The following is a 115,343-nucleotide window of genomic DNA, read 5'->3' as shown; positions in this document are numbered from 1 at the left end:
CGTCAGTGTGAATCGCCAGCTCGTCATCATCACCGAATGGCGGTAGCGCACAGTCTCTTCGACCACATCACCCCAGCGGTCTTCCGCCTTCGCGAGGGCGAGCTGCTCGGGGTGTCGCGACAGCGCCAGAATGGCGTGCCCGAGCAGATGCACCGTGGTCTCGTGCCCGGCCACCAGCATGATCCACAGAACGGCGACCAGTTCGTCGGCCGTGAGTTTGTCGTCCCGATCGCGAGCTTGGACCAGACCGGTGGTGAGGTCGTCGCCGGGCTTTTCCTGTTTCCGGTCCGCCAGTTCGTACAGGTACGTCATCAGCGAGTTCTGCGTCGCGAATGCTTCCTCCGGCGGTGTGGTGTGGGCCAGCAGGGTTGCGGTCCAGCGTCGCAGCCGGTCCCGCTCCGGCTCAGGCACCCCGAACAGTTCGCAGATCACCGCCATCGGCAGCGCTTCGGTGAAGGTGGGCACCAGATCGACGCCGTCACCGGCGGCGATCACGTCGTCCAGCAATCGGTCGATGATCGCCTGGATGCGCGGCTCGAGCGCCTGCACCCGGCCCGGCGTGAACGCCTTGCTGATCAGACCCCGCAGCCGCCGGTGGTCGTCACCGTCCTTGGTGGACAGGTGATCGCCCTGCACGACGGCGCGCAGCGGCCAGTCCTCCGCGATCGAACCGTCGTGCAGGGCCGGCCAATGCTTCGGATCCCGCGCGAAGGTCTTGTTGTCCCCGGCGAGGATCTCACGCACCGCGTCGTGCGTCAGGGCCAGGTAGGCGGGCACGCCGCCGGGGAACTCCACCTCGACCACCGGCGCGATCTCCCGGAGCCGGATGCAGGTGTCCAGCAGATCCTCGTTCGCCGCGGGGAATGCGGGCAGGCTGGTTGTCATCGGTTTCCCTTCTGCGCATGAACCCTCCGGCCGCCGTGATGACGGTCGTCGCACGAGTATCGAAGCGGGTCCGTTCGAGGTGCCGGTCAATTGGCGAATCCTGCCCACAACCGGAAGTCGAGCGTCGCAAAACGACATTTCGGTGACCGTCCGGCCCACTGCGGCGGGCTCGTCACCGCGAAAACGGTTAGGGTTCGGGAGATGTCCGTGGGTGGCTGGAGGAATTCGTGGAACTGAAGACGGTGCTGGGACGCGTCGTGCGAGCGATGAACGCCGGGGTGGCAGGCATGCTCGACGCGCCGGTACTCGGGCGCCTGCTGGGCAGAGGATTCGTGGTGATCACCTATGTGGGGCGACGGTCCGGGCGGACGTTCAGCACACCGGTCAACTACTGGCGAAAAGCGGACGAGTTCGTCATCGGAGTCGCGTTGCCGGACCGGAAGACGTGGTGGCGGAACTTCCTGGGCGAGGGCGGCCCCATCACGCTCCATCTGAACGGCGCCGACCGGCCCGGGCACGCGGTAGCGCGACGCGACGAACGCGGCCGCGTCTTCGTGACGGTACGGCTCGACGACGCGAGCTGATCCGACTCGCCTCATCCGCATCGGCGCCACACCACAAGTGCCGCAACCGATTACGGCGCAAACCCCTGGACGCTGGCGGAGGGCTTCGTCTGGGCGATGATCGCTGCGCCCATCCAGCGCCGTAGATACCGTCGCAGGTCATCTTCGCCGCGCGGTGGATTGCCCGGGGAAATGAAGAACGACTGCATCGTGCGCAGGACGTATTCGACCAGCTCGTGCAGCGACTCGTCGTCGTATCCGTAACGCGCCCAGTCGACGTCGAAGCGCTTGATCATCGTCATGCCGAAGGCTTGCGCCTCTTCGGAGGTCAGGCTCTCCGGATGGACGTTCGAGTACGTGCTCGACAGCAAGATGCCGAGATGGGGTGTTCGACGGACCTCGGCGAGGGTGTAGACCACCCCCTCGGTCATCGCTTCCACGGCGTCCTCCAACCCACTGACGTGCTGTGTCAGCCGATCGAGGAACCCGTCGACGGAGGCGATCGCCGCCGCGGTCATCAGCGCGTCCGCGCTGGGAAAGTACCGGTAGACCGTCTGCCGGATGACGCCGAGCGACTCGGCGACGTCGGCGATGCCGATCTCCGAACCCGTTCGTCCGATCAGTTCGACCGCGGCGGCGACGATGCGACGCGAGGCTTCCTCGTCGTCCTTCGGCGGACTCCCGCCCCACCCGCGCCTTCCTGCCACTGCCCGCTTCCTCGACTCGAAGCCCGTCGCTTGCGAACCCCCTGATGGAAAGCCTGCCGACCCTCCGGATCAAGGGTTCGACCGTATCACAAGGGTGCCGTAGACCCGGTTCTGACGCGATTCTGATCATACACTTGGACAGTCGTATGTATGATCACTGCAACGCGGCTCGGCGCATCGGGTGGTGCCGCCGGACCGGTTCGTTTTCGGAAAGTCGAGGTATAGCCCAGTGACCGATCTTCAAGTACGGAAGATGCGCTTCGCATTCGCGGACTACGACGTGCCCTTCTTGTGGAACGAGGAGAATCCGGCCTTCTCGTCCATGGCCAATGCGGTGTCCTTCCTGGCGATCGGCTTCGAGAAGATGATCGTCAACATGATCCGCGAGGCCATGCCCCTGATCACCGATCCCGAGGTCGCCGAGGAAGCCGACGCGTTCGTGCGCCAGGAGGGGCAGCACTCCACCGCCCATCGCCAGCACGCCAATGCCTTGATCCGGCGCCACCCGGGACTCCAGGAGACGCTCAACGAAGTGATCGCGGAATTCGACCGCCTCACCGTGAACACTTCGGTCGAATACCGCCTCGCCTACACCGCCGATCTCGAAGCGACGTTCACTCCGGTGTTCAAACTGATGCTCGACAACGACTCGACCTTGTTCCGGCCGGGCGACGACCGAGTGGCGTCGCTGTTCATCTGGCACTTCGTCGAAGAGGTCGAACATCGCAGTTCCGCGCTGATCATCTTCGATTCCGTCGTCGGGAGCGATGTGTATCGGATGCGCATGGCGCCGTCGATCTTCCGTCACGTGATGAAGGTGATCCGGTTGGCCTGCGCGGGCTTCAACAAGCATGTCCCGCTGGAGGAGCGAAAGGTCGACGCGCTGTCCATGTTCGCGAATTACCGGCGGAGGCTGAAGCTGCGCAAATGGTTGCCGTTTCTGCAGGCCGAGGACAACGGCCCGATGCCGCGCGCGTTCGACCACCTGCCGCTCGGTGAACAACTCGTCGCACTGGTGGGCGTCATCCGCAGTCAATTGCCGAAGCACAATCCGGACCACGAGAAACTACCCGAACTGGCCGCCGTGTGGTTCGAACGCTATGACGCCGGCTACGACGTCTCGCACTGGTACACCGCCGACACGGTCGCACGCTAGGAGCCGGACCGATGGCTGATTGCGCACCCACCTTCGACCGTCTCGCGACCGCGCTCGGCTTCTCCTGCGAGGAGGCGGGCGGGCCGGTCGAGGTGCGGAACCCTTTCGCATTGGAGAACTGGACCCTGCCCGTCCTCGAATTCACGATCGTCCTCGGCGCGGTCCTGGCCCTGATCTACGCGATCGTGCGGTTGCGCCGCCACGGCGATCCCACCAACTTGGTGCTCTGGTTCGGGGCGACCGCGTATCTGTTCATCATCGAGCCGCCGCTGTACTTCCCCGCGGCGTTCGGCATCGACGCGCACGTCGACACGATGTTCGCGCACAACCTGTTCACCGTGGAATTCCTCTGGGGCCGATTACCGCTCTACATCATCGCGATCTACCCGTTCATGGCCACCCTCGCGTTCGAATTGGTCAGGATTCTCGGGGTCTTCCGGCACTACGGGGTGCTCGCCGGATCGGTGTGCGTGGGCTTCGTCCACCACGCCTTCTACGAGATCTTCGATCATCTCGGCCCGCAGCTGCGCTGGTGGGAATGGTCGGTCGACAACCCGATCAATCAACCGATGTTCGATTCGGTACCGCTTCCGAGCGTGGTCGTCTTCGCCGCCCTGTGGCCGATGTCGCTCGCCTTCTGCGTCCAATCGTTCGTCGGCCGCCACATCGACCAGGGCCGAAATTTCTCCGGAGGGCAGCTGGTCGGGCGCACGATCGTCATCGGCATTCTCGCCTCGTTGGGCACAGCGGTGCTGCCCATCCCCGCGACCGTCTTCGGCATGGGTAGCACCACGGTGCGTGGCGTGCTCTACGCCGCCGAATTGGCCGTCCTCTCCATTGCCGCCGTGGTGATCTTGACCCGCCAGTGGCTCCGGCTGCGGCGCGGCGACTCGGACGCGGCGCCCTATACGAACGACTTCGTCCGCATTTACGGCGTGGTGTACCTGGGCGTGATGGCATTGCTCTGGGCCACCGCGTTGCCCGATTTCTTCGCCGCCGTCGACGGTGTGACCAGCGAAGGAGACCCGATCGGGAATCTGTGGTATACCCTCGCGTGCTTCGTTGTCGCGGTTCTCTGCCTGGTCGCCGTATTCACGGTGCCCCGGAGAAAGGCGCCCCCGAGCGTCGCCCCTCCCGCCCCGGAAGCCACCGCGAGTTCCACGGTATAGCGGGACGACCGACGCCGTCGGTGACGACGGGCGGCCGCCGTGGGCCCGGCTGCCCGGACCGGAGTGTGACGCCCGGCTCGCACGGGATTTTCCATGCCGGTGCCCTGGTTGTACCAGGGGCCGATATGAGGAGGTCATGTGGCACGGGAGTACAACCGGAATCCCGCGGCGGTCGCCGCCTTGACGCCTGAGCAGTACCACGTCACTCAGGAGAACGGCACGGAGCGGGCGTTCACGGGCGAGTACTGGGACAACCACGAGCCGGGCATCTATGTGGATGTGGTGTCGGGTGAGCCGTTGTTCGCCTCGGTCGACAAGTTCGACAGCGGAAGTGGATGGCCGAGTTTCACCAAGCCGATCGAAGCCGGGAACGTGGTGCGGAAGCGGGACTTCAGCCATCTGATGGTCCGCACCGAGGTGCGCTCGGCACACGGCGACAGCCATCTCGGGCACGTGTTCACCGACGGTCCCCGCGCGGCGGGCGGCTTGCGGTACTGCATCAATTCGACTGCGCTGCGGTTCATCCACCTCGACGACCTCGAGGCGGAAGGCTATGGGCAGTACAGGACTCTCTTCGCGAAGGAGGAGGCGTGACCGACACGCGCAAGGCGATTCTGGCCGGTGGATGCTTCTGGGGCATGCAGGACTTGATCCGCAAGCAGCCGGGAGTGATATCGACACGCGTCGGCTACACCGGTGGACGCAACGACCATCCCACGTACCGGAACCACCCTGGCCATGCCGAGGCGATCGAGATCGTCTACGACCCGGCCCGGACGGACTTCCGGCAACTGCTGGAGTTCTTCTTCCAGATCCACGATCCGACGACGAAGGACCGCCAGGGCAACGACATCGGAAGCAGCTATCGCTCGGCGATCTTCTATCTCGACGACGACCAGAAGCGCGTCGCCCTGGACACCATCGCCGACGTGGACGCCTCCGGTCTGTGGCCCGGCAAGGTGGTCACCGAGGTGACCCCGGCGAGTGAGTTCTGGGAGGCCGAGCCGGAGCATCAGGACTACCTGCTGCGTTACCCGGACGGTTACACCTGCCACTTCCCCCGGCCGGGGTGGAAGCTGCCGAAGCGGCAGACCACCGCCCAGTAGAAGCCGGTGGGTTCGGCACTTCCGCCGAGCCTTCGGAGCGCACAGTTGACGACTGCGCCACCACACCCGGGTGGCGCAGTCGCCGCGTTTCACGACGTCCCCCGCCCGCCGCCGCCGGTCGTACAGCCGGAAGCCTCGCGCACAGACTCCGGACGATACAAAACGGAACCTCATGCGGTAGACAACATTTCGACTCGTCCCCGGCCGTGCCGGGCTCCCCACTGTGGGGAGAATGCGTGATCGGGCACCGATATGATCGTCGACGCTTGGAGCTCCTGGCCGGTCGACCCGAGGTAGGCAGATGACGCGCAGCGGCACAAAGATTCTCGATGTGGTCGGCAGTCGCCGGATGGCGGTGGCGACGCTGGCCACCATCACCGGCTTCTACTATCTGTTCGTCGCGTTCACCAATTGCGTCGACACCGACACCAATCGCAACGGCGTGGCCGCTGTGCTGTCGATGAAAGCGACGATCCACAATCCGGGCACGGACTGGCGCGCGATCACCAATGGCAATGTCGCGCTCGTCGCCTACATCCTCGTGGTGATCTGGGAATTCCTGATCGCCTTCGTGCTCCTCACGGCGGGAGCCGTATGGGGCCGGGTGCTGACCGGACGGCCACGCAGGCTGCGAGCCGGTCTGGACGCGGCCGTGAAACTGTCGAGTCTGGGCTGGACCATGGCGGTGCTGCTGTTCTTGGGCGGGTTCCTGACCATCGGCGGCGAATGGTTCCGCATGTGGGCCAATGACGACGTGAACGCCTCGTCGGCCGCGTTGCAGAACTTCCTCATCGCGGGCGTCGGCCTGATTCTGGTTCACCTGCCGGACTCGCAACGCAGCGCGGTCCTCGAAAGTGACTCGGCAGCAGCGGAATCCGACTAGTAGCGGGCGGCCGACGACGCGAGCGTCAGCGACCGTTGCGTTCGAGTTCGCCCAGCTGTTTCTGCAGACGTTCCAGTGCGGCCCGGATCTGGTCGATCTGCGCGTTGAGTTCGGCGATCTTCGCCTGATCCACCGGCGGGGGCTGTGCCTGCGGTGACGCGACCGGTGGTGGCGCGGCGGGCTGTTGACCCGGCGGCAGTGGGGCGCCGGGTCCGCCGCCGGGCGGCGTGGCGAGTCTGCCGGTGGCCGGACCGAACACCTGCTCCAGCGCCTCCGCGAGGGTCGGCGCGTAGCCGACGAGGACACCGCCGGTGCCGGGATCGCGGTAACTGACCAGCACTCGCGCCAATTGCGGGAATGTCGACGCGTTCTGTGCCGTCGAGATCCGTTCGGTGAACAGCGGCTCGGCGTATAGCACGCCGCCGTCGGCGATCGGCAGGGTGAGCAGATTGCCGTACTGGATCCGGTTCGAGCGCTCGAGCAGGGTGCGCTCGGAAGCGACTCTGGTGTCGGAGATCATCGAGTTCTGGATCTGTTGCGGACCCTGAGTGAGGGTGTCGGTGGGCAACTGCGAGACGGTGATCTTGCCGTAGCCCTCCGGGTCGGAGCGGGCGGAGACGTAGGCGGAGAGGAATTCCCGGTTGTAGCCGACCATCGCGCTGGCCAGCCGGAACGACGGTTCCGCGCTGGCCTGGTCGCCGACCAGGACGTAGAACGGAGGCTGATGCGGATTGGACTCCACGGTGGGGTCGCTGGGCACCGACCAGAACGCGTTGGTGGTGAAGAATTCGCGCGGTTCGTCGACGTGGTATTTGGCGAGCATCTCGCGCTGGATCGTGAACAGGTCTTCGGGATACCGGAAGTGCGCCCGTAGCTCCGGGCTGATCGACTCCTCCGGTCGGACCGTGCCGGGGAAGACCTTCATCCAGGCCGCCAGCACCGGATCCTGCCGGTCGACCTGGTAGAGGGTGACCGTGCCGTCGTATGCGTCGACGGTCGCCTTGATGGAGTTGCGCACGTAGGAGATCTCTCGCGGCGACTCCCGCTGGGTCTCGTCGCCCGGCTCGAGGGCTTCGAGCGAACTGCGCTTGGCGTAGGGGTAGCCGTCGATCGAGGTGTACGCGTCGACGATCCAGACTATCCGGCCGTTCACGACCGCCGGGTAGGGGTCGTTGTCGGTGGTCAACCACGGTGCGACGAGTTCGACACGATGGCGGGGATCGCGGTTGAAGATGATCTTCGAACCGGGACCGATCGCCTTCGAGAAGACGATATTGCGCTCGGTGTAGGTCACCGCGAAGGCGAGGCGGTTGACCCAGTTGGCGATCGGGACGCCGCCCGCGCCGGCGTAGGTGTAGGTGGTGGTGTCGGTGTCGTACTCGCGGGGCTCGGTGCCGCCGCCCACGATGGCGTAGTCCGGGCTCGCATGGGCGATCACTTCGCCGAAGTAGACGCGCGGCTGATCCACTCGGATCACCTGGTGCCCGGAGGCTTGGGACGCGATGTCACCGACCGCGTAGATCGGATATCCGCTGTTGCTGCTCGCGGCATCGCCCGCGGCCTCGCGGACCGCCGCGTTCACCCGGTTGGCCGGTGCGGCGACGAACCCGTTGCCGTGCGTGTAGACGGTGTGCCGATTGACCCAATGGCGCTGGTTGCCGCTCAGCGCGGTCGGGGTCAGCTCGCGCGCCGCGACCACGTAGTCGCGCAGTTGCCCACCGACCCGGTAGCGATCCAGGTCCAGATGCGGTGGAAAGCTGTAGAAATTCTTCAGCTGTTGTTGCTGGGTGAACGTCCGCGATAGCACGCTCGGGTCCAGCAGGCGGACGTCACCGATCGTGGTGACGTCCGCGGGGACCTCGGGCGGCGACCTGGTGCCGACGCCGGGATAGGGCTGGTACTCGACCCGGTCGCTGCCGATCCCGTACGCCTGGCGGGTGGCCGCGATGTCGCGTTGGATGTAGACACGCTCCATGTCGGCGGCGTTCGGGCGGACGGAGAACTGCTCGACGGCCAATGGCCAGACGGCTCCGACGAGGATCGACGACAGCAGCAGAAGCGCGGCGGCCATCGCCGGGATTCGCAGGTCCCGCACGACGATGGCGGCGAAGACCGCCACGGCGCAGATCACGGCGATCGCGAAGAGAATGAGGCGGGCGGGAAGCACCGCGTTGATGTCGGTGTAGCCAGGGCCCGCGAAAGTGGGTTCCTTGCTGCGGCTGGATAGCAGCGAGTACCGGTCGAGCCAATAGGCGGCAGCCTTCAAGAGGATGAACGAGCCGGCCAGTATCGCGAGCTGGACGCGGGCCGCGTGCGTCAGGCCGCCCGTCTTTCTGGACAGCCGCAGGCCACCGAACAGGTAGTGCGCGGCGAGGCTCGCGACAAAGGCGAGGACCACGGCGATGAACAGCCAGTTGAGTACGAATCGATAGAAGGGAAGGTCGAAGACGAAGAACCCGACATCGTGCCCGAATTGCGGGTCGGACACGCCGAAGGACCCGCCGTGGACGAACAGCTGGACGGTCATCCAGTTCGACTCCGCGGCAAGGCCGCAGACGAGCCCCAGCGAGGTCGCGATGCCGAGACCGAACCGCACCGGATGCCGGAGCACCGCCGCCCGATACGGCCGAAGACTGTTCTCCTCTTCGGACTCGGGAACGAAGAGCGGGCGGAACCTGAACGCGAGCCACAGCACCGCGAAAAGGACGCCACCGATGATCAGCGCGACCGCGATGAACAGCGAGAGCCGGGTGAACAGCACGGTCAGCCAGACACCACGGAAGCCGACTTCGCCGAACCACAGCCAGCTGACGTAGCCTCGGATCAGCCGAGGCACCACCAACAGCGACACGACGAACACCGTGGCGGCGACCACCAGCACCCGGGTGCTGCGATGCAACCGTCGCGGGCGGAGGCCCTCGCGTGCGCTCATCTTGCACTCCCCGTGGCTGCCGCCCGGCTGGACGATGGACGGCCGGGGCGGACTACCAAGCTCGATACTACGACGTCCCGGAGCGCTCGATCAGCTCCCACAGGTACGCCACGTGATCGGCCGGGTCGTACGGCCACTGCGTCTGCAGGCCGTCGAGGACGGCCATGGCGAGGACGGCGAAGCGGTCGGGATCCAGATCGGCCGGTACGCGGCAGGATTCGCAAAGGTCGGCGATGGCGCGGGTGAGAGCGTCCCGGGCAGTGCGGTAGCGGTCGCGGAAGTATTCGTGGGCCGGGTGCTCCATCCCGCTGAACCGCCTCGCCGGTTTCGGCGTCGACCCGGAGAAGCTGGACGCGCTGCTGGCGGCCGGTGACCACTGACGGTGGTGGCCGCCCAGCCCCGGTATCCGCACGACGCTCGATCTTCTACTGATCAAGGAGCCGGGGAGGTTCACACCTGCGGTAGCCCACGCTGACCACCGCGCGGCGCGCTTTATCGAGCTAGGGCGGGTACCGCGATGACCGGCGCGTTCTCGGTCGGAGCCGAAGCCCGGTGCAGGCCGCGGCGGTCATAGGCGTAGGTCGCGGTCACACCGAGCAGCAGGCCGATCCCGAGGCCGAGCACCGTCATCCACAAGCCCTGGCCGAAACCGGCTTCGGCGTGGGCGTCGAAGAACAGGATGGCGCGAACGGCGAGGTAGATCTGGTGCATCGGTTCGAAGGCGGCGAGGTTCGCGATGTAGGCGGGCGTCGCCTCCAGCGGGACCGTGGCGGCCGACGAGGGCAGGCCCAGGACGACGAACAGGATCAGATTGACCAGCAGCCCCGCGGTGCCGAAGGTGGCGAGCACGGCGAGCGCGGTCACTCCGACCGCGACGATGGCCAGTGTTCCGTAGAGCCACAACAGCAGCGGACTGCCCAGTGGGACATTCAATGCCGAGGCGACCCCGAGGAATATCCCCGACAGAACCGGAGCCGCGGTGACGATGACCGCCCATTTCATCAGCAGCGTGCGGAACCGGGAGATGCCGGTGGACGGCGGGTGCACGAACCACGGGCCGTATTCGGTGGGCGTGAAACCGAGCACCGAGTCGACGAGCGTGTGGATGATCATGGCGCCGGTGAAGCCCGCCAGCAGCAGGATCAAGGTGTAGAAGAACGCGACGAGGCCCTGCCCGGCGCCGTCGTCCATCGGCCGGTAGGGCGCGGTGACGATCTGCACGGGATCGGTGAGCATCAGCCGGGCGGCCCCGCTGGGCTCGACCGGCGCGCCCGGCCCGGCGGCGAGGGCGGCGTTCACCTGATCGGTCAGGCTCTTGCCGACGGTCTCGTCCACCTGACGCAACGCGCGGTCGGCGATGCGCTGCATGATGCCGGTGGTGTAGGGGCCGATTCGCGGGTTGGTGTGGATGGTGATCACCGGGCGCTCGACCGCACCGGGCACCACGGCGGCGGCGCCGAGGATGGCGAGCCGCTTGGTGAAGTCGGACGGGATCACGATCGCGCCGTAGACCTCACCGTTCTGCAATTGTTTGCGCGCTTCGGCGATGCCGACGACGCGCAGGTCGATTTTCTCCGCCGGGATGCCCGCGACCAGCGCGTCGCTGACCTGGGCGCCGAAATTGGCGGGTTTGCCGTCGAGCGTGTCGCCGACGTCCTGATTCACCAGGGCCACCGGGAAGTCGTGCAGGTTCTTCTCGGTATTGCTGGCGTAGCCGAGATACATGGTGGCGAGCAGCGCCGCGAAGACCGTCAGCACTGCGATCGGGGCGGTGAAGGTCCGAACCGTCATGCGAGTCAATGTAGTCACCGCCTACAAAGTAGGCAATGACTACATTTTGTTATCCTGCCTACACCATGCCGATCACTCGAAGCCGGTCCTATCACCACGGCGACCTGCGCGCCGAGTTGTTGCAGCGGGCCGAGGCCACGCTGCGCGAGTCCGGCGTCGACGGCTTGTCGCTACGCCGACTGGCGCGTGACGTCGGAGTCAGTCACGCCGCTCCGACCCGGCATTTCAAGGACAAGCAGGCGCTACTGGATGCCATCGCGGTATCCGGCTTCCAACGCCTCGCCGCCGCCTTGGCACAGACCGCGGCCGCCGACTCGGCCGATGGGCACATCCGCGCCCTGGCCCGCACCTATCTCCATTTCGCGACCGAGAACTCGGCGCTCGTCGCGTTGATGTTCGCGCGCAGGCACAGCCCCGCCGCGGGCGATGCGATGTCCCGGGCCGTGGACGCGGCGTTCGCGACGCCGGTCGCGCTCATCACCGAAGCACAGAAGCGGGGGGAGGTGATCGACGGCGACCCGCGCCGGATCGCGCTGTCCGCGGTCGCCGCGCTACAAGGCCTGGCCACCTTCGTCGGCTCGGGCGTGATCGCCGCCGAGACCGCCGACGAATTGGTGGACGAGACAACCACACACATGATCGAAGGCTTGCGCCCCCGCCCGTGATGCGCCGCGATTGTCGCGGCACGAGTGCCGGCGGTGGATGCCGGTCGGTGTGGCAGCGGCCGGTCGGCAGCGCACGTTCCTCGAACCTCACCCGGCCCGAGGATCAGGGTGCCGGAGCGCTCGGCGGCGTCCACGCAGGCTGTTCGTCAGTACGCGATGAACAGGATCTCGTCGCGCGAGTAGTCGTGGCCGGGATGGTTCTCGGCCAGATGGGCTTGCGTCTTGGCCACGAGATCATCCTCGTCGGTTCCGACGATCAGTTCTCCGCAGGGGCAGTTCAGCTTTCGCTTCATCAGCGTCCTTCCTCCTCGATCCGACAGTCTATGCACACCGAGGTGATCGAGCGCGAGTCAGCCGGTCACCCCGACCCTCTGTGCAGCAGCGCGCTCGACACCCCCTGCGGGTCGGGGGCACCGGCATGCGCTCGCATGCTGCGACCGGCTCGGTGCGCCGCTCGACGAGGCGCGGACGACGAGCTGAGCTACCGCGTCAGCCACGTGACCATTCGTGGCCCCAGTAGCTGTCGGCGGTGATCTCCTCCGCGCTGTAAGTGGACTCGTCGACCAGCAGACCTTCGGTGCCGTATTCGAGATCCCAGCCGCCGGGCGTGCGGACGTAGAAGGAGATCATCTTGTCGTTGGTGTGCCTGCCGAGGGTCGACGACAACGGGAGACCCGCCCGCATGACGCGGTCGAGCGCCCGGCCGACGGCGTCGAGTTCGTCGACCTCGACCATGATGTGCACCAGGCCAGGGCCGTCGGGGCGGGTGCCGGGGATCAAGGCGAGGCTGTGGTGACGCTGGTTGACGCCGAGGAACCGCACGCGTACCGGTCCCACCCCGGGTGGGGTGGGCACTCGGAAGGAGCCGCGTGGCAGGAATCCGAGTATCTCGCAGTAGAAACGGTTCGCCTCCTCGAGATCGGGCACCGGTAGCACGACGTGGCCGAGTCCCGATCCCGCTGTGACGAAACGGTTTCCGTGGGGAGTGACGACCGGGCTGTGGTCGAGCACCGGGCCGTGGAAGACCTCGACGGTGAACCCGGCGGGGTCGGTGAAGGTGCAGGCTTCCTCGACGCGTAGTGCGTCGACCTGCTCCTGAGCGAGCGGCGTGACCGTCACACCGGCCTGCTCCAGCGCCTGCCGCACGCGGGCGAGCGCGCGGTAGTCGCGCACCTCCCAGCCGACGGCGAGCACCCGGTCCTGTTCCGCCGGAACCAGTTCCAAACGGTAGGCGTGCTCGTCCATCCGCAGGTACAGACTGTCCGGATTCGGCCCGGTGGCCTGCGCGAAACCCATCACGTCGAAGGCGAAGGCGCGCCAGGCCGCCACATCGGCGATGGCGACTCGGACGTAGCCGAGCGAGGCGATGTCAGCCATTGATTCGTCGTACTCCTCAGGAATAGGTGACTTGCACCGTGTCGGTGACCGGGACCGCCTGGCAGGCCAGCACGTATCCCTCGGCCAGATCGGCCTCGTCGAGAATTTCGTTGTGCCGCATCGCCACCTGACCGGAGACGACCCGGCAGGTGCAGGCGCTGCACGCGCCCTCGCGGCAGGAATAGGGCGCCTCCAGCCCGTTGGCCAACAGGACGTCGAGCAGGACCTGGTGGCGGGGCCACGGAAGTGCGCGCGTCTCGCCGTCGAGTTCCACCTCGACCGCCGCGTGGTCGCCGGAGTCGCCGGAGTCGACGACATCGGGCGTGGCGGTATCGAACGGATCGCCGTTCAGCGACACGAACTTCTCGACGTGCACGCGCTTGCGGTCGGCGCCCGACCCGATCAGTGCGGCGGAGACGGCGTCCATGAACGGGCCGGGTCCGCACACGAACGCCTCGCGCTCGCGCCACGGTCCGGCCAGCGCCGCGAGCTGCGGCCGCGACGGCAGCCCTTGCACGCTCTCCAGCCAGTGCACCACGACCAGGCGGCCGGGATGCCGGGCGGACAGGTCGGCGAGTTCGTCGGCGAAGATCACCGAGCGCTCGTCGCGGTTGGCGTAGATCAGCACGCAGTGCCCGGCTCCGTCTGCCAGCACCGATTTCAGGATCGACAGCACCGGGGTGATCCCGCTGCCCGCCGCGAACAACAGCACGTCCTCGTCCAGCGACGCCGGGGTGAAGACACCCGCGGGCGGCAGCGCGTGGAAATCCATGCCGGCAACCGCGTTGTCGCACAACCAATTCGACGCGTAGCCGTCGGACGTTCGCTTGACCGTGACCTTCAGCGGCCCCGCTTCGTGCGGCGCGCTCGACAACGAGTAGCAGCGGCTCACCGAGCCGGTCAGCTCGCTCGGAATCCGCAGGGTCAGGAACTGGCCCGGCCGATAGTCGATCGCATTCGACTGCTCCGCGGTCGGACTCAGCTCCAGCGATACCGCGTCGTGGGTCTCCCGGATCACCCGCGCCACACGCAGGGTGAGGAATGCGCCGGGGCGACTCTCGGTGTCGTCGGGAACCTCGGCCCGGCTCCCCGGCGCCACGGCCGCTCGGGCTCGATCCACTGCTGCGTCTCCTCTTCGGTCCTCCACGGCTGTCACGGCACGTCCCCGTCCCGGCTGCTGACGTCGATGAGACCGCCCGCGACGGCGGCATCGATGCTGTCGCGCAGCGCGACGCAGGTCCGTACCCGCGCACTGTCCGCGCCGGCGAACTCGGCGCACGCCGCCACCGCGCCCGCGCTCCACTGCACGCTGGTGTGCTGCGGACTGAACTTCTCGACGAGCACACACGTCGCGCAGATACGGCAGGTAACCCGTTCCATCGCGCCCCGCTCAGGCTCCGGCGGCGGCGCGCTGCTCGGCGAGATTCTCGGCGACCTCCGCCTCCCACGCCGTGACCGCCCTGGTGGTGTCCACTTCGAACTCGAAGCGGTCGGTCATCTTCGGATCGATGTCGGCCACGTCGGTGTAGAACTGCTCGTACCAGCGGCGCAGCTGGTAGACGGGTCCGTCCTCCTCGCACAGCAGCGGGTTGTCGATGCGGGTCTTGCGCTGCCAGATCGCGGCATCCTGTTCGAAGCCGCGGCCCAGGCCACCGGCGAACTTCGCCGCGATCTCCTCGGCCTGCTCCGCGGGCACGCCGTGTGGCTTCTTCACGATCGCGCCGTACTGCAGCACGAATTTCGTGGGTGACACCGGGTAGTGGCAGTTGATGAGGATGCCCTCCACCGTCAGGCCCGCGCTCTCGCTGCGCAGGTGATCGATCATGTAGGACGGGCCGTAGTAAGAGGCATCAGAGTGCAGGACGTTCTTGCCGCCCAACGCCTTCGCGGTCTCCCCCATCATGTCCTCGCGCGACACCGAGGTCATGTACTGGCTGGCGATGTGACCCTCGAAGACGTTCTTGAAGTAGGTCGGGAACCCGAAGTGCACGTAGAAGAAGTGCGCCATGTCCACCACGTTGTCGATGACCTCGCGGCAATTCGCGCCGTCGATCGTCATGGTGTTCCAGGTCCAGTCGGTCCACTCGTCGCTGAACGCCCCGTCGATGCGCGGGATGGTGACCTCCGCCGGGGGCGGATCGCCCTCCGGGTCGTTCCACACGAACAGCTGCTTGTTCTGCTCCAACGTCGGCCACGAGCGAGTCCGAGCCCGGGGTGGAACTCGGCGGCCGTAGGGGATGCCGGTGCAGCGTCCATTGCCGCCCCACCGCCAGTCGTGGAAAGGACAGGCGATGGAGTCACCTTTGATCCGGCCGTCCCCGAGGTTCCCGCCCATGTGCCTGCAATAGGCGTCCAGCACGTACAACTCTCCGCCCGCACCGGCGAAGACCACCAGTTCGGTGCCGAAGATCTCGACGGTATGCGGTTTCCCGTCCCGGAAGTCCCGCGCGAGCCCCAGGCAGTGCCAGCCGCGCGCGTAGCGGGCGGGCGGAGCGCCCGCGTCGATCACTCGGACCTCGGTGTCGGTAGTCATCGGTTCCTCCACGATTCGCGCACGGTTGTCACTTCGATATTTCGGTTCGCCGTCCCGCCCCGGAAATGTGCAGTCCCACTGGCCGGGAGGTGCTCAGGCCTCATCGAGCCGCCCGAAGGCGGAGCGGTAGAACAGCAGCGGAGGCGCCTCGCGATGCTCCGACAGCGCGGTGACGCGTGCGATGACGATGGTGTGGTCGCCGCCGTCGACCTCCTGCTCGATCTCGCAGTCGAGCCAGGCCATGGCTCCGGCCAGCCGCGGCGAGCCGTTGGGCGAGGGCTCCCAGTCGACCCCAGCGAACTTGTCGGTGCCGCTGCGCGCGAGACGGCGGCAGATCTCCTGCTGGTCGTGGGCCAGGATGTTGACGCAGAGCCGGCCAACGGCCCGGATGCGCGGCCACGATGTGGACGTGCGCGCGGGGCAGAAGCAGACCGCGGGCGGCTCCAGCGACAGCGCCGAGAACGACTGGCAGGTGAATCCGACCGGCCCGTCCTCCGAGTGCGCGGTGATCACCGTGACGCCTGTGCAGAAGCGACCCAGCACCGCTTTGAAGTCGCGCACGTCCAGCGGCGATCCGTCCATCTCGAGCACCGGTTCCATCGGGCCTCCTATTTCGATCAGGCATATACCTGTCAGCTATGACAGCAGCGCTCGCCCGAGGGTCGTCAAGATCGGAGTCCGGTCACCGAGATGCGGATCCGTAGAAGCTACGTAGTTCTCCCGATTCATCTCGGCTGCGAAGTCGTCAGTGTGATGGGAGACACAAACGATCGAGCACGTAATGCCTGGTCGACGTTGACCGACTGTGACCGACGGAGGTTCGAATGACCGTCACCCTGCTGCCCGACAGCGAGCCGCGCACCGACCGGGTCCCGCGGCGGACCCGCGCCAAGGGGGTGGAAACCGAGGTGCCGGTGTCGATGATCGAGCGGATGACCCTCATCCTGGACGCGTTCGACGCGGCCACCCCGACGCTGACGCTGCTCGGCTTGGTGGAACGCACCGGCCTGCCGCGCTCGACCGTCCATCGGATCCTCGACCAGATGATCCGGCTCCGGTGGCTGGCCCACACGTCCGGCGGGTACCGGCTCGGCATGCGGACCTTGGAACTGGGTGGGCTCACCGCCGACCACAACGAGATCCGCGACGCGGTCAGCCCGCTGCTGCACGAGTTGTGCCAGCGCACCGGCATGGTCGGACACCTGGCGGTGCTCGACGGGCGCGAGGTGGTGTACCTGGACAAGGCGGGCGGCCGCTTGGCCGCGATGCTGCCGACCCGCCTCGGCGGCCGCATGCCCGCGCACTGCACCGCGCTCGGCAAGGCCATGCTGGCCACGCTCGAGCCGACTATCGCCGAAGCCGCGTTCCATTCCCGGCTGCCGCGACGGACCGCGCACACCATCACCGAGCCCGACGCGCTGCATCGCGCCTTGGCCCAGGTCCGGCTGCGCCAGGGCGTGGCGCTGGACCGCGAGGAAGCGATGGACGGAATCGCCTGTGTCGCAGCGCCACTCCGGGGCCGCGGCACCGCCCCCGCAGCCCTGTCGCTGTCCGGTCGAGCCGAGGCGATGAGCTTCGACAAGCTGGCGCGGGTGCTGCTCGAGATCTCCCACGAGGCCGGACGGACGCTGTTCGGGCGCCGGGCGCGCTGGCGATAGTTCGAATCCGAATATGCCTGAGCGGTACAGTCCGACCATGACCGATGGCGTCACACCCGCGGTGCCCGACCTGCCGACCACCGCGTGGGCCGTACTCGGCATGCTCTCGCACGCCGACGAACTCTCCGGCTACGACCTCAAGAAATGGGCCGACTGGAGTCTGCAGTTCTTCTATTGGAGCCCGTCGTTCAGCCAGATCTACGCCGAACTCAAACGCCTCGAGAAGCACGGCTACGCCAGCTCCCGCACGGTGGTGCACGAGGACGGCGTGCGCGGCAAGCGGATGTACGCCATCACGTCGGAAGGCCGTGCGGCCGCGGCGAACTGGGTCAATCACGCACCGGTGGAGGCGCCGGTGCTCAAGCACAGCGTGATGCTGCGCGCATGGCTCGGCAACCTCGCCGAACCCGACCGGATGCGCGACATACTCACCGAGCACATCGAGTACGCAGAGAAGATGCGCAGGCGTGCCGAGGCCGACGCGCAGGGCGCCGAGGCGAATCCGGACTGGGCCTATCCCGAACTGGTGCTGCGCTGGTGCGTGCGGCACTACGAGGCGGAGCGCGATTTCGCCCGCGAGCTGCTGGCGGATATCGACCGCCTCACTCAGTGAGACGCCACCTGGCTGTTCCGGCCCCGCCATATTTCTATTAGGCATATGGAGGTGGCGGACGATGACCGGTGAACTGGACTCGGTGCCTGCCGCGGTGGCGGCCATCGCGAACGGCGGCATGGTCCTCGTCGTGGACGACGAGGACCGCGAGAACGAAGGCGATCTGGTGCTCGCCGCGGAGCAGGCGACCGCGGCGAACATCGGGTTCCTGGTGCGGCACACCAGCGGCGTGCTGTGCGTGCCCATGACGGGCAGCGACCTGGACCGGCTGGAGCTGCCGCCGATGACGGCGATCAACCAGGACCCGAAGGGCACTGCGTACACGGTCTCGGTCGACGCGGCGGCGGGCATCACCACCGGCATATCGGCCGCCGACCGCGCGCACACCATGCGCTTGCTCGCCGATCCCGACGCCACACCCCGGGATTTCACTCGCCCCGGGCACGTGTTCCCCCTGCGAGCGCACCCGCGTGGCGTGCTCGGTCGGCAAGGGCACACCGAGGCGGCGGTCGACCTGGTGCGGATGGCGGGCTTGCGCCCCGCCGCGGTCATCGCCGAGGTGGTGCGCGACGACGGCTCGATGGCCCGGCTCCCCGACCTGCTGACCATGGCCAGGGTGCACGGAATCCCGATCATTTCCATCGCCGACCTGATCGACCATCGCCGCAGGCTGGAGCCGGGCGTCGTGCGCGTCGTCGAGACCAGGCTGCCCACCCGCTTCGGCGAGTTCCGGCTCATCGGCTACCGGGACACGACCGACGACGCCGAACACCTCGCGTTGGTGTTCGGCGCGCCGGGCGAGCGCGACGTACTGACCCGGGTGCATTCGGAATGCCTCACCGGCGACGCGTTCGGCTCGCTGCGCTGCGACTGCGGCGAGCAGCTCGACGCCGCCTTGCGGGCAGTGGCCGCCGCGGGCCGTGGGGTCGTGGTGTACCTGCGCGGACAAGAGGGGCGCGGCGTCGGACTGCTGAACAAGCTGCGCGCCTACGCGCTCCAGGACGAGGGCGCCGACACGGTCGACGCGAATCTGCGACTCGGGCTGCCCGTCGACGCCCGTCACTACGGCGCCGCGGCGCGGATCCTGGCCGACCTGGGAGTGCGGTCGGTCCACTTGCTCAGCAACAATCCGGCCAAGCAGGCGGGATTGACCGAATACGGCATCGCCGTCGAACGACGGATTCCGCTGCAGACCAGTCCGACCGAGCACAACGTGCGGTACCTGCGCGCCAAGCGCGACCGTATGCGCCATCAGCTCAGCGACGTCGACGCCGCTGCCGCCGCTCGGTGAGCGGCGCCGGTTCGATCCCTCCGCGGTCACCGGAACGCCGCCGATCCTGCGCGTGCCGGGCCCGCGGGCACGTTCATCGGAGTTGAATTTGTCCAGAACGCTCTTCCGCGCCCCGCGCGGTACCTAGGGTTGACACCCATGGCGCGGCGTCCCATCGGCAACCTCCCTGCCGAGGTCACCAGCTTCGTCGGGCGCCGGGAGGAACTCGCCGCCGCGAAGCGGCTGCTGCCCACGACACGCGTGCTGACCCTGCTCGGTCCGGGCGGCGTCGGCAAGACCCGGCTGTCCCGCCAAGTCGGCGTCGCGGTCGCACGCGCGTTCCCGGACGGGGTGTGGCTGGTCGAGCTGGCCGACGTCCAGGACCCGGATCTGGTCACGGTGACCGTCGCGGAGGCCCTCGCGTTGCGCGATGACACGGCGGCGCCGCTGCGGCGGCTCACCGACTTCCTCGCGGCCAAGCGGCTGCTGCTGATCTTGGACAACTGCGAGCACCTGATCGACGCCTGCGCGCGGCTGGTGGGCAGGATCGTGGCCACCACCTCGGAGGTCCGCGTGCTGGCGACCAGCCGGGAGGTGCTGGGAGTGCAGGGCGAACAGGTCATGCCCGTCGCGCCCTTGCCGCTACCGGACGCGGGGACCACCGACAGCGATGCGATGCGACTGCTCGCCGAGCGGGCCGGCGCCGCCAACCCCGGCTTCGCGGCCACCCCCGCGAATCGCGATGCGCTGGCCGCGATCTGCCGCCGGCTGGACGGCATTCCGCTCGCGTTGGAGCTGGCCGCGTTGCGGTTCCGCGTGTTCACTCCGGAACAGATCCTCACCCGGCTCGACGACACCATGGGCCTGCTCAGCGCGGGACCGCGACTCGCGCCGGAACGACAGCAGACCATCGAGGGCGCGATCCGCTGGAGCTACGACCTGTGCATCCCGGCCGAACAGCGCTTGTGGGAGCAGCTGTCGGTGTTCTCCGGCGGCTTCGACATCGACGCCGCCGAAGCCGTGTGCCTGCCCGCACCGAACGGGCGCACGGTGATCGACGCGCTGACCGGCCTGGTCGACAAGTCGGTGCTGAGTCTGCGCTACGACGGCGATGTCGGGCGGTACTCGATGCTGGAGCCGATCCGGCAGTTCGCCCGCGACCGGCTGGCCGAGCGGGGCGAGGAGCCCGAGGTGCGCGGCCGCCACCGCGATCATTACCGGCGGCTGGCACTGCGCGGCCGCACCGCGTATTGGAGTTCCGATGACGTCGCCTGGTTCCGCGAACTGAACCGCGAGCACGCGAATCTGCGCGCGGCGCTACAGTTCAGCCTGACCGACGCACCCGAGTCGGCGCTCGAGATGGCGGCGGTGCTGCGGCCGTTCTGGGAGCACAATCGCTTCCTCACCGAGGGCTACCGCTGGCTGACCGACGCGCTGGCGAGGTCGAGCGAACCGACCGAGCTGCGCGCACGCGGGCTGTCCGCGGCGGCCTCGCTCGCGGCGTTGCTGTCCGATCGCGGGTCGGCGCGCCAGTTGGTGGACGAATGCGTTGCCCTGGCGCGCCGGGTCAATGCCCCCGACATCCTCGCGGAGGCGATGCTCGATTCGGCGCTGCTCGCCTTCAACGACGGCGACACCGCCCGCGCGCTCGAATTGGCCGAGACCGCCACGCATCTGGCAGCCGAATGCGGCCATCACGCGATGGAGATGGACAGCCTCGCGTTCGCGTTCGTGTGCGCGCTGGTGCTCGCCGACGAACGCTCGACCGCCTTCGCCGAGCGGCTGCTGAAGGTCACCACAGAGCGCGGACCGTATCTGCTCGGCGGGCTGGCGCAGTGGTCGATGGGGCTGGATCATTGGCGGCGCGGCGATCAGCGTGCCGCGACCGGATATCTCGCCCGCTCCGTCGAGATGTTCAGCCTGTTCGACCGATGCGTCTGGCTTGCCTCCGGATTCGAAGGGCTGGCGTGGTCGGCGGTCGCGCGCGCCGACTTCGAGCGAGCCGCCCGTCTGCTCGGCGCCGCGGAGATCCTGGCGCGCAGCACGGTACGCCTCGCCCACGCCATCACCGGCGTACTCGGTGACAGGATGCGTGGTCGCGTGCGAGAAGAACTGGGCGAGCGGAAGTTCGAGGAGATCTTCGACAGCGGCGCGACGCTGTCGCTGAGCGAGGCGATCGATTACGCGCTGGGACGCGCGCCCGCCACGGCGCGACCGCCGCAGGCCGCTCCGGTCGAGGCACAGGCGGCGGACGTCCTCACACGCCGGGAGAAGGACGTCGCCCGGCTGGTGGCGGCGGGGCACAGCAACAAACGCATCGCCGCCGAGCTGGTGATCTCGGTGCGCACCGCCGAGACCCACGTCGAGCACATTCTCACCAAGCTCGGTTTCACCTCCCGAACCCAGATCGCGGGGTGGGTCCGCGATCACGAGGTGTGATCGACGTGGGCGGCGGGCGGTCAGAGACCGGCGGTGAGAAAATCGACGACCGCGCGCTCGAACGCCGACTTGCGTTCGATCTGCACCCAATGACCACACCGGGCGAAGACGCGCAGATCCGCGTTCGGGATCTGCCGTGCCGGGAACAACGCCGCCTCCACCGGTGTCACCCGGTCGTCACGCCCCCACAGGATCTGCGTCTCGGCGCGCAGGCCGCGCAGCCGGGCCCACAGCGGAACCGGTTCGGCGAGAGCGGGATCGGCGAAGGTCGCGTACGCGTCGCGCAGCGCGGCGATAGCGGCGGGATCGGAGGCAGCGGCCGACCGGGTCTCGATCAACTCCTCGGTGAGGGTCGCCGGATCCGACACCATGGCACGCAGCCAGGGCAGCAGCCGTTCCCGGGTGGGAGCGGCGCTGAACTCCATCAAGCGCGTGATGCCTTCGGACGGCTCGGGCCCCAGCACGTTCACCCCGACGCCGCCGGGCGCCATCAGCACCAGCCGATCGACCCGGTCGGGATGTTCCAGCGCCAGTAGCGTCGCGACCGCGCCACCCATCGAATTGCCGAGCAGGTGCACCCGTTCCAGATGGAGGTCATCGAGCAGGCCCAGCACCGCGTCGGCGGAGATGCGCAGATAGTTGCGTTCGTACACCGGCGGGCGGCCACTGGCGCCGAAGCCAGGCTGATCCACGATCAGACAACGGAAACGCTCGGCCAGCACCGGCAGGTTGGCGCCGAAGTTGGCCCATCCCGAGACGCCCGGTCCGGAGCCGTGCAACAGCACCAGCGGCGCGCCCGACCCCGCTTCGTGGTAGCGCAGTTCCAGCCCGCCCGTCGTGCTCCGGCGCGTGGTGTTCTCCGCGGTGAGCGTCATCAAATCATCCGATCCGTGACCGGCAGGCCGAACGCGTCCCGGCCGTACAGGACCAGCGCGCGCTCCACGTCGTTGATCACGTGCACGCTCCCGGCGTGCGCGTCACGCCAGTGCCGTTCGATCGGATTGGGTTTGCGGATCGCATGACCGCCGGAGTTGTCGAACAGCAGGTCGATGGCCTCGATGGCGCGTTCGGTGCCGCGCACCTGGTCGCGGCGGCTGCGGACCCGCAGTTCGAGAGGGATCTCCTCCCCCGCCTCGGCGTAGCGCAGTTGTTCGCCGATGTTGCGCTCCATCTGCAGGACGGCGGCGTCGATCTCGGAGGCGGCGCGAGCGACGCGGACGTGCGCGAACGGATCCTCGGCGGCCTTCTGCCCGCCGTAGGAGATCCGCACCCGCTCGCGCATGCGCTCGATGTGCGCTTCGTACGCGCCTTGGGCGGCGCCGATGATCGGTGCGGTGATGGTGTTGGAGAACACCGCGCCAAACGAAATCCGGTACAGTGCAGCGGTATTGACCTCCTGTCCGGGTCCGCGCAGCTCGGCCTGCTCACTCGCGCTGTAGGTCCGGTGGGCGGGTACGAACGCCTTCTCGATGACGATGTCGTTGCTGCCGGTGCCGGACAGCCCCGACACGTGCCAGACGTCCTCGATGCGGTAATCGGCACGCGGCACCAGAACGGTCAGATACTCCGCTCCGCCTTCGTCGTTCGGCACGACCGCGCCCAGGAAGGCCCAGCGGGCGTGATCGCACCCGGAGGAGAAGCTCCACCGACCGCTGATCTCGAAGCCGCCCTCGACCGGTGTCAGCTTGCCGGTCGGCGCGTACGACGACGAGACCAGTGTGTCCGGATCCGCACTCCAGACGTCCTCCTGTGCCCGCAGCGGAAACAACGCCAGTTGCCACGGGTGCGCGCCCAGCACCGAGGACACCCAGGCCGTGGACGGGCAGGCGGTCGCGATGGCGCGGATCACCTCATAGAACGCGACCGGTGAGGATTCGTCGCCGCCGAAACGGGACGGCTGCAGCATGCGGAACACCCCGGCCTCGGTCAGCTCCCGGATGCTCTGGTCGGGCACTCTGCGCTGCAGTTCGGCGTCGGCGGCTCGCTCCCGGATAGCGGGCAGCAGATCCCGTACCCGATCGAGCACCTTGTTGGTCATATGCGGTAGTCCTCCTGGTAGTGCCGTCTTTCGACGCTAGGCCGGTGCGGCGCCGTCCGGTCCGATCCATCCCGATGACCGGAACCCGCCGTCCGGATCAGCTGGTGCGGGCCGCGGCGGTACCTGCGCGGCGGCCGAAGAAGGTGCCGTCGCCGAGCGAAGTGCCGCTGATGTAGCCCTCGCCGTGCAGGTTGCTCGCGGCACGGCCCGCGGCGAACAGACCGGGGATCGGGGCGCCGTCGACATCGAGTACGGCGCCGTCGAGCGAGGTGTGCAGACCACCGAGGGTGAACACGGACGCACCGGTCCCACGGCGATCACCGGATTCCGACGGTGGCCGCACCCCCGCCCGCACGTCGATCGCGGCGAGCGGCGGCGTGAGGGGCCGCACCCAGCGCGGCGCTTTCCCGAACTCGGGATCCACCCCGCCCGAGGCGAAGTCGTTGTACCGGCGGACGGTGTCGGCCAGCGCGGCCGCCGGTACGCCCATCAGGTCGGCGAGTTCCTCGGCGGTCTCCGCCACATGGGTCGGCTGCACACCCCACCGCTGTGGTTCCGGCACTTCCTCGAAGGCTCGTTCGTCCAGCACGACCCAGGTCCGCATGCCGTGCCGGAACAGCGCCGCCTGGCCGATCCGGCCGGGATAGGTGTCCTCGTTGACGAACCGCTGCCCGTGCCCGTTGACCACCATGCCGCGCGCGGCGAGGCCGGGAACGAGCGAGATGCCGACCTGGCCCGTGGACATGTGCCGCACGGCCGCGCCGAGCGCCTGCGCCATCCGGATCCCGCTTCCGTCGTCGGTGCCCGCGCTGACCTTGGTGTGCCCCAGCAGTTTCGGTGCGTGAGCGGCGAGCATGGCGTCATTGTCCACGAATCCGCCGGTGGTCAGCACGACGCCGCGACGTGCCCGGATGGTCAGCTCGGTGCCGTACCGCCGGGCCACCACACCGACGACGGTGCCGTCGGCCGCCAGGACCAGGCAGGTCGCCCTGGTATCGAAAAGCGCTGTCGCGCCGGCGGATCGCGCGGCCTCGGCCAGACAGTCCATGAGCAGCTTGCCGCCGAAGTCGGCGGCGGCCGGGCGATGCCCGCGGGGCGCGGGATCGGCGAGGTCGGAGAACGGCTTGCTGTTCTCTCCCAGCCACATCAGCCCGTCATCCGTCGGCGGTACCCACGTCGGCGCGTCCCACAGTGTGGGCTTGAACGGCACGCCGCGGTCGGCGAGCCAGTGGAAGTGCGCGACGCTGTCCTCGCTGTAGCGAGAGATCTTGGCCGAATCCGCCCCCGGACCGAGCGCGGCGGACAGGAACGCGGCCATCGCTCCCGGGTCGTCGTCGAATCCGCAGGCCCGCTGGATCGGTGTGCCGCCGCCGAGATAGATCTCACCGCCCGAGAGGGCGGATGCGCCGCCGGGACCGCTCATCCGATCCAGCACCAGCACCTGCGCGCCGCTCGCCGCCGCCTCGAATGCCGCCGCCGCTCCGGCGCATCCGTAACCGACCACCAGCACATCGGTCTCGAGGTCGTAGGCGCGCACGTCGGCGGCCTCCCGAGGCGCGACCGAATACCGATCACTCATGGGGTCGACCTTCCCGCGCCGGTCGCGATGGCGGGCCGCCCGTCTTGGTGAGCGACCCGCCGGTCCCGTTCATCGGGACTGTGGTCGGCCGCAGGCTCGCCGTATGGCGATGGTGTGTGAACGGCGTCACGTCTGTATGGGCGCCAGCGAGGAGGAAGATTTCATGCGGGTCCTGGTCACCGGAGTTTCCGATCCGACCGGTCGCGCGGTGGCGCGCATGCTGCTGGCCGCGGGCCACGACGTGGTCGGGCTGGACCGCGCGCAGCACCGGTACGTCGACCCTCGGGTCGAGGTGATCACCGGTGACCTCGCCGAGCCCGCGTTGTGCGCACGGGCTGTCGCCGACTGCGCGTCGGTAGTGCATCTGGGCGGTTCGCTCGCCGCCATCGCGACGGCGACCCGAGCGGCCGGGGCGCGAATCGTCGTTCCGGTGGTCGCGGGGCCGGAATCGATCGCCGAGGACGTCGTGCGGTCCAGCGGGGCGGCGGCGTTGATCGTGCGCACCGCGCCGGTCGCGGGCAGGCGCGTCGATGGCGCGAGTTGGCGAATCCTGCGCGGGCTGCTCGGTTCCCGCCGAGCGGGCGGATTCCAGGTGCTGCACACCGACGACTTCGAACGTTTCCTGGTGCTGGCCGCGCAATCCGAGCGCACCGGCCTGGTCGAACTGGCCGCGCCCGGGGTGGTCTCGAGTGCGGACGCGCATCGCATCCGCCAGGCGGCCCGAACACGGAAGTCGCGGCGGACGTCCGGCACGCCACCGCAGGTGGATTCGAGGGTGGCACGCGACGAATGGGGATTCCGGTGCGGCTGGACCGCGTCCGAAGTGGCGGCCGACCTCGTCCGCGGACTGACCGGTCGCAGACTCGACGGCGACGAGTTCGTCGCCGGGCCCGGCGCCATCCCGCTGCCCGGCTACCTGATACCCACCCGCGCGGCCACCTCGGACGGACACGCGCTGGTGTCGGTCGCGCCGGAAGGTCTCGAGGGCGAGTTCGACGATCGTGTCGACCCGGCCTATCCGGTGCACACCGCGACCAATACATCCGAGGCGCTGCCCGGACCGCTCACCCCGCTGACGGTGGATCTCCAAGCGGGCGCTATCCGGCTGGCCAATGCCGCGATGGGCACCATGATCGCGCTGGACGGCATCGCGCTGGAGCACTGGACCAGCCGGGTCACCACGGTGCTCGGGCACCACATCTACATCAACGCCTCCATCGGCGTGCTGGCCGCGGAGAACATGCCGGGCTGGGACGAGCAGAGCATCCGCCGCGACGTCTACGGCAACATCCCGCCCGAGATCTCGCTGACCCCGCACGGCAAGCCACCCACACCGACGGGATTCGCCAGTACCCGCGCCACCTGGCGCGCGGCGGGCCGGGTGCTGCGCACCGCGCTGCGCTACCGCGAGACCACCGACGGCATCAATGCCGCCGCGCATCAGGAATCCCTTGGCGCCGCGGCGATTCGCGAGCTCACCGATGAACAACTGCACGCCCGCGCCCTGCTGTGGCGGGATCGGCTGAATCAGTCCTGGGCGGCGGCGTCCATCGGGGTGATGATGACCGGCGCGGCCACCGCCATCCACTCCCGCGGCAAGGAAGCGGCGACCGTGCCCATCGATCTGGAGCGGTTGGAGTCGGCCAGGACCATGCTCGCGGTGGAACGGCTCGCCGCCTTGTGCCGGGCCGACACCGCGTTGCACGACGCGGCGCACGCGGGCGACGTCACCGCGGCGCGGACGATCTCCCCGGCGTTCGCCACCGCGCTGGAGGAGGAGCTGCGGCGGATCGGACATCGCGGACCGGGCGAGTGCGAGCTGCTCAACCCGACCTTCGGCGACCGGCCGGAGCTGCTGGTGACCGCCGCCGCACGCGCCGCTCGGATGCCCGCGCCCAAGCGGGAACCGGTCGACCCGGCGCCGAGCCGCACCGCACGGATGGCGGCAGGAGCGACGATGGCGCGCGAACGCGTCCGCGACGCCGTGGTCCGGTACACCCACTGCCTGCGCCTCGCCGTGCGAGAGCGCGCGGAACGGCTGATCCGGCAGGGGCTGCTACAGCAGGCCGAGGACGCCTGCTTTCTCACGCTCGACGAAATCCTCTGGGCGCCAGCCGATCTGACCGAACGGGTAGCACGCCGCCGAGCCGAGCTGAGCCGGTTGCGCGGCGTCCGCATGCCGGACGTGATCGCAGGTGACTGGGAGCCGCTGCCGAACGCGGACGCGTTGACGCCCGGAGACGGCCTGACCGGCATCGGGGTATGCCCCGGCGTCGTGGAAGGCACGGTGAAACGCGTCCTGTCCCTCGACGACGACATCGAGCCGGGCGACATCCTGGTGGCATCGGTCACCGACACCGGCCACACGGCGATGTTCGCCTACGCCGCCGCGGTGGTCACCGACATCGGCGGCTCCGCCTCGCACGCGGCCATCGTGGCCAGGGAATTCGGCATCCCCTGCGTCGTGGACACCAAGACCGCCAGCACCCGGCTGGCCGATGGGCAACGGGTGCGGGTCGACGGGGCGGCCGGCACGGTCACCCTGCTCGCCGACGCCTGAGCCGTGGCCGGGTTCGCACACTCCGGCCCACTTGCCGGCTCGGCGTCGCCGGGCCGCGACTCTATGGAAGGAATGAGCCAGTGACGATTTCGCGTGCTGTTCGCGGGGCGGTGACCGGTGTCGCCGCCGCATTGATCGCCGTGTTCCCGTCCACCACCACCGCATTGGCGGGGCCCGGACTGGTGCACACTGTGCACGACCGCTCCATGCAGTTGTCGTCGGCGCCGAATGCGCGGGACATCGGTGACTATCCCACCCAGGGCAACGGCAAACTCCGTACCGGCGTGGTGTTCCGCACCGACGCCCTGGACAAACTCACCGCCGCCGACCAGCAGAAGCTGGTCACGTCGGGCATCACCGCGGTGATCGATTTCCGCAGCCCGAACGAGTCCGGGGCCAACCCCGACAAGCTTCCGGCGTCGATTCCCGCGCTCGCGCGTCCGGTGTACGACCCTGGCAACGACTTCTACCTGATGGTGGGCAAGGCGGTGCAGGGCGGTCCCGCCGTGCAGCAGCAGATGTTCGGCGACGGCAAGGCCGCGGGCATCATGCGCGACTACTACCGCTGGCTGGTCACCGACGCCGCGGCTCGCGCGCAGTTCGGGGCCGCCATCCGGGACATCGTGAACGCGAACGGACCCGTGTTGTTCCATTGCACCGCGGGCAAGGACCGCACCGGTTGGATGACCGCGATCTTGATGACGGCGCTCGGTGTGCCGAAAGGCCAGGTGTACAAGGACTATCTGGAATCGAACGACAACCTGGCCGCGAGCAACAAGACGACGATGGACGGGCTGGTGGCCAAGGGGCTGGTCACCGATCCGGCGCTGTTCGATCCGATCCTCGGCGTGCGCGCCGAATACCTCGACGCTGCTTTCGACCAGGCCGCCGCGTCCTTCGGATCGTTCGACCGGTTCGTCACCGACGGACTCGGCGTCGACGGTGCCACGCTGGAAGCGCTGAAAGCCGAACTGTTGCCGCGGTAGTCGACGACCGGAGCGGGTCGGGTGGATCGTGATCCACCCGACCCGCTCAGTCGTTTCGGGACCCACCGGACGACCGCGCCGCTGAGCGGATGCGGGTCACGAATTCGCGCTCGAGGATCGGGCCGCCGTCAGCACGCAGAGGTGTCCGCCGGACCCATAATCACCCTCCGGTGGCATGCGGCATCAACCGACCGCCCGACGGGGTGTGCGACTTTCGGCACAGCGGACTTACTTCTGAATGGCGATGTTTACAGCGCGGTGGGTGGCGACACTGAAACCACGCCGGTCGGGGAATCGCTACGGCGCCGGCGTCCAGTCGAGTGAGGAGTCGATCAGTGACACAGCAGGAGTGGCGCGGGACGGTCGTGAAGAAGTCGCGTGGGTTGCTGGACGGCGCGAATCTGTATCGGCGCTTGCACGTCCGGTTGCAGGATGGCAGCACGATGAAGATCCGCGTGGACCGGACGTTGTGGAAGGTGCTGGAGGTCGGCGACTCGGTGATCAAGCGGGCCGGAGCCGCCCCGGTCAAGGACTGACCTGCCGGAGCGGCTCGGTGAACGCGCCGGACCGGGCCGCGATGTCCTATTCCGGCGCGATCAGCACGGCACGCAGTCGTGCCAGCTCCCCTGTGGTGAGCCCGCAGGCCAGCAACCACTCGGCCGCGCCGCCGTTGTCCGCGGACAGTTTCGCGAGAAAACGCCGCATCACTTCGGCCTCGACGCCGAGAATGCCGGTGCTGACCGGGGGCAGCCCCGCGTAGGACGGAAGCGCGTCGAGCCGGTCACGGACCAGGTGCATGCGTTCGCCGGTCAGGGCGTAATCGGCCGCGATCGCCTCCGGCGGCACGCCCACCGCGTCCAGGAGCACCGCTGCGAGCACTCCGGTGCGATCCTTGCCCGCCGCGCAGTGGAACAGCACCGAGTGGTGGCCTGCGTCGATGACGAGCCGGACCGCCGCGACGATGGACTCGGCGCTGCCCGCCAGCAGCTTGTCGTACAAGTCGACCAGATCCACCCGGCTCGAGTCGGGGACCAGATCTCGTGCGGCGAGCGAGGATTGCGGCGATTTCCGCACCGGGAGGCAGACCCGCCGCACGTCGGCGGTGGCCAGCAGGCCGTAGCCCTCGCGCTCCACCTCGTCGGGCAGCCGGAGATCGATCAGTGTGCGCAGACCGATCGGTCCGAGCAGCTTCGCCATGTCGGACTCGGTGAGATTCTGCGGCGTGCTGGAACGGTAGACGACGCCGAAACGGGTTGTGCCGCCGTTCTGCACGGGCAACCCGCCCAGGTCGCGGACGTTGTCGATCTGGGCGAACTCGACCCACCGGTCACCGGGCACGGTGGCTTCGCCCGTGCTGTCAGTGGGCACGGCCGGCCGCCGCCTCGTCGGCGCGGCTCAGGCCGCACAGTCCGATCAGGTCTTCGTGCAACTCGAACCACACGGTGTGGTAGCTGTCGAGCACCGGCCGTGCGACCCAAGCGTGGTCACCATCGGCGATCCGCTCGACGGCGTGTGCGAAGCGGACGCGGTACCGTGCCAGCCGGGGCGCGACGTCGCCGATCCGCCGCAGCAGCGGCTGCACGGCGCCGTGCAGGTCGGTCAGCCGGGTCAGCACCGCACCGTCGTAGTCGGCGTCGGCATGATCGTTGACGGTGGCCGGGTCCTTCATCTGCCAGGCGGTGACGACTTCTTTCAAAACACCGTTGAAATCGCAGAATTCGGCGTAGACAGAGGCGATCGCGGCACGGTCGACGGTCCGTCGCTCCGCCGCCAGCAGGCCGTCCAGGTGATGTCTGCCCTCGGGTGTGAGCCGCACTCCGATCGGTGTCGCGGCGCACCATCCCGCGGTTACCAGCTGTTCGCATCGAGCGGCGACCGTCTCGGCAGACGCAGCTACGCCCGCGGCCAGCGCGTCATGGGCGGCCCGGCCTTTGATCCCGATCAGCCGCAGCAAATCGAGGTCGGGAATATCCGTCACGGTCGCCGGGGATGCCACATCTACTTTCACCGAGACATCGGTCGCGCGCGCGTCGAGCCACGCCGCCAACCGGTCGGCGTCGGTGCCCGCCCACCCGGCCAATCGGCCGACGTCCGCGAGGGTGCTCGCATCGACGGGTTTGCCTTCGACCCGGCCCGGCCAGACGCTGCCCGCACCGCCGTCCACGGTCACCACCTGACCGGCGAGGGCCGCGACGACGCCGGGGCCGCAGCCGACCACGCAGGGCCTGCCGATCTCGCGGCCGACCAGTGCGGCATGCGAAGTGGCGCCGCCCAATTCGGTGACGATCGCGCGGGCGGCGATCATGCCGTGCAGGTCGTCGGGGCTGGTGGTCGGGCGGACGAGGATCACGTCCTCGCCCGTCTCCGCCCTACGCTCGGCCTCGTGCGGATCAGTGACGACGACACCCGAGGCCAGGCCCGGACACGCTGCTTCGCCGCGTGCGAGCGGTGTCCCGGTGTACTCCCCGGTCGCCGGGCGCAGCACGGTGCGCACCTGGTCGGCGGTGACCCGGTTCAGCGCCTCGTCGGTGCCGATGAGCCCTTCCTCGGCCATCGCGACCGCGGCACGCACCGCCGCCCGCGCCGAGCGCTTGGCCGACCGCGACTGCAACAGCCACAGGGTGCCGGACTCGACGGTGAATTCGATGTCCTGGATATCGCGACCGTCGCGTTCCAGCAGGTCGGCCGCCGCGATGAGTTCGGCGTGCACCTGCGGTGACAGCGTCGCCAGTTCGTCGAGCGGCCGGGGAGTGGTCCGGCCGGACACCACGTCCTCACCCTGTCCGCCGACCAGCCACTCGCCGAACGTCGCGCGCTCTCCGGTGTTCGGGTTGCGGCTGAACAGCACACCGGTACCGGACTTCTCGTCGAGATTGCCGAACACCATGGCTTGCACCGTCACCGCCGTGCCGAGGCTTGCGGACACGCCGCGATTGCGCCGATACGTCTGCGCCCGGGGCGAATCCCAGGACCGGAACACCGCACTGATGGCCGCCCGCAACTGCTCCCAGGGGTCCTCCGGCACCGCACCGGCGGGATCACCCAGCACCGTTTCGCGATACTGGGTACGGAACCGCTCCCGCGTATCGGCCGCGTAGCCCGGGTTCCCGGTCTCCGCCGCCAGCGCTCGCTCGACCGCCTCGTTCATGCCGAGGTTGAGTACCGTGTCCATCATCCCCGGCATGCTCACCGCCGCGCCCGAGCGGACCGACACCAGCAGCGGGCGGGTGCCGGATCCGAAGATGCGGCCGGTGCCGCGCTCCACAGCGGCGATGCCCGCCCGGACACCGTGCCAGATGTCCTCGCCGATCTCCCCGCGCGCGGAGAAGTCGGCCCAGCCCTCGACGGTGATCACGAACGCGGGCGGCACCGAGAGGCCGAGCGCGCGCATGCGGTTGACGCTCCACGCCTTGCCGCCGATGCGTTCCCGGGACAGCGAACAGGCGCCGTCGAGTTCGACGACCGGCCCCGCGCCCGCTGCCTCGTCGTTTCGCTCCACTAGCTCTGCTCCGGCCGTCATGTCACTCCTTAGCAATCACTGAACGTGCTGCGCTCCAGCGCGATTCGGATCTCCTGCGAGGGACCGCGCCCGGCGCGAACCGCGGCGCATACCTGTCGCTCGTTTCGAGCCTGCCGTGCCGCCGGTCACCTGCCGTACCCGTGGTCCCGCTGAGCAGGACCAGCGATCCCGCGTGAGCCGACCGGATGGCGGCATGCCGGTCGTCGCCGCCCTCGACCGCTCGATGTGCCATATCGCGACCGCGCCGGTACCGATGGGCGATCCGCAGTACCTGCGAACTCCTGACCGGGAGAGAATTCCCGGTCAGCGGGATGTTCGGCGGCGATCGAACCGCAGCGAACGGCTGGTACGGCACGATCGCGGCATGGATCGACGGCGCGCGGCGACCGGTGGGCTCGGATCAGGATCGCCTGCCGCGCCCGACCGTCCACAGCACGACTCCGCGACGATTCCGGCGGTGCTGACCGAGCGGGCACGCCGCGACGGCGCGCGGCTCGCGGTGATAGCGCCGCAGGGGCAGCTGACCTACGCCGAACTCGCCGCGGCGACGCAGCGCGTCACCCGCGCGGTGCTGGCGCGATCGGTGCGGCCCGGTGACCGGGTGGCGCTCTGGGCGCCCAACAGCCCGCGATGGATAGTCGCCGCGCTCGGCGTGCTCGGCGCGGGCGCGACGCTCGTGCCCATCGGCACCCGCCTGCGCGGTCCAGAGGCCGCCGATATCCTCGCGCGCAGCCGCTGCCGCATGCTTCTGACCGTGGGTGCGTTCCTCGGCGTCGATTACCCGGAAATGCTGCGCCACGCCGGGCGCCCGCTGCCGGAGCTGCGGACCACCGTCCTGCTCGACGAGACGTCCGAGGATTTCTCGTGGTCGCGTTTTCTCGCGCTCGGCGACGAAGTATCCGTCGCAGAGGCTTGTGCCCGCAGCCTGTCCGTACACCCGGATTCGGTCTCCGACATCCTTTTCACCTCCGGCACCACGGGAGTGCCGAAAGGCGTGCCGTCCACCCACCGGCAGACCATCGAGGCGTTCAGCCGTTGGGCCGATGCGGTCACTCTCTCCGGCGACGACAGGTATCTGCTGGTGAACCCGTTCTCCCACACCTTCGGCTACAAGGCCGGGATCATCGCGTGCCTGTTACGCGGCGCCACCATGGTGCCGGTGGACCGATTCGATCCGCAGCGTGTGTTCAGCGCCATCGAGCGCGAGCGGATCACCGTGCTGACCGGCCCACCGACCCTCTTCCACGACCTGCTCACGCACCGACGCGCCGCCCACGATCTGAGTTCCCTGCGGCTGGCGGGCACGGGTGGTTCGAGCGTGCCGACCGAATTGGTGGAGCGGATCCGCTGTGAACTGGGTGCCGAGAACATCTTCACCGGGTACGGACTGACCGAGTCGACCGGCGTCGCCACGATGTGCGCACCCGATGCACCGGCGCACCTCCTGGCGCACACCGTAGGAAAAGCGCTGCCCGGCACGCTGATTCGGGTTGTGGACGATTCCGGGCGACGGGTGCGGGCGGGTGAGCCCGGCGAGATCGTGATTTCCGGTCCCAACGTGATGCACGGTTACCTCGACGACCCCGCAGCGACAACAGCGGCCATCGATTCCGGCGGCTGGTTGCACACCGGCGATATCGGCACCCTCGACACCAACGGCTACCTGCGCGTCGCCGACCGCCGCGCGGACATGTTCATCGTGGGCGGGTTCAACGTCCACCCCGCCGAGATCGAGCGAATCCTCCTCGACCATCCCGAGATCGCCGAAGCCGCAGTAGTCGGTGTCCCCGACGCTCGTCTCGGCGAAGTCGGCCACGCCTTCGTCGTCCCCGACGGCCCCGTCGAAATCGACCCGACAGAGATTCTCGCCTGGGCCCGGACCCGTATCGCCGGTTACAAGGCCCCGCGTCGCATCGAGGTCGTAGCGGCACTACCTCGAAACGCTGCCGGCAAGGTCCTCAAACGGATCCTGCGTTCGCAGGGTGCCCAGCCCTGAGCACTTCCCCGCCTCTACCCCGGTAATCGCCTCCCGGGCCGCCGGCGAACCTGTAGGCGACCCCAATCCACCGTTGCACCACCTCCCACGCGGCAGGATAGCCATATGGGTCAGGAGACCAATGCATCGCCCCTTGGAGCGCCACCGCCTCGAGCCCGCTCCATTGCCATCCCCCCGGCATGGGCCTTCCTTCTTGTCGAAGCGCCGGAAACGAGCAAGGCGGTCCTACCCGCCCAGGTCGCGAAGGACCCGGTTCGGTAGGACCACCTTGTGCAGTGGGTGATCAGCGAGAACGTGTCCGGCTGCTGACACGCACCTGCCGCCCACAGGATCTGCGCGCCGCGTGTCAGGCGACCTCGTTCTTCATCTGCGCGGTGAGGATCTTCTGGTATCCGGATCCGAAAACCCTTGGCAGCCAATCGATGACGTGGGCATCCGCGCCGATCAAGATCTTCGCCTTGTTCTTGCGGATACCGTTCACGATGACCCGCGCGGCGTGCTCCGGGGTGGTCTTGGCCAGGCGGTCGAAGTTGGCGGCCAGCGCGTCGCGGTCGCGATCGCCGCCCGCCCGCGCCTTCCAGGCGATCTCGGTCTTGATCATGCCCGGATGCACGCTGCTGACGCCCACCGCGTGCCCGGCGATGTTCATCTCCTGCCGCAGCGCGTCGGTGAAGGCGCGAATGGCGAATTTCGTCGCACTGTAGGCGCCCTGGCTTGGGCAGGCGGCCAGGCCGAACATGCTCGACACGTTCGCGATATGGCCGTCACCGGAGGCGATGACATGAGGCAGGAACGCCTTCGTGCCGTAGGCGACGCCCCAGAAGTTGATGCCGACGATCCATTCGAAGTCGGCCCAGCCGAGTTCTTCCACATTCGCGGTCAGCGAGACTCCGGCGTTGTTGACCACCAGATTGATCCCGCCGAAGTCCTCGGCCACCTCGTCGGCGTGGCGGTACACCGCCGCCCGGTCGGTCACGTCCAGCTTGTACGCGCGCGCTTGCGCACCTTCCTTGGCACACAGCGCCGCGGTCTCGGCGACGTTCTCCACGTTGCGGCCCGACAGCGCCAGCCGTGCACCGCGGCGGGCGAGTTCGACCGCCAACGCCCGGCCGATGCCCGCGCCCGCGCCGGTGATCACCGCGGTCCTGCCCTCGAAATTCTTCACGGTCGATTTCCTTGTCTCGCTCGGCGGTCGGCCCGCCGGTTTGCTCTGCCGGTGGTCCTCACAGGCACGTGTAGCCGCCGTCCGCCACGAATTCCGAGCCGGTGCTGAAGCTCGACTCGTCACTGATCAGGAACAGCACCAGGTTCGCCAGTTCCTCGGGACGGCCGGCCCTGCGGATCGGCTGATTGCCCGACATGCCCTGCGAGCGTGCCGATTCCGCGGTCATCTCGGTGACCACGACACCGGGGTGCACCGAGTTGACGCGAATGTCGTCGGCGGCGAACTCCTGGGCGGCGGTCTTGGTCATGCCGCGCACGGCCCATTTGGACGCGGTGTAGCCGAGGATGTTGGAGAAGGCGATGATGCCGCCGATCGAGGAGATATTGACGATGGAGCCGCCTCCGGCCCGGCGCATCGACCCCAGCACCGTCTTCATGCCGAGGAACACCCCGACCTGGTTGACGTCGATCACCTTGCGGAAATCGGCTTCCGACAGCTTCTCGATCGGATCGACGTGGACGATGCCCGCGTTGTTGACCAGGCCCGAGACCGGCCCGAAGACCTTCTCGGTGTAGGTGACCACGTCGTTCCAGGCCGACTCGTCGGTGACGTCGAGCGGGAGGAAGGTCGCCGCGTCGCCCAGCTCGGCGGCCAGAGCCACGCCATCGTCCACCAGGACGTCGCTGATCAACACTCTGGCGCCCTCGGCGACCAGCCGCCGTGCGAAAGCCGCACCCATTCCCCGGGCGCCGCCGGTCACGATGACGTTCTTGCCGTCGACGCGTCCCATCAACGCGCTCCTTCCGATGTCTGCGCCCGACGTTCGGTCGTTCCCGGCTGGTTCCCTGCGATATGACCGGCCGCGATGTAGCCGAACACCATGGCGGGACCGATGGTCGCTCCCGCGCCCGCGTAGTCGTTGCCCATCACCGAGGCCGAGTTGTTCCCCGCCGCGTACAGGCCGGGGATGGGCTGATCGTCGCTGTCGAGGACGCGCGCGTGCTCGTCGGTGACCAGACCTCCCTTGGTGCCCAGATCTCCCGGCACCATCTCGACGGCGTAGAAGTGCCCCTGCTCGAGCGGCGCCAGACACGGGTTCGGGCGCACGGTCGGATCGCCGTAGTAGCGGTCGTACGCGGAATCGCCACGGCGGAAGTCCTCGTCGCGACCGGCACGGGCGAAACCGTTGAAGCGCTCCACCGTCGCGGTGAGCGCCGCGGGCGGCACGCCGATCTTCGCCGCGAGCTCGGCCAAAGTGTCTGCCTGCTGGATGATCCCGGCATCCAGGTACTTCTGCGGAAGCGGACGCTTCGGGAAGTTGCCCAGGAACAGGTACCGGTCCCGGAACCGCTGGTCCATGATGAAGTACGCCGGGATGTGCCCGACGCCCGCCGCTTCCTGCTCGTACATCTTGTGCACGACGTTGACGTAGGGGGCCGATTCGTTGACGAACCGCTCGCCGGCGTGGTTCACCATGATGCCGCCGGGCTGGGAGCGCTCGGCGAGGCAGAAGAACGGCGGCCCGTCGGGATTGCGCACGGACGGTCCCCACCAGGCGTCGTCCATGAGATCGACCGCGCCGCCGGCCTTCTGGCCCGCGACGATGCCCTCACCGACGTTCTCGGTGGCGCCCACCGTCCATTCGGTGGACTGGGGGCCGCTCATGTACTGCCGACGCATCTCCAGGTTGTGCTCGAAGCCGCCCGCCGCCAGCACCACGCCGCGGCGCGCCTTGATCACCACCGGCGTCCCGTCGCGTTCGGCGCGTACGCCGACCACCGCGTTGCCCTCGGTGATCAGTTCGGTCAGCGGCGTGTTCAGCCACACCGGCACCCCGGCGTCGCGCAGCGACAGCCACAGCCGGGCCGCGAGGGCCTTGCCCAGGCTCAACGGCAGCCGTCCGCGCAGCTTGTTCCCCACCGCTTGGATACCGACCTTGATCGCGGTGCGCTTCCCGGCCCAGGTGCGGGCGATCATGTTCAGATCGTGGAAGTCGCTGACGGTGAAGGCGATGCCCTTGGGACCGGACATGGTCGGCTGGTTGATCTTGTGCAGGTCGCCGCCGAGCAGCCGTCCGTCCAGCGGGGCCGGCTCGATGCTGCGTCCCTGGGCGAGACCACCGGGGAACTCGGGGTGGTAGTCGGAATAGCCACGGTCGTAGACGAATTCCCAATATTTGCTGCGAGCGCCGAGGTAGCGCATCATCTCCGGTCCGCGCTCGAGAAACGCCCGCTGCCTGGCCTCCGGTACCCGATCGCCCACCACGGCCGCGAGATAGGTGCGGGCAAGTTCCGGGCTGTCGGGCACGCCTTCGCGCTGCAGTACCGGGTTGTTCGGGATCCAGATGCCGCCGCCGGACCGTGCCGTGGAGCCGCCGAACGCTCGGCCTTTCTCGATCAGCGTCACCGAAAGTCCACGGTAGGCGGCCGTGAGGGCGGCGGTCATGCCCGCGGCGCCGGAACCGACGACCACCACGTCGAATTCGAATTCCTGAGTCATCGCGTCGCTTCCCGTCAGTAGCCGCAGCCGGTGAGCATGCCGCCGTCGACCACGAATTCGCCTCCGGTGCAATAACTCGCCGCGTCCGAGGCCAGGAACACCGCCACATGGGAGACCTCGACGGGCTGCCCCCAGCGCGGGATCGGCAGGCTCGCGAAGAAACCGTCGCCGTCGACGCCGGACGCACCGGACACCGCCGCGGTCATGGGCGTAGCGATGCCGCCCGGGTGCAGCGAGTTGACCCGGATACCCAGATGGCCGAGCTCGCGGGCGGCCGACTTGGTGATGCCGCGGATCGCGAACTTGCTCGCGCTGTAGGCGGACAGGCCCGCGGCGCCGACGAACCCCTCCACCGAGGAGACGTTCACGACCGCACCGCCGCCGGTCTCGGCCAGCGCCGGTGCGGCGGTCTTGATGCCCAGCCAGGTGCCGGTCACGTTGACCGACATGATCGCGGTGAAATCCGCCAGAGCCATTTCGGCGATCGGGACGAACCGCAGGATGCCCGCGTTGTTCACCACCGCGTCCAGCCGCCCGTAGTGGCCGACCGCCTCCGACACCGCAGCGGACCAATCGGCCTCGCTGGTCACATCGTGGTGCACGTACCGCGCGGCGTCACCCAGTTCCGCGGCCAGCGCCGTTCCCTCGTGATCGAGCACGTCACCGAACACCACCCGCGCGCCCTCGGCCACGAACTGCCGTACGTGCTCGGCGCCCATCCCGCGCGCCCCGCCGGTGACCAGCGCCACCTTGCCGTCGAGTTGTCCCACCGATTTCCGTCCTCTCTGACCGTCCCTTGCGCACCGACGCTAGGTCGCCCACCGGGGGCACGGCACCGGACGGTCCCGGCCACCGGGACTAGCTCCTGACCTGAGAAATTCCAGCGGTCATATTTCGATTAGGCATACAGCTTCCGACTGTCCCGCAGCGGGACGAATCACCCCGACGAAACCGGAAACGCCCGATCGGGCGTCGAGAAGGAGACCGGATGAAGTTCTCGATGATCTTCGAGGCCCAGATGGCCAACCCCTCGCGTGAGCACGAGCACCAGGTGCTGCGCGACTGTGTCGAGCAGGCGGTACTCGCCGACGAGATGGGATTCGACACCGTCTGGGCGGTCGAGCACCACGGCTTGAAGTGGTACGCGCACATGAGCGCCCCTGAGGTCTTCCTGACCTGGGTGGCCGCCAAGACCGAACGGATCCGGATCGGGCACGGCGTGGTGTGCATGCCGTTCAACTTCAACCACCCCGTGCGGGCGGCCGAACGCGCCGCGATGCTCGACGTGCTGTCCGGCGGCCGGCTCAACCTCGGCGCGGGCCGCGGCGCGACGCCGGTGGAGACCTCCATGTGCGGTGTCGACCCCGAGCGCACCTACCAGGAGGTCGAGGAGTCGCTGCGCATGATCGGCAAGGCATGGCAGGATCCCGAGGCCGAATTCGAGTACAACGGCGAACTCTTGCAGGTCTCGCCGCATTCGCTGCTGCCGCGGCCGGAGCAGCTGCCGCATCCGCCGCTGTTCATGGCGTGCACCAAGAAGGACACGCTGAAAATGGCCGCCGACTACGGAATCGGCGCGCTCGTGCTGGGTTTCGCGGGCGTGGAGGAGATCGCCGAACTGCGGCGCACCTATGACGAGGCGATCGCCGCGCGCACCGGTGAGCGTTTCGTCTCGACCGTCGTGAACGATCATTTCGCGGCGCTGTGCCCCACCATCGTCCTCGACGACCGGGAGAAGGCCCAGCAGATCGGCGCCCGCGGACAGCGCTTCTTCGCCCAGTCCATCAAGCACTACTACGGCGCGGGTCCGGCTCCCGACGAGGCCGTGGACCCGAACGCGGACGAAGTCGCCGCCATCAAGCAGGCCGCCGACGACCACGTGGCCTACCTGCACGAGGCCAAGATCCCCGTGAAGACCGGCGCCACCTCGGTCTTCAACGTCGAGCACGCCTACGGCAGCCCCGAGGACGCCATCGCCTACGTCGAGCGTCTGCAGGCGGCGGGCGCCGACGAGATCCTCTGCCTCATCCAGATGGGCACCGTGCCGCAGGAGGCCTGCCTGGAGACCATCCGGCATTGGGGCGAGAAGGTCATCCCCCACTTCCGCAACAGCTGACCCCGCAAGACAACGAGGAGTTCGACATGGTTGAACTGAGTGGGAAGGTCGCCCTGATCACCGGCGCCGCCCGAGGACAGGGCGCCGCCGAGGCGCGGCTGTTCGTGGAGCGCGGCGCCCGGGTGGTGATCACCGACGTGCTGGAAGCCGAAGGCGCGCAACTGGCCGAATCGTTGGGCGCCGCCGCACGTTTCGTCCGGCATGACGTCGGCAGCGGTGACGACTGGGAGGCCGCCGTCGGCACGGCGGTTTCGGCGTTCGGCACGCTGGACGTCCTGGTGAACAACGCCGCCATCTACACCGCGAAGCCGCTGAGCGACACCGCGCCGGAGGAGTTGGAGCGAATCCTGCGGGTGAATCTGGTCGGTCCGTTCCGCGGCATCCAGGCGGCGATCGGGCCGATGACGCGGGCGGGCGGCGGCTCGATCGTCAACATCTCCTCGCAGGCGGGCCTCGAAGGGCTGATGGGTCACTCCGCCTACGGCTCCTCGAAATGGGGCCTGCGCGGGCTGACCAAGACCGCCGCGCTCGAACTGGGCCCGGCCGGAATCCGGGTCAACTCGGTGCATCCTGGCCCGATCGCGACCCCGATGGTCCCGTACCTGACCACCGGCCCCGGCAGCTTCCCCTCCCTGCCGCTGCAACGCACCGGCGCGCCGGAGGAGGTCGCCGAGCTGGTCGCGTTCCTTGCTTCCGACGCCTCGGCCTACATCACCGGCGCCGAGGTGACGATCGACGGCGGCCTGGCGGCGGGCAAGTTCCTGCCACCGGACCTCGAGCAGTAGCGAAAGGAGCGAGCCGCGATGCCGCTGACACCACAGGCGCGGGCGATCGTCGAGGCCGCGGGCGCCGCGTTCCCGAAATTGGGCACCGAAGTGCTCGATGCCGCCGAGGCCCGGCGGCTGCTCGCCGCCCGTCCCGCGCCGGTCATCGATCCGATTCCCGTCGCCGAGGTGTGGGATCGACTGATTCCCGGCCCGCCGGGCGCACCCGAGATCCGCGTCCGCGTCTATCGTCCCGCCGCGGCGGTGCAGCCGCCTCCGATCGTGATCTTCTGCCACGGCGGCGGATTCGTGATCTGCAGCCTCGACAGCCATGACCGGTTCTGCCGGGCCATGGCCGTCGGGGCGGAGGCGATCGTGGTGTCGGTGGACTACCGGCAGGCGCCCGAGCACCGGTTCCCCGCGGCGGCCGAGGACGCGTACGCGGCGCTGCGCTGGGTCGCCGACCACGCCGAATCGCTGGGCGGCGATCCCGCCTGCCTCGTCGTGGCCGGGGACAGCGCGGGCGGCAACCTCGCCGCGGTGACCACGTTGATGGCACGCGATCGAGGCGGCCCCGAGATCGCCCGGCAACTGCTGCTGTATCCCATGCTCGATCCGGCCTGCGCCACGGCGTCCTACCGCGACAACGCCGACGGCTATTTCACCACCGCCGCCCACCTGCGCTGGTATTGGCGTCAGTACCTGGGCTCGCACGACGGCGCCGATCCGTACGCCAACCCACTCACCGCCGACCTGGCCGGGCTCCCGCCCGCACACATCGTCACCGCGGAGTTCGATCCGCTGCGCGACGAGGGCGAGGACTACGGGCAGCGGCTGCGGCGAGCCGGTGTCCCGGCGGCGATCCACCGCTGCGACGGCATGTTCCACGGCTTCCTGAGCATGGCCGACGACCTGCCCGAGGCGGTCCGGGCCAACACCGCCACCTACGAGGTTGTACGCGCCGCCCACGCCGAGCGGCGTTCCTGAACGAGCCCGCACCACGCACTGTTAGGACCCACCCATGACGATCCAACGGATCGGCCCCGCCTACCCCACCGACGACCTGCCCGCCACGGTGGCACTGCTGGCCGCCGTCCTCGCTACCGAACCCACCGTCGTCGACGGCGACCGCTGGGCCCAGTTCGACAGCGATGGCGTCCGCGTGATGCTCGCGGGCACCGACCGCGAGGACGACAGCCCGTTCCTCGCGATCAAGGTGGACGACCTGGATGCCGCGTTGAACCGGCTGCGCGCCGGAGGTTTCGAAGCCGCGCAGCCGGTCATCGGACCGCACGAACGCCGCGCCGTGATACGGCCGACGCCCGGCTCCGCCTGGCACATCGCCCTCTATGAACCGATCTCGGGTGCGAATCCGGCCCAGCGAGCGGAAACATCCGAGTAGCAACGAAATACGGCGCGGCCGGCATTGTCACTCGGAGTGGATTCCGGCGGCCGGTTCCGATGCGGCCGGATCTGTCGGGTTCGCCGGATCGAGGGGAACCGCACGGAACGATTCGGACGGCGGTCGCCGTAAGGCGCGATCGAAGGCACGCGCCGAGGCGGGCCACGGGTTGGTGACGCGCCCGCTGTCGTGTTTGTACCAGCAGTTCGATCCCATCGCGGGCCACACCGTCTTGGTGACCGCTTGCTCGAGCCACTGCTGATGTTCCCGCATCGCGGTTTCCCTGACCTCGATGGCGGACGCGCCGATCCGATCACGCCAGTGCAGGCAACGAACGATGTAGTCCACCTGACACTCCTTCATTCCCGGATTGCTGCCCGCGGGGTTGAAACTGTTCGGCCCGGCGATCAGGAAGGCATTCGGATAGCCGGGAACCGCCATGCCCAATAGCGCGGTCGCTCCGGAACGCCACTGGTCGTGCAGCAGCACGCCCCCGCGTCCACGCACGGTGATCGGGACCAGGAACTCCGGAGCACGGAAACCGGTGGCGTAGATGATCACATCCGCGGGATGGTGTGCACCATCGGCGGTGCGCACTCCATCGCGGGTGATCCGGGCGATCGGGTCGGTGATCAGCTCGACGTTCTCGCGGGCCAAGGCCGAATAATAGTGGCTGTCGAAGATGATGCGCTTGCCCCCGATCGGATAGTCGGGGGTGAGTTTCGCCCGCAGCCGCGGGTCCGCGATCCGGCTGCGCAGGTACCGCCGGGCAGCCCATTCGGCGGGCCGCGCCGACCAACCTCGGCGCATGATCGGCGCGAGCACGGCATCGGAGCCGTAGTACAGGACTCGGCGATAGAGATGGTGAGCGCCGGGCAGCCGCAGCGCCGTTCGAGCGAGCGGCCCGAAGTCGGCGGGTGGTTTGGGCAGTACCCAGTGCGGCGTGCGCTGGAAGACGCGGACCCGCCGGGCTCTCGTGGCCAGGGTCGGCAACATCTGTGCCGCGCTGGAGCCGGTGCCGATCACCGCCACGTCCCTGCCGTGCAGGTCCTGGTCGTGGTCCCAGCGCGCGGAATGGAACGACGGTCCGGCGAAATCCGCCCGGCCCGCGAGATCGGGAATGCTCGGCCGGTGCAGCTGGCCTACGGCGAAGATCACCACCTCGGCGACCACACGCCGCCCGTCGGAGGTGGTCAGTTCCCACCCGCCCTCGGTTTCCAGATAGCTGGCTTCCCTGATCGCGGTGCCCAATCGCAGATGCGGAACCAAACCGTGGTCGGCGGCGACCCCGCGCAGATACTCCAGGATCTCCGCCTGGCGCGGATATCGGATGCGCCGACTTCGGTAGGGCGCGAACGAGAACGAATACAAGTGGGACGGCACATCACAGGAGCAGCCCGGATAGGTGTTGTCTCGCCAAACCCCGCCGACGTCGCCGTCCCGCTCGAAGATCACGAAATCCGTGATCCCGGCTCGCCGCAACCCGACTCCCATCCCGATGCCGCCGAAACCCGCTCCGACGACAGCCACCTTGTAGGTCATCGAGATCGCCACCCCTCCTCCTTCATCATCACACAGTCAACATGCAGCTACCTCATCTCTTCGTTGGCTGAAGGCTTCTGGATGGAAACACTTCCGAGTGGCTGACCGCTGGACGGTGTAGGCCAGAAGTACGGAGCCACAGTGAAACACCGCGCATCACATGATCAACGGGACGATGTTCGACGATCCGCTGACGGTCGCGGTCCCCCATTCACCACGCGGTCAGTCGCGATCGATCGCCTGCCAAATAGCACACTCTCCGCTATTTTGCCGGGCCTTGTCGCAGGTACGGCCGATCGTCTCGTCGCAACGAGAGCGCGGGGAGATGCCGAGGACCGTTTCGCCGAACGCGACGGATTCGACGTGGCGCTGGTCAACGGCACATCCGGGATCGCCAAGTGGACGAAGGCGTCTTCTGAACGAATTCCGGCGCAGCGTTTTTCGCGGAACACCGGACGAAATCGACAGCGGTTGCCGCGGTACAACCGAGCGTTCGCCCGTTGGACATCCGCGCGCGGCATTCCACGGAGCGACCGGTCCGGTGCGTCCGGTGTCAGCGGGGCGCGACGTTCGGTCCGGCCACCACCGGTACCAGGTATGTGCGCGCGAAATCGTCGAGTTGCCCGTCGGTCCGGAGTTCGGTGAGCCCGTGCGGCGCGAGGATCAGCGAGTGGACGATCCGGCACACGATTTCCGCACGAGTGGTCAGATCCGTTGCGGGCGGCAGGATTCCCCGTTCGACAGCGCGCTCCAGCGCGGTGACCGTCGCGTGGACGGACATCGCGAACGGGCCCGCGCCATCGACGGTGAGTTTCAGGACAACGCGCGCCGGTTCCAGCGCCAGCATGCGGTCGACGAGCGGATTCGTGCGCCAGCGGGTGATCACGGTGACGAACATGTCGGCGACGAGATCGCCGAGTTCGTCGTGCCGGTCGGCGATCTGGGTGATCTCGGCCAGCACCGCGGCCACCTCTCGACTGATCACGGCTTGCACCAGGTCGTCGCGGCCACCGACATGGCGATAGACCGTCACCCGGTCCACGCCCGCCTTCCGCGCCACTTCCTCGATCGTCGTCTTCTTGACGCCGACCTGCTCGAAGAGGACCAGAGCCGCGTCCAGGATCCGGGTGACGAGGGTACCGGCGACATTCTCGCTGCTCGCAGTGGCCTTCGACGCGGTGGGCATGGGCCAACGCTAGCAAAACGGATCCATCCTGCAACATTCAGCCCGAGTTGTTGCTGCAACATTGCAATGCGATTTGTTGTTCTGTACGGTCGGGTCATGGCTGAGCAGGCAGGCGCGACGCAGCGCCGGTATCGCGACGAAGCGCATGCCATCCATGCGCGCGACGTCCATTTCGATTTCGACTCCGTGCCCATGCACTACGTGCCGGGCGAAGCCTTGGCCACCCACATCGTCAATGTGATGCACCTGGTGCTGCCCGAAGGGGAACGAGCCATGGCGCAGGCACTGGCCGAAGCCCTGCCGCACATCGACGACGAACGATTGCGGGAGGAGGTGACGGGGTTCATCGGGCAGGAGACCATGCACGCGAACAGTCATGAAGCCGCGCGCGCCCACCTGCGATCGATCGGGTTGGACGTCGACTCCTACGTCGGCAAAGTCGCCTGGCTGGTCGATCGCATCCTCGGTGACCACGGCTTGACCGGCCGGGCGCGAGAGGAGTGGCTCAAGGAACGGCTGGGTCTGTTCGCGGGCATGGAGCACTACACAGCGGTGCTCGGGGAATGGCTGCTCAACGCGGACATCCTCGAGGAGAAGGGCATGCATCCGGCGATGCTGGACCTGGTCCGGTGGCACGGCGCCGAAGAGGTGGAGCACCGCAGCGTCGTCTACGACGCTTTCATGCATATCGACGGCAGCTACGCACGGAGAGCCCGCACGGCGATCCTGGCCAGCGCGACGTTGCTTCCGCTGTTCATCGTCTCCACCGCCTATCTCTACCGGAAGGATCCGTCGCCGCAGAAGGGCCGGTTCTGGGGCCTGCAGTTCTGGAGCGCGACCCGGCGTGGCGTCATCCCGAAGTGGACGGTCTTCGTCACCGAGATGCCGCGGTACCTGCGGCCGGGTTTCCATCCGTCCCAGCTGGGTCCGATGGACAAGGCCCTGCGCTACCTGGCGCACTCGCCTGCCGCGCGGGCGGCGCACCGATGAACGGATCACCCACCCTGGCCGAGCGCTCGGCGCCCGGGGGACTGCGCCTGATCGGCGATGTCATGGACATCTATCGGAAGGTGTTCGTCACCGGACGCACCGCCGCGCTCCTGTCCCGCCCGAACACGGTGCGCCGCAAGGGCTTCGATACGGACGTCACGATCGCCGGGATCGAACGCGAAGCCGCCGACGTGGTGAGCCTGACACTGCGCGCGGCCGATGGCAGTCCGCTGCCCACCTGGCGGCCGGGCGCGCACGTGGATGTCTTCTTGCCCTCGGGACGGCAGCGCCAGTACTCGCTGTGCGGCGACCCGAGCGACCGGTTCCGGTATCGCATCGCGGTGCGGCTCATTCCCGACGGGGGCGGCGGATCGCGCGAGATCCATCATTCGCTGCGAGTCGGCGACCGTCTGCGCATTCGCGGGCCGCGCAACGCGTTCACCTTCGTCGAGGCGCCGTCGTATCTGTTCCTGGCCGGTGGCATCGGCATCACCCCGATCATCCCGATGATCGAGGCCGCGGGCGCGCGTGGACGCCTGGTGTACGTCGGCCGCTCACGCGAGACCATGCCGTTCCTGGCCGACCTGCCCGACGCCGACGTCAGGCCGGACGACGAATTCGGCCCTCCGCATGTCGCCGCACTGCTGGCGCGCGCAGAACCCGGTGCGGCGGTGTACGTATGCGGGCCGCCGCCGATGCTCGATGCGGCGCGGCGGTGCCTGTTCGCACTCAACCCGACGGCCTCGCTGCACACCGAACGGTTCTCCGCGCTGCCGGTCGTCGACGGCGCGGAATTCGACCTCACTCTGGCGCGCACTGCGACCACCGTCCGGGTCGCGGCCGACGAAACGGCGCTCACCGCGATTCATCGCGCACTGCCGGACACCCCTTACTCCTGCCGGCAGGGATTCTGCGGCACCTGCAAAGTCACGGTCGTCTCCGGCGCCGTCGACCACCGTGATCGCGTGCTCACCGCGGCCGAACGCGAGAGCCAGATGCTGGTCTGCGTCTCCCGCGCCGCGGGCGAACACCTCGTGGTCGACCTCTGAGACCGTCATAGGAAAGGGACAGCGTTGTCTATGCGTTGCCGATCGAGGGAGACGACCCGATGAGCGTCTCCACCGACAATCACGCACCGTCGGTCGTGTCGACCTTCGACGTGCACGATCCGTCCACCGGCGAGGTGGTCGGAACCTACCCGGTCCACGACCGCCATGCCGTGGACACCGCCGTCGCCGCCGCCCACGAGGCCGCGACCTGGTGGCACGATCTCGGCTTCGCCGGACGCGCTCGGCATCTGGACGCCTGGCGCGCCCAGATCGCCACCGGCCGTAACGAACTGGCCCAGATCATCCACCGGGAAATGGGCAAGCCGGTCTCCGACGCCAAACTCGAGATCGCGATGGCCCTCGAACACTTGCGATGGGCGGCCCGCAACGCCGAGAAGGTGCTCGGCCGTCGCTCCGTGCCGTCGAGCATGCTGACGCTCAACCACGCGGCCACGGTCGAATACCTTCCCCTCGGCGTGGTCGGCGTGATCGGACCGTGGAACTACCCGGTCTTCACTCCGCTCGGCTCCATCTCCTTCGCGCTGGCCGCCGGGAACGCGGTGGTGTTCAAACCCAGCGAGTACACCCCCGGCGTCGGGCTGTGGCTCGCGGAGGCGTTCGCACGCACCATGCCCGCCGAGCCGGTGCTGCAAGTGATCACCGGGCTCGGCGACACCGGAAACGCTCTGTGCCGCAGCGGCGTCGGCAAAATCGGGTTCACCGGATCCACGGCCACCGGCAAACTCGTCCTCGCGGCGTGCGCGGAGAACCTCACGCCGGTGCTGATGGAGTGCGGCGGCAAGGACGCGTTGATCGTCGACGCCGATGCCGACCTCTCCGCCGCCGCCGACGCGGCGGTGTGGGGCGGGTTGTCCAACGCGGGGCAGACCTGTCTGGCCGTGGAGCGCGTCTACGTCCACGCCGACGTCTACGACGACTTCCTCGCCGAACTGGTGGCGGCGGCGGGACAGATCGACGCCGGTAGGGCGGATTCGAAGATCGGCCCCATCACGATGCCGAAGCAACTCGCGATCATTCGCCGCCACATCGAGGACGCCGTCGCACGCGGTGCCCGGGCGGTGCTCGGCGGCCCGGATGCCCTCGATCGTCAGTTCCTCCAACCGACCATCCTCGTCGACGTCCCCGAGGACGCGTCCGCGGTGACGGAGGAGACCTTCGGTCCCACCCTGACGGTCACCAAGGTCAGGGACATGGACCAGGCCGTCGAGTTGGTCAACCGCTGCGCCTACGGGCTGGGCGGCACCGTGTTCGCCCGCCGCAACGGGCGCGACATCGCCGACCGCATCCGGGCGGGCGGCATTTCCATCAACGCGTTCGTCGCGCACGCCACCATTCCCGCGCTGCCGCTCGGCGGCGTCGGCGCCTCCGGATTCGGCCGCGTGCACGGGCCGGACGGGCTCAGGGAATTCACCTACGCCAAAGCCACCACGCGCCAGCGTTTCCCGTCCCCGTTGCCGCTCACCTCGTTCCGGCGCGACCACCGCGTGGACATGGTCGTCGACCTGCTCATCGCGGTCCTACACGGAAGGAAGCGCCAGTGACCTCCGATCCGATCGAACACACCCCCATCGCGATCGTCGGCGCGGGTCTGGGCGGCATCGGCCTGGCGATCAAACTCCGCGAGGCCGGATTCGACGATCTGGTGGTCCTCGAACGCGCCGACGACCTCGGCGGCACCTGGCGGGCCAACACCTATCCCGGTTGTGCCTGCGATGTGCCGTCCCACCTCTACAGCTACTCCTTCGCACCCAATCCGGAGTGGTCGCGCACCTATGGACGGCAGCCGGAAATCCTGAACTACATCCGCTCGGTGGCCATCGAACACGATGTCGTCCGCCACATCCGGTTCGGCGCCGAACTGCTCGACGCCCGGTGGGACGAGCAAGGTTCGCTCTGGCGGATCGAGACCTCGCGCGGCACGCTGACCGCGGACTTCCTGCTATCGGCCACCGGGCTCTTCGCGGAGGCGAAGTATCCCCGGCTGCCCGGCATCGACTCCTTCGCGGGCACGTCCTTCCATTCGCTGCACTGGAACCACGATCACGATCTCACCGGCGAGCGGGTCGCGGTGATCGGCACCGGCGCCTCGGCGGTGCAGTTCGTGCCGGAGATCCAGCCGAAGGTGGCCCAGCTGCTGCTGTTCCAGCGATCGGCCCCCTGGATCGTCCCGCGCATGGATCGCCGCACCCTCGAACTCGAGCGACGGCTGCTGCGCCGTATCCCGCTGGCGCAGCGCGCCATTCGCGGCGGGTTCTACGCGGCGATCGAGACCTTCGGGCTCATCTCGCTGGTCGATCAGCGCTTCCGGCACCCGTACGAGGCGCTGGGCCGACTGCAATTGCTGCGGCAGGTCCGCGACCGGGAGCTGCGCAAGAAGCTCACCCCCGACTACGTCATCGGCTGCAAACGAGCGATCTTCTCCGACACCTACCTACCGGCACTCGACCAGCCGAACGTCGACGTGGTCACCCAGCCGATCGCCGAGATCCGGCCGCACTCGATTCTGCTGCGCGACGGCAGTGAGCACGCGGTGGATACCCTCATCTTCGGAACCGGTTTCACCTCGATCCCGACCGCCTACGAGCGCTACGTCGGGCGCGACGGGCGAACGCTGGCGCAGCTCTATCGGGAACGACCGCAGAGCTATCTCGGTGTCGCGCTGTCCGGGTTCCCCAACTTCTTCTGCACGCTCGGTCCGTTCGGCGCCGCCGGTAACCAGTCCGCGATCTACATGATCGAATCCCAGATCGCCTACATCGTCGACGCCTTGCGCGACGCGCGCTCCCGCGGAACGCGCCGGATCGAGGTGCGACCGGCAGCGCAGGCCGATTTCGTCGCGGAGATGGCTCGCCGCAGTTCGTCGACGGTATGGCTCACAGGCGGATGCCAGAGCTACTACCAGACGCCGGACGGGCTCAACGCCGGTCTCTACCCGAACTGGAGCTTCGAATACCGGCAGCGCACCAGCCGATTCGACACCGCGGCCTACGAGGTGATCCGGTGATCGGCGACATGCTCCGGATCGCCAGGGGGCGGCGCGGATATTCGGTCGCGGGCAGGGTCGTGCTGATCACCGGCGCGGGGCGCGGCATCGGCGGCGAACTGGCCGCGCTGCTGCACCACAAGCAGGCCTCGGTCGTGCTGGTCGATCTCGACCGGGATGCGGTCGACGCGGCAGCCGCCGGATTGGGCGATCGAACCCTCGCCATCGCCGCCGACGTCGCCGACCGCTCGGCGATGCGGGCGGTCGTCGACCGGGCCGCCGATCATTTCGGCCGCTTGGACGTGGTGGTGGCCAATGCGGGCGTGGTGCCCCGCCCGGCGACGGTGCGCACGCTCGACGGGCAGGACTTCGACCGGGTGATGGACATCAACCTCACCGGTGTGTTCAACACCGTGCGCCCGGCGCTCGATCACGTCGTCGCCGCCGAAGGTCATGTGGTCGTGGTGTCGTCGTGCGCGGCGTTCGCTCCCGGCATGGCGGGAGCCCCGTACATGATCAGCAAAGCCGCGGTCGAACAGCTGGGTCGGGCGTTGCGTGTAGAACTGGCGCCGTTCGGCGCTTCGGCGGGCATCGCCTATTTCGGCATCGTCGACACCCGGATGACCCACGACACCCTCGATCACGACGAACTCGGCCGTGAGCTGGACGACCTGCTGCCGTGGCCGTTGAACACGCGCATCTCGGCGGCGCAAGCGGCCGGGACCATCGCGGACGGCATCGAGCGTCGCGCCGCGCGCACCATCGCACCGGCAGGGTGGGAGCCCTACGCGCTGCTGCGCGGGGCGGTCAATGTCGTGCTCGACAGCGCACTCGCTCACGACCGCCGCGTGCACGACCTGCTGCGCAGGGTCGAAGCGCGCACGACACCGTCGCCGTATGCCGGTCACGACGGCTCCAGGTCGCCCATCGCATCTCCACTCAGCACGGTCCGGCCGCAGCATGCGCCGTCCGACCCGAAGGAATCCCTTTCGTGAGCACTCCACGCTTCGACACGCTCCCCGCCGCCTTCCAGCACAACGCGGCCGTCGATCCCGACGCGGTCGCGCTCCGCACTCCCGGCGACGCCGCCACCCTCACCTGGCGCGAGTACGCGACGCGGGTCCGTCTGATCGCCGCCGGGCTGTCGGGACTGGGCGTCCGGCGCGGCGACACGGTGGCCCTGATGATGTCCAACCGCATCGAGTTCTATCCGCTGGAGGTCGGGGCGCAGCATCTCGGCGCCACCAGTTTCTCCGTGTACAACACCGCGTCGCCGGAGCAGATCGCGTACGTTCTGGGCAACGCCGGTGTGCGCGTGCTGATCTGCGAGCCCGGATATGTCGAACAAGTCCGCGCGAGCGGCGTCGAACTCGAGCACATCGTATGCGTCGACGACGCCCCGGAGGGCACTTTGTCGGTCGCTGACGTCATCGCCGCGGGTGAGCGAGACTTCGACTTCGACGCCGCGTGGCGCGCGGTCCAGCCCGATGACGTCGCGACGCTGATCTACACGTCGGGCACCACCGGCGATCCCAAAGGGGTGGAGACCACGCACGCGAACCTGATGTTCGAGTGCTACGCCGTCGATCAGGTGCTGGGCATCCGATTCGGGGACACCATCACGTCCTACATGCCCACCGCGCACATCGCCGACCGGCTGACCGCGCTGTACTTCCAGGAGGTCTTCGGCACCCAGGTGACCTGCGTCGCCGATCCGACGGGGATCAGCGCCGCCTTGGCCGACCTGCACCCCACGATCTGGGGCGCCGTGCCCCGGGTATGGGAAAAGCTCAAAGCGGCAATCGAATTCGCGGTCGCCAACGAGCCCGGCGAGCAGCGCCAGGCCGCGTTGCGGTGGGCGTTGGCGGTCGCCGCCCAGCGCAGCGCTCATCAATTGGCCGGGGAGCCGGTCCCCGAATCCGTCGCCGCCGAGTGGGCACGCGCCGATCGACTCGTCCTGTCCGGGCTGCGCGCGAAACTCGGTTTAGACCGCGTCCGCTGGGCGATGTCCGGCGCCGCGCCGATCCCCGCCGAAACGCTCGGATTCTTCGCCGGGCTCGGGATCCCGATCGCCGAGATCTGGGGCATGTCCGAACTCACCTGCATCTGCAGCGTCAGCCACCCCGGCGACGCCAGGCTCGGCACCGTGGGCAAACTGTTGCCCGGCATGCGGGCCAGGATCGCCGACGACGGTGAACTCCACGTCCGCGGCCCGCTCGTGATGAAGGGCTATCGCGGTGAGCCCGGCAAGACCGCCGAGGCCGTCGACTCCGAGGGCTGGCTGAGCACCGGCGACGTGATCACCATCGATGACGCCGGATATCTGAGGGTCGTGGACCGCAAGAAGGAGTTGATCATCAACTCCGCCGGGAAGAACATGTCCCCCACCAACATCGAGAACGCGATCAAGGCGGCGACACCGCTGATCGGGGCGATCGCGGTGATCGGCGACGGCCGCCCCTACAACACCGCGCTCCTCGTCCTCGATGCCGAAACCGCCGGACCGTACGCCGAGCGGCACGACCTGCCCGATTGCTCGGCAGCGGCCTTGTCGGCCGACGCCGGCGTCATCGAGCAGATCGCCGCAGGCATCGCCGCGGGCAATGCGAAGCTCTCGCGGGTGGAGCAAGTCAAGCGGTTCCGCGTCTTGCCCACCTTCTGGGAAGCGGGCGGCGACGAAGTCACCCTTACGATGAAACTCAAGCGCCGGGTGATCGCCGAGAAATACGCCACCGAAATCGCCGGACTCTACGCAACTGACCTCGGCCCGGATGTCCACGAACCCGCCGGGCCTGTCGCCGCCCCGGTTGCCACCGGCTGAGCGAACCGGCGGCTGATCATCGCTCCTTGACCCAGTACATCCCACGACCGGACTCCGCGGGCGCACGCTTTTCGCGTGGCTCGATCCGGTCCAGCCGGTAGCCGAGCCGCCGGGCTACCGCGGCACTGCGGACATTCGCCTCGTCACAGTGGATCTCGACACGATCGACGCCCGGCAGCGCCGATCTCCACAGCTCGCGAGCCGAGCCGATCGTGCAGACCGACCGCGCCGAGCACGCTGCCGTCGGCGGCGAAGATGCCGAAGTTGAAACTGCCCGCGGCGCTGGGCCAGCTCTCGTCCGTCTCCCGGCCGAAAGCGCGTTGACTCTCCAGTGTCGCCGGTTCGGCGAGCCAGTCCATCCAGGGGTGGATCTCGTCGAACGAGGCGTTGATCGCCTCGAGTCGCGGCAGCAGGTCCTCCGGCTGCCATCGCCGTAACAGCAGCTCGTCCAGTTCGATCCGTTCCGGTGGCACGACGCCCGGTGCGAGCGCCGAGCACGGTTCGATGCTCATACCGATATCGTGGCCATCCGGCACGTGACCGTGCAAAGCGATTTCCGGCAGATCCATAGCCGGCCGCACGGGCCGCCGACGTTTCAGGCACCCCGGAGACGAACTTCGGTGTCCAGTTCGGCGGCGGTCTCGGTCAGTGCGGCGGCGTCCGGGTCCTCTCCGATCCGGGCGGCCAGTTCGGCCCGCGACAGGATGAGCATTCCTTGCGGCTCGGACCCGAAGGCACCTTCGATTCTGATCTGCCCCTCCTCGAGGACCAGGTACGCGTCCGGTTGGCCGGTGGCCAGCAACCGGCGTAGATCATCCGCCGTGACTCGGCCGAAACGCTGTGCTCTGCTCGACGACGTGTCCGCTGCATTGGTGTTCTCCGCATCCACGGTGACCGATTGCCCGGGTGATCCAGCGGGAAACCGCTGGTCACCCCGGACCAGCCGGTGGTGTCGCCGCGGCAGCGTCAGGCCAGGGCGAGGATCGAGACGATGGCCGGGCTCGTCAACGCCGGAGCGCCCGCTGCGCGGCATTCACGCCGCACATCCCGTGCGCCCCTGGGCCCGGCGGTGTGGCCGCCGAGCACAGGTAGTGACCCGGCACGCCTACGTCATAGGGCTGCAGGGTCCTACGCGGACCGAACAGCAGCTGTGTGATGTCCTTCGCGCCGGTCATAATGTTGCCGCCCACATAGTTGGGGTTGTATTCGGCGAATTCCGCCGCGCTGCGCACGCTGGTTCCGACTATGCGGTCGCGAAAACCGGGGGCGAAGCGTTCGATCTGGGCGGTGATCTCCGCCGTGGCGTCGCCGGGATAGCCGTGCGGGACATGAGCGTATGCCCAGATCGGATGGATGTCGCCCGCCGAACGTTGCGGATCGGCGAGATATTGCTGCCCCACCAGTACGAAAGGTCGTTCGGGCATGCGACCGCGATGGATCTCGCGTTCGGTGGCGGCGATCTCGGCGAACGTGCCGCCGAGGTGCACCGTCCCCGCCCGGCGCGCCGCCTCCGCCGTCCACGGCACGCCGCCGTGCACCGCGAAGTCGACTTTGCAGGCACCCGGGCCGTAACGAAACTCTTGATACGACTTCCGGATTCGAGGCGGCAGGCGGTCGCCGAGGATCTCCGCGACCGCGGTCGGCGCCAGGTCCCACATGGTCAGTTCCGCCGGCGGCAGATCGGACACCGACCGCACCCGCACGCCCGTTTCGATCTTTCCGCCGAGGTCGCCGAGGGCCGCCGCCATGGCGTCGGTGATCCGTTGCGATCCACCCGCGGCGACCGCCCAGCCGTAGGCGTGGCCCGCGGTGAGGATGCCAAGGCCGATGCTCGCGCTGAGCGGCCGGTGCAGCGGGTGGAAGGCATGCGCGGCGACGCCGCCGAACAACCCCCTCCCCTGCTCGGTGCGGAACAGTCCGGCGAGCAGCGTGGCCGGAACCACGGCGGGAATCCCGAAGCGCGCCAGCCGCACCGGGTGGCGCGGCACACGCAGCAGTGGCCGCATGATGTCGGGGCTCATCCGGTCGTAGCCCGCCGCCGTCCGCTCGAACAGCAGTCGCCACGCACGGCCGTCACCGCCGAGACCGGCCGCGGTCTCCGCGACCGAGCGCAGCAGCACGCCCGCGGTGCCGTCGTCGAGCGGATGGGCGCAGTCGATCTCCGGCCAGGCCCAGGTCAATCCGTAGCGCTCCAGGTCGAGACCGCGCAGGAAAGGAGAGCCGACCGCCATCGGGTGGATTGCCGAGCAGTGGTCGTGCAGCAGACCGGGCACGATCGCCTCGCCGGTGCGAGTGCCGCCCCCGATCTCGTCGGCGGCCTCCAGCACGGTGACGTCCCAACCGGCTCGGGCCAAGGTGATGGCCGCGGCCAAACCGTTGGGGCCGCCGCCGACCACGACTGCGCTGCTCATGTCGCTCTCCGTCCCTCGTGGCCGACCGTCAGCCGACCGTCTGCGGCGCGAGCACCCGAGTCGATTCCTCCAGCGGCGTCGGCACGGTGTAGCCCGCGCGCCGCCACGTCACCTCGTGCGGGATCGGGCCGTCGGGCAGCCACGGCTGCGCCTCGACCGCGTCGCGCACTCGCCAGGTGCCGCGTTCGACGACGCCGAGCGCCGCGTCGATGACCTGATACTCCTGGACGCCGCGGTGGATCGGCTGCGATTCCACCCACACCACGATCCATTCTCCCGGAGCGAATCCCACTCGGGACTGCACGGCCTCGATCAGGTCCAGATTGTGCAGGTGACCATCGCCGAAGTTGAACCCGATCAGCGAGTTGCAGCCGAATTCCGCTTCCCGCACGGTCCAGCGATCGATGTCGGGAATGTGGGTGTACAGCAGGGAGAACAGGCCGCGGCCTTGGCTGTGCATCGAGCGCCACGCGATCGTCTGTTGCATGGTGATCTCCGCGACCTCGGGCGGGTAACCCATCGCACGCAGCTGGTCGATCTGGTTCACGGTGGGCCGGTGCGCGATGGTGTTCAGCTTCTCCTCCGCACCGGGCGCGAAGGCCCACAGGGCCGAGGCCCAGTTGCCCGCGTACTGGCGCATCGACGGCAGGAACGACACCAGATCGGGGCGCAGATTACCGAGGATCGGGAAGAACACCAGCGCCGCGACGATCGCCACGGCCAGCCACGGCGAGGAGATGTCGGCCAGACCGTAGCCGCCCCCGTTGGGGAAGCCCAGGAACAGGAAGATGCTCAGGTAGGCGAACAGGACGTTCCACTCCAACGGCACCGCCAGCGGGAACGTCGAGGTGATGAACGCGTGGAAGACCACCATCAGCACCACTCCGGCCAGGGTCAGCCAGTGGTTGGTGGAGAACAGCAACACCAGCGGCGTGACGATCTCGACGGTCGTGCCTCCGACATGGGCCATGAACGAGGCGACCTTCGACGGCCGGATGTCCCTGGGGAAGTCACGGTAGTGCAGCCGCTTGATCCACTTGGCGGGCACGCCCGGGCTGTTGGAGATCATCGGCGGTACCACGTTGGTGAAGTGCTGCCCGAACTTGGACACGCCCGCCCCGATCCACACCGCGCAGATCAGCAACTTGGCGGCGATGATCATGTCGACGAACGGCAGCACCGCGAAGAACACCAATGCGGGCAGGTACTGCTCGCCGCGCGCGGTCAAGAAGATCGTCTTGTCCCGCAAGCCGCACAGTACGTACAGCACGATCGGAGCGACGAGCAGCGCGGGATTCACCAGGCCGGAGGTGTTGTCCGGCAGCGCCGCGCTGAGCGAGGCGCTCGGCACGCCGGGCAGCACGATCGCCGCCAGGAGCGTCCCGAGGAACGCCAGGTACAGCAGCACATCCGCCACCGTGCGGGTGTCACCGCCGGTGAACGGCACCCGTCGCCACGGCCGCAGGCGAATCGAGCCGGGGCGGGCGTAGAACATGATTCCGCCGGTCATCGGCTTGAACTTGCCCGCGAGCGGCCCCCACGACCCGGCGATGCCGAGCGCCTCGATCAAGACGGTCCACAGCACCAGCTTCTGGTAGACGATCGGCTCGTTCCACCAGGCCGCGACATCCCAGAACGGGCCGACGCCGGAACTCCAGGTCGCCACGGCGACGCCGCCCAGCGCCGAGACCAGCAGAACCTTGAGCAGATAGATCGTGTGGATCATCCTCGGCGAGCCGAAACCGAATTCGACCCAATGCAGGGCCAAAGTTCTCATCCGCTCCCGCAACGGCTGATCGAGGAACGTCGTCACGTCGACGGGCGGGAAATCCGCTGTTTTGAATCCCATTGTTCGGACCTTTCTTATCCGATGAATAAAGCGCATGCGAGGACCCGGCCGAATGCGGTTCGGATCATGGGAGTTCCGCTCACCGCCGAGCGGATTGTTTCTATGTGGTGGTGACGATCGCGTCGGCGACCAGCGCGCGGAGCTTTCGTTTGTCGATTTTGCCGACCGGATTCCGTGGCAGCGCTTCGGTGAGTTCGATCGACACCGGAACCTTCGCGCGGGCGAGAGTTCTCCGGCAGTGCTCGACGAGATCCGCGGCATCGACCCGCGCGCCGGGCATCGTCACCACATGCGCGACCGGTACCTCGCCGAGGACCGGATCGGGCGCCCCCACCACCGCGGCTTCCAGAACGGCGGGATGGGCGTGCAGGACGTTCTCGATCTCCTTGGGATAGATGTTCTCGCCACCCCGGATGATCATGTCCTTGATCCGGTCGACCAGCACCAGGTATCCGTCCGGGTCGAAATAGCCGACGTCACCGGTATGCAGCCAGCCGTCGACCACCGTGTGCGCGGTCGCCTCGGGTCGGCCGAGATAGCCTCGCATCACGTTCGCACCCCGGATGACCACTTCCCCGCTCGTCCCGGCGGGCACGACCCGACCGTCGGCATCCATGATCGCCACGGTCTGCCCTGGCAGTGGCCGCCCGACCGTGCCCGGCTTCCGTGGTCCGCCGGGCGGATTCAGCGTCGACGCGCAGGTACCCTCGGACAGTCCGTAGCCTTCGACGATCGGAACACCGAAACGCGTTTCGAACCGCGCGATCAGTTCCGCGGGCATCGGCGCGGCTCCGCAGATCGCACGGCGCAACGACGACGTGTCCGGCGCCGAACTCTCCGGCTGCGCGACGAGCATCGCGTAGATCGCGGGAACGCCCGAAAAATAGGTCGGGCGAACACGTTCCACGATGCCGAAGAACGCCGAAGCCGAGAATCGGCCCGCGATCGTGGCCCGGCCACCGGCGAGCAGCGGCGACAGGACGCTCACCACGATCCCGTTGACGTGGAACAGCGGCAGGATCAGCAAGCTGTGGTCGGTGTCGTTCAATGCCAGTGCCCCGACCAGCATCGCGCACATGGCGGCGATATTGGCGTGGTCGAGCACGACGCCCTTCGGCTGCCCGGTGGTGCCACTGGTGTAGATGATCAGCGCCGCGGCGCTTGGATCCACCGGCGCCGATTCGGGCCCGGCGACCTCGGCGCCCGGTCCGGCCACCTCGGTCACATCCAGCGTCGCACCTTCGCGTCCGCCTTCGGTCACGACCACCTTCGCCCGGCAGTCCTCGACCTGATAACGCACCTCCTCGACGGTCGAATCCGGCTTCACGGGGCTGACCGCGGCACCCAGCCGCCATGCCGCGAAAAGAATGACGACAAATTCGAGTCGATTCGACAATACGACCGCGACGACGTCGCCTTCACGAACGCCATTCGCGTACAGGACGGCTGCGGCCGTACGTACCCGTTTCACGAAAGTCTGATTGTCGAGTTGCTCGCGGTCGTCCGCAATACAGGGGCCGGACGGATTCCAGGTCGCCCTGACCTCCGGAATTTCCACAACGTGCTGCACTTATGTCCTCACCTACTTCGGGGTGACGGGGATTACAATCCAAGTTAGATCGGGTGCGAGAACCCGGCTACGGGCCCGCATCCCAGAGTTTTCGGCGCGCTTTGTGCCGATGGCACAAAAGAAAGCGGAATGCGTCGGAGCCGCCGCGCCGGTTCCGGTACGGTCCCGGCATGAGCGTTGACGTGGACACGACCATCCGCGATGTCGCCGGACGCGTCAAAGCCGATCTGGACCGGCTGACCGCCGAGATGACCGCGATGTTCGCCGAGGTGATCCCGGAATTCCGCCACGACGACGAAGTGCGACGGCTGATGATCGCCAGCACCGCGTCCAACCTCACCGCGATCCTCGACATGCTCATGCTGAGCATCTCGCGCGACGACATCACCGTGCCGCCCGCCGCCGCCGAGTACGCTCGCCGGTTCGCCCAGCACGGGATGTCCCTGGAGGCCCTGCTGCGCGCGTACCGCCTCGGCGAACACATGTTCATGCAGCAGACCATCGCCGCGCTCCGGCGTGCCGAGACACCCGCCGATCTCGCCCTGGCGACCACCAGCCGGGTCGCCGTGCTGGTCAACAGCTACATCGACCAGGTCATCGAAGGTGTCATCGACATCTACGAGAGCGAACGACGCCGCTGGGACGCGCGCTCGGACACCACCCGCGCGGCCCAGATCCGCGCGGTGCTCGACACCGAGAACCTCGACGTGGCCTCCGCGGAGGAGATGTTGTCCGCCTCGCTGCGGGGGTGGCATATGGCCGCCGTCCTCTGGGTGCCCGAACCCGGCGCGGCATCGATCGAACTGCTGCGCGCCGGTACGTCGATGCTCGCCACCGCGACCGGCAAACACCCGCTGACGGTCCTGGTCGACGAGCAGAACTGCTGGGCGTGGATATCGTCGGTCGGCAAACCGTCACTGGATGCCGACCGGCTCGAGCGAGAACTGCGCCGCCGCCCGGGAATTCGCGTCGCGATCGGCGATCCCGGCCCCGGACTGGCCGGGTTCCGGCAGACCTTCCGCGATGCCCAGCGCGCTCGTGGCCTCGCGTTGCTCGCCGACCCCGGTCGTCCGCTGACCGTGCACTCCCGGGTGGCGCTGGCGAGCCTGCTCATCGACCATCTGCCCGACACGAGAGCGTGGGTCCACCGGGTGCTCGGCGATCTCATGCGCGACGACGAGACCACCGCTCGTCTGCGCGAGACGGTGCAGACGTATCTGGAGGCCCGCGGCAGCCTCACCGACGCCGCGGCGCGCATGCACGTCCACAAGAACACCGTCCATTACCGGATACGCAGGGCTGAGGAGGTGCTCGGTCATCCGTTGACGGTGAATCGGCTGGAGACCGAGATCGCCCTGATGCTCGCCGAGCAACTCGGCCTCGGCCGCGTGAAGTGAGCCGGGCCGTCGGGTCACGACCGCTGCCGATGCGCGCCACGGCGATTCGCTGTGGCGTGTGAGCCGCGGCGGCCCGATACTTGGAGCAGGTTGGACCGATTCCGAGGTGGGACATGAAAGTGATCGGGGTGGGCTCGGACGGACTTGTCGCTGCCGGTGATACCTGGGGTATTTCCGGGCCGCAGTTCCTCGCCGTCTATATACCGCTCGTGCTGGTGGCCCTGTTCGTGGGGATCTGGCTGCGATCGCGGGTGACGGGCGCGGATCCGGAAACCGACGCGGTCGCCGCGCCGGGCGCGGAATTGACCTCGCCCGAGCTGGGAATGCTGTACGGCGACCAGAACGCCGTACTCGCGGCGATGGCGCGGTTGCGCGGCGTCGACGCGATCGATTCTGGCGCCGCGCCGGTTCGCGCACTCACCGCGCAGGAGCGTGGGCAGCTGGATCCGTTCACCGTGTCGGTGTACGACCGGCTGGCGGCGGGGCAGCGCAAGACCGTCGGCGCGATCGTCGGCGGGTCGCTCGACGCGCTGCGCACCAGGATGGTCGACCTCGGGTACTTCCCCGGGCCCGACATGCGCCACGGTCTGCGTGACGCGGGCATGCCGCTTCTCCTCACCGGCGCGCTCGGCGTGGTGCGGATCATCGCGGGCGCTTCGCACGGGAACCCGGTCGGGGTGCTGGTGGTGCTGGTGATCGCGCAGGCGCTCGGCTATTGGTTGGTGGTGCGCAAGCCCCGGCTCACCGCGCTGGGTGTGCGTGCCCGGGACGCCGCGTCGGACCGCAATCGGTATCTGCGGCCGAGCAATTCGCCTTCCTACGCGACCTATGGCGCCGAGAGCGCGGCACTCGCGGCAGCTGTTTTCGGCATCGGTGCGCTCGTCGCGCTCGATCCCGGACTTGCCCAGGCAGTCGCGCCGCCGAGCGCGTCGGGCGGTGGGGACGGCGGGGGCGACAGCGGCGGGGACAGTGGCGGGGACGGAGGCGGATGTGGCGGCGGCTGTGGCGGCGGCTGCGGCGGTTGCGGTGGATGAGCGCCCCGGCCCGCTGCCACCGGACGCGCTCGGTATCGGCTGGCGACCCGAGATCTGCGGGGTGATAGCCGCTTTGGCGGGGCTCGGATTCTGCGAGGTCATCGCGGAGTCGTTACCCCGGGACCCCCGCCACGCCGGGCAGCTCGCCGTCCCCGAGGAACTGGCCGCTCTGCGGACGCGCGGCGTCTCCGTGGTGCCGCACGGCATCTCGCTGTCGCTCGGCGGCGCGGAGCCGGTCGCGGGCCATCGCGTCGAGCATTTGGCGGCCTGCGCGGCGGCGGTGGCGGCTCCGCTGGTGAGCGAGCACATCGCTTTCGTACGCGCGGGCGGCCTGGAGGCAGGTCACCTGCTACCGGTACCGCGGACCCGCGAAGCGCTGGACGCACTCACCCGCAATATCGCCCGAACCCAGGCGGCGCTCGACGTCCCGCTCGCGGTGGAGAACATCGCGACGCTGTTCGACTGGCCCGACGACGAATACACCGAAGCGGAATTCCTGTCCGAACTCGTCGAACGCACCGGGGTATGGCTGCTGCTCGATCTCGCGAACGTCTACGCGAACGCCCGCAACCGCGGTCGCGACCCGCTCGCCGAGCTCCTTCGCCTGCCCGCCGAACACGTGGCGTATTGCCACGTCGCGGGCGGTCACGAATCCGGCGGCCGCTATCACGACACCCACACCGACCCCGTTCCCGGCGAAGTTCTCGCGCTCGTGGCGGAATACACCGCGCATCGTCCGGCGCCGATCATGCTGGAGCGCGACGGCAACTATCCGCTCGCGGCCGAATTGCTCGATGAACTGGACGCCATCGCGGCCGCCGTCGACCGCCCGCCGATCACCGCGGGCGCCAGGGCGGTACTGGCGTGAGCGCCGCGTCCCGACCGGCGCGGCCGCCTGACGACGCGACGCTGGCCCAGCGGCAAGCAGCGCTGGTGCGTGCGCTCGTCGCGGGAGCCACGGTGCCGCCCGGATTCGATGCCGAGGCCGTCGGCGCCGCGGCGGAGGCGCTGTTGCGCAAGCGCGCCGGCGAGGTGGCACGCCGTTTCCCGCTGCTGGTGCACGCGTGCGAGGGTGACTTCACCGCCCGTTTCACGGCATGGGCACGGAATCACCCGAAGACGACCACCTCCGCCGACGCCGCCGCCTTCGCGACCGCCACCGGTCTCGACTGGAGGGCCGCACCTCGCCGCCGGGGGGTAACGCGCTGGTTGCGCCGGTGACGCGCATAGGCCGGCCCTGATTTCGGACCGGCCGCGGCCTACGAGCGGCGCGCTTCGACCCGGACCGCGGGGTCGGCGGCGTCGCGACGCTCCTCGAGCCACACACTGATCGCCACCGTCACATACGCAGCGACGGTCGCCATCCCCGGCAGCATCAGCATGAGCATGAGAAACGAAAGCATCGAAGACACAAGCCCTCCCGGACAACGCGATGGAAACTGTCGCACCGGTGCGCTGTACTGCGTCACCGTCACGCCCGGCATACCCACGACCGGAGGTCCAATCTCGACCGGGCAGCCCGAGGGGGTGTGATAGATATCACACAAGCAATCTGCCATGTCGTCTGCCCCATGACCGGGACAATCGGCGCTCCGCCGCAACCGTGGTAGACCGGTCACCATGCGGTTGCTCATCATCTCCGATACGCACGTGCCCAAGCGTGCGCGGGATCTGCCGGAGTTGCTCTGGCGCGAGGTCGACGCCGCCGACGTGGTCGTACACGCGGGCGACTGGGTGGAGGCCGCCTTGCTGGACCGCCTGGAGGCACGTAGCGCGCGCCTCGTCGGTGTCTACGGCAACAATGACGGTCCGGAGCTGCGTACGCGGCTGCCCGAGGTCGCCCGCGCCGAACTCGACGGACTCCGGCTGGCGGTGGTGCACGAAACCGGACCCGCGAAGGGCCGGGAGGAACGCTGCGCCCGGGACTTCCCGGATACCGACGTACTCGTCTTCGGCCACAGCCACATTCCGTGGGACAGCGTCGCGGACAGCGGGTTGCGCTTGCTCAATCCCGGCTCGCCCACCGACCGCCGCCGCCAACCGGAACACACCTATCTCACCGCGCGGATACAGTCCGGGCGGCTGAGCGGGGTAACGCTGCACACCGTTCCGAACCGCTGACCTCTCGGCGCACCGCACTCCGAACGCGGCTTCCCACGGTGCGCACTCGCCTCAGCGCCTGGTCGCGGTCAGCACTTCCAGGGTCACCGGTTCGATGAAACATCCGCCCGGGTCGATCGCCAGCAACGTGTCGGTGACGGTAGCTCAGTCGCCGCGGTCGCCCGCCAGCGCCAGATGACGATCGGTGGCGGTCTCGGTGATCGCGGTGGAGATCTTGGGCAGGGCGTAGGGGTGGTTGCGGCCGAGCCAGTCGAGCATTTCCTCACGGACCGCGCAGCGCAGGTTCCACACGTCGTCGGCGTCGGCGGCCGACATCGTCGCGCGCACCACGATGTTCGTCGGCGTGCTGTCGGTGACCTGCAGACCCCAGGCGCGACCGTCCCAATCCGCGCGCGTTCGCAGATACTCCTGCAAGTGCTCACGCAAAAGCGGCACCGGTGTGCTGTGGTCCAGGTACAGGAAAACCGTACCGGTGATCTGCGCCCCGCCACGCGACCAGTTCTCGTACGGCTTGTTGTTGAAGTAGGAGACCGGCATGGTCAGTCTGCGGTCGTCCCAGATCCGGACGGTGAGGAATGCGAGGGTGATCTCCTCCACGATGCCCCACTCTCCCTCCACCACAACGGTGTCCCCGATCTTGACCGAGTCCCCGAACGCGATCTGCAATCCGGCGATCAGGTTGCTCAGTGTCGACTGGGCGGCGACACCGGCGATGATGCCGATCACCCCCGCCGAGGCCAGCAGCGAGGTGCCCAGGGTCCGCAGGCTCGGCACCAGCAGCAGGATCACGACGGCGGCGGTCGTGACCACCAGGACCGAGGTGACGATCCGGCGCACCAGGCCGAGCTGGGTGCGCAGTTGCCGAACCCGCATGATGTCCTGGGTGCGCCGGGCATACGAGCGCAGCGTGTTCTCCGCGACCGCGTCGGCGGCACGGATGACGCCCCATGCCGCTGCCATGATCGCCGCCGTCGCCAGGACGGTCCTGATCATCTCGTCTTGGCGCAAATCCAGGTGGGCCAACGGGTAGGTGGCATGCAAGGCCATCGCGCCGAGCAACACCTGCACAGGCAATTGCACCCGGCGCAATAGAGTGGGAAGTTGGTTGCCCGGGCGTCTACGGGCGCTGTAACGCAGTAAGCGATCGAACAGCAGACCGGCCGTCACGGTGATGGCCACCGTACCGAGAAGCACGATGAGCGGCCGTAGTATTTCCTCCAACGGATCGAACTCCTTCTCCTCGTCCACTCACCCCGCCGCGGTGCAGAACTTTTCGCCGCATCGGTAGCGCACCGCCAGTATTCTCGAGCGCACGATGCCGCTCAGCTCCCGCGTAGGTGAGTGCAATGCTGAGCTTCCTGCTCCAGCGAAGCGGGCCTTCAGCTGGTCCCCGCTCTTCGCCGGGTGGCGTTCCTATAGGAGCGCCAGCGCGAGGCTCAGCACCGTCAACACCAAAACCCATGCCGCGATGGTCCATTCGACGGGCAGCTCCGTGCCGGGATAGCCGCTGCCGCCGCGTCGGGCGGCGCGATACTGCGAGCGCGAGGCCGAGATGGACATGACATCCTCCTTCGGTCGATTGCGTCATTCGGGCGCATACCCGGTTTCTCCGTCGATCGTCGCCACGCCCGTTGTGGCGAATGCCACCCCCGGCCTGTGCTTCGAGCGCAAGCCGTTGTCCGGCATGGATTCTCGGCCCGCGGTGGAGCCGACCAACGCGTCATTGCCGACCGGAACGGCTGCGGTAATGCAGGTCGTCCAGTGAGAGGGGCGGAACGTATCGGGTCACCAGCGTGCGGTCCCACCACGCTCGGGTGCGAGCCAATTCGCGAGGTGTGGTGAAGCGGTAGAGATACAGTTGCGCCCGGACGAAGCGCGGTGCGGTCTGCGGGAACGGATTGTTCCGTAGCAGTCGCAGCGTGGCCGCGTCGTTTTCCAGCAGTCGTGTCAAGAAGGGGCCCAGCCACGACTGCGCGTAACGCGGTGAGGCGGCGGCGAACCACATGAGCCAGTCCAGCCGCAGATGGTACGGGGCCCATTGGCGCGGGAGCCGGCGCGGATCACCGGGCTTGCCCTTGAACTCGTATTCCTTCCACCGCGTCCGGTCGGTGACGGCCGGCTCGTCGGTGCCTTCCACGACCACCTCGTAACGGGTGCGGCCGATACTGCCGAACGCTCCGTAGGTGTTGACCAAATGATAGGGGTCGAACGACCGGTTCATGGCCTGATGACTCGAGATCAGATTGCGGGCGGGACGGTAACTCAGGAAGACCACCGACGCGGCGAACGCGATGACCAGGCCGGTGAACCACGCCGGCGGTCCCGGCAGCGACGGCGCTGCGGGCACCGGGAGCACCGCCGAGGCCGCGGACCCACTCACGGCGCTGCACGCGAGAACGATCGTCAGCCAGTTCAGCCAGGCGAAATTGCCCGACAGCACCAGCCACAGCTGGGTGATGACGACGACGGCCGCGGCGATACTCGCCACCGGCTGCGGCGCGAACAACCCGAAGGGCACGACGAGCTGCGCGAAGTGGTTGCCCAGTACCTCCGCCCGGTGCAGCGGCTTGGGCAAATGGTGGAAGAACCAGCTCAGCGGCCCCGGCATCGGCTGCGTCTCGTGGTGGTAATACAGGCAGGTCAGATCGCGCCAGCACCGGTCACCGCGCAGTTTGATCAGTCCGGCGCCGAACTCCACCCGGAACAGCAACCAGCGGGCGAGCCACAGCACCAGCACCGGCGGCGCGGTGCGGTCGTTGCCGAGGAAGATCACCAGGAACCCGCATTCCAGCAGTAGTGACTCCCACCCGAACGCGTACCAGTCCTGCCCCACGTTGACGATCGACAGGTAGAGCACCCACAACAGCGCCCACATCAGCATCGCTGCCCATAGCGGCACCAGATCGGCGGCGCCGGCCACCATCGCCGCGGCCAACGCCGCACCGAACCACGACACGACGGCGAAGAACCGGTCGGAATAGTGGACATGGAAAATGCTCGGCGTGCGCCGGAAGGAGCGCCGGGCCAGCCAGCGCGGCACGGGCAGCATGCCGTGCTCCCCGATCAGCGCCCGGAATTGGCGGGCGGCGACCACGAAGCCGATCAGATAGACGGCTGCGACACCGCGAGTCAGCAGCTGCCTGCTCAACCAATATTCGGATGCGGTGAACCAGTCCATGCCCGCAACTCCTCCGACCGCGGACCTTCGTTCCCATCGGGGCGCATACCCGGCCCGGCGGCAGGGAAACCGCTACTACATCGGGTACAGGCTGTGCTTGCGCGGGTTGTGTTCGGCAGCCGCCTCTTTGTCCCGCAGGAGCTGCAGCGCGTGCCGTATTTCCAGCCGGGTCCGGGAAGGTTCGATGACGGCGTCGATGTATCCGCGTTCCGCCGCGATCCACGGCGTCGCCACGGTAGCGTTGTACTGGTCGATCATGAACTCTCGTACGGCTGCGCGCTGCTCCTCCGGCACCTGTGACAGCTGACGCCTGCCCGCGATGTCGACCGCGCTCTCCGCACCGATCACCGCGATGCGGGCGGTGGGCCAGGCGAGGCTGATGTCGGCGCCGAGTTGCTTGCACGCCATGAAGCCGTACGCGCCGCCGTAGGACTTGCGCACCACCACGTTGATGATGGGCACGGTCGCCTCGATGATCGCGCGGAACACGCGACCGCCGCGGACGATGACACCGTTGCGCTCCTCCTCCACGCCGGGGAGCACGCCGGGAGTGTCGACCACGAACACCAGGGGAATGCCGAAGGCATTGCACAGCCTGATGAAATGCGTTGCCTTGTCAGAGCATTTCGCGTCGACCGCGCCGCCGAGAACCAGCGGCTGGTTGGCGACGACACCCACGCTGCGGCCGTCCACGCGCGTGAAGCCGGTGATCAGATTCGCCGCGGTGGCCGAACGGATCTCGTGGAAATCGCCGTCGTCGAAGATGCGCAGCAGGATCTCGTGCATGTCGTATCCCTCGCGGTCGGAGTCCGGGATGATCGACTCGAGCTCGAGATCGGTGGCGGTGATCTCGGGTTCCAGACCCGGGTTCACGATCGGCGCCTGCTCCAAGCAGCTCGACGGCAGGTAACTCAGGTATTTGCGGGCCCAGTCGAACGCCTCCTGCTCGGTGGCGGTCACGTGATGGATCGTGCCGTTGCGCGCCTGCACGTGGGCGCCGCCCAACTCCTCCGCGGTCACGTCCTCGCCGGTCACCGTCTTGATCACCTCGGGTCCGGTGACGAACATGTAGGAGTTCTCGGTAGCGACGAGCACGTCGGTGTTCACCGGGCCGTACACCGAACCGGCGGCGCACTTGCCGAGCATGATGGAGACCTGCGGAACGAACCCGGACAGCCGTTCCTGGCGTCGGCTCATGTGCGCGAACCAGGCCAGCGAAGTCACCGCGTCCTGGATCCGGGCGCCACCGGAATCGTTGATCGCCACCACCGGGCACGCCTTCTCGAAGGCGAACTTCAGGATGTGGGCGACCTTCCGGCCGAACATCTCGCCGACCGAGCCGCCGTAGACCGTCTGGTCGTGCGCGATGACCACGACCGGCCGCCCGTCGATGCGACCGTGCCCGGTGACCACTCCGTCGCCGTACTTCGCGTCCGGCGCTCCCGGCGTGCGCGCGAGTGCGCCGATCTCGACGAACGTTCCCGGGTCGAGCAGCGATCGCACCCGCTCGCGGGCGCTGGGGATGCCTTTGTTCTGTCGTTTCGCGATGCCGGACGCACCGGCAGGCTCCTCGGCGATCGCGAGGGTGCCCCGCAACTGCTCCAACTTCTCGCGCGTGCCGACCATCCGAAACTGCCTCTCGACCTCACTGGCTGTTGCGCAGACGATAGGGGGCTGGACGGCGAACGCCGTGGCGCCGAGTCGATTACTGGGTAGCTCACAACGCGCGGACGGCCGCGTTGGCACGGTGCCCTATGGATCGGCCCGGCATCGCGTGGGCGATCTCCGCCGTGATCCGACCGGGTCCGAGACTTCCCTTGCGAGCTGGCAGGATTCGGTGCATGAGTTTCACCGGGGACGATGTCCGGGCCTTCGCGCTGTCGCTACCGGAGACATCCGAACAATTCACCTGGGGGATGCCGACCTTCCGGGTCGCGGGCAAGCTGTTCCTCACCCTTCCCGAGTCCGAGACCTCGATGGCGGTCCGCTGCCCCATCGCCGACCGCGACGAACTCGTCGTCGCCGAACCGGACAAGTTCTGGATCGCCGCGCACGAAGCAGGCAACGCCTGGGTCCGTGCGCGGCTGACCGCCCTCGACGACCGGGAGGAACTCGAAGCCATCGTGCACGACTCGTGGCGGCAGGCCGCACCACGGCATCTGCTCGACGACGCCGGGTGACCTGCTCGACGCCCCGGCGTCAGCGTGCGCGGCGGCGGCGTGGCCGTGGCGCGAGTTTCAGACCGAAGAGCAGATCGGTATTGCGGACCGGTGTCGATTGTTCCGACTTCCGGAGCAGTCCCGCTTCGCGGATCCAGCTGTGATGCCAGTGGTACAGATCCGGCAGCGTCACCTCGCACGCCGCGGCGAGCCTGCGGAGGCGGAAACCCGCTCCGCCGATGGCGCCGGCGAACAGCTTGGTGTTCGGTGTGGGGCGTGATTCCTGGTGGACGCGGGCTTCGTACAGCAGAGGCCGCGCCGACGGCGGAATCACCCACACGTACAGGTCCGGAGCGTGGGTGTAACCGATCGGGCCGTTGAAGATCAGCGCGTCCGCGGCGAGCGCGACGCAGGGGATCGCGTTGAGTTCCATCGCGGTGGCGCCGGTGAAGAGCGCGGTGACGATCGCCGCCGCGTCCACCGGATCGGCGGTCCTGGCCCGGACCCGGGCGACCAGGTCGTCATCGATCGGGACCGTCGTCAGCCCCGGCCCGACCGAGTAGGCCAGGTCCGGCGGCAGATCCAGGCGCATCCCGTGCAGCAGGAACGCCGCTTGGGCGCCGCGCAGGCGCGTGATCGTGTGCCCGCGGCTGGGGCTGTCGGCGACGAGGCCGCCGAGGAATCGGTACAGGCTCAGAATGTCGTTCCACTCGTCCACCAAACCGGCGCCCTGCTGGAAGCGGTCCGGCACGCTGAGGCGAGGTTGCAGCACCGAGAGCATGTATTCGGCCAGGCCTGCCCCGCGCGGCCCCAGCCAGCTGCCGACGCCGTTCTGGTTCAGGTCGTGCCTGCACGATCGCCCGGTGTGTTCGGCCAGCCACCGGCAGGCCAGCTGGATCCCGTCGGCGTAGACGGCGTCGATGCGCGCGAATTCTTCCGGTGGCAGGCTCCGGTAGGCATCGGCCCGGAAAGTGGTGACGTCCCCGTCGGAGATCTGCGGCAGCAGCCCGCCTCCGGCCGCTTCGGGAAGCGTGATGATGCGGGACTGCCGGTGGTTGATCTCGCCGTACCCCACGTGCCTGGTCGGTGGCTCAGGGCCATCGATCCGGGTGGTCGGCGGATCAGGGACATCTATGCGCGTGGTCGGCGGGTCGGGAACATCGACGCGTGTGGTGGTCGGGTCGGATACATCGACGTGGGCGGTCGGCGGGTCGGGAACCTCGACGTGGGCGGTCGGCCGCTCGGGTACATCGATGCGTCTGGTGGGCGCGGACGCACTGCGGCGGTCCTCCAGCCACCGCCACAGGTCCTCCTCCGGCACGCCCATCCGCTGCGAGCTCGATCGCACCTGGTCGGCGGAGAGTTCGTTGTGTTCGTCGAGCTGAGCCAACCTCTCCAGCTCGGACGGACGCAGCGTGGGCACGCTTGCGTCGGCCACAGCCACAACCTCCCGGATTACTGAACCGGTGCATCACACGGGTTCGCGACATCAGTTGCAGAGCATTCGATCACGTACCCGCCGGTAAGGCGGGGAATTCAACCGAGTTTCGGATGTTGTCTACGTCACCGACAACTTCTCCCTCTAGCGAAATCGTCGCGTGCGGAATGCATTCTGCCTAGTCATCATGTCTGTCGGCAGCCGCGACGGAAATACGTGAGCGCTGCCGACATCCGGAAAACCTAGGTGGTTTTGTCTACAGCGCTGGACACCGCCATTTCGGCATACGCCCGATCGCCGACGGCGTCGGCACGGGAACCGCGCGCCACGCCCGCGCACGCCACGACCACCAGGCCGATACCCGACCACTGCGCCGCCCGCATCTGCTCGCCGAGCAACAGCAGCCCGACGCCCGCGGCCACCACGGGTTCCAAACTCATCATGACGCCGAACACCGCGGGCGTGATCCGGCGCAAGGCCGCCATCTCGATGGCATGCGGCAGCAGCGACGAGAGCACGGCCAACGCCGCCGTGGCCGCCAGGAACACCGGATCCGTCAGCGCCACAGCGTCATTCGCGATCACCACCGGCACGGCGAGCAGTCCGCCGAGGCCCATGGCCAACGCCAGTCCGTCGTGTCCGGCGGTGTGCCTGCCCACCACGGCGCTGCACGCGATGTAAGCGCCCCATCCCGCACCGGCTGCCGCCGCGAACAGCACCCCGCTCCACGAGACCGGCCCTTCGCTGTCGACCAGCAGCAGAACGCCCGCTCCGGCGAGCGTCACCCACAGCGCGTCGCGGGTGCGCCGCGACCCGATCATGGCGACGGCGAGCGGACCGATGAAGTCGATCGTCACCGCCATGCCCAGCGGGATGCGGTCCAGGGCCGCATAGAAGCACAGGTTCATGCCCGCGATGGCCACGCCGAGCCCGGCGACCGGCAGCAGGGCCCTGCGCTCGAGCCGCGGCGACGGCCGCCACAGCAGCACGGCGAACACGCCCGCGAGCATGATCCGGCCGCACGCGACCGTTACCGGCGACGCGAGTGTGAACAGGTGCTTGGCGATGACCGCGCCGAGCTGGATGCTGACCATCGCGGCGACCACGAGCACCGGGGTGGGCACACCTCCGCGCGGCGGGATCAGCCGCGGCGCGAATCGTAGGGAGGCGTCCTCGGCGGGACTGATGACCACGTAGTACTCCGTTCCTGAACACGCCTGTACCCGGGGCGGCGCGCGTTGTCGGACGCCGGCGGATCCGCTGCACGGCCCGACTCGGCGCGTCGATTGATCTGTGGCAGAGCGGTTGTCGGCTGCGTCAGCGCCGAACAGACGTGGACACGCACCGGTCGGGCACCCGCGCTGGGACGTAACGAGCCGACGGCTCCGAATTTGCGGTCGCCACAGATATCCGTCGAATTGTGCGGCGAGAGCCGAACAAATCGGACAAACGTGACCGGCTTCGGTGATTTGCGCGCTGCGCGCACCCCTGCTTCACAGCGGAGAACGTAAATGCGCCGAGCAACGAACAGTGAGCCGATCGATTGCCGGAATCCAGAAACAATGTTGCGAAATGCGTCCCGCGCTGTGGACTGCGGCACAAGGTACAGCGGTGATCGATCAATGCGCCCTTCGTCCGCCCGCCGGCGGCAGCACGCGACAGCGTCTGCTCCGGCCGGAAGGCGGGCAGCGCCACTAGCCGGGACGCCCGTCGTGACCTGATCGAGAGCGAATTCTCAGCGTTCACACAACGGACTCTCGCCAAGTCCAAATACTGATGCGGTGTCCTTGAAGGGTGCTGGTCGGCAGCACTCAGAGCCCAGCTACGAGGAGACCAGTTCGTGTTTACCGGTACCACCGCGAGCATGCCGCGGATCCAGACACCGCGGCTGGGCGGAACGACCGGCGCTTCGGCCAGTCGGCGCGCGTCACGGTCGATCAACGCCGACGCGGTGGCGATCGAGACCGACGCCGTGACCGGAGCGACGGCGTACGTCGTCGCCGACGGCGTCGGAGATCATCTGCTCGGAGCCCGCGCGGCACGCACGGTCGCCGCCGCGGCGGCGCGCTCCGCCGCCGCCGACGGAGCGCGCGCGGGAATTCTCGCGGCCCAGGAGGAACTCCTGCGCGAGGTCCCGGAGCCTTCGGCCGACAGCGTGCTCGTGGTCGCGGTGCTTCCGGCCGCCGATCAACCCGATGGCCCCTGCGAGGTGGCGTGGGTCGGCGACTGTCGCGCGTATCGGTGGAACGGGCGAGTGTTGCACCAGATCACGACGGACCACACCGTCGCCGAGCTGTACCGCACCCGCGGGCTCGCCTCCACCCCGCGAATGGATCATCTGGTCACCACCTCGGCGCGCACCGTGCGGCCGGACGCGATCGGATACGCCGCCACCGGCTCGAGCACGGGCAGACTGCTGCTGAGCACCGACGGCGTACACAAGCCACTCGGCATAGCCGCGGTCAAAGCCATCCTCGCGCGGGGCGACGCGGCTCCCACGATCGCGAACACTTTGGTGGATGCCGCCCTCCTGGCCGGTGGAAGGGACAACGCCACCGCACTGGTCGTGGACCTGCCTTTCCGGCCGGGGGGCACCCACGGTGGGTGATTCCGGGACCGTTCGCGACGCGCGGAACAAATGTCGAAATGCTATGAATCGACGTCGTCGGGGCGCAGTATGTCGCTGTGGAGCTGACAGCCGTGCGCATCGACAAACCGGATGATCTCAACGTCGTCATCGGACAGTCCCATTTCATCAAGACCGTCGAAGACCTGCACGAGGCGCTGGTCGGAGTCGGTCCGCACCTGCGCTTCGGGCTGGCGTTCTGCGAGGCCTCCGGACCGCGCCTGGTCCGCCGCTCCGGCAACGACGACGCACTCGTCGAGCTCGCCACCAAGAACGCGGTCGACATCGGTGCGGGACACTCGTTCATCGTCTTTCTCCGCGAGGGCTACCCCGTCAACGTGCTGAACGCCGTGCAGCAGGTCCCGGAGGTCTGCGGAATCTACTGCGCCACAGCCAATCCCGTCGAGGTTCTGATCGCGGAAACCGAACTCGGCAGAGGAATCATCGGAGTGATCGACGGTTCGCCGCCGCTCGGCGTGGAAGATGCCGACGACCAGGCGGCCCGGAAGCAGCTGTTGCGTCAGATCGGCTACAAACTGTAGGACCGCTGCCCCGCCGGTTCGTACGGCGCGCACCGATGGTCGGCGCACCGGCTGGGCCCGGAATCCCGCAAGCGATCCGGGCCCGCGCCGGATACCTCAGCCGAGTTCCGCCAGTTGCGGGACGGCAGGCGCCATGCCGTCGATCCATGCCGCCGGTGAGCCTGTGGTCGGAGTGACGATGGCCGTCTCGATGCCGAGTTCGGCGTAGTCGGCCATCTGCCGGACGAATTCGTCGCGGTTTTCCGGGCTCGGCCGCGGGTTGTTGGCGATGATCGTCTTACGGATCTCGTCATAGTCGCGGCCGACGTCATCACAATGCCTGCGCAGCACGTCGAGTTTGTGCTCGACGTCCCCGGGCGAGGAGCCGAACAGATTGCAGGCGTCGCCGTACTGCGCGACCAACCGCAGCGTCTTGCGCTCTCCCCCGCCGCCGACGAGCACCTTCGGCCGGTTGATGGGCTGCGGCGAGCACAGCGTCTCGGCCAGCTGGTAGTACTTCCCGTCGAACGGCCCGTTGTCCTGCGGGTCCCACATCTGGCGGCAGATGCGCAGCGTCTCCTCCAGCCGCTCGAACCGTTCGGCGGTCGGCGGGTACGGCACACCGAGCCCGCGGTGCTCGCGCTCGAACCACGCGGCGCCGATCCCGAGGACCGCCCGGCCGCCCGAGAGGACGTCGAGGGTGGTGACGATCTTGGCGAGCAGACCGGGGTGACGGTAGGTCACGCCGGTGACGAGCAGTCCGAGGTCGATGCGCGAAGTGTGCGCGGCCAGATAGCCGAGGGTCGTGTACCCCTCCAGCATGTTCGCCTCCGCGGGCAGGCCGGTCGGCTCTATCTGGAAGTAGTGGTCCATGAACGACAGCCACGTCGCGCCGGATTCTTCCGCCGCCGCGCCCACCCTTGCCAGCTCACCGGCGATGGCGGTGGTGCCACCGTCGATATCGAAGATTGGTATGTGAAAACCGAGCTCCATGAAGTGATCCCTTCTGCTGGACAACCCTGTATGAGCGCACCCTAAGCGCTGGAGTGCGCTCCAGGTCAAGCAGCGGATCGATCGGGTGGTCAACCTGCGACCGGGTGCGGATACGGGCTGTGCATCGACAGCCAGCGGATGTCGAGATCCCGTTCGAGGTAGTCCATGCGCTTGTCCCAGAACGCCCGCATGTGCGGCAGGGCCAAATGACGATCGAGATCTTCCTTGGACCGCCATACCTCGTAGAAGACGAACATGCCCGGCCGGTCCTTGTCCTCGTGGAAGTGATACTCCAACGAACCTTCTTCGGCGCGCGTGGGCTCGACGAAGGACAACAGCAACTCACGCAGTTCCGCCGCGCGCTCCGGTTTGGGGTGGGCGAAACCGACGAGGACGTAGGGCGCGTGATCAGGTACGAGATTCCTCATACCTCGGACGCTAGCGGCCACTGAGGTACGATGCAAGACGTACCTATGGAGGAGGTTCGCCGTGCCCGGCAGCGATCAGCCCGCACCGGAGGAGATGGAACTCGGTTCGGTGTTCGCCGCGCTCGCCGATCGGCATCGCCGCCAGGTGATCCTCACGCTCCTCGCCGAGCCCGACGGCACCGAGCGCCATTGCAGTTCGTTCGGCCTCCCGGTATCGAAAGCGACACTCACACATCACTTTCGGATTCTTCGCCAGGCCGGGCTGATCCGTCAGGTCGATCGCGGCAACAGCAATATGGCCCAGCTACGCAGAGCCGAACTCCAGCACCGATTCCCCGGCTTGATCGAGTTGCTCCGCGCGGAAATCCCGGACCAGAGACGCAAGCGCTGCCATCCCGCCCCATAGGCCGAGCCACGAGGGCCGTCGCCACACTCGATCAGCTCGCGCGCTCGAAATCGCCGGGCCGCCAAGTCTGGTCGAACGCCGCTTCCTCGGGTCCGTAGATGCGCAGATAGGCGAACCATCCGCGGCCGGGGACGGTTTGCAGCCAGCGGGTCTCGTCGCCGTCAGGAGGAATGGGGCCGAAGTGCAGCCGCACGGGGCCGTCGGGCGGGAGGTCGCACAACTCGAACAGCGACCGGAGGGCGGCCTTGCCCTGGTCGGCCTGGATCTGCGAGCGAGTCTGCGCGTCGTAGACCGTCACGGACCAGAACAGCCCGGCCGGCACCGGCCGCGGTATATCGAGGGTATAAGTGGCACTACCGTCCAAGTAATCCCCTCGCCCGTCCCGCATGGCGAGCCAATACAGCGATCCGCCGCCCACCTGCCGCCGGAACATGGCCGGTGAGGCGATGATCGCTTGGGCGAACCACCGGTCGCGCGCTTCGAGGTCGAGACCGGAGGCGGTCCGGAAGTCGCCGTTGTCGGCGACCAGTCCCACCCATTCCCAGCGACGGTCCGGCCAGGCCATGCGGTCCGGCCGGCCACTGGCGAACGCGGAGACGAGCAATTGACCGCGCCCGGTCCGCGCCGCGGCCGTCAACAGCGCCGCGGACCGGCGGTCGGGCGCGAACCGAACGCCTCGCTCGAGACCGATCGCCCCGAGCAGCCCATACATCGGCAAGAACTCCGGCACCACCGGTTCCGTCTCGAGAATCCCGTGCAGCACCCGCCAGTAAGAGATGTCGGCTTCCCAGCACAAACAGGTGGAGTCCATAGCCAACTCGGTGGTGTCGATGATGTCCAGCACCGCGCCCGCCTCCTCGAGCGGGTGCACCCGGACCGCCCGCAGCGCATCCATCGCCTCGGCCAGGTCGCCACCGAGCGGCAGCGCGCGCACGGCGAGCAGCACTTTGAAGGACGCGGATCGCCCGACGTGCGCCCGATCCGGCAGCGCCCCCGCGTAGCCGGGAGGAACGATGACGTAAGTGCCGCCCTGCCCTCGGTCGGGCCCTGGAATGCCGAGATCGGTGATCCACCGTTGATGATGATCGTCGACCAGGCCGATGTACGGTCCCGGCGGAAGCTCGACCACCATCGGCCCCGCCGACAGATCCAGCACCGCGGCGCCATACGGGGTATCGGAATTCAGAGTGAACCCGATATGCCGCGGCCCGGTAGAGGCGATTCCGACCGCGCGGTTGTCGTTCAGTCCGATCTCCCTGTTGCCGTTGAAGATTCCTTCCATCGACACGGTCGGATACCAGAACCGGTACGCGACCACGGCGCGCTGGAACACGCTGTCGTCCCATGCCCGAGTCGCGGAAGACTCGATCGGATAGCCATTCGCGAACTCGTACCGGTTGTCCACCATCGCCGGGGCCGTCATTTCCTGGACGGTGCCACCGCCGCACCGGGCCGACATCACCCGAAGCGGGTGAAAGACTTGCCGTGCAGCCGGATCGCCAGTGCGCGGGGTCGGTCAGACCGCGGCCTCAGGACGGTCGGACAAGCCGAGGCGCAGGTGTTCGCTGTGGTAGATCGCCTCGTCCAGCAGTTGGGCGACGTGGTTGTCGTAGAGGCTGTAGACGATGCTGCGGCCGGTGCGAGTGCCCGTGACCAGACCCAGATTGCGCAGCAGCCGAAGCTGGTGGGAGACGGCGGACTGTTCCATGCCGATGGCATCGGCCAGCGCGCTCACCGGCAGCGGCCCTTGGCGCAGTTCGGTAAGGATCATCAAGCGGCTCGGTGTGGCCAGCGCCTGCAACGTGGTCGCCACATGGGTGGCCGATTCGGGATCCAAGCGCACGGCAGGGCGGTCCCTGCCTTCGACGCCGTGTCCCATGACTGAACAGCATACTCTAGGAACAAATGAAGACATGTTCATGTGTTCTGGTATGGTTCGGGCCGTCTGTCCGTTGCTGTTCTGGAGGTGACCCGTGGCCGCGCCGACGCTCGCGCCGACTCGTCCGACTCCGCCATCCGGTCGCGTGCCCGTGCGCCGGACCCGGCTGTTCACCCTGCCCGAAGCCCGTTGGGCCGCAGTGGCCGTGGTCTTCTTCTGCGCCGGGCTGGCGGTGCAGCTGACCGATGGCCCCCAGTGGCTGCGCTGGGGCATGTACCTGGCCTGCTACGCCGCGGGCGGCTGGGAACCCGGGTGGGCCGGCTTACAGGCTCTCCGCGACAAGACGCTCGACGTCGACCTGCTCATGGTCGCCGCGGCGATCGGAGCGGCGACCATCGGCCAGATCACCGACGGCGCGTTGCTGATCGTCATCTTCGCGACCTCCGGCGCCCTGGAAGCGCTGGCCACCGCCCGGACCGAGGACTCGGTGCGCGGACTGCTCGACCTCACACCCGACACCGCGACCCGGGTCGCGCGCGACGGCGAGGAAGAGACGGTCCACGCCACCGAACTGCGCGTCGGAGACGTCCTCGTGGTGCGGCCCGGGGAGCGGATCGCCGCGGACGCGACCGTCCTCGCCGGCGGCAGTGAGGTCGATCAGGCCACCATCACCGGCGAACCGTTGCCGGTGAACAAAATCCAGGGCGACGAGGTGTACGCGGGCACCCTCAACGGCACGGGGGCCCTGCGCATCCGCGTCGCGCGCCGCGCGCGGGACTCCGTGGTAGCGCGCATCGCGGCCCTGGTCGAGCAGGCGGCCCGAACCAAAGCGCGCACCCAGCTTTTCATCGAGAAGGTGGAACAGCGCTACTCCGTCGGCATGGTCGCGGTCACCCTCGCGGTGTTCGCCATCCCGCTGCTGCTCGGTGACAACGTGCGGCGAGCGCTGCTGCGAGCGATGACGTTCATGATCGTCGCCTCCCCCTGCGCGGTGGTGCTGGCCACCATGCCGCCCCTGCTGGCGGCCGTCGCCAACGCGGGGCGTCACGGTGTCCTGGTCAAATCCGCGGTGGTCATGGAAAAGCTCGGCGCCACCACGCACGTCGCCTTCGACAAGACCGGCACCCTGACCCGCGGCATCCCGGAACTCGCCGAGATCCGCTGCCTGGACCAACGATTCACCGACGCCGAGGTGCTTCGGCTCGCCGCCGCGGCCGAGCACCCGAGCGAGCACCCCCTCGCGGCGGCGATCGTGCGCGCGGCCCGCACCCGAGAGCTGCGGCTGCCCGAGGTCACCGAATTCACGGCCCACCCAGGTCGCGGCGTGACCGCCCGTGTCGGTGACCGTCTCATCGGCGTCGGCTCCCCCGCCGCGTGGGAACCCACCCGCGACGCCCACACAACTGTCGACGCCTTCCACGCGAGCGGCTACACCGCCGTGGTCGTGACCTGCGAGCACGAACCGATCGGAGTGCTCGCATTGACCGACCAGCTCCGGCCCGAAGCGGTGGCGGCCGTGCGCGCGACGACCGCGCTGACCGGCAGCGCGCCGATACTGCTGACCGGCGACAACACCGCCACCGCCGATCGGCTCGCCGAATGTGTCGGCATCACCGACGTCCGGGCGGAACTGCTGCCCGACGACAAGATGATCGCGGTGCGCGAGTTGCAAGCCGGCGGGCGGAAACTGACCGTGGTCGGCGACGGCATCAACGATGCCCCTGCGCTCGCCGCGGCCGAGGTCGGCATCGCCATGGGCGGCGCCGGATCCGACCTGACCCTGCGGACCGCGGACGCCGTCGTCGTGCGCGACGACCTGACCACGATCCCGGCGGTGATCGCGTTGTCCCGGCAGGCGCGACGGGTGGTGATCGCCAACTTGGCCATCGCCGCCACCTGCATCGGCGTGCTGGTGGTCTGGGACCTCGCCGGGACCCTGCCGCTCCCCCTCGGCGTCGCCGGGCACGAGGGATCCACCGTCCTCGTCGGGCTCAACGGGCTACGCCTGCTCCGCCGGGGTGCGTGGGAGCGAGCTGCCGGATCACGGGAGTGACAGCGACCTCCGTCGCAGTGCGGAAACGAATCCCGCACTGCGACAGCGCGTCCGGCTAGTCGGCGCGAACCTCGCCGCGGTCCCCGCTCCACAGCGTGTGGAACTTGCCTTCGGCGTCCACCCGCTCGTAGGTGTGCGCACCGAAGAAATCACGCTGCCCCTGGGTGAGCGCGGCCGGGAGACGCTCGGCGCGCAGGGCGTCGTAGTAGGACAGCGACGAAGCGAACGCGGGCACCGGAATGCCGAGCAGCGTCGCGGTGGCCACGACGCGGCGCCAGCTGTCGATGGCCGTCTCGATCGCCTCACGGAAGTACGGTGCGAGAAGCAAGCTCGGCAGCGCCGGGTTCTCGTCGTAGGCGTCCTTGATCCGGTTGAGGAACCGGGCGCGGATGATGCAGCCGCCACGCCAGATCGTCGCGAGATCACCCGGGCGCAAGTTCCAGTCGTATTCGGCGCTGCCCGCGGCGATCTGGTCGAAGCCCTGCGCGTAGGCGACCACCTTCGAGGCGTAGAGCGCCTGCCGGATGTCCTCGGTGAACCGCTCCACGTCGGTGGGCTTGTCGGCCAGCCGTCCGGAAGCCAGACCCCGCGCGGCCTTTCGCTGCTCGCGAGAACCGGACAGCGCCCGCGCGAACACCGCTTCGGCGATTCCGGTCACCGGCACGCCGAGGTCGAGCGCGGACTTCACCGTCCAGCGCCCGGTGCCCTTCTGCTCCGCCGCGTCGACGATCACGTCGACCAGCGGCTTGCCCGTCTTCGCGTCGACCTGGTTCAGCACCTCGGCGGTGATCTCGACCAGGTAGCTCTCCAGGTCGCCGGAGTTCCACTGGGTGAACACGTCCGCGATCTGTTTGGCGTCGAAACCGAGCGCGTCGCGGAACAGGTGGTAGGCCTCACCGATCAACTGCATGTCGGCGTACTCGATGCCGTTGTGCACCATCTTGACGAAATGTCCGGAGCCGTCCGGGCCGATGTGGGTGCAGCAGGGCGTTCCGTCGACCTTCGCCGCGATGGATTCCAGCAGCGGCCCGAGCGAGTCGTAGGACTCCTTGGGGCCGCCGGGCATGATCGCGGGGCCGTTGAGGGCGCCCTCCTCGCCCCCGGAGATCCCCGCTCCGACGAAGTTCAGCCCGCGCTCGCGCATCGCGGCTTCCCGCCGAATGGTGTCGGTGTAGAGGGCGTTTCCACCATCGATGATGATGTCGCCCGGCTCCATCGCGTCCGCGAGTTCCTCGATGACCGCGTCGGTCGCGGCGCCTGCCTTCACCATGATGAGCACCCGGCGCGGCTTCTCCAGCGCGGCGACGAACTCCTCGATCGTTTCGGTCCGCACGAAGTCGCCGTCGTCGCCGTGGGCCTCGAGCAGTGCGTCGGTCTTGGCGATGCTGCGGTTGTGCAGCGCAACGGTATAGCCGTTCCTGGCGAAGTTCCGTGCGATGTTGCTACCCATGACCGCCAGACCGGTGACCCCGATCTGTGCGCGCGCTGTAGAGGTCGGCATCAATCAGCTCTCTTCGTTCGGCAGGGCGGCGCGTCCGCGCGAAGCTGTTCGGCGGCGGCATCGTGGCGTCCGTTCCACGACGCTTCAGACCTTACCCACCCCGCCGGTGCGGGCTCGGAGCGCATCACGAGCCGCTCACGTGACCATACGGGCGTCGGCGCGTACGCGACTTCACGTCCCGGCAGGCACGGGACCGGAGACCAACCGGTCACGAATCTCGGCGAACGCGTCGGCCAACTGGTGGATGCCCGGCGTCTCCACGGGAAAATGCCCCGCCGCGTCGAGCACGACCAGGCGTTTGGGAGCGGCGATCCGATCGAAGAACGACTGGCTCAGCGCCAAGGGCGTCCACCGATCGGCGCCGGGGTGAACCAGCCATACGGGGCAGGACGTGAAATCCTCCGGTTCGAGACCGGGATCGGACCGCAGATAGGTTCGCAGGAATCCCAGTGGCATCCAGGCGCCACCGCCGTGGGGATCGGCCGAGACGACCCGGGTCAGCTCGGGATCGTTCGATATCGCGGACATATTCGCGAGCAACCGCATCGGGATTCGCAGATCGTCGATCGCGGGCACCAGCAACCGTGTTCCGTACCGACCCAGCCACGGGCGACGGGCGACCGCCGCGCGAACTCGCGCCAGCCGTGGGTCGAGCAGACAAGTGGCCGCGAGCGCGTCCACCATGCCGGTGCGGGCCGCCACCGTGTACGCCAGCATCCCGCCCACGCTCGCCCCCACCAGCACCAACGGCCGCGAATCCGCCGCCTTGACCGCACGGACCAGATCGTCGACGCAGTCCACCCAGTCCGCATACCGGATCGCGCGGGACGACGGGACGCGGGTGTGGCCGTAGCCGGGCAGGTCGGGGACCCGCACGTCGAAACCGCGCGCCGCCGCCAGCGCCGCGAACGGCCACATCGCCGCGGCATGACCACCGGCGCCGTGGATCAAGATCATCCGAACGTCCGCGTCCGGCCGGTGGACCCGTTCGATGTGGACTTGATGGCCGCGCCACGACCAAGTGCTCGACTGGGGCCGAAAATCCCAGCTCCGGCGTAGGTCATCGGGGAGAAAGGCGTGGTAAGAAGCGTGCATGTGACAATAATTCGAGCAATCCTCGGTTTTGCCAACTCGACTTCAGGACGCCATGTCGACACCCAGGAAAATCCCGCGCCAGCAGCGGTCGGAGTTCACCTTCGACGCGATCCTCGACGCCGCTGCTCGACTTTTCCAGCAGCACGGTTACGCCGCGACGACGACCAACAAGATCGCCGAACTCGCCGGCGTCTCCATCGGCACCCTCTATCACTACGTCCCCGACAAGGACGCACTGCTCTACTCACTCGCCGAACGGCACCTGCGGCACGCTTCCCAGGCGCTGCTGGAAACGGCCGGGCGCCTGCGTGCCGAACAGCCGCCTCTGGTCGACACCATCCGGCAACTGGTCGTCGCCGTGACGCGGTTGCACACGGCTCAACCGGAGATGCACCGGCTGCTCTTCGATCAGGCCCCTCGCACCGCCGCGGGTGTCGAACGCCTCCGACAACTCGAACGGGTCCTCGCCGACGAAGTGGAATTCCATCTGCGCCGCCTCGAGGTCGGCGGCGACGACCCGGGGTTGACGGCGTTGCTGCTCGTACAGGCGGTGGAGGCGCAGATCCACGGCGCGGTCCTCGATCCGCCGCCCGGCCGCACCGCCGACGAATGCGGCCGGGCGATCATCGATCTCTGGACCCGGGCGCTCACGCCGCCCGCCGACCCCGGCCGGGCGGCGGCCGAGTCATCGCGAATCGGCCACCAGTGATCCGGCGCCGAGACCGCCCGCGATCAGCGCATCCGCTCCCCGGTCACCGTAAGCGATGCGCTCGAGCAGATCCAGCGCCTCGCCGACCTTGTGCAACTCACCCGTCCGCAAACTCTCCGACAACGCTTGCGCCAGCGCGTCGTTCGCGGACGCTTGATGTCCGCACACCCACGCGCGGCCTTCGTCGGTGAGAGTCAGATTCACCCGGCGTCCGTCGTTCGGGTCGCGCACACCGATGATCAGACCCTGGTCGCGCAAGCCGTCGACCACGTTGCGCATCGTCTGCGGCCGCAGCATCTCCAGCCGCGCCAAGTCGACCGCGGCCATGGCGCCGTATCGGTGCAGCCGTCCCAGGACCGCCCACTGCGTCGCGGACAGCCGCCGTTCGTCGGGATCTCTCCGGGCGCGCCGCAGGATGACGGTCGTCGCAATGCGCAGCCGGGCCGCGATGGTGGACAGTGCTGTGGCGTCCGCGGTGTCAGCGCTCACGGGCGGGCTCCCTCTGCTTACCTGGTGGGACAACGATCCCCGGGCTGGTGATAGCTGCGGGAAGCCTACTCGACAGTAGGACATCGGCGTGGCCCGTGACGAAATCGTCATACGGACCGGTGGCCGCGACAGATCCCCACGGCCCACCAGCTATCGGGTCGACCCCGGGGGGCGGCCCGATAGCTGGTACGGACCGCCCGATGCGCGACACTGACCGCGATGGGCACACAGGCGAACAGCGGACAACCACGGCGGAGACCACCGCATCGACGCGAGATGATCCTGGCCGCCGCGGTCGACGCCTTCACGCACGGCGGCTATTACGGCACGACGATGGCCGACATCGCGGCTGCGGTGGGCATCTCGGCGACGGCGTTGTATCGACACTTCCGCAACAAACAGCAACTTTTGGGCCAATGCCTGCTGGTCGGCCTCGACGACACCTTGAACCGGCTGGACGCCGCATATCGCGCCGATGACTCCGGCGGCGCGGTAACGGCCGAGTTGGTCCGGGTCGCGCTGGAGTTGCGCGGCCTGCCGCGGCTGTGGCAACTGGAGTTCCGCAATCTGACCGCCGCCGACAAGACCGCGGTGCTCGTCCGCGCCGCACGGCTCACCCGCTACCTACGACACACGATCCACTTACGCCGACCCGAACTGAGCACGGCCGATGTCGAATTGCTGAGCTGGTGCGTGCTGTCGATCGCGGTCAGCCCCTCCTATCACCGCGCCGAGTTGCCCGCGCCGGCCGCCGCTCAAGTGCTCGACGCCGCCGTCGCGGCGGTGATCACGACCCGGATGCCCGAACACCCGAACGGCCACGCGCCGAGCCGGCCACCGCGCACCGAGATCGGCAACACCGCACTGGACCGAGCGCTGCGCTCGGAGCGAATGCTCGCCGAGGCGGCGCGGCTGTTCAGCACCCGCGGTTACGCCGCGGTGGGCATCGAGGACATCGGTGCGGCCGTCGGCGTCACCGGACCCGCCCTGTATCACCATTTCTCCAGCAAGGCGGAGTTGCTGGACCAGATCGTCCGGCGCCAGGACGAGTGGCTCCGACTGCTGCTCGCCCGGGCGATCGCAGAGGGACGCAGCGCCGAGGAGTCCCTGCGCTCGCTCATGCGCAGCTTCGCGCAATTGGGCGTCGACGAACCCGACCTCTTGGCGATCACGGTCAGCGAGACCCGGCATCTTCCTGGCGACGGGGTGCAGCGCTACCGGAGGGTGCGCCTCGACGGCATCGCCCAGTGGGCCCGCATGCTGCAGGCGGTGCGGCCGGATCTATCCGCGCCCGTCGCGCGGGTGCTCAGCCGCGCGATCGTCACCGTCGTCATCGATGCCGTACGCAATCCCCGCTTCCGGCGGCGCGCCGATCTCGTCGACGTCCTCGTAGCCATCGGGGAGCGGATCGAAACGGCGGGAAATCCCGGCCGCACCCCCTCGCAGTGATTTATACCACTTAGCGAGCATTAACTTAGCTGCGCCAATTACGTGCTAGCAGCGGATTGAATGCCGTTGGACATCCGACCATCTACTTAGTCGTTATTAACATAAGATTGCTTTCGCGTCATCGGTGCCGCACAGTGTGCCGTGGGTGAGCACCTATCCGTGCGCCCGCCGAATCCCTCGCCGGTACACCGGCCGTTTCTCGAAAGGCCCTGGCTCGTGAGCCATTACAAGAGCAACGTGCGTGACCTCGAGTTCAATTTGTTCGAGGTGTACGGACTCGACGACATCCTGCGGACCGGAGCGTTCGGGGACCTGGACGGCGACACCGTGCGATCGATGCTGGCGGAGGCCGCGCGCCTAGCCGAAGGGCCGGTCGCCGAACCGTATGCCGAAACCGACCGCAACCCGCCGGTTTTCGATCCGGCCACCCACTCGGTCAGCCTGCCGGAGTCGTTCAAGAAGGCGGTGCGCGCCTGGTACGACGCCGAATGGTGGCGCGTCGGCAAGTCCGAGGCGGTCGGCGGAGTACCCGCCCCCTCGATGGTCAGCTGGGCCATCAGCGAATTCGTGCTCGGGGCGCAGCCCGCGGCCTACATGTATCTGACCGGGCCGATGATGGCCCACATCATCGACGGCATCGGCACCGAGCAGCAGCGGCGCTGGGCGCGATTCATCACCGAACTCAACTGGGGCGCCACCATGGTGCTGACCGAGCCCGACGCCGGTTCCGACGTCGGCGCCGGTCGCACCAAGGCGATCGAGCAGGAAGACGGCACCTGGCACATCGAGGGCGTGAAGCGGTTCATCACCTCCGCCGACGCCGACGACCTGTTCGGCAACATCGCCCACCTGGTGCTGGCTCGCCCCGAGGGCGCGGGACCGGGCACCAAGGGCCTGTCGCTGTTCTTCGTACCGAAGTTCCACTTCGACCACGAGACCGGTGAGCTGGGCGACCGCAACGGCGTCTTCGTCACCAACGTCGAGCACAAGATGGGCCTGAAAGCGTCCGCCACCTGTGAGCTCACCTTCGGCGGCCACGGCATCCCGGCCAAGGGCTGGCTGGTCGGCGAGGTGCACAACGGCATCGCGCAGATGTTCCACGTCATCGAGGAAGCTCGGATGATGGTGGGCACCAAGGCCATCGCCACCTTGTCGACCGGCTACCTCAATGCCCTCGAATACGCGAAGAGCCGGGTGCAGGGCAGCGATCTGACCCAGATGGCGGACAAGTCCGCACCGAAGGTGACCATCACCCGGCACCCCGACGTGCGCCGGTCGCTGATGATGCAGAAGGCCTACGCCGAAGGCCTGCGCGCGGTATACCTGTACACCGCCGGTCACCAGAACGACGTTGTCGCGCAGCACATCTCGGGGGCGGATGCCGAGCTGGCCGCGCGGGTCAACGACCTGCTGCTTCCGATCGTCAAGGGCGTCGGCTCGGAGCGGGCCTACCAGTACCTGACCGAGTCGCTGCAGACCCTGGGCGGTTCGGGCTTCCTGCAGGACTACCCGATCGAGCAGTACATCCGCGACGCGAAGATCGACTCGCTGTACGAGGGCACCACCGCGATCCAGGCGCAGGACTTCTTCTTCCGCAAGATCGCCCGCGATCGCGGCGTCGCGCTCGCGCACATCGCGGGCAAGATCCGGGACACGGCGCAATCCGGCGTGGGCAACGGCAGGCTCAAGACCGAGAAGGTGCTGCTGGCCACCGCGCTGGAGGATGTCCAGGACATGGCGGGCCGATTCACTCAGCACCTGATCGCCGCCCAGCAGCAACCCACCGAGTTGTACAAGATCGGACTGAATTCCGTCCGGTTCCTGCTCGCCGTCGGCGATCTCCTCATCGCCTGGCGTCTGATCGTCGCCGCCGAGATCGCCGCCGCGGCCTTGGATGCCGAGCCGGGCGGCGGAGACCGCGCTTTCTATGAGGGCAAGATCGCCGTCGCGTCGTTCTTCGCCAAAACTGTCCTGCCGCACCTCAGCGCGGAATGGTCGGTCATCTCCGACGTCGACATCAGCGTCATGGATCTCGACGAAGCCGCGTTCTGACACCCTCGGCGATCACCGTCGCACCGGCCGCCGCATCCGACGATGCGGCGGCCGGTCGGCTTCCGCCACTGACAGTCGCGCCCGCGTCGTCTAGCATTTGACTCACGTCGCGATAGCGGATGGGCGAGGAACCGATATCGGACGCTCCGGTGGCGTCGACTTCCGACGATGAGGACCCACCCGGCTCCGCGGCAGTACTTGATTGCGCAGTGCCACCGCGGCACCGCTCGTCGACGCAGTGGCATCGCACGCGTTCATTCGGACAACCAGGCTGGCGGTGTCCAGTCCATCCGCAGGACGGAGGGCGGGTAGATGTCACTGGAAGAATACAAACGGGGAACGGCTTTTCCCGGAATCATCGGGCGAACGACGGATGTGTCGAAACCCGCATGGCCGCAACCGGTACGGGCGGCTCCCGGCGCACCGAACTTGGTGTTCATCGTGCTCGACGACACCGGATTCGGACAGCTCGGGTGTTACGGCAGTCCCATTTCCACGCCGCATTTCGACGCGTTGGCCGCAGGCGGACTGCTGTACAACAATATGCACACCACCGCGTTGTGCTCACCGTCGCGTTCCTGTCTCATCACCGGGCGTAATCATCACGCCAACGCCATGGCGGGCATCACGGAGATCGCCACCGGGTATCCGGGCTACAACGGCAACATCCCATTCGAGAACGGATTCCTCTCGGAGATGCTGTTACAGCGCGGCTACAACACCTACATGGTCGGCAAATGGCATCTGGTGCCGTCGGAGCAGGAATCCGCCGCAGGCCCCTACGATCGTTGGCCGCTCGGGCGGGGCTTCGAGCGGTTCTACGGCTTCCTCGGCGGCGACACCAGCCAGTGGTATCCGGATCTGGTCCACGACAACCATCAGGTCGAGCCGCCCGCCACCCCGGAAGACGGCTACCACCTGACCGCCGATCTGGTGGACAAGGCGATCTCCTTCATCGCCGGTGCCAAACAGGTCGCTCCGGACAAGCCGTTCTTCTTGAACTTCTGCACCGGCGCCACACACGCGCCGCACCACGTGCCGAGGGAGTGGGCGGACCGTTACCGCGGCCGATTCGACGGCGGCTGGGACGCCTATCGCGAATACACGTTCGACCGGCAGCGCGAGCTCGGTGTCGTACCACCGGACGCGCGGCTTTCCCGCCGTGATCCGGATGTGCCCGAATGGGCCGCGCTGTCCGCCGACGCACGCCGCCTGGCGGCACGAATGATGGAGGTCTACGCCGGATTCCTCACCCACACAGACCACCACATCGGACGACTGCTCGACTTCCTCGACCAGATCGGGGAGCTCGACAACACCCTGCTCATGCTCGTGTCCGACAACGGCGCCAGTCCGGAGGGCGGGGTCACCGGAACCACGAACGAACTGCAATTCTTCAACAACGCCCCGGAACCGATCGAGGACAGCCTGCGCGCCATCGACGAGCTGGGCGGTCCGACCACGTTCAACCACTATCCGTGGGGTTGGACCTGGGCGGGCAATACTCCCTTCCGGCGGTGGAAGCGCGAAACCTACCGCGGCGGCGTCAGCGATCCCTTCCTGGTCCACTGGCCTCGGGGCATCACCGCACAGGGCGAGATCCGAACCCAGTACGCGCACCTGATCGACGTCGTTCCCACCGTTCTCGACGCTTTCGGCCTCGAACCGCCGGTCACCATCAGGGGCGTATCCCAGTCCCCCTTGCACGGTGTCGGTTTCGCCCACACTTTCGACGATTCCACCGCCGCGACCCGGCACCACACGCAGTACTTCGAAATGCTCGGCCACCGAGCCATCGACCACGACGGCTGGCGGGCCGTGTGCCCCTGGCCGGGTCCGTCCTTCGCCGAAGCGGACCGGCCGTTCGGCACGCCGATCACGGCCGATGACCTCGGCCGGCTCGACGCCGACGATTGGGAGCTCTACCACGTCGCCGAGGACTTCGCCGAGACCCGTGACCTCGCCGCTGAACGTCGAGACAAGCTCAACGAGATGATCGCCCTGTGGTATGTGGAAGCAGGCCGCTACGACGTGCTGCCGATCGACGGCAGCGGATTGCAACGCCTGCTCGCCGAGCGCCCGCAGATCACGCCCGCGCAGACCCGATACACCCTGCGCCCGGACACCGAGACGCTGCCTGCGGCCGTCTCGCCGCGGGTGCTGAACCGCCCGCACAGCGTCACCGCCGAAGTGGAGATCCCGTCCGGCGGCGCCGAGGGCGTCTTGCTGTGCCAGGGCACCAATGCCGGAGGCTGGACCTTCTTCGTCGCAGACGGCCACTTGCACTACGCCCACAACTACGTGCGGCGCACCGTGCACCGCGTCGCCTCGACACGAACCATCCCGGAAGGCCGCCACGAATTGCGCTTCGAGTTCGAACCCACCGGCGCACCGGATTTCGGCAACGGCAAGGGCACCCCTGGCACCGCCCGGCTCTACATCGACCGCAGCCCGGCAGGCGAAGCCGATTTCCCGTTCATCACGCCGGTCGCGTTCAACCCCGGTGGGATGACCTGCGGCGCCAACCCGGGCTCCGCGGTGGTGCCCGACTACCGGCCGCCCTTCCGGTTCACCGGCACGTTGCGCACGGTCGTCGTGGATCTGTCCGGAGAACTGACGACGGACGCCAAGAGCGAGATGCGCATGCACATGGCTCGGCAGTAACCGACACCGTGCCCGCCGCGCTTTCTAGCACCCGGGTCGTCGCCACACCCGCGACCGTGGGATCCGGCTGTTCTCGACAGCGCGCGGGAAGGCGGCGATCCGGCACGGGAACAGCCTGGGAGAGTATCCGCAGGCTGGACCCGTGCCGAGATGGAGCAAGACGGCGCGGGACCGTCAGACGCTCTCCGGTCTGACGGCGTAGATCTCGTGCAGTTCGGTTCCGGCCAGGCTCGGGTCCTGGCGCGTTCGCGCGTACAGACCGTGTCCGCTCAACAATTCGCGGCACTGGGCCAAGCGGTCGTCCCGCTCGTGCACCTCGGCGACGACGGCACGGATACGCGGCCAGTCCGCGGCGGCTATGCCGCGCAGGACATCGAGCTCCGCTCGCTCGACGTCGACCTTGAGCAAGCCGACCTCCGCGTTCCCGCCGTGCTCGTCGAGTATCGCCGAAACGGTGGTGACTTCGACCTCCATTCGCTCGCCTTCGTGCAGCCCGGCGGTGATGAGAGCGATCGCCTCGTCGTTCAGGCCGCTGTTGCGCAGGTAGATCTCGGTGGCCCGGTCGTCGGCCGCGCGGTCGGCGTAGAGACCCGAATTGGCCGACGCCCGTGGGTACCAGGTGAACGGCGCGCTGCCGGGCGCCGCGCCGACCGCGACCTGCAACGGCACGCCGTCCGGCACATGAGCGGCCATATTGCGCTGCAGACAGTCGAAGGTCGCCGGGGCCGGCTCGGCGGCGATCACCCGGACGCCGGGGCAGGTCTCGGCGAACATCATCGCGCTCAGCCCGATGTTCGCGCCGATGTCCAGTGCGATGTCCCCGGGACGCAGCAGCGCGGCCGCTAGCCGATAGAAGCCGTCGGTCGACATCTCGCCCCACAACATCCGCGCCTCGGCCGGACTGGTACAGGCGACCGTCCTGCCGTCCTCGAGCCGGAGTTGCTGGAGTTGATCGAGAGTCTTCAGCATGCGTTCGCGAACCTTTCGAGGATCGGGCCGATGACGGCCAGTGCGTGCGGATGGGTCAACTCGAGATGTCGTGCGTCGACGACCGTGTTGTGCAGATCGCCGGTGATGAACGGCCGCCACGTCCGCACGACGGCGTCGTGGTCCGTGCGGTCTTTTCCTGCGGTGAAGAAGATCAGATCGCCGTCGAAGACACCCGGCCGATGCTCCCTGGCGATATCGCTCGCGGTCCGGAAGCTCTCCATCACCCGATCGACCTGTTCGGCGGTGAACATCCCGGTGGCGGTCACCTGATCGCGGATCACCGCCCAGGCCTGCTCGTGGGTCTGCGCGGTCACCTCGGCGCCGAGGTCGAACAGCTCACGCCAGCCACCGAGCAGATCGGCCATCAGTTCGCTCGGCGCGGGCTCGTCCGCGGTGCCGCTCATCGCCGCGGCCAGCGCCTCGGAGTCGCCGACCGCGCTGTCCATCATGGCCAGCATGCCGACCTGCTGTCCTTCCCGCTGGAGCCGGACCGCGACGGCATGCGCGATCGCACCGCCCAGCGACCACCCCAGCAGGTGATACGGCCCGCTCGGCTGCACTCGGCGGATCTCGGCGACATAGCGTTCCGCGAGTTCGTCGACGGAACGCGCACCGGGTTCGCCCGCCACGACATGGGGATCCTGCAAGCCGTAGACCGGCCGGTCCTTGTCCAGATGTTCGACCATTCCGCCGTAGAACCACGCCAGCCCGCCCGCGGGATGCACCGCGAACACCGCGGGCTTCGGGCCGTGCGCGCGCAGCGGCAGCAATACTTGCAGCCCCGAACCGCCCGCCGTGCCGTCGGCCCGGGCCGCCAGGGCTTGCGGCGTCGCGTCGTCGAACATCCACGGCAACTGGATCGTCACGCCGCGGCCGCGCAACTCGGTCACCACCATGGTGGCCAGCAGCGAGTTGCCGCCGAGATCGAAGAAGCCGTCCGACGCCCCGACCCGCTGGACGCCGAGGACCTGCGCGTAGACGTCGCCGATCACCTTCTCCGTGTGGGTCCTCGGAGGCACGAACGCGGTCGTCGACTCGTCGAACTCAGGGTCGGGCAGTGCTTTTCGGTCGAGCTTGCCGTTGACCGTCAACGGCAGTGCGGGCAACACCATGATCGTCGCGGGCACCATGTAGCCGGTCAGCACCTGGGCGGCGGCCTCGCGGACCTCCGCCGGATCGATCCGCTCGCCGTCGACGCCGACGACGTAGCCGATCAGCTGATCGACACCGCGATCGTGCCGGTGCACCGTGACCGCGGCCTGGGTGACGAGCGGATGGCGCAACAGCGCCGACTCCACCTCGCCGAGTTCGATGCGGAAACCACGCAACTGCACCTGCGCGTCGGCCCGGCCCGCGTACGCCAACTCCAGCCCGCTCGCGGACTTCCGCCAGCGGCCGACATCCCCGGATCGATAGAGCCGGGCGCCGTCGGGATCGAAGGGATTCGCCACGAATCGGCCCGCGGTCAGTGCCGCGGCCCCCAGATATCCCCGGGAAAGCTGCCCACCGGCCACATAGATCTCTCCGGTGATACCGATCGGCACCGGACGCAGCCGGTCGTCGAGAACGTACGCCCGCAACCCGGGCAGCGGCACACCGATCCCGGCCGAGCTCGCCTGCGTCACTTCGGAGAACGTGACGTGCACGGTCGTCTCGGTGATGCCGTACATGTTGATCAGCCGTGGCATGCCCGGCGCGTGCGCGGCGAACCAGTCGTCCAACCGCGACGCGTCCAGCGCCTCGCCACCGAAGACGATATAACGCAACGCGAGATCTCCTGCCGGACAGCCGGATTCGCGATAGCGGCGCTCCGCGTCGACGAATCCGTAGAATGCCGACGGCGTCTGGCTCAGCACGGTCACGCCCTCCCGCGCCACGACGTCCACGAACGCCTCCGGCGACCGGGAGGTGTCGTAGTCGACCACGACCACCTTGCCGCCGGACAGCAGCGCGCCCCAGATCTCCCACACCGCGAAATCGAAGGCGTAGGAATGGAACATCGTCCACACGTCGTCGGGTCCGAGGTCGAATCGCTCGGCCGCATTGGTGAACAGGGTGACCGCTTCCCGGTGGCCGACCGTCACGCCCTTCGGGCGGCCCGTCGATCCCGACGTGTAGATCACGTAGGCTACGTTGCCCGGCCGCGCAGGCGACACCACCGAATCGAAGGCCGCCGCGTCGTCGTTCGCGCACTCCTCGATGAGCAGTACCGGCGCGGCGCACTCCGGCACCGCGGCGGACAGGTCCGCCGAGGTCAGAACCGCGGCCGGACGAGCATCGTCGAGCATGAAGCGCAATCGTTCAGGCGGATACGCCACATCCAGCGGCAGATATCCCGCACCCGCGCGCACGACGCCGAGCAGGCCGACGACCAGGTCCGCCGACCGCGGCAACGCCACGGCCACCAGCGATTCCGGACCCACTCCCCGCTCCGCCAGCCGAGCGGCCACCGCGGCGGAGCGCCGATCCAGCTCCGCGTAGGTCAGTTGCGACTCGCCGTCGGTCACCGCGACCGCGTCCGGTCGCGCGACGGCCTGGACGGTGAACAGCTCCGCGAGGGTCGTGTCCGGCACCGCGACCCCGGCGACACCGGCCGCGCCGAGCAGCTCGCGACGCTGCTGCGGGCCCACGAGGTCGATGTCACCGACGGCGACCTCCGGATCGGCGGTCACCTGCTCCAGGATCCGCACGAAGGCCGCCGCGAACCGGGTCATCGTCTCCTCGACGAAGAGATCGGTGGCGTAGGTCAGGCGACCTCGGATGCCCTCCGCCTGCCCACCGGCGCCGGAGCCTTCGACGAGATTCAGGTTCAGGTCGGCCTGCGCCGGTTCGAAGCCGTTCTCGACCGGCTCGACGGTGAGGCCCGGCAGTTCCAACGCGGCCTTGCTCAGGTTCTGCACATCGAGCGTCACCTGGTACAGCGGCAGATGGGCCGTGGACCTCGGTGGATTGATCGCCTCCACCACCTGCTCGAACGGCACGTCGGCATGGGCGAACGCCGCCAGATCCGTTTCCCGCGTCGCCGCGAGCAGCTCGGCGAACGACTGACGCGACGACACCCGTGACCGCAGCACGAGGGTGTTGACGAACATGCCGATCAGATCGTCGAGTTCACGCTCTCCGCGTCCGGCCACCGGAGCACCCACCGCGACATCGCCGACACCGGCCGACCGCGACAGCAAGACGGCCAGCGCGGCGTGCACGACCATGAAGACAGTCGCGTTCGCCGCGCGCGCCAGCGCGCCGATTCGTTCCCGCAACGCGGCGGAGATCTCGAAATCCACGGTCCGGCCACGCATCGACGCCACCGGCGGACGCGGCAGGTCGGTGGGCAGTTCGAGCAGTTCGGGCAGCCCGGCGAGAGTGTCCTTCCAGAAGCGCAACTGCCGGGACATGACCGAGCCCGGGTCGCGCTCGTCACCGAGTACATCGCGCTGCCAGAGCGTGTAGTCCGCGTACTGGACCGCGAGAGCGGGCCAGATCGGTTGTGTCCCTTGTCTGCTCGCCTGGTAGGCCACCGCCACGTCTCGCGCGAGCGGCATCATGGACTGCCCGTCGGCACAGATGTGGTGCACGGCGATGACCAAGACGTGCTCGGTGGCTCCGAGCCGGAACAACGCCATGCGCAGCGGAGGCTCCTGTGTGACATCGAAGCTCGCCGAGACGGTGGCGAGCACTCGCTCCATCAGCCGATCCGCCTCGATCGGTACGGCGGTCAGCCCGATCGTGACCTCTTCGACGGGGACCGCGACCTGATGTGGCGTCCCGTCGGTCATCGGGAATCTGGTTCGCAGTGACTCGTGCCGATCGAGGACCAGCTCGCACGCGCGCCGCAACGCGTCGATGTCGAGTTCGCCCGTCAACCGGATCACCAGCGGGATGTTGTACGCGCCGACGGAGGTGTCGAGCTGGTTGAGGAACCACATCCGCTGTTGTGCCGGCGACAACGGCACCAGCCCGGAGCGGGTGCGCGGCACCAGTGGCGCGCGGACCGTCCGCTCGGAGGCGTCCAGACGGGCGGCGAGTCCGGCAACCGTGGGCGCTTCGAACAGGTCGCGAACGCCCACGCTCACTCCGAGCGCGGTACCCAACTGAGCGGTCACCCGCGTCGCCGACAACGAGTTGCCGCCGAGGTCGAAGAAGCTGTCGCCCGCTCCGACCCGGTCGATGCCGAGGACGCTTCCGAAGACTTCCGCGACTTGCCGCTCGGTCTCCGTACCCGGTGCGGTCCAGGTCCGTGCCGCCGAGAACCGCGGCGCGGGCAGTGCCAGGCGGTCGAGCTTTCCGGTTCTGGTGAGGGGGAATTCGGTGAGCACCGCGCAGATGTCGGGCACCATGTGCGCGGGCAGCCGCAGCCGCGCGGCCGCCCTGATCTCCTCCGGATCCAGGTTCTCGGCGCCGACCAGGTAGCCGACGAGTCTGCCGACGCCGCGCTCGTCTTCGCGCAGCACGACGACCGCGTGTTCCACGCCGGGTTGCGCGGCCAGCACGGCCTCGATCTCACCGAGCTCGATCCGTTGACCGCGGATCTTGACTTGGAAGTCGCGACGACCGAGGTACTCCACGGTGTGCTCCGGCGTCCAGCGAGCCAGGTCGCCGGTGCGGTACATGCGGGATCCCGGCGCACCGAACGGGTTCGCGACGAACGCGTTCGACGTCGCCACCGGGCGGTTCACGTATCCGCGGGCCAGTTGCACACCGGCGAGATACAACTCGCCGACCACGCCCACCGGCACCGGCCGCAGCCAGGCGTCCAGCACGACGGCCTCGACGCCGCTGATCGGACCACCGATCGTGACGGCCGCACCGGGATGCAGCGGGCCACCGATTCCGGCCAGGATCGTCGTTTCGGTCGGGCCGTACCCGTTCAGCAGTCGCCGGCCCGGCGACCACTGTGTGACGATCTCCGGCGTCACGGCCTCGCCACCGGCCATCAGCACCCGCAGGCGATCCAACCCCTCCGGTGGCATCGTCGACAGCACGCTCGGCGTCAGGAAGCAGTGCGAGACGCGCTGCTGCCGAATGAATTCCGCCAGTTCGGGGCCGCCGAACACTTCCGGCGGCGCCACCACGAGTACCGCGCCGTTGGTGTGGGCCAGCAGCAACTCGAGGACCACGACGTCGAAACCGGGAGCGGACGCGTGCAGTACCCGCGACCGGCTGTCCGCGCCGAAACGGTCACGTTCCACGGCCGCGAAATTGGCCAGCCCCTCGTGAGTGACCGCGACGCCCTTGGGCGTCCCGGTCGAGCCCGAGGTGTACAGCACGTACGCGGTGTCGCGAACATGCGGCGTCCGTGTTCGATCCGTGTCGGTCACCGCGTCCGAGGACCGCGCCTCGATCGCTTTGCGAGTTTCCGGATCGTCGAGTACCAGCCGCCGGACGGGGCCGGAAACCAGCTCTCGCCACGCCTCGACCGTGACCGCGACCCGCACCTGCGAGTCGGCGACCATGTGCCCGACGCGTTCGGCGGGGTTGCGCGGATCCACGGGCAGGAACGCGGCGCCCGTCTTGGTGACCGCCCACATGCCGACCACGAGTTCCACCGATCGGGCCATCGCCAACGCCACCTGGTCGCCGGGGCCGACACCCCAGTCGATCAGCTCGCGCGCGACACGGTTCGACCAGGCGTCCAACTCGGCGTACGACATCGTGTGCCCGTCCGAAACGATCGCTGCCGCTTCGGGATCCACCGCGACACCGGCGGCCAACAGCTCAGCGAGGACCCGGGGCGCTGCGGCGGGTCCGCCGGTGGCGGGTACCAGGTCACGGCGCTCGGCCGCGGTCAGCAGGTCGACCGCGCCCAGCCGCGCGCCCGGATCGGTCGTGATGGCGCGCAGCACGGTCTCCAGCCGGGCGGCCAGACCGGCGGCCGTCGAGTCGTCCACGCGGGCCCGCTGGTAGCGGATCATGACGTGCAGCTGATCGGTCTGGTGCGCCTGCACCGTGATCGGATAGTGCGCTGCGTCGCTTCCGTCGGCCGCGACCACCCGCATGCCGTCGATGTCCGCGTCGCCGAGGCCGCTGCTGTCGACCGGATACGACTCGAAGACGACCAGCGTGTCGAACAGCTGGGCAGCGCCCGTGTCCGCCAGGATCCGGGACAGTTCGACGTCGTGGTGATCGAGCAGGCGGGCGTTGTCGGCCTGCAACCGCCGCAGCGCGTCCTCGATGGTCCAGGTTCGCGGGAGGTGCACGGCTACCGGGATCGTGTTGATGAACAAGCCGATCATCGATTCCACGCCGGGCAGGTCGGCGGGACGTCCCGACACCGTGCTGCCGAACACCACACGCTCGGTGCCGAGCAGGTTCCCCAGGACCACCGCCCAGGCGAACTGCACGATCGTCGACATGGTCACCGCCCGTGCCCGAGCGAATTCCACCAGTTCCGCGGTGACGGCACGATCCAGCACCACCGCCAGGTCGACCGGGATGCCGACCGTCGTGTGCGTGCGCGCGTCGGCGATCACCGTCGGTTCGGTGAAATCGCGCAGGACCTCCCGCCACACCTCGATGCCGGTCGACGGCTCGCGCCGATCCAGCCATTCCAGGTAGCCGCGGTACGACGCCGCGGCGGGCAGCAGCTCGGCCCGCGCACTCACCGCGTAGAGGCCGATCAACTCGCGCCACAGCAACGGCAACGACCAGCCGTCCAACAGCAGGTGGTGTGCCGTCAGCACCAGCCGGAAGTCCTGTGGCGCCACGGCGATCAGCAGGAACCGCAGCAGCGGAGGATCGGCGGGATCGAACGGGACCGCCCGCTCGGCCGCGATCAGCTCCTCGGGGGTCGTCGTGCCGTCGCGCAGATCGACCCGCCGCCAGCGCACGGCGGCGGCCGCCGGAATCACCTGCGCCGGAGTGCCATCGGCCGTGCGCACGAAGGCGGCTCGCAGATTCGGATGACGCTCCAGCAAGGCCGCGGCGGAGCGCTCCAGCCGATCCGCATCGACCACACCGGCGAGGGCGAGCGTCGATTGCGCGGTGTAGACGTCGAGGTCACCCGCGGCGAGTTCGGCATGGAACAGCAGTCCCGCCTGCAGCGGCGCCAGCGACCAGACATCGCCGAGCGCTCCGTAACGGTCGGCGAACCCGTCCAGGTCGGATTGTGTGACCTCGACGAGTGGAACGTCGGCGGGTGAGAAGCCCCAGTCCTCGTCCGCGAGGGCCGCGGTCGCGATCCCGGTCACCGCGCCGATCCATTCGTCGGCGAGTTCGGCCACGTCGTCGCGCTCGAACAGCCGGGACGCGTAGCCGATCCGCGCCGACAGGCGCGGTCCCGCTTCGGTGTCCACGATGTTCGCGTCGATCGTGACGGCCGCCGCCACGGGCATGTCGGGATCGAAGGCCGACCACCGGTCGAACGGCTCGTCGGTCGGAATCCACGCGAGGTCCGACAGCGTCGTGAGGTCGACGCCGACCCGGCCGAGATTGTTGAAACCGATCTGCGGCTCCGGCAGTGCCGCGAGCCGGTCGCGGGTGTCGGCGTGGAGGTAACGCAACAGGCCGTAGCCGATCCCCTTGTCCGGGATCACGCGCAACTGGTCTTTCACGGATTTCACCGCGGCACGCGGATCATCCGCATTCACCCCGCTCAGGTCGAGCGCCACGGGGTAGGTGTTGGTGAACCAGCCCACCGTGCGGGAGACATCCGCTCCCTCGGCGATCTGTTCCGCGCGGCCGTGCCCCTCCAAGAGGACTTTCACACCCGCGTGCGCGATACCGCGCCGGTGGCGCCAGCGCGTCGCCGCCACGGCCAGGCCGGCCAGCAACGCGTCGTCGACGCTGCCGTGCGCGGCCTTCGGCACCGCGTCGAGCAATGCCGAAGTGACGTCCACCGGGAGGGACACCGTCAGATGCCGCACGGTCGACTGGGTGTCGACGGCGGGATCGAGCACCGCGCTGCCGAGCAGCGGATCCGGCGCCGCACCCATCCGGTGCCACAGGTCGAACTCCCCGGCACGGGCCGCGGCGGCATCGGCCAGCGCGTGCGCCCATCGGCGCATCGATGTCCCTTGCGCGGGCAATTCCACCGTCCGTCCCCGCGTGACCTGCTGCCAGGCTGTCGCGAAGTCGGGAATCAGGATTCGCCAGGACACACCGTCGACCACGAGGTGATGGACGACCACGAGCGCCCGCGCCTCGGCGTCGAGGCCCGGTTCGGGCAGCAGGCACACGACCTGCACCATCCGGCCCGCCGCCGGGTCGAGGCGGTCCGACGCCTCGGCCAGCGCCGCTTCCACCACCGCGGTGAAACCGTCAGTGCCCGGGGTCTCATCCGCGCGGAAGGTGCGGGTCAGCACCACGTCCGCAGCATCCGCGGCCTCCGGCCGCGGCACCTCCAAGCACTGGTCGCGCAGCCGCGCGCGCAGCATGTCGTGCTGTCGCAGCACCGCCCGCACCGTCGCGGTCACGTCCTCGACTCGCGCGTCGCGCGGCAAGCGCACCAGCATCGACTGAGCGAACCGAGGAGCGGCGCCGAGACGCTCGGTGAACCAGGAAACCACCGGGGTGAACGGGATCTCGCCCCCGCCGCCACCAGGCAACTCCGCGAGCGAAGACCGTTCGGCGGCCGCGGCGACCCGCGCCAGGCCACGGACGGTCTTCTGCTCGAAGATGTCCCGCGCCGTCACGACGACACCTGCCGACTTCAACCGGGAAGCCAGCTGGATCGACAGGATCGAATCGCCGCCGAGGGTGAAGAACGAGGTGGAGACACCGACCGACGCGACGCCGAGAACATCCGCGAACGCGGCCGCGACGGTGCGTTCCAGATCGGTGGACGCCGCCTCCGCGTCATCTCCATCGGCGCCGAAGACCGGCTCCGGCAATGCTTTCCGATCCACCTTGCCGGTCGAGGTGATCGGCATGCGATCGAGCACGGTGAGCACCGACGGCACCATGTGCGCGGGCAATACCGACGCGACGTGTTCGAGCACGGTCTCCGGGTCGGCGACCGTCGCGGCTTCGGTCACGATGTACGCGGCCAGCACCGGGTGCCCGCCCGGCCCCGTGCGGCTGACGGTCACCGCGGCGGCCACCGCCGGATGCGTGAGCAGCGCCGCGTCGATCTCACCGAGTTCGATGCGCTGGCCACGGATCTTGATCTGGAAGTCGCTGCGGCCGACGTATTCGAGCGTGCGCCGCGTCGTCCAGCGGACGATGTCCCCGGTGCGGTACATCCGCCCGCCCGGCCTACCGTACGGATTCGCGACGAACGCACCGGCCGTCACCGCACGCCGGTTGAGATAGCCGCGCGCCAGCTGTGCACCCGACAGGTACAGCTCCCCCGCGACTCCGACCGGCACCGGGCGCAAGCGCGCGTCCAGCACCAAGGCCTCCGCGCCGCGAATCGGGCCGCCGATCGCGATCGGATCGCCCGGCAGCACCGGATCGCTCATCGTGATCACGATCGTCGTCTCGGTCGGGCCGTAGATGTTGTGCAACCGGCGACCTGGCGCCCAGGTGGCGATCAGCTCCGCGGGCACCATCTCGCCGCCGACCGCGAGCATCCGCACCGACTCGAGACCGGCGGGCGCCATGGTCGCCAGCACGCTCGGCGTCAGGAACGCGTGCGACACCCGATGCGTCCGGATCAGCGCGGCCAGATCCGGCCCGCCGAACACCTCCGGTGGCGACACGACCAACGCCGCGCACGCCGCATGCGCCATCAGCGCTTCGAGCAGCACCGCGTCGAACGCGGGCGCCGCCACTTGCAGCACCCTGGACGTGCCGTCGACCCGGTAGCGTTCGGTTTGCTCGGCCGCGAAGTTCGCCAACCCGGCATGGGTGACCACGACACCCTTGGGTGTTCCGGTCGAACCGGACGTGTAGATCAGGTAGGCGGCGTCCTCGATCCGCAGCACACGCCCGCGATCGGCATCGGTCACCGCCTCGCCGGACCGCGCCGTGATCTCCTGCGCCGTGCGCGGATCGTCGAGCATCAGCCAGCGCACCGCGTCCGGCAGCTCCCCGCGTGCGGTCGCGAGCGTGAGCCCGACGCGGACGCCGGAATCGCTCACCATGTGCGCGATCCGCTCGGCGGGGTAGCGCAGATCGACCGGGACGAACGTGGCGCCGGTCTTCGCGATCGCCCACATGGCGACGTGATACTCGATCGAGCGTGGCACGGCCAGCGCCACGAACACTCCCGGCCCGACTCCCTGGGCGAGCAGGTGACGAGCGAGCCGGTTGGCCCTGACGTCCAGCTCCGCGTACGTGAGGGCTTCGCCGTCCCCGATCAGGGCCACCGCCGCCGGAGCCGATGCCACGGCCGTCGCCAGCAGATCCGGCAGCAAGCAAGGCCGCGCGTCGTCGCCGCCCCGCGCGGGCACCAAGCGTTCGGTGTCGGCGGCGCTCAACAGATCGATGTGGCCGATCGCCCGCGCCGGATGGGCGGTGACCGCCTCGAGGACGCGGACGAACCTCTCCGCCAGTGCATGCGCGGTCGACTGGACGAAAAGATCGGTGGCGTAGATGATCTCGCCGTCGATTCCGGCGGGCCGATCGCCTTCGCGCCGCTCGGTCACCAGCACGGTGAGGTCGGCTTTGGCCTGCGCGATGCCGGGGTCCATGATCTCGACGTCGATTCCGGGCAGCTCGAATCGGGCCGCTCCGGTGTTCTGCAACCCGAACATCACTTGGAACAGTGGCGAATACGCCGTCGAACGCGGGCGGCCGATGACGTCGACGAGCCGCTCGTAGGGCAGGTCGGCGTGAGCGAGCGCTTCGAGGTCGACATCGCGCACTACGGCGAGAAGCTCCCGGAACGAGCGATCCTCATCGATGCGGGTCCGCAGCACCACGGTGTTGACGAACATGCCGACGAGATCGTCGAGTTCCGGCCTGCCGCGACCGGCGACCGGCGTGCCGACCGAGATGTCGTCGCTGTGCGCGGTGCGCGCCAACAGGATCGACAGGGCCGCGTGCAGGACGACGAACACCGTGACGCCCTCGCGGTGGGCCAGCCGCACGATGTCGTCGTGCAGCCGCGCGGGCAGCTCGAACCGGACGTTGCCGCCGTCGGTCGAGAGGGTGGCGGGGCGTGGCCGGTCCGTCGGCAGGGCGAGCAGCTCCGGGGAACCGTCCAGAGCGTCGGTCCAGTAATCGATCTGCCGCGCGATCAGCGACGCCGGATCGTCCTCGGAGCCGAGCAGCTCCTGTTGCCACATCGCGTAGTCGGCGTACTGGACCACCGGCGATTCCCACCGGGGCGGGTGGCCGCCCACCCGCGCCCGGTACGCGGCGAATACGTCGCGGGCGAGCGGAGCCATCGACGCCCCGTCGGCGGCGATGTGATGGACGACCACCACCAGCACGTGTTCCCGCGTCGCGGTGCGATACAACCGTGCCCGCACAGGTACCGATTCGGCGATGTCGAATCCCGCCTCGACCGCGTTCCGCATGCGGTCGGCGAGTTCCGTCTCGCCGACGACCGGCTCCGGTTCGAAGGCCATGTCCGCGGCGATCGTCGCGATCTCCCGCACCACCTGGCAGGGCTCGCCGTCGACGAGCGGATACACCGTCCGCAAGGGCTCGTGCTTGGTCACCACATCGAGGAACGCGGCACGCAGTGCCTCGGTGTCCAGCGGCCCGGTCAGGCGGGCCGCGAAGCAGATGTTGTAGGCCGCCGAGGAGGTGTCGAACTGGTTGAGGAACCAGATCCGCCGCTGCGCCGCCGCCAACGGGACCGCGCCGGTGCGTGGCCGCGCGGTCAGCGCAACAGCGGTGGATCCGGTCCGTGCCGAGATCCGCTCCGCCAGCGCGGCGATGGTCGCCGCATCGAAGACGTCCTTGATACCGACATCGACGCCGACGACCGCCTGGGCCCGCGCCGCGAGCTGAGCGGCCGACAGCGAGTTGACACCGATCTCGAAGAGATTCGCGGTCACGCTCACCCGTTCCGCGCCGGTGAGTTCGGCGACCAGACGCGCCAGCACCACCTCGCCGTCGGTGCGCGGCGAGACGAAGTCCGCCCCGTCGTCGAACACCGGCCCCGGCAGCGCCGACCGGTCGAGCTTGCCGTTGGCGGTGAGCGGCATCGCGTCGAGCACCTGCACGACGTCCGGAACCAAGTAGGACGGCAGCGTCCGGGTCAGCTCTTCGCGGATCGCGCGGCCGTCGGTGACCGCGCCCGGCGCCAACGTCACGTAACCGACGATGCGCTCCGTCGTCACGATGGCCACGGCACGCGCTACCTGCCCGCAGGCGCGCAGCGCGGCTTCGATGTCACCGGGCTCCACCCGCTGACCGCGCACCTTCACCTGGAAGTCGCCGCGCCCCAGGTATTCCAGCTCGCCGGTCTTGCGCCACCGGACCAGGTCACCGGTCCGGTACAGCCGCTGTCCCGCAACGCCGAACGGGTTGGCGACGAAGGCGCCGCAGGTGAGATCGGCGCGCGCGTGGTATCCGCGCGCCAATTGGACACCCGAGACGTACAGCTCCCCGACGACCCCGACGGGCACCGGCCGCAGCCGCGAATCCAGCACGTAGACCTTCATGCCGCCGGCGGGCGCTCCGATCGGCACCGCCGCGACGGCCGACGCACCCGGCGCGCACGGCTGCGCGGTGACCACCTCCGCCTCCGCGGGCCCGTACCAGTTCACCAGCTCCGCGTGCGTGAAGACGTGCGCCGCGGCGTCGACCGTGCGCTGCGCCAGCGCCTCACCCGCGACGAACACCCGCCGGATCGAGGGCAATTCCGCGACCCCGGCCGATTCCAGCAGGACATCGAGCATCGACGGGACGAAGTGCACGGTGGTGATCTCGTGCCGTGCGATGACCTTCGCCAGGTGAACGGGATCGCGATGTCCGCCCGGTTCGGCTACGACGATGTGCGCGCCGGTCTGCAACGGCCAGAACAATTCCCACACGGCGATGTCGAACGTGATCGGCGTCTTGTGCAGCACCGCGTCGGACGTTCCGTGCGGCCACCGCTGCTGGGCCCATGCCAGCTGGCTCACGGTGGCGGCATGGGTCAGCGCCACGCCCTTGGGCGCACCGGTGGACCCGGAGGTGAACAGCACATAAGCCAGATGGTTCGGCCGCAGCGGTGTGCGGCGCTCCCCGTCCGTGATCCGAGCGCCGGACAGACCGGTCACGTCCAGCCGGTCGATCCGCGCGTACTCGAATCCGTCGGGCAGGCCCTGGCCGTCGTCCGCGGTCGTGAGCACCAGCAGAGGATCGGCCGCGCCGAGGACGTGCGCGATCCGCGCGCTCGGGTGATCCGGGTCGATGGGCAGGAACGCGGCGCCCGCCTTCACGACCGCGTACAGTGCCGTGACCAGCTCGGCCGATCGGCGGACGGCCACCGCCACGATCGTCTCCGGCCCGGCACCGCGCCCGATGAGCCAGCGAGCCAGCCGGTTGACGCGTGCGTCGAAATCCCGGTAGGTCGACGTACTTCCGTCCGGAAGCCGCAGCGCCGTGGCGTCCGGGGTGCGCGCGACCTGTTCGTCGAAGACGTCGACGAGCGTCCGGCCCGGTGCGGCGGAGCCACCGGTGTCGTTCCACCGCTCCAGCACTCGGGACCGCTCCGCCTCGTCGAGCAGGCCGATCTCTCCGACGGTGGTCTCGGCATCGCGGGCCGCGGCGTCGAGGACCTGGACGAACCGGTCGGCGAAGCCGCGCACCGTGTCCTCGTCGAACAGATCCGTGGCGTAGGTCAGGCGCAACGTCATGCCGGTCGGCTCGTTGTGCGTGCCGTGGCCTTCGCTGATCATCAGCAACAGGTCGTAGATCGCCGCGCTGTCGCAGGGATCCACGTTCTCCACGGTGAGTCCCGGCAGTTCGACGCGAGCCCGGGTCATGTTCTGGTAGGCCAGCAGCACTTGGAACAACGGCGTATGCGCGGTCGATCGCACCGGGTTCAGCGCGTCCACCAGTTGCTCGAACGGCACGGTGGCGTGATCGAACGCCTCGATGTCGGTGCGCCGCACCTGGTCCAGCAGACTCGCGAACGTCTGGTCGAGCGTGACCCGCGACCGCAGCACCAAGGTGTTGACGAACATGCCGACCATGTGGTCCAGCGACCGGTCGCCCCGGCCCGCGTGCGGCACACCGACGGTGACGTCGTCGCTGCCGGACAGCCTCGACAGCAGCACCGCCAGGGCCGCGTGCACCACCATGAACGTGGTGGCACCGGAGCGCCGTGCCAGCGATTCCACCCGGCCTTGCAGTTCACCGGGTATGGCGACCTGGATCACCGCCCCGCGCTGGGATTGCTCGATCGGCCTCGGCCGGTCGCTCGGCAATTCGAGCAGCTCCGGTACGCCCGCGAGTTGCGTTCGCCAGTAAGCGATGTCGCGGGCCACCGGCGAGTCCTGGTCGTCCGCGGAACCGAGGACCGCTCGCTGCCACAAGGCGTAGTCGGCGAACTGCACCGGCAGCGGCGCCCAATCCGGCGCGGTACCGCCGGAGCGCGCCCGGTACGCCGTCACCAGGTCGGCCGCCAGCGGGGCCACCGAGAAGCCGTCACAACTGATGTGGTGCGCGGCCAGCGCGAGCGTCCACGCCTCGTCGGACAATTGGTACAGCGCCACCCGCAGCGGCACACCCTCGGCCACGTCGAATCCGGTGCCGCAGAATTCGGCCAGCCGGTGCGGCAGTTCCCGCTCACCGACGGCCTGCGGGGTGAGATCGCAGGTCGCGAGCACGTCTTCGGCGTTCAGCACGACCTGGGTGGGCGTGCCGTCGACCGCGGGATACATCGTGCGCAAGCTCTCGTGCCGCTCGAGCACATCGCCGACAGCGGCCGTCAACGCGGCCGGATCGAGCGCGCCTTCCAGCCGGATCGCCAGTGGCACGACATATCCGGGCGCGGCGGGGTCGTACTGGTTGAGGAACCACATCCGGGTCTGCGCGTGCGACAGCGGGATACGGTCCGGCCGCGTGACCCGCGTCGGCGCGGGCAGACTCGGGACCGCGCGCAACTGGGCGATGCGCTCGGCCAGCCCCGACACGGTCGGCGCCTCGAAGATCGCGCGCACCGGAATGGTCACGTCCACGACGTCCCCGATCCGGCTCAGCGCGCGCGTGGCGACCAGCGAGTTGCCGCCCAACTCGAAGAAATCGTCGTCCGCGCCGATTTCGGGGCGGTCGAACAGTTCCGCGAAGACCGCGGCGATCGCTTGTTCGATCAGACCTCGCGGCGCCCGGAACTCGGTGTCCTGGGCGCTCGGGTCCGGCTCGGGCAACGCTCGATACTCCACCTTGCCGTTGGCATTGAGGGGAATCGAGTCGATCCGGGTCACCGACGACGGCACCATATAGGCGGGCAGCCGGTCCAGCAGCGAATTCCGTACCTGCCGGGCGTCGAGCGCGCCATCCGCGACGACGTAGGCCACCAGCCGCTGCTCGCCGCCGTCGCCGCGTACCTGCGCGACGGCCGCGCGCACCTGCTCGTGCGCGAGCAGCGCCGCTTCGATGTCGCCGAGTTCGATCCGCAGGCCGCGCACCTTCACCTGCGTGTCGGCGCGGCCGATATAGCGCAGGTTGCCGTCGCCGTCCCAGCGCACGAGGTCACCGGTGCGGTAGAGACGCGCGCCGTCCGCGGCGCCGGAGGGGTCGGCGACGAACGTCGCGGCCGTCAGGTCCGGGCGTTCGTGGTACCCGCGGGCAAGCTGCACGCCGCCCAGGTACAGCTCGCCGGTGACGCCGACCGGCACGGGATGCAGCCGCGAGTCCAGCACGTGCACCGTGACATTCGCCTCGGGCACGCCGATCGGCACGGTCGTGCCTTCGACCACGTCGATCCGGTGCGCGGTGACGCTGACCGCCGCTTCCGTCGGGCCGTACAGGTTGTCGATGCGGGCGTCGCTGAAATCCCGGAAGCGGCGCGCGATCTCTGCGGACAACGCCTCACCGATGCACAGTACGCGCCGCAGGTCCGGGAACTGATCCGGAGTTGCCACCTCGAGGAACGCCGCGAGCAGCGACGGGACGAAATCCACCGTGGTCACGTGATACTCGGCCATCAGCCGGGCGATCTCGCGCGGATCGCCGTGCGCGTCGGGACCGGCGACCACCAAGGCAGCGCCGCAGGTCGGCGCGGAGAACAGCTCCCAGACGGAGAGGTCGAACGTCACCGGGGTGCGCAGCAGCATGACGTCGCCGCCACCGAGCCGGTAGTGATCGCGCATCCAGCGCAGCTGATTCACCACCGCGGCGTGCGGAACCGCCACGCCCTTGGGCACACCCGTCGAACCGGAGGTGTAGATGACGTAGGCCAGATCGTCCGGGCGCAGCGGCCGGATCCGATCGGCATCGGTCAGCGCCGACGCGTCCAGGCGCTCGGCCTCCAGCTCGCCGAGCGTCCAGACCGGCACGTCGCCGGGCAGACTCGCCCGGTCGGGCGTACGGGTGAGAATCGCGGCGGGACGCGCGGTGGAGAGGACGGAGCTCACCCGGTCGGCCGGATGGTCCGGGTCCAGTGGCAAGTAGGCCGCTCCCGCCGCGTGGATGGCGTACAGCGTGGCCAGCAGGTCCACCGAGCGGCGCATCGCCACCGCCACAATGGTCTCCGGTCCGATGCCGCGCCGGATCAGCGCGCGGGCCAGCGAATTCACCCGTGCCCCGAATTCCCGGTAGTCGAGCCGGGCACCACCGGCGGCGTCGAGCACCGCCGGGTGTTCCGGCGTCGCGGCCACCTGTGCGGCGAACAGGTCCGCGATCGTCGCTGACGGAGCCTGCGTCCGCACGCCGCTCGACCGGGCCGCGATCCGGTGCGCCTCTTCGGCGGTCAGCAGATCCATGTCGCCGATGGCGCGGGTGGGGTCACCGACGATCGCGCGCAGCAACAGCAGATAGCGGTCGAACATCGACTCGACCGTCGACTCGTCGAAAAGATCCGTCGCGTAGCCGAATTCGACCGCCATGTCCCCCGGCTCGCCATCCGCCGCCAAGGCGTCGACCAGATTCAGGTGCAGGTCGTACTTCGCCACGCTCGGATCGGCCATCCGCGCCGAGACCGTCAGGCCCTCGAACCGCACCGTGGGGATCTCGATGTTCTGGAACGAGAAGCCCACCTGCGTCAACGGCGCGTGTGCCGTCGAGCGCGGCGGATTCAGCACCTCGACCAGACGCTCGAACGGGATGTCGGCGTTCTCGAAGGCGGCCAGGTCGGTGGCCCGGACCTGGTCCAGGATCCGGACGAAGGACGCGCCGGGTTCGATGTACGTCCGCAACACCAGCGTGTTGACGAACATCCCGACCAGGCCGTCCAACCCCGGCTCGCCACGACCGGCGATCGGTGTGCCGACCGCGATGTCCCCGGTACCGGACAACCGCGCCAGCAGCGCCGCGTAGGCGGCGTGCATCACCATGAAGACCGTCGCGTCGTGGCTGCGGGCCAGCGCGATCACCTCGCGGTGCAGATCCGCGGGAAGGGTGGCCGAGACCGTCGCGCCCCGGAACGACTGCTTCGCGGGCCGCGTACGGTCGGTGGGCAGATCCAGTACCTCGGGCAGATCGGCGAGAGCCGCGATCCAGTACCGGGTCTGGGCGACGGTCGGACTGTGCGGATCGTCCTCGCTGCCGAGCAGCTTCCGTTGCCACAGCGCGTAATCCGCGTACTGCACCGGCAACGGGGCCCACTGCGGCGCTTCGTTCCCGACCCGGGCACGGTAAGCGGCCATCAGGTCCGCGGCCAGCGGCGCGAGCGAGGACCCGTCGAAGCTGATGTGATGGACCACGAGCACCAAGGCATGCTCGTCGGCCGCGCTGCGCAACAACGCGACCCGGAACGGAACCTCGGTGGTGACGTCGAAGCCCACAGCGACCTCGGCGGCGACGCGCGCCTCGACCGCACCGTCCGCGACCGCCACCGGCGTCAGCGGCGGCAGCGCCGTCGGCACCGACACGATCATCTGGTGCGGCCCGCTGTCGCTGTCGGGGTACACCGTGCGCAGCGCCTCGTGCCGTTCGAGCACATCCGCGATCGCCGCGTGCATCGCGGCCACGTCGAGGTCTCCCGACATCCGCACGACCAGCGGGATGTTGTACACCGGTGAGCTCGTGTCGAACTGGTTGAGAAACCACATCCTGGCCTGGGCGGGTGAGAGCGGGATCCGGTCCGGGCGCTCCTGCGGCACCAGCGGCGCCCTGGTCGCCGCGTCGGCACTGCGCAGGCGCTCCGCCAGCGCCCCGATGGTCGGCGTCTCGAAGATCGCGCGCAGCGGCACCTCGACGCCGAACGCACCGCTGAGCTGCGCGGCCGCGCGGGTGGCCGACAGCGAGTTGCCGCCGAGATCGAAGAAACCGTCGAGCACGCCGACGCGTTCGACGCCCAGCACGCCCGCGCAGATGTCGGCCACGATCTGCTCGGTGGCGTTGCGCGGCGCGACGAACTCCACGGCGGGGGCGAATTCCGGTTCCGGCAGGGCGGCGCGATCGACTTTGCCCACCGACGACAGTGGGAGCGTGTCGAGCACCATGACCGTGTCCGGCACCATGTGCGACGGCAGGCGTTGCGCGGCATACCTGGTCAGTTCCGCGGTATCGACCACGCCGTCGGCGGGCACCACGTACGCCGCCAGGCGCGACCCGGTCTCGGCGTGCACGCCCACCACGACGGCTGCCGCGACGGTGGGGTGCCCGGCGAGGACGGCTTCGATCTCGCCCGGTTCGATGCGCTGTCCGCGGATCTTGACCTGGAAGTCGGTGCGCCCCAGGTACTCCAAGGTGTGGTCGGCGGTCCAGCGCGCCAGGTCACCGGTGCCGTACATGCGGGTGCCCGCGGGACCGTACGGGTTGGCGACGAACGTGGCGGCGGTCGAGGCGGGACGATTGAGGTACCCGCGCGACAGCTGCACGCCCGAGACGTACAGCTGTCCGGTCACCCCGACCGGGACGGGCCGCAACCGCTCGTCGAGAACCACCGCGTCGACGCCGCGGATCGGGCCGCCGATGGTCACCGGGTCGCCGACGCACAGCGGATCGCTGATCGCCACCATGATCGTGGTCTCGGTCGGCCCGTACCCGTTGTGCAGCCGACGCCCCGGCGCCCATACCGAAACCGTCTCGGCCGATACCGCTTCTCCGCCCGCCACCAGCACCCGCAGCGAATCGAGTCCGGCGGGCGACATCGTCGCCAGCACGCTGGGCGTCACGAACGCGTGCGAGACCTCTTGTGCGCGAATCAATTCCGCCAGCTGCGCCCCGGCGAACACCTCCGGCGGCGAGACGACCAGCACCGCGCCGTTGGCGTGCGCCATGAGCAACTCGAGCATCACCGCGTCGAAGCCGGGCGCCGCCACCTGCAACACGCGTGACCTGCGATCCACCCGATACCGCTCGCGCTGCTCGATCGCGAAGTTCGCCAAGCCCTCGTGAGTGACCGCCACGCCTTTCGGCCTGCCGGTCGAGCCCGAGGTGTACACCACGTAGGCCGCGTCGGCCACACGGCAGGCCCGCACCCGTTCCGCGTCGGTCACCACAGCCGGGGACTGCGCCGCGAGGAACGCCTCGGTGCCAGGATGGTCGAGAACCAATTGCCGCACGTGACCGGGAAGCATGCCGCACGACGCCTCGACGGTGAGCCCGACCTCGATATTCGCGTCCGCGACCAGGTGCGCGACCCGCTCGCTCGGATAGCGCGGATCGACCGGCACGAACGCGGCGCCTGCCCGCGCCACCGCCCACACACCGACCACGAACTCGACCGACCGCCCCATGGCCAGCGCGACCTGATCCCCCGGCCCCACCCCCCAGTCGATCAGGACCCGTGCGAGACGATTCGACCAGTCGTCCAACTCCCCGTAGGAGAGCACGCGATCCCCCGCCACCACGGCAGGCGCGGTGCGTTCACCCACCAGCAACACATCCGCCAGCACCCGGGGCGGCTCGGCACGACCACCGGAGGCAGGGACCAATCCCAGACGCTCGACTCCCGACAACAAATCCACGTCGCCGACTCGGGCCCGTGGATTCGCCACGAACGCGTCGAGCACCCGATTCAGTCGTTCGGCGAGCTCTTCGACGGTCTCCCGATCGAACAGGTCTGTCGCGTAGTTGACGCGCAGCGCGACATCGCCGCCCGCGGCAGTGTTCTCGGCGACGGTGACGATGATGTCCACCTTCGCCGGTTCGGCGCCGGGGTCCAGCAGCTCGACGGTGAGCTCGGACAGCTCCAAGTTCGCCCGGTCCATGTTCTCGAACGCGAGATACACCTGGCACAGCGGCGCGTACGCCGGGGACCGCTTCGGATGCAGTTCGTCCACGACACGTTCGTAGGGCAGGTCGCTGTTGGCGAAGGCGTCGACGTCGATGCCCTTGACCCGTGTGAGGAACTCGGTGAACGACTCCTCGGCGGACACCTCGGTACGCAATGGCACGGTGTTGACGAACATGCCGATGAGCGGCTCGAGCGCGCGTTCGCCGCGACCGGCGACCGGCGTGCCGATGGTGATGTCCGCCGAGCCCGACATCCGCGCCAGCAGCACGGCCAGGGCGGCGTGGACGACCATGAACGTCGTGACGTTGGCCGCGCGCGCCAGCCGCTCGATTCCGGCGAAGGTCTCCGCGGGGATCACCGTGTCCGCGACGTCGCCGCGCATGGTCCGGCGGGCCGGACGCGGCCGGTCGGCCGGCAGCTCCAGGACCGGCGGCATCCCCGCCAAACGCTGCGACCAGTACCGCAATTGGCGGGCCGCCCGGGAATCCGGGTCGTCCGGGTCGCCGAGCAGGCTGCGATGCCAGACGCTGTAGTCGGCGTACTGGACGCTCAGCGGTTCCCAGTCCGGGATCTTCTTCTGCGCCCTCGCCTCGTAGGCGACGGCGACATCCGCCGCGAGGGGCCGCAGCGACGATCCGTCGCAGCAGATGTGGTGCAGGACCACCGCCAGGACATGCCGCGTGCGGTCGGCGGTCGCGAGCAGCGCCACCCGGATCGGAGCGCGTTCGCGCAGATCGGTCCCGACCGAAACCAGGTCGCGGATTCGGCCCTCGATCTCGTCCGGGTCGGTCGGCCGCGGCGTCAGGTCGAGCCCCGCGACAACCTCGTCGGCAGGCAGAATCACTTGTGTCCCTTCGCCGTTCACCGCGGGGTAGACGGTGCGCAGCGATTCGTGCCGGTCGATCACGTCGGTCAGCGCGGCACGCAGCGCCGCCGCGTCGAGACGTCCGGTGAGCTGGACGATCAGCGGAATGTTGTAGGCGGCCGAGGTAGGGTCGGTCTGGTTGACCAGCCACATCCTGTTCTGCGCCGGCGCGAGCGGAATGGGATCGGGTCTGCCCGCCGCCCGCAGCACGGGCCTGCCGGAACGGTGTCCGTCCTCGATGTGCGCGGCGAGTTCCGCGATGGTCTGCTTGACGAACAGGTCGCGCACCGACACATCGCACCGGGTCGCTTCCGCGATACGCACCGCCGCGCTGGTCGCGGTGATCGAGTTGCCGCCGAGGTCGAAGAAGCTGTCGAACACGCCCACCCGGTCGGTGCCGAGCACCTCGGCGAAGACGTCCGCGATCGACTCCTCGACGACCGTGCGGGGAGCGACGTAGGCCGCGGCCGAATCGAATACCGGCTCGGGCAGTGCCCGGTGATCAACTTTGCCGTTCACGGTCAGCGGCACCGCGTCGATCACGACGACGCTCGACGGCACCATGTACTCCGGCAGCATCCCGCCGACGTGGGTGCGCAAGTCGTCCGGCTCGCAGGTGGCGCCGACGGCGGGTACGACGTACCCGACCAGCCGGGCAGCCTCCGTGCCGGGCAGATGCACCACGACGACCGCCGCGGCGACGCTGTCGTGGGCCAGCAGGGCGTTGCGGATCTCGTCCAGCTCGATCCGGAACCCGCGCAACTGCACCTGCTGGTCGGCGCGGCCGCGATACTCCAGTTCGCCCCGGTGATTCCAGCGCGCCACGTCGCCGCTGCGGTAGAGACGCCTGCCCGCACCGCCGAAGGGGTCGGCGACGAAACGTCCCGCGCTCAACGCCGGTCGGTTGAGATAGCCGCGAGCCAGCTGTGTTCCCGCGACGTAGATCTCGCCCCATGCTCCGAGCGGGCACGGACGCAACCGCTCGTCCAGGACATAGGTTCGCAGGCCTGGCAATGCCGGGCCGACCGTGCTCGGCGCGCCCGGGACGGCGACGTCCGGCGTGAGGGCGGTGTAGGTGACGAAGACGGTGGTCTCGGTGATGCCGTAACTGTTGGCCAGCACCGGCAGGTCCGGGTTGTGCTCGTACCAGTCGGCCAGCCCGGCGGGATCGAGAGCTTCGCCGGACAAGACGACCAGCCGCAGCGACAGTTCACCTTCCGGCTCTCCCGCGTGCGCGTACCGCTGGCGCGCGGCCGCGAACTGATAGAACGCCGACGGCGTCTGGCTGAAGACGGTGACCTTCTCCCGCGCCGCCAGGCGCACCACGTCGTCCGGCGAACGGGTGGTGAGGCTGTCCACGACCACGATCCGGCCGCCGGTGACCAGCGCGCCGAAGATCTCCCAGACCGAGTAGTCGAAGGCGAAGGAGTGGAACAGCGTCCAGACGTCGTCGGATCGAATCCCGATCTCCGCGCACGAGTTCACCAGGTAGGTGGACACGGCACGGTGCGTGATCGATACGCCCTTCGGTCGGCCGGTCGACCCGGACGTGTAGATGACATAGGCGAGGTGATCGGGAAGCAACGGGCCGGTCCGATCGGCATCGGTGATCGGGTCGGCGGCCTGCTCCGCGGCGAGAACGTCGTCCAACAGCACGACGCGGCCGGGATCGCCCGGCACGTGCTCGCGCATGCCCCGCGTGGTCACCACGGCGATCGGGTTCGCGTCGTCCAATACGTATTCGAGCCGCTCGGCCGGATGGGCGGTGTCCAGCGGAAGGTACCCCGCGCCCGATTTCAGCACGCCGAGCACGGCGACGATCAGGTCGGCGTCGCGTGGCATCGCGATGGCCACCAGTGCTTCCGGTCCCGCGCCGAGTGCGATGAGCCCGCGGGCGAACCGGGTGGATCGTTCGTCGAGCTCGCGGTAGGTGAGAGTGGTCGCCTCGGACGTCACGGCCACCGCGGACGGAGTCGCCGCCGCTTGCCGGGTCAGCAGATCCACCAGTGTGGCCGAAGGGGATTCACCGTCGCGACCGGCGAGTTCCTCGACGATGCGCAATTCCTCGGCGGGGCCGACCAGCTGGATGTCACCGATGCGGGTGTCCAGGGACGAGTCCATCATCCGCTGCAGGAAATCCAGGAACCGGTCGGCGTGCGACTCGAGTTCGTCCTGCCCGTAGAGGTTCGGATTGCCGTGCAACTCGATGAGCAGCGGCGCGTCCGCGCCCGAGCGGTACAGGTTGAGCTGCAGATCGTCGAGCGCGCCCGAGGTCAGCGCGCGGTAGCGGCCGACGGCCGAGCCGAGGCGAATCTCCGAGTCGAAGAACAAGATGTTCACGATCGGGCCGAACGAGTTCGCCGACGAATCGATCGCGGCCGAGTCGCGGCGCAGATCCTCGAACCGGTACAGCTGGTGGCGCATGGCCGAGACGAGCTCCGACACCGAGGCGCGGACCAGCTCCTCCACGGTGGTCGAATGGCGCACGGCGAAACGAATCGGCACCATGTTGGCCAACATCGCGGCGGAGTTGCGCAGGCGCTTGGTCACCCGGGCGGTCACCGGAAGCGACAGCGCGACATCCTCGGTGCCGGTCATCCGGGCGAGAAACGCCGCGAACGCCGCTATCACCACCTGCGCGGCGGATGCGTTCACCTCATCGGCGAAGCGGTCGAGCCGGTCGGACAGGTGCGCCGGGAGCTGCAGGCCTGCGACGCGGTCCACCTTGCCGGAACGTGCCGTTCGGCCGGACAGGCTCACCGGTGTCGGCAGATCGGAAACCTTGTCCAGCCAATACTTTTTGTCCGCCTGGTACCGCGAGCCGGCTCGATAGACGCGCTCCGCTTCGACGATGTCGTGCAGACTCGCCGCGTCCAGCCGCGTCGGTGGCCTGCCTTCCAGCTGCGCGTTGTAGTGCTCGGCCATTCGGGTGAGACTGTTGAAGGCGCCGTACCCGTCGACCACCAGATGATGCGCGCGGCCGTACCAGAAGTAGTGGTCCTCGCCGACCCGGATCAGCCTGGTCCGGGTGAGCCGGTCGCGACTGAGATCGACCGCCTTCGTGTTGTAGTCGCGGCGCATCCACTCCATCGCCGCCGCGACCGGATCCTCCGCATCGCTGAAATCCAGCACCGGCTCGTCGTAGATGATGCCGCGGTCCACGAATTGATAAGGGCGTCCGTCGGATTCGATCACCCGCACCACGAGGGACTCGGTTTCGTGACCGCCGTCGTTCACCGCGCGGGTGAACGCGTCGTGGTCCACCGGGCCATCGATCTCGACGTAGTGTGCGATGTTGACAGCCGGTCCACCGGGCACATGATCCGCGAGCCACATGCCGTACTGCGCGCTCGAGAGCGGAATCAATCCCGGTTCGCCATCGGCGGTTCCGTCTGACTTCAGATGCATCGCATGACCCCTTATTCCTACCCGGACGCGCGAAGGCATGGCGGAACCACGCAGGCTCACCGCGTCCGAAATCTGGCTTACATATGCACTTGGTCTACTGAGAAGCGGCGTACCCCTGCTGTTCGCCGCGCCGTTCAGGTTTCGCGTGTAGCTCGATCAGCCGGTTCCCGGCATCCGAATCGGACACCATTGTGGCCGCTACGGCGGCTCCCACACCTCCTGTTTGTCGGCATTTCCAGTCGTCTCAAAATCTGAAAACAGAACTTTTGAATCTGTGGTGGAGCATCGACACTCTGGTGGGACAAGCTATCTGACAGCAGCCTGGCTGAGTCTAGTCGTATCAAACCTCTCGACCCCGCACGGAAGGCGGTGTTTCGGATCCCGATTCCAGCGACGCGGACCCGTGGCACATCTCGGACGGCGCCACTACTTCGATCGCGCATCCCCGAAGAAGATCCTGGTTCAGGGCCATGTAACCGAGGAGAGACACCTGCGATCGGGCATAGTACATGCCGGGTCAGGGGCGGAATCAAGCCGGTATGTCCGCGGCCGCCCAGACGGCCGAGCGAGGGGCCGCAGTACCTCCCCTCCTATGCCTTCGATCGACAATGAATTACCGGTAGGCGGTTATAGCAATAAACTGGCAATCTCACTTGTGATCGCCAATAGACACCACTTCCATCAATCGACGCGGCGTGCCGACAATTCCATATGAGTGCCCATTCCGCTACACCCGAACAATCTGTCCCGGGTACCGTCTCGCAGCACATACTTCCGTTCGGCAGCGCGCTCATATCGGGCGATGAATTGTTTCCACGCTTCCGGGTGCGCCGAAGATCGCTGCCGGACAGAGGCGGTCCCCCCCCCTCCAGCGGCAGGTCGGCGTTGTCGACGAGGGAACGGGCGGCGACGTCGGCGGCCAGCAAC

General features: G+C 68.5%; 82 protein-coding genes (1 of these 82 running past the window's edge). 39 read left to right on the top strand and 43 right to left on the bottom strand.

Translation table 11 applies throughout. The annotated features are described in order from the left end of the window. Nucleotides 1–885: the 5' portion of a cytochrome P450 family protein gene (locus tag ACWESM_RS28865; RefSeq protein ID WP_355075486.1), read on the bottom strand. It extends 339 nt beyond the left edge of the window; the window shows 885 of its 1,224 coding nt (coding positions 1–885); the start codon lies at nucleotides 883–885; its stop codon lies beyond the left edge, outside the window. Nucleotides 886–1,118: 233 nt separating this feature from the next. On the opposite strand from ACWESM_RS28865, the gene ACWESM_RS28860 reads away from it, so the two are divergent. Then, nucleotides 1,119–1,469 carry a hypothetical protein gene (locus tag ACWESM_RS28860; RefSeq protein ID WP_452494436.1) on the top strand — a complete coding sequence of 117 codons (351 nt, stop codon included), beginning with the start codon at nucleotides 1,119–1,121 and terminating at the stop codon, nucleotides 1,467–1,469. 50 nt (nucleotides 1,470–1,519) lie between these two features. Here ACWESM_RS28860 and ACWESM_RS28855 read toward each other — a convergent pair whose 3' ends face one another. After that, nucleotides 1,520–2,155 (bottom strand): TetR/AcrR family transcriptional regulator, encoded by a 636-nt coding sequence (locus ACWESM_RS28855; RefSeq protein WP_356965893.1) that lies wholly within the window; start codon nucleotides 2,153–2,155, stop codon nucleotides 1,520–1,522. Between the two features lie 229 nt (nucleotides 2,156–2,384). On the opposite strand from ACWESM_RS28855, the gene ACWESM_RS28850 reads away from it, so the two are divergent. The 5 genes from ACWESM_RS28850 to ACWESM_RS28830 all read left to right on the top strand — a co-directional run bounded on the left by ACWESM_RS28850 (nucleotide 2,385) and on the right by ACWESM_RS28830 (nucleotide 6,469). Beyond that, nucleotides 2,385–3,311, top strand: coding sequence for a metal-dependent hydrolase (locus ACWESM_RS28850; RefSeq protein WP_452494396.1), 927 nt, complete (start codon nucleotides 2,385–2,387; stop codon nucleotides 3,309–3,311). A gap of 11 nt (nucleotides 3,312–3,322) precedes the next feature. Beyond that, nucleotides 3,323–4,480, top strand: coding sequence for a hypothetical protein (locus ACWESM_RS28845; RefSeq protein ID WP_452494395.1), 1,158 nt, complete (start codon nucleotides 3,323–3,325; stop codon nucleotides 4,478–4,480). Nucleotides 4,481–4,618: 138 nt separating this feature from the next. After that, nucleotides 4,619–5,074: a peptide-methionine (R)-S-oxide reductase MsrB gene (msrB, locus tag ACWESM_RS28840; protein ID WP_355075479.1), complete on the top strand. Its 456-nt coding sequence runs from the start codon at nucleotides 4,619–4,621 to the stop codon at nucleotides 5,072–5,074. Beyond that, a complete protein-coding gene (gene msrA / locus ACWESM_RS28835) occupies nucleotides 5,071–5,586 on the top strand; it encodes a peptide-methionine (S)-S-oxide reductase MsrA (RefSeq protein ID WP_356965888.1) in 516 nt (171 codons plus the stop codon). Before msrB ends, msrA begins: the two co-directional genes overlap by 4 nt. A 301-nt stretch (nucleotides 5,587–5,887) precedes the next feature. Then, nucleotides 5,888–6,469, top strand: coding sequence for a DUF2165 domain-containing protein (locus tag ACWESM_RS28830; RefSeq protein ID WP_356965886.1), 582 nt, complete (start codon nucleotides 5,888–5,890; stop codon nucleotides 6,467–6,469). Between the two features lie 25 nt (nucleotides 6,470–6,494). On the opposite strand, the gene ACWESM_RS28825 is transcribed toward ACWESM_RS28830, so the two are convergent. From ACWESM_RS28825 to ACWESM_RS28815, 3 genes are all read right to left on the bottom strand, one after another. After that, on the bottom strand, nucleotides 6,495–9,401 hold the full coding sequence (locus ACWESM_RS28825; RefSeq protein WP_452494393.1) for a UPF0182 family protein: 2,907 nt from the start codon (nucleotides 9,399–9,401) through the stop codon (nucleotides 6,495–6,497). Between the two features lie 67 nt (nucleotides 9,402–9,468). Continuing rightward, a complete protein-coding gene (locus ACWESM_RS28820; RefSeq protein WP_452494392.1) occupies nucleotides 9,469–9,813 on the bottom strand; it encodes a TetR family transcriptional regulator C-terminal domain-containing protein in 345 nt (114 codons plus the stop codon). Between the two features lie 80 nt (nucleotides 9,814–9,893). Next, nucleotides 9,894–11,192: a YhgE/Pip domain-containing protein gene (locus ACWESM_RS28815; RefSeq protein ID WP_355075469.1), complete on the bottom strand. Its 1,299-nt coding sequence runs from the start codon at nucleotides 11,190–11,192 to the stop codon at nucleotides 9,894–9,896. A 65-nt stretch (nucleotides 11,193–11,257) separates the two neighbouring features. Here ACWESM_RS28815 and ACWESM_RS28810 point away from each other — a divergent pair, with 65 nt between their 5' ends. Continuing rightward, nucleotides 11,258–11,857, top strand: coding sequence for a TetR/AcrR family transcriptional regulator (locus ACWESM_RS28810; protein WP_355075468.1), 600 nt, complete (start codon nucleotides 11,258–11,260; stop codon nucleotides 11,855–11,857). A 146-nt stretch (nucleotides 11,858–12,003) separates the two neighbouring features. On the opposite strand, the gene ACWESM_RS28805 is transcribed toward ACWESM_RS28810, so the two are convergent. The 6 genes from ACWESM_RS28805 to ACWESM_RS28780 all read right to left on the bottom strand — a co-directional run bounded on the left by ACWESM_RS28805 (nucleotide 12,004) and on the right by ACWESM_RS28780 (nucleotide 16,367). Then, nucleotides 12,004–12,150, bottom strand: a complete 147-nt coding sequence (locus tag ACWESM_RS28805; RefSeq protein ID WP_355075467.1) for a DUF1059 domain-containing protein — start codon at nucleotides 12,148–12,150, stop codon at nucleotides 12,004–12,006. A gap of 196 nt (nucleotides 12,151–12,346) precedes the next feature. After that, nucleotides 12,347–13,234, bottom strand: coding sequence for a VOC family protein (locus ACWESM_RS28800; protein ID WP_379253705.1), 888 nt, complete (start codon nucleotides 13,232–13,234; stop codon nucleotides 12,347–12,349). A 16-nt stretch (nucleotides 13,235–13,250) separates the two neighbouring features. Next, entirely contained in the window at nucleotides 13,251–14,354 is a 1,104-nt protein-coding gene (locus tag ACWESM_RS28795) for a 2Fe-2S iron-sulfur cluster-binding protein (protein ID WP_452494390.1), read from the bottom strand. Nucleotides 14,355–14,386: 32 nt separating this feature from the next. Further along, complete coding sequence (locus ACWESM_RS28790; protein WP_397277672.1) at nucleotides 14,387–14,614, bottom strand: hypothetical protein; 228 nt, start codon at nucleotides 14,612–14,614, stop codon at nucleotides 14,387–14,389. 10 nt (nucleotides 14,615–14,624) lie between these two features. Then, complete coding sequence (locus ACWESM_RS28785) at nucleotides 14,625–15,767, bottom strand: Rieske 2Fe-2S domain-containing protein (protein ID WP_364436750.1); 1,143 nt, start codon at nucleotides 15,765–15,767, stop codon at nucleotides 14,625–14,627. Nucleotides 15,768–15,860: 93 nt separating this feature from the next. Next, the gene (locus tag ACWESM_RS28780; RefSeq protein WP_452494388.1) at nucleotides 15,861–16,367 is read right to left on the bottom strand and encodes a flavin reductase family protein; all 507 of its coding nucleotides are present in this window, start codon (nucleotides 16,365–16,367) and stop codon (nucleotides 15,861–15,863) included. A gap of 224 nt (nucleotides 16,368–16,591) precedes the next feature. Between ACWESM_RS28780 and ACWESM_RS28775 the strand changes: the two genes are divergently transcribed. The 4 genes from ACWESM_RS28775 to ACWESM_RS28760 all read left to right on the top strand — a co-directional run bounded on the left by ACWESM_RS28775 (nucleotide 16,592) and on the right by ACWESM_RS28760 (nucleotide 21,747). Then, the gene (locus ACWESM_RS28775) at nucleotides 16,592–17,425 is read left to right on the top strand and encodes an IclR family transcriptional regulator (protein WP_397079838.1); all 834 of its coding nucleotides are present in this window, start codon (nucleotides 16,592–16,594) and stop codon (nucleotides 17,423–17,425) included. 37 nt (nucleotides 17,426–17,462) lie between these two features. After that, nucleotides 17,463–18,038, top strand: coding sequence for a PadR family transcriptional regulator (locus tag ACWESM_RS28770; RefSeq protein ID WP_355075449.1), 576 nt, complete (start codon nucleotides 17,463–17,465; stop codon nucleotides 18,036–18,038). A gap of 61 nt (nucleotides 18,039–18,099) precedes the next feature. Then, nucleotides 18,100–19,329: a bifunctional 3,4-dihydroxy-2-butanone-4-phosphate synthase/GTP cyclohydrolase II gene (locus ACWESM_RS28765; RefSeq protein ID WP_452494386.1), complete on the top strand. Its 1,230-nt coding sequence runs from the start codon at nucleotides 18,100–18,102 to the stop codon at nucleotides 19,327–19,329. A gap of 138 nt (nucleotides 19,330–19,467) precedes the next feature. Continuing rightward, nucleotides 19,468–21,747: a helix-turn-helix transcriptional regulator gene (locus ACWESM_RS28760; protein ID WP_397277666.1), complete on the top strand. Its 2,280-nt coding sequence runs from the start codon at nucleotides 19,468–19,470 to the stop codon at nucleotides 21,745–21,747. A gap of 20 nt (nucleotides 21,748–21,767) precedes the next feature. Here the strand turns inward: ACWESM_RS28760 and ACWESM_RS28755 are convergent, their stop codons facing one another. The 3 genes from ACWESM_RS28755 to ACWESM_RS28745 form a co-directional block, all read right to left on the bottom strand. After that, the gene (locus ACWESM_RS28755) at nucleotides 21,768–22,622 is read right to left on the bottom strand and encodes an alpha/beta fold hydrolase (protein ID WP_452494383.1); all 855 of its coding nucleotides are present in this window, start codon (nucleotides 22,620–22,622) and stop codon (nucleotides 21,768–21,770) included. Beyond that, nucleotides 22,622–23,785 (bottom strand): 3-hydroxy-9,10-secoandrosta-1,3,5(10)-triene-9,17-dione monooxygenase oxygenase subunit, encoded by a 1,164-nt coding sequence (gene hsaA, locus ACWESM_RS28750; RefSeq protein WP_355075442.1) that lies wholly within the window; start codon nucleotides 23,783–23,785, stop codon nucleotides 22,622–22,624. The genes ACWESM_RS28755 and hsaA overlap by 1 nt, the downstream gene beginning before the upstream one ends. 97 nt (nucleotides 23,786–23,882) lie before the next feature. Further along, nucleotides 23,883–25,364 (bottom strand): FAD-dependent oxidoreductase, encoded by a 1,482-nt coding sequence (locus ACWESM_RS28745; protein WP_452494382.1) that lies wholly within the window; start codon nucleotides 25,362–25,364, stop codon nucleotides 23,883–23,885. A 163-nt stretch (nucleotides 25,365–25,527) separates the two neighbouring features. Here ACWESM_RS28745 and ACWESM_RS28740 point away from each other — a divergent pair, with 163 nt between their 5' ends. The 3 genes from ACWESM_RS28740 (at nucleotide 25,528) to ACWESM_RS28730 (ending at nucleotide 29,446) form a co-directional block, all read left to right on the top strand. Further along, the gene (locus ACWESM_RS28740) at nucleotides 25,528–27,924 is read left to right on the top strand and encodes a PEP-utilizing enzyme (protein WP_452494381.1); all 2,397 of its coding nucleotides are present in this window, start codon (nucleotides 25,528–25,530) and stop codon (nucleotides 27,922–27,924) included. 80 nt (nucleotides 27,925–28,004) lie between these two features. Next, nucleotides 28,005–28,910: a tyrosine-protein phosphatase gene (locus tag ACWESM_RS28735; RefSeq protein WP_452494379.1), complete on the top strand. Its 906-nt coding sequence runs from the start codon at nucleotides 28,005–28,007 to the stop codon at nucleotides 28,908–28,910. A 335-nt stretch (nucleotides 28,911–29,245) separates the two neighbouring features. Continuing rightward, a complete protein-coding gene (locus ACWESM_RS28730) occupies nucleotides 29,246–29,446 on the top strand; it encodes a DUF7489 domain-containing protein (RefSeq protein ID WP_355075435.1) in 201 nt (66 codons plus the stop codon). Nucleotides 29,447–29,492: 46 nt separating this feature from the next. Here the strand turns inward: ACWESM_RS28730 and ACWESM_RS28725 are convergent, their stop codons facing one another. Then, the gene (locus tag ACWESM_RS28725; protein WP_452494376.1) at nucleotides 29,493–30,278 is read right to left on the bottom strand and encodes a tyrosine-protein phosphatase; all 786 of its coding nucleotides are present in this window, start codon (nucleotides 30,276–30,278) and stop codon (nucleotides 29,493–29,495) included. Then, nucleotides 30,268–32,430, bottom strand: a complete 2,163-nt coding sequence (locus ACWESM_RS28720) for a pyruvate, phosphate dikinase (RefSeq protein WP_452494375.1) — start codon at nucleotides 32,428–32,430, stop codon at nucleotides 30,268–30,270. The genes ACWESM_RS28725 and ACWESM_RS28720 overlap by 11 nt, the downstream gene beginning before the upstream one ends. Nucleotides 32,431–32,794: 364 nt before the next feature. Here ACWESM_RS28720 and ACWESM_RS28715 point away from each other — a divergent pair, with 364 nt between their 5' ends. Next, nucleotides 32,795–34,426: a FadD3 family acyl-CoA ligase gene (locus ACWESM_RS28715; RefSeq protein WP_452494373.1), complete on the top strand. Its 1,632-nt coding sequence runs from the start codon at nucleotides 32,795–32,797 to the stop codon at nucleotides 34,424–34,426. Nucleotides 34,427–34,772: 346 nt separating this feature from the next. Here ACWESM_RS28715 and ACWESM_RS28710 read toward each other — a convergent pair whose 3' ends face one another. Genes ACWESM_RS28710 through ACWESM_RS28695 form a run of 4 tightly spaced genes read right to left on the bottom strand, consistent with a single transcriptional unit; the run spans nucleotide 34,773 to nucleotide 38,860 of the window. Next, nucleotides 34,773–35,591 (bottom strand): SDR family NAD(P)-dependent oxidoreductase, encoded by an 819-nt coding sequence (locus tag ACWESM_RS28710; RefSeq protein WP_364436792.1) that lies wholly within the window; start codon nucleotides 35,589–35,591, stop codon nucleotides 34,773–34,775. 58 nt (nucleotides 35,592–35,649) lie between these two features. Further along, nucleotides 35,650–36,381: a glucose 1-dehydrogenase gene (locus tag ACWESM_RS28705; RefSeq protein ID WP_452494371.1), complete on the bottom strand. Its 732-nt coding sequence runs from the start codon at nucleotides 36,379–36,381 to the stop codon at nucleotides 35,650–35,652. Then, nucleotides 36,381–38,090, bottom strand: coding sequence for a 3-oxosteroid 1-dehydrogenase (gene kstD / locus ACWESM_RS28700; RefSeq protein ID WP_452494369.1), 1,710 nt, complete (start codon nucleotides 38,088–38,090; stop codon nucleotides 36,381–36,383). Before kstD ends, ACWESM_RS28705 begins: the two co-directional genes overlap by 1 nt. 14 nt (nucleotides 38,091–38,104) lie before the next feature. Next, entirely contained in the window at nucleotides 38,105–38,860 is a 756-nt protein-coding gene (locus ACWESM_RS28695; RefSeq protein WP_356965835.1) for a glucose 1-dehydrogenase, read from the bottom strand. A gap of 218 nt (nucleotides 38,861–39,078) precedes the next feature. Here ACWESM_RS28695 and ACWESM_RS28690 point away from each other — a divergent pair, with 218 nt between their 5' ends. Genes ACWESM_RS28690 through ACWESM_RS28675 form a run of 4 tightly spaced genes read left to right on the top strand, consistent with a single transcriptional unit; the run spans nucleotide 39,079 to nucleotide 42,372 of the window. Continuing rightward, entirely contained in the window at nucleotides 39,079–40,206 is a 1,128-nt protein-coding gene (locus tag ACWESM_RS28690; RefSeq protein ID WP_355075421.1) for an LLM class flavin-dependent oxidoreductase, read from the top strand. Between the two features lie 26 nt (nucleotides 40,207–40,232). Continuing rightward, complete coding sequence (locus ACWESM_RS28685; protein ID WP_452494367.1) at nucleotides 40,233–40,991, top strand: glucose 1-dehydrogenase; 759 nt, start codon at nucleotides 40,233–40,235, stop codon at nucleotides 40,989–40,991. Nucleotides 40,992–41,009: 18 nt separating this feature from the next. Then, nucleotides 41,010–41,957, top strand: coding sequence for an alpha/beta hydrolase (locus tag ACWESM_RS28680; RefSeq protein ID WP_452494366.1), 948 nt, complete (start codon nucleotides 41,010–41,012; stop codon nucleotides 41,955–41,957). A 34-nt stretch (nucleotides 41,958–41,991) separates the two neighbouring features. Further along, nucleotides 41,992–42,372, top strand: coding sequence for a VOC family protein (locus ACWESM_RS28675; RefSeq protein ID WP_355075416.1), 381 nt, complete (start codon nucleotides 41,992–41,994; stop codon nucleotides 42,370–42,372). A gap of 27 nt (nucleotides 42,373–42,399) precedes the next feature. Here ACWESM_RS28675 and ACWESM_RS28670 read toward each other — a convergent pair whose 3' ends face one another. Then, a complete protein-coding gene (locus ACWESM_RS28670; protein ID WP_452494364.1) occupies nucleotides 42,400–43,926 on the bottom strand; it encodes a flavin-containing monooxygenase in 1,527 nt (508 codons plus the stop codon). A 541-nt stretch (nucleotides 43,927–44,467) separates the two neighbouring features. Further along, nucleotides 44,468–45,100: a TetR/AcrR family transcriptional regulator gene (locus ACWESM_RS28665; RefSeq protein ID WP_364436815.1), complete on the bottom strand. Its 633-nt coding sequence runs from the start codon at nucleotides 45,098–45,100 to the stop codon at nucleotides 44,468–44,470. Nucleotides 45,101–45,196: 96 nt separating this feature from the next. Between ACWESM_RS28665 and ACWESM_RS28660 the strand changes: the two genes are divergently transcribed. Genes ACWESM_RS28660 through fadD11 form a run of 6 tightly spaced genes read left to right on the top strand, consistent with a single transcriptional unit; the run spans nucleotide 45,197 to nucleotide 52,964 of the window. Beyond that, entirely contained in the window at nucleotides 45,197–46,090 is an 894-nt protein-coding gene (locus tag ACWESM_RS28660; RefSeq protein WP_364436818.1) for a metal-dependent hydrolase, read from the top strand. Next, the gene (locus ACWESM_RS28655; RefSeq protein WP_452494363.1) at nucleotides 46,087–47,139 is read left to right on the top strand and encodes a PDR/VanB family oxidoreductase; all 1,053 of its coding nucleotides are present in this window, start codon (nucleotides 46,087–46,089) and stop codon (nucleotides 47,137–47,139) included. The genes ACWESM_RS28660 and ACWESM_RS28655 overlap by 4 nt, the downstream gene beginning before the upstream one ends. A gap of 59 nt (nucleotides 47,140–47,198) precedes the next feature. After that, nucleotides 47,199–48,701, top strand: a complete 1,503-nt coding sequence (locus tag ACWESM_RS28650; RefSeq protein ID WP_452494361.1) for an aldehyde dehydrogenase family protein — start codon at nucleotides 47,199–47,201, stop codon at nucleotides 48,699–48,701. After that, nucleotides 48,698–50,164 carry a flavin-containing monooxygenase gene (locus tag ACWESM_RS28645; protein ID WP_364436824.1) on the top strand — a complete coding sequence of 489 codons (1,467 nt, stop codon included), beginning with the start codon at nucleotides 48,698–48,700 and terminating at the stop codon, nucleotides 50,162–50,164. The genes ACWESM_RS28650 and ACWESM_RS28645 overlap by 4 nt, the downstream gene beginning before the upstream one ends. A gap of 8 nt (nucleotides 50,165–50,172) precedes the next feature. After that, a complete protein-coding gene (locus tag ACWESM_RS28640; protein ID WP_397277750.1) occupies nucleotides 50,173–51,138 on the top strand; it encodes a short-chain dehydrogenase/reductase in 966 nt (321 codons plus the stop codon). Next, on the top strand, nucleotides 51,135–52,964 hold the full coding sequence (fadD11, locus tag ACWESM_RS28635; protein ID WP_397277641.1) for a fatty acid--CoA ligase FadD11: 1,830 nt from the start codon (nucleotides 51,135–51,137) through the stop codon (nucleotides 52,962–52,964). The genes ACWESM_RS28640 and fadD11 overlap by 4 nt, the downstream gene beginning before the upstream one ends. 143 nt (nucleotides 52,965–53,107) lie before the next feature. On the opposite strand, the gene ACWESM_RS28630 is transcribed toward fadD11, so the two are convergent. The 5 genes from ACWESM_RS28630 to ACWESM_RS28610 all read right to left on the bottom strand — a co-directional run bounded on the left by ACWESM_RS28630 (nucleotide 53,108) and on the right by ACWESM_RS28610 (nucleotide 58,794). Then, nucleotides 53,108–53,476: a GNAT family N-acetyltransferase gene (locus ACWESM_RS28630; RefSeq protein WP_364436830.1), complete on the bottom strand. Its 369-nt coding sequence runs from the start codon at nucleotides 53,474–53,476 to the stop codon at nucleotides 53,108–53,110. 83 nt (nucleotides 53,477–53,559) lie between these two features. Beyond that, nucleotides 53,560–53,853 carry a hypothetical protein gene (locus tag ACWESM_RS28625; RefSeq protein ID WP_452494359.1) on the bottom strand — a complete coding sequence of 98 codons (294 nt, stop codon included), beginning with the start codon at nucleotides 53,851–53,853 and terminating at the stop codon, nucleotides 53,560–53,562. 115 nt (nucleotides 53,854–53,968) lie between these two features. After that, a complete protein-coding gene (locus ACWESM_RS28620; protein ID WP_452494357.1) occupies nucleotides 53,969–55,375 on the bottom strand; it encodes a phytoene desaturase family protein in 1,407 nt (468 codons plus the stop codon). Between the two features lie 28 nt (nucleotides 55,376–55,403). Next, a complete protein-coding gene (locus tag ACWESM_RS28615; protein WP_379253734.1) occupies nucleotides 55,404–57,224 on the bottom strand; it encodes a DUF3556 domain-containing protein in 1,821 nt (606 codons plus the stop codon). 100 nt (nucleotides 57,225–57,324) lie between these two features. Next, on the bottom strand, nucleotides 57,325–58,794 hold the full coding sequence (locus tag ACWESM_RS28610; RefSeq protein WP_397277635.1) for a class I adenylate-forming enzyme family protein: 1,470 nt from the start codon (nucleotides 58,792–58,794) through the stop codon (nucleotides 57,325–57,327). 170 nt (nucleotides 58,795–58,964) lie between these two features. Between ACWESM_RS28610 and ACWESM_RS28605 the strand changes: the two genes are divergently transcribed. From ACWESM_RS28605 to ACWESM_RS28590, 4 genes are all read left to right on the top strand, one after another. Further along, nucleotides 58,965–60,191 carry a PucR family transcriptional regulator gene (locus ACWESM_RS28605; RefSeq protein WP_364436843.1) on the top strand — a complete coding sequence of 409 codons (1,227 nt, stop codon included), beginning with the start codon at nucleotides 58,965–58,967 and terminating at the stop codon, nucleotides 60,189–60,191. A gap of 113 nt (nucleotides 60,192–60,304) precedes the next feature. Beyond that, the gene (locus tag ACWESM_RS28600; protein ID WP_452494354.1) at nucleotides 60,305–61,225 is read left to right on the top strand and encodes a TIGR04222 domain-containing membrane protein; all 921 of its coding nucleotides are present in this window, start codon (nucleotides 60,305–60,307) and stop codon (nucleotides 61,223–61,225) included. Nucleotides 61,226–61,238: 13 nt separating this feature from the next. After that, complete coding sequence (locus ACWESM_RS28595) at nucleotides 61,239–62,093, top strand: DUF692 domain-containing protein (RefSeq protein ID WP_397277748.1); 855 nt, start codon at nucleotides 61,239–61,241, stop codon at nucleotides 62,091–62,093. Further along, nucleotides 62,090–62,446 (top strand): hypothetical protein, encoded by a 357-nt coding sequence (locus ACWESM_RS28590; RefSeq protein WP_355075388.1) that lies wholly within the window; start codon nucleotides 62,090–62,092, stop codon nucleotides 62,444–62,446. The genes ACWESM_RS28595 and ACWESM_RS28590 overlap by 4 nt, the downstream gene beginning before the upstream one ends. Before the next feature lie 38 nt (nucleotides 62,447–62,484). On the opposite strand, the gene ACWESM_RS28585 is transcribed toward ACWESM_RS28590, so the two are convergent. Then, on the bottom strand, nucleotides 62,485–62,637 hold the full coding sequence (locus ACWESM_RS28585; RefSeq protein WP_355075386.1) for a hypothetical protein: 153 nt from the start codon (nucleotides 62,635–62,637) through the stop codon (nucleotides 62,485–62,487). Nucleotides 62,638–62,845: 208 nt separating this feature from the next. Between ACWESM_RS28585 and ACWESM_RS28580 the strand changes: the two genes are divergently transcribed. After that, entirely contained in the window at nucleotides 62,846–63,346 is a 501-nt protein-coding gene (locus ACWESM_RS28580) for a metallophosphoesterase family protein (RefSeq protein ID WP_397277629.1), read from the top strand. Between the two features lie 144 nt (nucleotides 63,347–63,490). Here the strand turns inward: ACWESM_RS28580 and ACWESM_RS28575 are convergent, their stop codons facing one another. The 4 genes from ACWESM_RS28575 to ACWESM_RS28560 form a co-directional block, all read right to left on the bottom strand. Continuing rightward, the gene (locus ACWESM_RS28575; RefSeq protein ID WP_452494351.1) at nucleotides 63,491–64,594 is read right to left on the bottom strand and encodes a mechanosensitive ion channel family protein; all 1,104 of its coding nucleotides are present in this window, start codon (nucleotides 64,592–64,594) and stop codon (nucleotides 63,491–63,493) included. 165 nt (nucleotides 64,595–64,759) lie between these two features. Beyond that, nucleotides 64,760–64,906, bottom strand: coding sequence for a hypothetical protein (locus tag ACWESM_RS28570; RefSeq protein ID WP_355075381.1), 147 nt, complete (start codon nucleotides 64,904–64,906; stop codon nucleotides 64,760–64,762). Nucleotides 64,907–65,066: 160 nt separating this feature from the next. Next, on the bottom strand, nucleotides 65,067–66,524 hold the full coding sequence (locus ACWESM_RS28565) for a lipase maturation factor family protein (protein ID WP_452494350.1): 1,458 nt from the start codon (nucleotides 66,522–66,524) through the stop codon (nucleotides 65,067–65,069). Between the two features lie 75 nt (nucleotides 66,525–66,599). Beyond that, nucleotides 66,600–68,150: an acyl-CoA carboxylase subunit beta gene (locus ACWESM_RS28560; protein WP_355075377.1), complete on the bottom strand. Its 1,551-nt coding sequence runs from the start codon at nucleotides 68,148–68,150 to the stop codon at nucleotides 66,600–66,602. A 215-nt stretch (nucleotides 68,151–68,365) separates the two neighbouring features. On the opposite strand from ACWESM_RS28560, the gene ACWESM_RS28555 reads away from it, so the two are divergent. Continuing rightward, on the top strand, nucleotides 68,366–68,704 hold the full coding sequence (locus ACWESM_RS28555) for an MmcQ/YjbR family DNA-binding protein (RefSeq protein WP_355075375.1): 339 nt from the start codon (nucleotides 68,366–68,368) through the stop codon (nucleotides 68,702–68,704). Nucleotides 68,705–68,723: 19 nt separating this feature from the next. On the opposite strand, the gene ACWESM_RS28550 is transcribed toward ACWESM_RS28555, so the two are convergent. Both ACWESM_RS28550 and ACWESM_RS28545 read right to left on the bottom strand, forming a co-directional pair. Beyond that, nucleotides 68,724–70,121 (bottom strand): superantigen-like protein SSL4, encoded by a 1,398-nt coding sequence (locus tag ACWESM_RS28550; protein WP_364436865.1) that lies wholly within the window; start codon nucleotides 70,119–70,121, stop codon nucleotides 68,724–68,726. Nucleotides 70,122–70,363: 242 nt separating this feature from the next. Then, nucleotides 70,364–71,314 carry an EamA family transporter gene (locus ACWESM_RS28545; protein ID WP_452494347.1) on the bottom strand — a complete coding sequence of 317 codons (951 nt, stop codon included), beginning with the start codon at nucleotides 71,312–71,314 and terminating at the stop codon, nucleotides 70,364–70,366. Nucleotides 71,315–71,961: 647 nt separating this feature from the next. Between ACWESM_RS28545 and ACWESM_RS28540 the strand changes: the two genes are divergently transcribed. Further along, a complete protein-coding gene (locus tag ACWESM_RS28540) occupies nucleotides 71,962–72,729 on the top strand; it encodes a PP2C family protein-serine/threonine phosphatase (protein WP_452494345.1) in 768 nt (255 codons plus the stop codon). Nucleotides 72,730–72,806: 77 nt separating this feature from the next. Then, nucleotides 72,807–73,289, top strand: coding sequence for an adenosine-specific kinase (locus tag ACWESM_RS28535; protein WP_355075368.1), 483 nt, complete (start codon nucleotides 72,807–72,809; stop codon nucleotides 73,287–73,289). A 96-nt stretch (nucleotides 73,290–73,385) separates the two neighbouring features. Here ACWESM_RS28535 and ACWESM_RS28530 read toward each other — a convergent pair whose 3' ends face one another. Continuing rightward, complete coding sequence (locus ACWESM_RS28530) at nucleotides 73,386–74,261, bottom strand: LLM class F420-dependent oxidoreductase (protein WP_355075366.1); 876 nt, start codon at nucleotides 74,259–74,261, stop codon at nucleotides 73,386–73,388. An 89-nt stretch (nucleotides 74,262–74,350) separates the two neighbouring features. Beyond that, nucleotides 74,351–74,689, bottom strand: a complete 339-nt coding sequence (locus ACWESM_RS28525; RefSeq protein ID WP_452494342.1) for a putative quinol monooxygenase — start codon at nucleotides 74,687–74,689, stop codon at nucleotides 74,351–74,353. A 61-nt stretch (nucleotides 74,690–74,750) separates the two neighbouring features. Here ACWESM_RS28525 and ACWESM_RS28520 point away from each other — a divergent pair, with 61 nt between their 5' ends. Beyond that, nucleotides 74,751–75,095, top strand: a complete 345-nt coding sequence (locus ACWESM_RS28520) for an ArsR/SmtB family transcription factor (protein ID WP_452494341.1) — start codon at nucleotides 74,751–74,753, stop codon at nucleotides 75,093–75,095. Between the two features lie 31 nt (nucleotides 75,096–75,126). On the opposite strand, the gene ACWESM_RS28515 is transcribed toward ACWESM_RS28520, so the two are convergent. Together ACWESM_RS28515 and ACWESM_RS28510 are read right to left on the bottom strand one after the other, a co-directional pair. Beyond that, nucleotides 75,127–76,518, bottom strand: coding sequence for a DUF1214 domain-containing protein (locus ACWESM_RS28515; RefSeq protein WP_452494339.1), 1,392 nt, complete (start codon nucleotides 76,516–76,518; stop codon nucleotides 75,127–75,129). A gap of 93 nt (nucleotides 76,519–76,611) precedes the next feature. Beyond that, on the bottom strand, nucleotides 76,612–76,974 hold the full coding sequence (locus ACWESM_RS28510) for an ArsR/SmtB family transcription factor (protein ID WP_355075358.1): 363 nt from the start codon (nucleotides 76,972–76,974) through the stop codon (nucleotides 76,612–76,614). Nucleotides 76,975–77,068: 94 nt separating this feature from the next. Between ACWESM_RS28510 and ACWESM_RS28505 the strand changes: the two genes are divergently transcribed. Further along, nucleotides 77,069–79,027 carry a heavy metal translocating P-type ATPase gene (locus tag ACWESM_RS28505; RefSeq protein ID WP_452494336.1) on the top strand — a complete coding sequence of 653 codons (1,959 nt, stop codon included), beginning with the start codon at nucleotides 77,069–77,071 and terminating at the stop codon, nucleotides 79,025–79,027. 55 nt (nucleotides 79,028–79,082) lie between these two features. Here the strand turns inward: ACWESM_RS28505 and gndA are convergent, their stop codons facing one another. Beyond that, a complete protein-coding gene (gndA, locus tag ACWESM_RS28500) occupies nucleotides 79,083–80,528 on the bottom strand; it encodes an NADP-dependent phosphogluconate dehydrogenase (protein ID WP_364432393.1) in 1,446 nt (481 codons plus the stop codon). Nucleotides 80,529–80,699: 171 nt separating this feature from the next. Beyond that, a complete protein-coding gene (locus tag ACWESM_RS28495) occupies nucleotides 80,700–81,485 on the bottom strand; it encodes an alpha/beta hydrolase (protein ID WP_355075352.1) in 786 nt (261 codons plus the stop codon). A gap of 190 nt (nucleotides 81,486–81,675) precedes the next feature. On the opposite strand from ACWESM_RS28495, the gene ACWESM_RS28490 reads away from it, so the two are divergent. After that, complete coding sequence (locus ACWESM_RS28490) at nucleotides 81,676–82,332, top strand: TetR/AcrR family transcriptional regulator (RefSeq protein WP_356965770.1); 657 nt, start codon at nucleotides 81,676–81,678, stop codon at nucleotides 82,330–82,332. Here the strand turns inward: ACWESM_RS28490 and ACWESM_RS28485 are convergent. Then, the gene (locus ACWESM_RS28485) at nucleotides 82,309–82,821 is read right to left on the bottom strand and encodes a MarR family winged helix-turn-helix transcriptional regulator (RefSeq protein WP_355075348.1); all 513 of its coding nucleotides are present in this window, start codon (nucleotides 82,819–82,821) and stop codon (nucleotides 82,309–82,311) included. The two genes, ACWESM_RS28490 and ACWESM_RS28485, sit on opposite strands and share 24 nt — an antisense overlap. A gap of 219 nt (nucleotides 82,822–83,040) precedes the next feature. Here ACWESM_RS28485 and ACWESM_RS28480 point away from each other — a divergent pair, with 219 nt between their 5' ends. The 3 genes from ACWESM_RS28480 (at nucleotide 83,041) to ACWESM_RS28470 (ending at nucleotide 88,986) form a co-directional block, all read left to right on the top strand. Next, entirely contained in the window at nucleotides 83,041–84,270 is a 1,230-nt protein-coding gene (locus ACWESM_RS28480; RefSeq protein WP_355075346.1) for a TetR/AcrR family transcriptional regulator, read from the top strand. A 216-nt stretch (nucleotides 84,271–84,486) separates the two neighbouring features. Continuing rightward, on the top strand, nucleotides 84,487–86,322 hold the full coding sequence (locus ACWESM_RS28475; RefSeq protein ID WP_355075344.1) for an acyl-CoA dehydrogenase: 1,836 nt from the start codon (nucleotides 84,487–84,489) through the stop codon (nucleotides 86,320–86,322). A gap of 312 nt (nucleotides 86,323–86,634) precedes the next feature. After that, the gene (locus tag ACWESM_RS28470) at nucleotides 86,635–88,986 is read left to right on the top strand and encodes an arylsulfatase (RefSeq protein ID WP_452494332.1); all 2,352 of its coding nucleotides are present in this window, start codon (nucleotides 86,635–86,637) and stop codon (nucleotides 88,984–88,986) included. Nucleotides 88,987–89,160: 174 nt separating this feature from the next. Here ACWESM_RS28470 and ACWESM_RS28465 read toward each other — a convergent pair whose 3' ends face one another. Beyond that, nucleotides 89,161–89,955 carry an FkbM family methyltransferase gene (locus ACWESM_RS28465; RefSeq protein ID WP_452494329.1) on the bottom strand — a complete coding sequence of 265 codons (795 nt, stop codon included), beginning with the start codon at nucleotides 89,953–89,955 and terminating at the stop codon, nucleotides 89,161–89,163. Next, nucleotides 89,949–114,416 carry a non-ribosomal peptide synthase/polyketide synthase gene (locus ACWESM_RS28460; protein ID WP_452494327.1) on the bottom strand — a complete coding sequence of 8,156 codons (24,468 nt, stop codon included), beginning with the start codon at nucleotides 114,414–114,416 and terminating at the stop codon, nucleotides 89,949–89,951. The genes ACWESM_RS28465 and ACWESM_RS28460 overlap by 7 nt, the downstream gene beginning before the upstream one ends. Between the last annotated feature and the right edge of the window lie 927 nt (nucleotides 114,417–115,343).

It is taken from the genome of Nocardia sp. NPDC003999, assembly GCF_053604885.1.
This window is presented reverse-complemented; position numbering and strand designations above follow the sequence as displayed.

Excerpts from the sequence above, each read along its gene's own strand:
- ACWESM_RS28825 (WP_452494393.1), bottom strand. The coding sequence starts at position 9,401 with ATGAGCGCACGCGAGGGCCTCCGCCCGCGACGGTTGCATCGCAGCACC.
- ACWESM_RS28755 (WP_452494383.1), bottom strand. The coding sequence starts at position 22,622 with ATGACGCTCACCGCGGAGAACACCACGCGCCGGAGCACGACGGGCGGG.
- ACWESM_RS28530 (WP_355075366.1), bottom strand. The coding sequence starts at position 74,261 with ATGGAGCTCGGTTTTCACATACCAATCTTCGATATCGACGGTGGCACC.
- ACWESM_RS28470 (WP_452494332.1), top strand. The coding sequence starts at position 86,635 with ATGTCACTGGAAGAATACAAACGGGGAACGGCTTTTCCCGGAATCATC.
- ACWESM_RS28830 (WP_356965886.1), top strand. The coding sequence starts at position 5,888 with ATGACGCGCAGCGGCACAAAGATTCTCGATGTGGTCGGCAGTCGCCGG.
- ACWESM_RS28495 (WP_355075352.1), bottom strand. The coding sequence starts at position 81,485 with ATGATCTTGATCCACGGCGCCGGTGGTCATGCCGCGGCGATGTGGCCG.
- ACWESM_RS28785 (WP_364436750.1), bottom strand. The coding sequence starts at position 15,767 with ATGACTACCGACACCGAGGTCCGAGTGATCGACGCGGGCGCTCCGCCC.
- ACWESM_RS28760 (WP_397277666.1), top strand. The coding sequence starts at position 19,468 with ATGGCGCGGCGTCCCATCGGCAACCTCCCTGCCGAGGTCACCAGCTTC.
- ACWESM_RS28800 (WP_379253705.1), bottom strand. The coding sequence starts at position 13,234 with ATGGCTGACATCGCCTCGCTCGGCTACGTCCGAGTCGCCATCGCCGAT.
- ACWESM_RS28460 (WP_452494327.1), bottom strand. The coding sequence starts at position 114,416 with ATGCATCTGAAGTCAGACGGAACCGCCGATGGCGAACCGGGATTGATT.
- ACWESM_RS28490 (WP_356965770.1), top strand. The coding sequence starts at position 81,676 with ATGTCGACACCCAGGAAAATCCCGCGCCAGCAGCGGTCGGAGTTCACC.
- ACWESM_RS28560 (WP_355075377.1), bottom strand. The coding sequence starts at position 68,150 with ATGGTCGGCACGCGCGAGAAGTTGGAGCAGTTGCGGGGCACCCTCGCG.
- ACWESM_RS28515 (WP_452494339.1), bottom strand. The coding sequence starts at position 76,518 with ATGACGGCCCCGGCGATGGTGGACAACCGGTACGAGTTCGCGAATGGC.
- ACWESM_RS28525 (WP_452494342.1), bottom strand. The coding sequence starts at position 74,689 with ATGAGGAATCTCGTACCTGATCACGCGCCCTACGTCCTCGTCGGTTTC.
- ACWESM_RS28660 (WP_364436818.1), top strand. The coding sequence starts at position 45,197 with ATGGCTGAGCAGGCAGGCGCGACGCAGCGCCGGTATCGCGACGAAGCG.
- ACWESM_RS28630 (WP_364436830.1), bottom strand. The coding sequence starts at position 53,476 with ATGAGCATCGAACCGTGCTCGGCGCTCGCACCGGGCGTCGTGCCACCG.
- ACWESM_RS28685 (WP_452494367.1), top strand. The coding sequence starts at position 40,233 with ATGGTTGAACTGAGTGGGAAGGTCGCCCTGATCACCGGCGCCGCCCGA.
- ACWESM_RS28665 (WP_364436815.1), bottom strand. The coding sequence starts at position 45,100 with ATGCCCACCGCGTCGAAGGCCACTGCGAGCAGCGAGAATGTCGCCGGT.
- kstD (WP_452494369.1), bottom strand. The coding sequence starts at position 38,090 with ATGACTCAGGAATTCGAATTCGACGTGGTGGTCGTCGGTTCCGGCGCC.
- ACWESM_RS28810 (WP_355075468.1), top strand. The coding sequence starts at position 11,258 with ATGCCGATCACTCGAAGCCGGTCCTATCACCACGGCGACCTGCGCGCC.
- ACWESM_RS28675 (WP_355075416.1), top strand. The coding sequence starts at position 41,992 with ATGACGATCCAACGGATCGGCCCCGCCTACCCCACCGACGACCTGCCC.
- ACWESM_RS28705 (WP_452494371.1), bottom strand. The coding sequence starts at position 36,381 with ATGGGACGCGTCGACGGCAAGAACGTCATCGTGACCGGCGGCGCCCGG.
- ACWESM_RS28680 (WP_452494366.1), top strand. The coding sequence starts at position 41,010 with ATGCCGCTGACACCACAGGCGCGGGCGATCGTCGAGGCCGCGGGCGCC.
- ACWESM_RS28480 (WP_355075346.1), top strand. The coding sequence starts at position 83,041 with ATGGGCACACAGGCGAACAGCGGACAACCACGGCGGAGACCACCGCAT.
- ACWESM_RS28510 (WP_355075358.1), bottom strand. The coding sequence starts at position 76,974 with ATGGGACACGGCGTCGAAGGCAGGGACCGCCCTGCCGTGCGCTTGGAT.
- ACWESM_RS28580 (WP_397277629.1), top strand. The coding sequence starts at position 62,846 with ATGCGGTTGCTCATCATCTCCGATACGCACGTGCCCAAGCGTGCGCGG.
- hsaA (WP_355075442.1), bottom strand. The coding sequence starts at position 23,785 with ATGACCAACAAGGTGCTCGATCGGGTACGGGATCTGCTGCCCGCTATC.
- ACWESM_RS28620 (WP_452494357.1), bottom strand. The coding sequence starts at position 55,375 with ATGAGCAGCGCAGTCGTGGTCGGCGGCGGCCCCAACGGTTTGGCCGCG.
- ACWESM_RS28650 (WP_452494361.1), top strand. The coding sequence starts at position 47,199 with ATGAGCGTCTCCACCGACAATCACGCACCGTCGGTCGTGTCGACCTTC.
- ACWESM_RS28845 (WP_452494395.1), top strand. The coding sequence starts at position 3,323 with ATGGCTGATTGCGCACCCACCTTCGACCGTCTCGCGACCGCGCTCGGC.
- ACWESM_RS28640 (WP_397277750.1), top strand. The coding sequence starts at position 50,173 with ATGCTCCGGATCGCCAGGGGGCGGCGCGGATATTCGGTCGCGGGCAGG.
- ACWESM_RS28765 (WP_452494386.1), top strand. The coding sequence starts at position 18,100 with ATGACCGGTGAACTGGACTCGGTGCCTGCCGCGGTGGCGGCCATCGCG.
- ACWESM_RS28465 (WP_452494329.1), bottom strand. The coding sequence starts at position 89,955 with ATGCTGAAGACTCTCGATCAACTCCAGCAACTCCGGCTCGAGGACGGC.
- ACWESM_RS28780 (WP_452494388.1), bottom strand. The coding sequence starts at position 16,367 with ATGGAACCGGTGCTCGAGATGGACGGATCGCCGCTGGACGTGCGCGAC.
- ACWESM_RS28600 (WP_452494354.1), top strand. The coding sequence starts at position 60,305 with ATGAAAGTGATCGGGGTGGGCTCGGACGGACTTGTCGCTGCCGGTGAT.
- ACWESM_RS28790 (WP_397277672.1), bottom strand. The coding sequence starts at position 14,614 with ATGGAACGGGTTACCTGCCGTATCTGCGCGACGTGTGTGCTCGTCGAG.
- ACWESM_RS28740 (WP_452494381.1), top strand. The coding sequence starts at position 25,528 with ATGCGGGTCCTGGTCACCGGAGTTTCCGATCCGACCGGTCGCGCGGTG.
- ACWESM_RS28555 (WP_355075375.1), top strand. The coding sequence starts at position 68,366 with ATGAGTTTCACCGGGGACGATGTCCGGGCCTTCGCGCTGTCGCTACCG.
- ACWESM_RS28815 (WP_355075469.1), bottom strand. The coding sequence starts at position 11,192 with ATGACGGTTCGGACCTTCACCGCCCCGATCGCAGTGCTGACGGTCTTC.
- gndA (WP_364432393.1), bottom strand. The coding sequence starts at position 80,528 with ATGCCGACCTCTACAGCGCGCGCACAGATCGGGGTCACCGGTCTGGCG.
- ACWESM_RS28615 (WP_379253734.1), bottom strand. The coding sequence starts at position 57,224 with ATGGGATTCAAAACAGCGGATTTCCCGCCCGTCGACGTGACGACGTTC.
- ACWESM_RS28720 (WP_452494375.1), bottom strand. The coding sequence starts at position 32,430 with ATGACGGCCGGAGCAGAGCTAGTGGAGCGAAACGACGAGGCAGCGGGC.
- ACWESM_RS28570 (WP_355075381.1), bottom strand. The coding sequence starts at position 64,906 with ATGTCCATCTCGGCCTCGCGCTCGCAGTATCGCGCCGCCCGACGCGGC.
- ACWESM_RS28655 (WP_452494363.1), top strand. The coding sequence starts at position 46,087 with ATGAACGGATCACCCACCCTGGCCGAGCGCTCGGCGCCCGGGGGACTG.
- ACWESM_RS28805 (WP_355075467.1), bottom strand. The coding sequence starts at position 12,150 with ATGAAGCGAAAGCTGAACTGCCCCTGCGGAGAACTGATCGTCGGAACC.
- ACWESM_RS28775 (WP_397079838.1), top strand. The coding sequence starts at position 16,592 with ATGACCGTCACCCTGCTGCCCGACAGCGAGCCGCGCACCGACCGGGTC.
- ACWESM_RS28770 (WP_355075449.1), top strand. The coding sequence starts at position 17,463 with ATGACCGATGGCGTCACACCCGCGGTGCCCGACCTGCCGACCACCGCG.
- ACWESM_RS28745 (WP_452494382.1), bottom strand. The coding sequence starts at position 25,364 with ATGAGTGATCGGTATTCGGTCGCGCCTCGGGAGGCCGCCGACGTGCGC.
- ACWESM_RS28715 (WP_452494373.1), top strand. The coding sequence starts at position 32,795 with ATGGATCGACGGCGCGCGGCGACCGGTGGGCTCGGATCAGGATCGCCT.
- ACWESM_RS28565 (WP_452494350.1), bottom strand. The coding sequence starts at position 66,524 with ATGGACTGGTTCACCGCATCCGAATATTGGTTGAGCAGGCAGCTGCTG.
- ACWESM_RS28690 (WP_355075421.1), top strand. The coding sequence starts at position 39,079 with ATGAAGTTCTCGATGATCTTCGAGGCCCAGATGGCCAACCCCTCGCGT.
- ACWESM_RS28605 (WP_364436843.1), top strand. The coding sequence starts at position 58,965 with ATGAGCGTTGACGTGGACACGACCATCCGCGATGTCGCCGGACGCGTC.